The following is a 111,607-nucleotide window of genomic DNA, read 5'->3' on the forward strand; positions in this document are numbered from 1 at the left end:
CGGCACCACGCCGAAGAACGGACGAGCCGCCGAACCAGGCTTGAGGCCATGAGCGCCCGGCAATGGGCTCATCAGGGTTGCACCGGTTTCGGTCTGCCACCAGGTGTCGACGATCGGGCAGCGGGACTGGCCGACATTCTTGTAGTACCAATCCCACGCTTCCGGGTTGATCGGCTCACCGACCGAACCCAACAGACGCAGGCTGCTGCCATCGGCGCCTTCAACAGCGGCAGTGCCCGAGGCCATCATCGCGCGGATTGCGGTCGGCGCGGTGTAGAGGATGTTGACCTTGTGCTTGTCGACGATCTTCGCCACCCGGGTGATGTCCGGGTAGTTCGGCACGCCTTCGAACAGCAGTGTGGTCGCGCCGTTGGCCAGTGGGCCATAGACGATGTAGGTGTGGCCGGTGATCCAGCCGACGTCGGCGGTGCACCAGTAGATCTCGCCCGGGCGGTAGTCAAACACGCGCTCGTGGGTCATGGCCGCATAGAGCAAGTAACCGCCGGTGGTGTGCTGCACGCCCTTCGGCTTGCCCGTCGAGCCGGAGGTATAAAGGATGAACAGCGCTTCTTCGGCGCCCATCTCTTTCGGCGCGCAAACACTGCCCGCCACTTTCATCAGGTCTTCGTACCAGATGTCGCGATGCTGGTTCCACTTGATGTCGCCACCGGTGCGCTTGCACACGATGACCTTCTGGATGCTGCTGGTTTCCGGGTTAGTCAGCGCGTCGTCGACGTTGGTCTTGAGCGGGATTTTCTTGCCGGCACGAATACCTTCGTCAGCGGTGATCACCACTTTGGAACGGCAGTCGATGATGCGACCGGCCAGGGCTTCCGGCGAGAAACCGCCGAACACTACCGAGTGAATCGCGCCGATCCGGGTGCAAGCCAACATGGCGACCACGGCTTCAGGGATCATCGGCATATAGATAGTCACCACGTCGCCGCGATGCACATCCTGACCGCGCAGGGCGTTGGCAAACTTGCAGACTTCTTCATGCAGCTCGCGGTAGGTGATGTTGCGGCTCTCGGCCGGGTCATCCCCTTCCCAGATAATCGCGATTTGATCACCGCGCTCAGCCAGATGACGGTCGAGGCAGTTGTAGGAAACGTTCAGCGTGCCGTCAGCGAACCATTTGATATCGACATGGTGATCGTCGAAGGAGGTCTGCTTCACCGTGGTGAAAGGCTTGATCCAGTCGAGGCGCTTGGCTTGTTCGCGCCAGAAGCCGTCCGGGTTGACGACCGACTGCTGGTACATGGCCTTATAGGTGGCCTCGTCAGTCAGCGTATTGGCTGCTACCTCGGGACGAACGGGATACAGAGAAGCCGCACTCATCTTTCTTACCTCGGTGGAATAGTTGTTTTTGTATGACCCTGTTGTAGCCGGGCCGGGCCTATAGAACCATTCGACGATGGTAGTAACAAGCCCCTACAAAATGCTGTGAATATCCCGTTAAACCGCTCGAAGCCCCATACCCCGTGGCTCGCCGCCCCCGTAGGAGCTGGCGAAGCCTGCGATCTTTTGATCTTTTCAAGGATTGTTACCAAATCCGCGAAAGGTGTTTATCAAAACCATGGGTATATGAATGAAACCCCCACGCCTAAAATCCACCTCGCCAACAAGGCAACCCTGATTAACCAAGTTGCAGCCCCCACGAAGGCAGTTAATCAAAAACCAAGTACTGAAGTTCCACACGCAATCCCAAAAAGATTGCGTGACCCCTCTCGACTTTAGAAAGGTAAATTTGAAATGAAAGCTTTATTAGTTCTGGCCCTCAGCAGCCTATGCGCAACCGCCATGGCAGACGAGGTCCCGACTGATGTTGCACAGCAAAAACCGGTGATAGTTGAGGAATACACTTACTCCACCCACTTGGACATCGCCAACATCGTGTCCATGAGCGAAGTCCCGAACGTGTGCGAAGTGGTTCCGATGAAAATGGAATACGACGACTCTAAAGGTCAACGCCACATCCTGCGTTATAGCGTCATGGGTAACGGCTGCTCTAACGGCTGATCTCCCGCACTCCCCCCTTAACGGTTCGACCCATCCGCCCGCTGTTTAAGGCAGATGAAGCGCCGAACCGTATACATCGATAAATACGATTATTTAGTGCGGTTATTTGCGCTTTTTAATCAAAATAGCTGGCGTAGTATGAATTCCACACCCAAGGCACAAAACGCCAACAAACCTGGAGCCACCACCATGAAAACCAAACTGATCCTCGCCCTGACCCTCTCCGTACTGGCCGGTAGCGCTTTCGCTGCTGATGGTTTTGACCGCACTGGCTCCGCCGTCGCCGCTGACGGTTACGATCGCACCGGTTCTGCCACTGTTGCTGCTGATGGCTACGACCGCACTGGTTCCGCTGTCGCTGCTGATGGCTACGACCGCACTGGTTCCGCCACTGTCGCTGAAGACGGCTACGACAAAACTGGTTCGGCCACCTTCGCTGCCGATGGTTTTGAACGCACCAACTCGGCGACTTTCAGCTGACATTTGGCTGATTCGTCACAGCCCGACTTCAGTCGGGATTAGTTGTGTCTGGAGCCATCGAAAAGCGCCTCAAAACACAACATGTAGTGAAAAACCTGATTTTTGGCTGTTTTTTGAGCAAAAAAAACCGCAAGCCAAAATTTATGAAAAAAAATCTGCACCCGCGATATCCAGCCAAAGCCCTGTAAACCCTCACTCCGACCGAAAAACCTCCCCTCGTCGACCGTTCTCAGCGCCACTTCGTCGCACCACAGGCCAGTTTTTTTCCCTATAATGCCGGCTTAAACGGGCCTGCAATATTCCCTTACAGGGATAAACAGTCAGTCCGAAGCCCAAGCAGAAGCTGTTCACGTTTCTGCGCACATCGGCTGCTTCGGATCCTCCGTACAAAATTCTGTTTGATGCCTGCGTATAGCTGCTGCAAAAAACGATTCCTTTAGATCCAACGCGGCCAGTACGACCGTGTGACAAACCATCACATGGGCAATCTGGCCCTCACGCAGGAGACGACACGTCATGCTGAGCTGGGACGAATTCGACAAAGAAGACACGGGCGAAGTGGCAGTAAAAGGCGCAAACGCCGGCCACGCGACTGAAGCCAACATGGACCGCCTCGACACCGCTGGCGGTGTTGCCGCCCAAGAAGCGCGTGCCGTGACCGCGTCCGACTCCGCCGCCATCGCCCGTGCCAAGGCTGCCCTGGACAACCTCGACGTTGCTGAAGGCCTGGCCGAACTCGAAGGCGCCTCCGCCCGTGTTGCCGTCGACGAAAAGCGCATGATCAACTGCCGCGCCGATCTCAACCAACTCGTACCTTTCAAGTACGACTGGGCCTGGCAGAAGTATCTGGACGGTTGCGCAAACCACTGGATGCCGCAAGAAGTCAACATGACCGCCGACATCGCCCTCTGGAAAGACCCGGAAGGCCTGACCGACGACGAACGCCGCATCGTCATGCGCAACCTCGGCTTCTTCTCCACCGCCGACTCCCTGGTTGCCAACAACCTCGTCCTGGCCGTGTACCGCCTGATCACCAACCCGGAATGCCGCCAGTACATCCTGCGCCAGGCTTTCGAAGAAGCGATCCACACCCACGCCTACCAGTACTGCATCGAATCGCTGGCCATGGATGAAGGCGAGATCTTCAACATGTACCACGAGATCCCATCGGTCGCGAAAAAAGCCACCTGGGGCCTCAAATACACCCGCTCGATCTCCGATCCGAAGTTCGAAACCGGCACCGTCGAAACCGACAAAGAACTGCTGCGCAACCTGATCGCCTACTACTGCGTCCTGGAAGGCATCTTCTTCTACTGCGGCTTCACCCAAATCCTCTCCATGGGCCGCCGCAACAAAATGACCGGCGTCGCCGAGCAGTTCCAATACATCCTGCGCGACGAATCCATGCACCTGAACTTCGGCATCGATGTGATCAACCAGATCAAAATCGAAAACCCGCACTTGTGGGATGCTGAGATGAAGGAAGAGGCCTCGCAGATGATCTTGCAAGGCACTCAGCTTGAGATCGAATACGCTCGCGACACCATGCCTCGTGGGGTGTTGGGGATGAATGCGGCGATGATGGAGGACTACCTGAAGTTCATCGCTAACCGTCGCTTGTCGCAGATTGGTTTGAAGGAAGAGTATCCAGGGACTACGAATCCGTTCCCTTGGATGAGCGAGATTATGGACTTGAAGAAAGAGAAGAATTTCTTTGAGACTCGCGTGATCGAGTACCAAACCGGTGGTGCGCTTAGCTGGGATTAACTCCTTAGGCTAATCGAAAACCTGAAAGCCCCGATCTAATCGGGGCTTTTTATTGCCTAGAAGAACCATTTTTTGTCCCTACATCACTTCGCTAAAACTCCTACAACAGTTCCAGCCCTTTCCCGATTGATGCCAAGCCAATGCACCTCTAAACTCAACCCAGGTGCCTAAGAAACGCCCAACGTAGAAGCTGACTTACTTACACAGACCCACGCGTTGTCTCAGAGACAAATGCGCGACTTTGTGTGAATGAGTTTGCTGTTGGGATTTCTTACGTCCTCTACGTCGGGTTTTGGCTCTGTCCAATTTCATTCGTAGAGGTAATGGATATGCCCACTCAAAAACCACTCCGCTCTCCCGCATTTTCGGAGATCGGTCATGCTTGATCCGTTTATCCCCACAGTCTTCATCCGCCAAAACCTTAATCTTCACGCACTCCTCCTAGAAAATCAGCCATGGTTCTGTGCCCGCGATCTCGGTCGTTTAATGGGATTCCATCTGAATGATCGTGTCGTCAGCAAACTGGACGAGGATCAGCGGCACACATTGCTTATCGACTACCACGGCCAACCGGAGAAGCGGTTGATGCTCAGTGAGTCAGGTGTGTATGCGTTGCTGGTCTATCACTACGTGCCCGGGAATCGGTTATTGCGTGAATGGCTGACGCATCAAGTGGTGCCAGCCTTGCGTGATGCGGGGCAGTCGAAGAACTCTGATCGACCAATGCTGAGTTTGTTGGATTGGCCGGAGATGTCGTTGAGTCTGTTGCATTGGCAGGATGAAGGTTGGATTCGACTGCGGGACATGCCTTATCTGTTGCTCAATCGCACGCGGCGGCGGGTGCCGGTGGTTAAGCCTTGGTGGCGGAGGGTCGTGGAGGCTTTTCAGTCTTCGAAGCAATCTGTGGGTTAGTGCGGTGGCGTCTTTGTAGGACCGATTGAGCGAAGCGTCGGTCTTTTCTGTAGGAATTTTCGTAGACAGTCGTAATGGCCACTCAGTATCGTCCGAGGGTTTTCAACCCTCGGCGATTGTATGGATACGGAAAAGAAGCAATCTAGATGGACTGACGAAGAGCTAGCAGCTTCTGTCGAGACCTATCTAAAAATTCTCGCGCTCGAAGAGGCCGGTCAGGTCGTCGACAAACCGTTCGAACAGCGAATGCTGCAAGAAGGGGCATTAATCAATCGCAGCACCAAAGCCGTAGATTTCCGCTTACAGAACCTTTCGTTCCTGTTTGTAGAGCTCGGTCTCAAGCCTAATAGTTACCCGTTAATGGCAAATATCGGGTCGGGTGTTGCTGCGCGTGTCGAAATAATCCTCGCCTCAAAAGGCGTGATCGACCTTGATGACTATTTGCCAACTGCGGACGAAGAGACGCTAAACCGTCGTACTGAAAAGCTTCGAGGAAAAAAACTCTTAGGCGTGCCAGAAGGTATAGAGAAGCCAAAAAAGGTAACCATCACGACTACCTCGTACGCTCGCTCTCCTCGGATCAAAGCCTGGGTTTTGGATAATGCAAACGGGATCTGCGAAGGTTGCGATCAGCCAGGCCCGTTCGAGCAAGCTGATGGCACGCGCTTTCTTGAGGTTCACCATGTAAAGCATTTAGCTAACCGCGGATCAGATCGTCGGAGTAACGCAGTCGCGCTTTGTCCTAACTGTCATAAGCGCTGTCACCATGCCAACGACAAAGACGAATTCACCGAGTCGCTTTATCTCAAAATAGAACGGTTGAAGCGTGAGAAATTGGGCTGAACAACATATCTGATGCACCGCGCTAGCCGGGTTTGGGGCTGCTGCGCAGCCCAGCGGGAGCAAGCTCCCTCGCCACAGTGAGTTGCGTTGCTGCCGAGTCGGCGCGGGGTAGATTGATCGCGTTGATGCGGGGATTCGCGAGCAGGCTCGCTCCCACAGGTTTGGTGGGTTGCCGTGGGTTTTGCGCTGTTTTGAAAACAGTCAGTGCAACCCGCCGCGCCTCCCGCTATTAATACCCTCCCCCACTCAAGGACCCGAGCCCACCATGAAATTCGACCTCGCCTACTGCCTCAGCCTCGACGATAAGCTGTCGATTTATGACGTGCGGGATTTGAATTTTGACGAGACGATGGAGTTCGATTCCGCCAAGGAACACTTCCAATGTCCCAATGACGCCTGCAGAACGGCCTTCGATGGGTTGAATGTATTGACGACGTTCAACGCCAAGAATGTGAATTACGTGCGCACCCCGCACTTCAAGAACACGCCCAGCACGCGGCATGTGGCGGATTGTCCTTATGTCAGTCTGAAGACGTCGGCGTCGGGGCTTGAGGCGGACGGTGCGGAAACGGATGACGGTCGCGAGGAGCATTTCCCGTCGGAGTTGTTACTGACTCGGCGTGAGTATGTGCGTAAGCCGTCGAGCCCGGCGGTGGCGGCGGATGTGGTGCGGGACGACCCGAAGCCAACCACTGCGGCTAGCAACACAGAACACCCGAGCCGTGAATCGGCACCGGACAAGACCAGTGTCTTCGCCCATCCGGTGGAGTGTTTTGTGTCGAACTTCGAGGACAAGGAGTTGCTCAAGCGCATGCCGCTGAAGATTGGCGAGCACACGGCGCCTTATGGGTCGTTCTTCAAGAAGATTGAATATCTACAGGACAACAAGGGGCTGATTTACTGGGGCAAGATCAAGGAGATCAAGGATTACACCCAGAGCTTTCGTATCGATTTCGAACAGAAGGTGTGGTTCAAGCAAGCGGACGAGGCGAAGAAGAAGCCGTACTCGGTGAATGTTTACTTGAGCAAGAAGCTGATCGACAACTACCGCAAGCGCAAGGCGTTTCTGGAAGAGATTAAGCACGCTATCGAGAGCGGGAAAGAGTTGTTTTGTTTCTTCTATGGCGTGACGCCGGAGTTGAAGCAGGTGCCAAGCAAGAAAAACCCCGAGCAAACGTTCGGGGTGTTCAGCGCGAATATCGAGAATCTGGATCACTTTATTGTTCGGGAAGCGCCGGGGCTGGAGTAGCGATTAACCCTTGGGCAGTTCCAGTTTGACCGAGCCAGGGTGCTGTTTGACCTGCGAGTAAGGCAGCACCGGCCACTCCGGGCCATCGCAGTTTCTTTGGGCGCGTACGAAGTATGGCCCCAGGTACAAGCCCTTCGCGGTGAAGTGCCAGTTGGAGTAACCCCAGACGCTTTCGTCGGTGTAGTCGCATTGGTCGTCATCGCCTTCGGCCGGTTTTTTCATTTCATCCGGGTACAGCGTGCTGAACTGTTCAATCAACCAAGGCACCAGGACGGCACGTTGCTCGCTGGCTTGTGCGTGGCTGATGGTTGCCGTCGAAGGTTTATCCGCCTCGCCAATCCATAGTACGTCGGTCAGCGCCAAGACTTGACCGGTGTGAACGTCGAGGTTGAGCGGTGAGTCGCCAAAGTCCGGATGAGCGCCACCGCAATCGTAGCCGATGGAAATGTCCAGGCTGACCACATCAGGCGACAAGAACGTAGGGGCAGCGCCTTGTTCGAACTCGGCATTCTCCCCGCCTCGCAACTGGCAGCCGTAATAGTCGATGGCTTCGCTCCAGAGTCGCCCCAGAAGTTGTTGGTTGACGCGATCCAGATCGGCTTTGGCGTAGCCGGATTCGACGCTGAACAGCGACACTTTGGACTCGGGCTCGCTCCACCATTGCAGGCCGTAGCCCATGAACGTTTCTTTCTTGCCAGGCTTGAGCTTCAACCCTTGCAGGCGCAGATACTCGTAGGGATCACTTTTCGGTAGCGCGGCGATGAAGGGCAAGGCGTCCGCCGCCGGGGCTGGGAGTTTGGCCTCGGTCAACTGCACCGGAAGGGTTTTGCCCTTGGGGCTTTTCCATTCGCCCTGCCAGCCATTGGCGGTTTGTTTCAGCTTCAGGGTTGGCAGGGGTTTGTCCTCGCCGTAGCGATTGTTGCCCTCGTTGAGCGTGAGGGTCTTGTCCTGCAGCGTCCCGCTCAGCTCCAAATCCCGATGGAATTTTTCGTAGAAGTAGCGGCCGGATACTTCGCTCGCGTCGCGGGTGTTCAGTTCCACGACAATCGGCATCTTGCCCAGGGTGCCGGTGAACACCTGCCCGCCGAATTCGGCATGGGCGGTTGAGACCAGCGTAAGAAACAAAGTGGCGCAAGGTACGAGACGCAACAGACCTTTAAACATCAAATCTTCCTTGGATAAGCAAACGGGAGTTGGCGGTGGGCAACGTTAAGGCAGTTGCAGCGCTAAACCGCCAGGGTGTTGTTTGATCAGGCTGTAGGGCAGGATGCTCCACTCCACGTTGCGGCACATGGCCTGGTTGTGAGCAAAGACCGGCAGCAACTTGATGCCTTTATCGGTGAAGTACCAGGCAGGGGAAACCCAGGACTGCTCTTCGCCATAGACGCAATCATCGTTACGATCAGTCGTGAGGGTAACTTCCTCGGGATAGAGCGTACGCAGTTGCTCCACCAGCCACGGTGCCAACGCTTTGGGCTCGCCCTTCCCGACCGACAGCACATCTTCCAGGATCAGGGTTTTGCCTGTTCTGGTATCGAGATTGAACGGCATGTCGGTCTCATCCGAATAATTGCCGCCGCAGTTGGCTTCGGCAGTGATGTTCACGCTGAGCACTGAAGGTGACATCCACAACGGGGTGGCCGCTTGGCTGTAATTGGTCATGCCGTATTCGGTGAGGCATTCATGAAAGTTGACGACTTGCTGCCACAAACGCCCCATCAACTGTTGATTGATGCGCCCGCGTTCTTCGGCGGTATAACCCGACACCACTTCAAACAGCGACATTTTGGATTGCGGTTCGCTCCACCATTGCAGTGTGTAGCCCATGAACGTTTCGGTCTTGCCTGGTTTGAGTTGCATGCCTAACAGGCGCAGGAAGTCGTAAGGCGCTGTGTCATGGAGCGTGGCGAGGTAGGGCAAAGTATCAGTCGGGATAGGCGAGAGTCTGGCTTGTTCCAACGCTATCTTCAGGACTTTTCCTTTTGGGCTGGTCCACTCCCCGGACCAGCCGTGGGGTGTGGGCCGCAGATGGATACTCGCAAGCGCTGTACCGTGATTTGTGAGGTCGAGGCTCTCTTGGAGGTTCAGTTCAGTACCGTCCTTGGCGCCGCTAAGCAGCAAGTCTTTACGGTACTTTTGATAAAAGTAGCGGCCACTCACCTCATTGGGGTCGTCGGTGTTCAGCTCCAACACAATGGGCGAAGAGCCTAGCGTTCCGCTGTAAATCTGCTTGCCCACCTCTGCCCGCGCCGCAGTAGAAATTACCAGGCAGGCCAGCATGACAACGCCAGTCAAACGACTCAATCCTTTGAACATCAGCTAATCCTTGGGTAAATGATCGCATACCGTCTTAAGGCAATTGCAGCGCTACGCCGCCGGGGTGTTGTTTGACGAGGTTGTAAGGCAGAACGCTCCAGTCAATGTCTCGGCACACAGCCGCCGCGTGAACAAAAGCGGGCTCCAACTTGAGACCTTTTTCGGTGAAGTACCAGAGTGGGGAACTCCAAAGGTTATCGTCGTTGTAGACGCAATCGTTCTCCTCCACTTCAGGCTTTGCCGTCATTTCGTTGGGGTTGAGTTTGAGTAATTGCGCCACCAGCCACGGCGCCAGCTCTTTAGTACGGTATTCATAATGAGCATGGGATGCTGGGGATGAGTAATCGAAGCCCTCTTCGAAATGCACTGGTTTGCCCTGCCCCACCCACAGCACATCATCAAGCGTCAGGGCATTGCCGGTCTTGGTATCGAAATTGAGCGATTCGTTGTCCTGGTTCGGATGAAGACCACCGCAATAGAAGTCGGTGAAGGTAAAGACGCTCATCACCGAAGGCGACATCCATACGGGATGACTTATTTGAAAATAGGAACCCGGCGCACCATCGACAGTGCACCCGAAAGTATCCCCGACGCCCTGCCACAAACGCGCCATTAATCGCTGATTGATGCGTTGAAGCACTTCAGCGGGATAACCCGAAACAACTTCGAACAGTTGCACTTCTGATTGCGGCTCGCTCCACCATTGCAGCGTGTAGCCCATGAAGTTTTCGGTTTGGCCTTGTTTGAGTTTCATGCCTAGCAAGCGCAGATATTCGTAAGGCCACTTGTCATGAAGTTGGACGAGATAGGGCAAGGTATCGGCGGCCACTGGCGCAAGTTTGGCTTGCTGCAACTCCATCTTGAGCACTTTGCCCTTGGCACTGGTCCACTCGCCAGACCAGCCATCCGGCGTGGGTTTCAGGCGCATGGTCGGGTGAGGCTGACTCTCACCCCCCTCCTCCAGCACAAGTATTTCCCCTTCTTTTGTAAAGCTGAGAACCAAGTCCTTACGGTACTTTTGATAGAAGTAACGACCGTCGCCAGAGTCGGGATTCACTTCCAGCACAATCGGCATTTTGCCCAAGGTTCCGGTATAAACCTGAGTGCCGCTTTCAGCCCACAGCGAAGGAGAAAGCATTGAACACGCCAGCGCGACAACGCCAGTCAAACGACACAATCCGTTGAACATCAAATCATCCTTGGCTAAACGAGTGGCTGCTCGCAGGTAATAGCCGCGGATTATGGCGAGGTTAGCGGGGGGAATCGAGCGTCATTGCGTGCTTTAACTCAGCATCATGCTGAGCATCACCAACACCAGCAAACCGATATAAACCCGCGCATGAATACGATCCGGTATCCGCCCGATCCACGGCGTCGCCAACCGAATCCCTATGAGCGATCCGGCCGTCAGTAGAATGAATGCCAACACATCCACATACCCGACAAACCATGGCCCCAGATCAAACTCGGTGAACCCGGCCATCGCCATGTAAGTCAGCGTTCCGGCCACGGCTACGGGCAAACTCAACGGATTGGCCATCGACGTGGCTTGCGACATGCTCAGGCCGCAGCGCCTTAGCAGCGGTACGGTCATGACACTGCCGCCCACGCCTAGAAACGTAGCGATAGCGCCGATTCCTACACCAGACACTTCCGCCTTCTCCAATCGCCGTGGGATTTGGCCGTCGGACTGCGTAAGAAAACCGCGTCTGAACAAGCAGTCCAGAATCGTGATGCCCAAGTAGACGATAAACGCATACCGAATCACCTCACCTTTGGCCCACGTCGCGGCTAAGGCGCCGATGATCGCGCCCACGCCAATGAACCCACCCAACGGCCACAAGTAATGGCGAATGAGCTGACCGGCGCGGTGAGTTTTTCGGGTAGCGAGCAGCGCGTTGACGATCATCACGCAGGTCGAAGTTGCCACGGCAATGTGCATCGCCGATTGGCCGACGGGGTCGTCAGCGCCATGACTGGCCAGGAGCATCCGATACAGCAACGGCACCACGACGAAGCCGCCGCCGAAACCGAACAGCACAGCGGTGACGCCGGTCATGCAGCCGAAGAGTGTCAGTAAGAGATAGAACATTGCGCATCGTCCGTTGGTGGAGAGTTGTCGACGATAGGGCGATGCGGCTTGGCCTGCTTCAGCAAGTCAGCCAATAATGTTCGCGTTTACGCCAACCGCTGGATACCGCTCGATGCGCAATGTTTCGATTAATCAGTTGGACGATACGCCACGCTCGGTGGTGGCGATCGGTACGGATTATTCCTACGGTCACGTGTTGCCCCGTCATACGCATCGGCGGTCACAACTCCTGTATGGCGCCACGGGGGTGATGCAAGTCAGCACCCACGACGGCAACTGGGTGGTGCCGCCGCAACGGGCAGTGTGGATTCCGGCAGGGGTGGCCCATGAAGTGCTGATGCTCGGGGTGAGTACGCGGAGTTTGTACATCGAACCGGCGGCGGTGGATCTGGGAAGTCGTTGCCAGGTGATCAGTGTGTCGCCGTTGATGCGCCATCTATTGATGGAGGCGGTGGAGGCCCCGCTGGCGTACGACGAGACCGGGCGTGATGGGGCGCTGATCGACTTGCTGCTGTATGAGCTGGCCCGCAGTGCTCATCTACCGTTGCACATTCCATTACCGGTCGAAGGACGATTGCTCGGGTTATGTCAGACGTTTCTCCAGCAGCCCGACATCCATCAAGCGCCACAGCTATGGGCCGATCAGTTGCACATCAGCCTGCGCACCTTTAATCGTCTGTTCCGCCAGCAGACCGGCCTGAGTTTCAGCCAATGGCGGCAACAAGCCTGCGTGGTGCTGGCCCTGGCGCGGCTTGCGGCGGGGACGCCGGTGACGCGGATTGCCGTGGATTTCGGCTACGACAGCCCGGCGGCATTTTCGACGATGTTTCGTCGGGTGCTGGGGCATGCACCGTCCGTCTGGATGGATACGGCGAAATAGCAAAAATCAAAAAATGCATTTGATCCGGGATCAAAACAACTGTACAAAAACACAGTACATTTTGAATTAGCACTCTCGAGCCCGGAGAACACCATGGCCTCTCTTGCGATGAAAATCACCCTGGAACGTATCGCCCTTTTCCAATTCACCCCGGCCCACAGCGCCCAGGCCCGAGCGATGCTGGGTTGGAGCGTGGAAGAACTGTCTCGGGAATCCGGGGTTAGCGTGGACGCCATCGAGCGTTTCGAGGCCGAGCACGATGTGCTGGATGCCACGCGGCTGGCATTGGCGTATCGGTTTGAATCGGAGGGCCTGGTGTTCTTCCCTGGTTTTGCGCCGGGCAGAGGGATGAATGTGAAAGGATCGACGCCGAACCCGGTGGCGAGGACGGATTATGCGATGGTTGAGTGAGGAGCCGACGGATGAGTGAAATCGATAGAGGCAACAGCAGCGCCCATGAAGCATTCGGTTATCCCGATGCTGGCAACATGCGCGCCAAAGCTGAATACGTCATGAAGGTAGGCATGTTTCTCCAAACCGGTCATCTGAGTCAGATTGAGGCGGCGCAAAAGCTCGGGCTCTCTGCGGAGGAACTGAGTCAAGTGCTCGGTGGACAATCTCGCGATTTGACCGTGGCAAGAATCTCGGAATACCTGAATCAGCCAAAGGATCAACGCAGTTAGTCTCAGTGGTGAAACCAGGGCCGCTTTCATGGCAAGCGGCCCGGCGTCACGCTATCAAACGCCCTACGCCGTCACCTGATCCCCAACGCGTTCCACCCCCAGCCACCACGCACTCCCGCGTTGCGGATACATCACGTTGAACGCCTCACCCATCTGCGGCGTACTGATCGACACATTCCGCTCCCAGGCCAAGGCCAGGATGCGGTCGAAGGGTTCGTACCAGGCGTGCATGGACAGGTCGAAAGTACCGTTGTGAATCGGCAGCAGCCAGCGCCCTTTGAGGTCGATGTGCGCTTGCAGGGTTTGTTCGGGTTGCATGTGAACGTGCGGCCATTCGACGTTGTAGGCACCGGTTTCCATCAGGGTCAGGTCGAAGGGGCCGTACTGTTCGCCGATACGTTTGAAGCCGTCGAAGTAACCGGTGTCACCGCTGAAGAAAATTCGTGTGTTGCCTTCGATCATCACCCACGAAGCCCACAGCGTGCTGTTGCCATCAAACAGGCCGCGACCGGAAAAGTGCTGCGATGGTGTGGCGATAAATTGAATGCCATCGACTTCTGTACCCTGCCACCAATCCAGTTGGCGGACTTTGCTGGCGTCGATTCCCCACTTGATCAAGGTGTCGCCCACGCCCAGCGGTGTGAGGAAGTACTTGGCCTTGTCTGCCAGTTTCAGCACAGCCTGATAATCCAAGTGGTCATAGTGATCGTGGGACAGGATCACCGCTTCAATCGGCGGCAGTTCTTCCAGGCTGATCGGCGGCTGGTGGAAACGCTTGGGGCCGGCCCATTGCACGGGTGAGGCGCGCTCGGCGAAGACCGGGTCGGTGATCCAGAATTTGTCCCGCAGTTTGAGCAGTACCGTGGAGTGGCCGAGGCGGTAGACGCTGTGGTTGGGTGCGGCAATCAACGCAGCTTGGGTCAGGGTCTGTACCGGGATGGCTGCACTCGGGCGTGTGGTGCGAGGTTTATGGAAGACCATGTTCCACATGATGCGCAGCATTTTGCGAAACCCTTCGCGCTGGACCGGCTGGTGGTTTCGGAAATGCCCTTCAACCTGACGGGATGCCTCAGGCTGGGTGGCGTTATCCATTGGGGAAGTCGTAATGGCCATGACTGAATGACTCCTGAAAAACCGCGCTATTCGCAGTTCTTCGCGGTGGGACGATAAATGGCCAAGGCACGCACGCATCAGCCGTAGATTCTATTTTTCGCTGTACAGGATTAACAAAACATTACACTGCACAGTGTAGTTTCTAGGTTGCATCAAACCCGATCACAAGTAAACTGCCGAGTGTAACTCTCCACTTTTTCCTGCCGAAGCGTACTTATGACAGCTCCACAGCGCCTCACCGACCGAAAACGCGAAGCCATCATCCAGGCAGCGATTACCGAATTCCGTGCCAACGGTTTTGAAATCACCAGCATGGACAAGATCGCCGCCACCGCCGACGTGTCGAAGCGCACGGTGTACAACCACTTTTCGAGCAAGGAAGAGCTGTTCGCCGAAATCCTCAATCAATTATGGGCCCGGGTAACGGAAGAACAGGAAACGGCCTACCGCCCGGACCTGCCCCTGCGCGATCAACTGCGTCAGATCCTGTTGGCGAAAGTGCAGATGATGGGTGACAACAACTTTCTCGACCTGGCGCGGGTGGCGATTGCCGCCACCATTCATTCCCCCGAACGCGCGCAGAACATGATCACCCGCATGGGTGAACGCGAAGAAGGCCTGACCCTGTGGATTCGCGCCGCCCAGGCCGATGGCCGGCTGAAACCGGTCGCCCCGGAATTTGCCGCGCAGCAGGTTCAGGGGCTGCTTAAATCCTTCGCGTTCTGGCCGCAAATCTCCATGGGCCAAACCGGTTTATCGCCGGAAGTACAAAGCACCGTCGTCGAGTCGGCGATGGATATGTTTTTGGCCTGCTATCAGCTCTAGATCAAGTTTCTGCCGCGCCTGCGCCTTCGTTAAATGGCTCCCAAGGACACTGATTATTCCCGCTGGAATAAATGACAATGTCCGTCGCTTTACCGATGAACGGTAGCTCTGAATAAAACACCGAAATGTGTTTCAGAATGAAACGGGCGCAGGGAATTATGGAAATCCAACGCGGCAAGGGCCTTTCATTTGCCAGACGCATTTACATGCCCAGAACCGTAGGCCTGGGCATTGGCTGTATCTGTGTGACCGCCGCGCTGTATCCGTTGAACATGCCGAGTTGGGTCTGGGTCTTGATGCTGCTCAATGGCTTCGTATGGCCCCATTTCGCCTATCAGGTGGCCTCCCGGTCGCCGTTTCCCTATCCGGCCGAACGTCGCAACATCATCGGCGATTCGTTGTGTGGGGGGTTCTGGGCCGCCGCTGCTCAATTCAACCCGATAGTGACCGTCACTATTCTTTCAATGATGACGATGAACAATGTCGCGGCGGGCGGCCCGAGATTATTCCTCCAGGGTGCCCTGGCCCAAATAGTCGGCGTGCTGATTGCCTGGCTACTGTTCGGCGCAGCATTTACCCCGAGAGCCACGCCGATTCAGGTGTGGGCCTGCATACCTTCGCTGACCATTTACCCGTTGGCGGTGGGGATGGTGTGTTATCGACTGGCGTTCAAGCTCGCCGAACACAAACGCACCCTGAGCGCCTTGAGCCGCACCGACAGTTTGACCGGCCTGCTCAATCACGGCGCCTGGAAGGACCTGCTGCACATCAAGTTCCAGCAGTGCCGGCAGAATCAGGTGGAGTCGGTGATTGCACTGATCGACATCGATCACTTCAAGGCGATCAACGATACTTACGGGCATATCGTCGGCGATACGGTGCTGCGTCAATTGAGCGTTGAGCTCAGGCGCAACCTGCGTGAAAACGATCTGGCCGGGCGTTATGGTGGCGACGAGTTTTGCGTGATCCTGCCCGGCAGGTCGTTGCATCAAGCCCTGGAAATCATGGAACGCTTGCGTGAGGTGCTCAATGACTATCACCACCCGCAAGTGCCCGCACTGCGAATCAAGCTAAGCATTGGCCTGGCCGCCTACCAAACGCCGTTCACCGACGCGATTGCCTGGCTCAATGACGCAGACAAAGCCCTCTACACCGCAAAAAACACCGGTCGCAACAAGATCAGTGTTGCATCGAACCCTTCAGCCGGTGGCTCAGCAACGCGCATCTCAGCTTGAAAACTTGTACAAACGGTCAGAAATCCACCTTCTTGTACAAGTTTATGAAGTTTTATATAAGTAGCGCTCTGTCAGCCAGGGACCGCTGACATTGAGCAGACAACGCCGAAGACAGCCTTGGTCTTCGGCCTGCAGGCGCAGGAATAGGGACGACTCCTTGGTGTTCCCCACTTCTTGAGCGCTGCCGCCATGCTATTCAATCGCCACAAATCCACCCTCGATGCACTCCAACACACTGTCGCCAATCAAACCGGTCTTCTGGACGCGATCGATCGCTCCATGGCAGTGATCGAGTTCGATCTGGACGGCGTCGTGCTGCGCGCCAACGACAATTTCCTCAAGACCATGGGTTATGAGCGTGATCAAGTGCTCGGCAAGCCCCATCGCCAATTCTGCACGCCGGAATTTGCCCGCAGCAGCCTATACACGCAATTGTGGTCGCGCCTGAAAAACGGTCAGTTCGAGTCGGGTACTTTCGAGCGGGTCAACAGCCAGGGGCAGCCGATCTGGCTGGAGGCCAGTTACAACCCGATCAAGGATGCCTCGGGTCGCGTGGTGAAAGTGGTGAAGTACGCCATGGACGTGACGGCCAAGGTGCAACACGAAAGTGAATCCGACGCCAAATTGCAGGCCATCGACCGCGCCATGGCAGTGATCGAGTTCAACCTGGATGGCAGCATCATCACCGCCAATCAGAACTTTCTGAATCGCATGGGTTACAGCCTGGCTGAGCTCAAAGGCAAACATCATCGAATCTTCTGCAGCCCGGAACTGGTCAACAGCGGCGCGTATCAGGACTTCTGGCGCCGGCTCAATCAGGGCGAGTTGTTCCATGGCCAATTCGAACGCGTCGACAAGCGCGGGCAAACGGTCTGGCTGGAAGCCAACTACAACCCGGTGTACGACGCCGGTGGTCGCTTGTGCAAAGTGGTGAAGTTCGCCTCGGACGTGACCGCCCGGGTCGAGCAACATGCCCAGGATGCCCGCAGCGCCACCGAGGCTTATCACATTTCGGTGGAGACTCGAAAAGTCGCGGAGCAAGGCACGCAGGTGATCCAGCAGGCGGCCAGTGAGATGCGCGAAATCGCCGCCAACATCGAAGAGTCCTCGACCTTGATCGCCCAGCTCGGCGAGCGCTCCGAGCAAATCACCGCCATCGTCAATACAATCCGCGCGATTGCCGATCAGACCAATCTGTTGGCGCTCAACGCCGCTATCGAAGCGGCCCGGGCCGGTGAACAAGGGCGCGGGTTTGCGGTGGTGGCCGATGAGGTTCGGCAACTCGCGGCGCGCACCAGCGGCTCCACGGCGGAGATTTCGAGCATGATCGGGTTGATCCAGAGTGAAACCCGGCAAGCCATCAAGAGCATGGGCGGTACCCGGGATCGGGCGGCTGAAGGGGTTGAGTTGGCCAATCAGGCGGGCACCGTGATTTTGCAGATTAGGGATGGGGCGAGCAATGCGGTGCAGGCGGTGAGCATGTTTGCTAACGAGCGGGTGCCGGGCTGAGGTTGAGAGGTGGGATGGTTTTCTTTATTTGGCAGATAGACCGTGTCGCCGCCATCGCGAGCAAGCTCGCTCCCACAAGGGATCTTCTGCGTACACAAATTTTGTGAATACCAGTGATCCCCTGTGGGAGCGAGCTTGCTCGCGAAGACGGACTGTCATTCAACATCGATTCAGCTAACGAACACCCGCGCAGGACTATAGTGACCCCTAGCCCCAGAACATAGTCCCGAATCCTCGCCGAGCGCACCATGAATTCAGCCAAGTCCAATACCAAACCCGCCGCCGCCCCTGTCGATCACCTGCGCTTCCATCGCCCGCATGCTCACCTCGCACCGACCTTCGGCAATGACAAGTTCGCCCTGCGCGCCGAGGCGTTTGCGCGGTTCTTCGGCACGCCGACGTTTCTCGGGGCACAAACCCTGATCGTGGTGCTGTGGGTCTGCCTTAACCTGTTCGGTGTGGCGCATTTCGACCTTTATCCGTTCATCCTGCTCAACCTGGCGTTCAGCCTGCAATCGGCCTACGCCGCGCCGTTGATCCTGCTGGCCCAGACCCGTCAGGCCGCGCGGGACAAAGCCCAATCCGACGCCGATGCGCAACACCGCGAAGCCCTGGCCGTGGCCAACTCCGAACGCCAGGCCCAGGCCGCGCAGAATTCGGCGCAGTTGATGGAACTGCTGGAGCAGAACACCCGCCTCACTGAAATGACCAAGTCCCTGACCGAGCGCATCGAAAACCTGACCTCGGAAATGCATCAGCATTTTGTCCACAAGGACGAACCGAACCGCTGATCAGCGAATGATCACCTTGTCCTCAGGAACCTGGAGCAGTGAGACAGCACGCTGCTGCCAGCGCTTTTTATAGCTGTTGGTCCATGTCTCATGGCTGCCATCCAGCACGATCTGGATGACGCCGGTACGGCAAATCGTAAACACCCGTTGAACCCCTACCGCCCGGCCCCCGTCCTCGATGATGGTTTGGGCCAGTTGAGCCTGCATGTCGCTGCCCAGAAAGTGCCCGCCACAGGTGAAAGGCTGGGACATGACCGGCCCCGCCGCCCCGACAACACATAAAGCCGCCAGCCATTTAGCTGTTTTTTTCATCTTTACCCTCCTTGGATTGACGATGAGTCGAATGATTTCGCGTCAACACTAGAGAGCAACACGCGCCTTAACAATCAGAAAAGTCGACAGCTGCTGTAGGCGAAATTCGCCTCAGTTCGACAGTTTTTTCCAGGAAGCGTGAAAACAACCCGGAATCGTCGCCGATAAAAAATTCATCCTGGGTGCGTAAACGCCCATTTATAGTGGTGCCAGGAATCAACACCACCAAGGACACTCATGAACACCACCCTGCACATCGCCCTGATCGGTGATTACGACCCACAGGTCACCGCCCATCAAGCCATCCCCATTGCCCTCGGCATGGCCGCCGAGCACTCGGGCCTGGATGTGCAATACCAATGGCTGGCCACTGACCAGATCAACACCGATACCCCGTTCAACACCTTCGATGGATTCTGGTGCGTACCCGCCAGCCCCTACCGCAACACCGATGGCGCATTACGCGCGATCCGCTTTGCCCGCGAGCAACAGCGACCGTTCCTCGGCACCTGCGGCGGTTTTCAACATGCGGTGCTGGAATATGCCCGCAACGTTCTGGGCTGGGCAGATGCCGAACATGGCGAGACATCCCCCGATGCCGAACGGGCATTGCTTACGCCGCTGACGTGCTCGCTGGTGGAAGCCGTCGACAGCATTCATCTGGTTGAAGGCTCGTTGATCGCCAAGGCGTATGAAACGTCCGAAATTCATGAAGGCTATCGCTGCCGCTACGGCGTGAATCCTGAATTCGAACAGGCGCTGCTGAACCAGCAACTCACAGCCGTCGGTCACGATTCGAATGGGGATTTGCGCGCAGTGGAACTCAAAGGTCATCCGTTCTTCGTCGCCACCCTGTTCCAACCGGAACGCACCGCGCTCAAGGGCACGTTGCCGCCGTTGGTTCGTGCATTGATCGAAGCCTGCACGAGGTCAAAATCATGATGGCCAACACTCCGTCACCTCACTACTACGCAGTGATCTTCACCTCCCTGCGCACCGACGGTGATCAGGGTTACGCCGAGGCGGCCGGGCGCATGGTGGAACTGGCGCGCGAGCAACCGGGTTTTCTCGGTGTAGAGTCCGCTCGGGGCGAGGATGGGTTGGGGATTACGGTGTCGTATTGGGTCAGTGAAGCGGCGATTCTGGCGTGGAAGCATCATCCTGAGCACAGTGAAATTCGCGAGCGTGGACGGGCGACGTGGTATGCGCAGTGCCATACGCGGGTATGCCGGGTTGAGCGGGCTTATGAGTTCAAGCGGTAGATGATGAGGTGCTTTTGAGGCCACTTTCGCGAGCAAGCCCGCTCCCACATGGGGATTTGCTTGCGCCGCGGATCCAGTGTGGGAGCGAGCTTGCTCGCGAAGAGGCCAAACCAGTCAACACAAAAACTCAGCCCTGAACCAAACTCCGAACCGCCGAAATTTCCGGCACGTCCCGCCGACTCATATACACCCGCAACGGCTCGGTCACATTGATCCGGTCATCAATATTCTGATCCAGCAACAACTGAATCAACTCACGCTTTAGCGTCATCGCCTGATCAGGCCCCGACGCCCAGACGAACTCGCTGGTGGGAATGATGCCGTCATCGGCCACGTCCATGCCGAACGAATCTTCGCTGAAACGCACGATGTATTGGCCGGTCTTGCGATTAAGGCCAACGAAACCCTTGAGCTGGTCGGCAGCCTGGCAGATAAGCTGGGAAGTGATGCGCATGATAAACCTCACAAAAGGTCGAAAAGGGACCGGTGATCGATGGTTTACACGCAAGGTTACGAACGGGTTTCCCTCTGCCGGGGAAACTGCCGGAGCCAAGAGTACTGCAAAGAACCGCACAAAAGCGCTGAAAAAAATCGCTTTAAACACGTTTATGTCGGTCTTGCGATAGCGCTCGCGGCGCTCAGTTGTTAAAAGGTACGTCTTTGAAAACCTCTGCGAAAGGACCTCGACCATGCCTGTTACCTTCACCAAAAGCGCCCTGCTGCTGAGCCTGCTGCTCGGCCTCGGCCAGGCACAGGCCGCCAGCCAGCCCAGCCCCACTGCGCTGGCGACCACGCTAGGCATCCCGCACCCGGCCGTGATTGCCCACCGTGGCGCATCCTTCGATGCCCCGGAATCCACCGCCGCGTCCTACAAACTGGCCCGTGACCTGGGCGCCGATTACCTGGAAATGGACTTGCAGCGCAGCAAGGACGGCGTGCTGTTCGCCCTACACGACAACAACTTGCAGCGCACCACCGATGTCGCCACCAAGTTCCCTGAGCGCAAGGATGCCCCGGCCAACCAGTTCACGATTGGCGAGCTCAAAACCCTCGATGCCGGCAGCTGGTTCAACGCCGCTTACCCGGATCGCGCGCGTCCGTCCTACGCTGGCTTGAAGATTCTGACCCTCGACGAAATCATCGACATCGCCGAGAGCAATCCGCTGCACAAGCCTGGCCTGTACATCGAAACCAAAGAGCCGAAGCAATTCCCCGGCATCGAACACGACCTCAAGGAGAAACTCCAGGATCGCGGCTGGCTGAGCCCGGCCGGTTCGAAACTGGCGAAGAGCGAACTGGCGGTCGGCCAGGGCAAAGGCAAAGTCGTGCTGCAAACCTTCGAGAAGAGCAGCCTCGAACTGCTGCAAAAAGAAATGCCGAAAGTGCCGAAAATCCTGTTGCTGTGGGTTGGTGAAGGCAGCATCGAGCCGAAATCCAAAGTGACCTTCGCTGAATCCGGCGACAAGGACAAAGCCACTTACTACGCCAAGCAAGAGCCGAAAGACAAAGCCGAATTCCAGCAATGGGTCGAGTACGCCAAGTCCCAAGGCGCGATCGGCACCGGTCCTTCGGCGGCGCTGACCAAGGGTGGCGATCAGAGCTACTCGGACCTGGTCAAGCCATGGATGAACCAGTTCACCCACGATCAAGGCATGCTGGTGCACGTCTACACCATCGATGATGCGGTGGATTACCAGAAAGTGATGGACGCCGGTGTCGATGGCATCTTCACCAACCGCGCCAGCGAACTGCTGAAGTTCTACAAACGCCCGGCGGCTGGCACCGTTGCGCAATTGCTGCAGAACAACGGCTACTGAGTGACGCCAAACACCGATTGGACGGGCCGCCTGTGGCTAGGGCGTGATTATGGCCTGATCCATGGTGAGCTGGGGCGCACAGCGCCCCATGCTCATTACGCTCACCAGTTGATTCTTGCCCCCGATGGGCCGGTCACCGTCAACCTCGACGGCGTCAATCAAACAGCCCATCGCCTGTTTATCCCCTCTCACATTCGCCACAGCATTATCGAAGCGCCAGATGCGGTGTTCACGGTCTATGCCGAGCCGTTGACCTTCGACGGTCAGGCGTTGCGCAGTGCCGTGTACGACGCCGATCTGTCGCTGGAACAACTCGACCACGCCATGCGCGATTGCCCGCGGAGAACCCTGGACGATGCGCGAATCGAGCGTGCCTTATCGGCCCTCGACAGCTTGCTGACGAGCAAAGTCCCGGCCAGCGCGTTGGCCGCTGAGGCGCATGTATCGTTGAGTCAATTGCAACGGCTGTTCGCCCGCCAACTCGGCCTGCCAGTGCGCCGGCTGGTGTTGTGGCGGCGACTGCGGTTGGCGATGGTGCTGATTCTGGCCGGCGGCAGCATTACCGAAGCGGCGCACGAGGCCGGGTTTGCCGATTCGGCGCACTTCTCCCGCAGCCTGAAAAAACTCTTTGGCGTAACGGCGCGCCAGGCTTTGCAACACATCGACTTGCGGCTGCTGGATTGACTCAGCGCCGCAGCGGCTCAGGCACCGTGGGTTCTTTGCTCAACGCCACGGACGCGAACGGGTCGAGCAATTGCGCGATGTAATCCTGAGGAAAATCCGGCCGACTGCCAATGCCCAAATCGCCCTGACGAATGTCGTAGTCCCGCGTGTAAAAACCGGTCCCCAGCAGCCAGTCCCACAGAGTGAAGAACAAGCCGAAATTCACATCGCCGGCCCGGCCATATTTCATGTGATGAAAACGGTGCACCGGTGCCCAGGCGAACACCCGGCGCAAGGGTCCGAGTCGCATATCGACGTTGGAATGTTGCAGCAACAACTGGATGGCGATGGCGAACGCCAACAGTGCCGCCACGTCCAGCGGAATCCCCAACAGCAGCAAAGGCAACAGCCCCGCCGAGGCTTCCAGCAATTGATGCAATGGGTGTTTCATCAAACCGTTGAAGCCGTACAGGCGTTGAACGCTGTGATGCACCGCATGCAAACGCCACAACCAACCTACGCGATGGCTGGCGTAATGCATCAGGCTGATGCCGGCATCGGCGATAAAAATCGCCAACGCCAGTTGCAGCCATAGCGGCCAGCCACCGGGCCATACACCGTCAAATGACAGCAGCGCCACCAGGGCCGGCAACGCCAGCAGGCCCAAGGCATTCAAGGCCTCGTTGACCCCAGCGTGAATGACGTCCCGGGCGCGATCGCCGACCGAACGATTCCAGCAAACTTCATAGGGCAATGCCCACTCGGCCAGGAACGACACGGCAAGGGCGGCGAGAAACACCGGCACCAGCCATTCGACCGATAGCCCGGCCACGCCCACCAGCCAAAGACCTGTGCCGATGAACCCGGCCCAAAAAACCGGCGCATACAGTGCTGCAACGATTCGCTTCATCACCACCTCCATTGATCGAGGTCGCAGCATGAAAGGTTGCCGGGTGTTGGAATTGAACAAACGACGCAATTGCTGCCCTGGGCGGTTTTTAAGGGTGAATTAAGTTGCGCTGGTTAACCTGAGCCCACTTAAACAGTTCACCCAAGGAAAGAAGCTTATGAAAACCCTGACAGCCCTGTTCACCGCCGCTGCCCTGACCCTCTCTGCTGGCATGGCCCAGGCCGATATCCGCGTTGATCAGATCCCTGAGCTGGTCAAAAGCGGCAAGATCAAGCCTTTGGAAGAAATGAACCAGGCGGCGCTGAAACTGCATCCGGGTGCGACCATCACCGACACCGATCTGGACAACCACTTCAACGGCTACGAATACGAAGTCGAATTGCGCACCGCTCAAGGCGTTGAATGGGACGTGGACTTCGATGCTGCCACCGGTAAAGTCCTGAGCAACAAACAAGACACCTAATCACCGCCATCCCCTGTAGGAGCGAAGCTTGCTCGCGAAAGCGGAGTGTCAGTCACATCAATATTGGCTGCTCTGCCGTCTTCGCGAGCAAGCATCGCTCCTACAGGTTTGATACATGATCACCGCAATCCCTGTGGGAGCGGGCTTGCTCGCGAAGGCGGAGTGTCAGTCACATCAATATTGACTGCTCTGCCGTCTTCGCGAGCAAGCATCGCTCCTACAGGTTTGATACATGATCACCGCATTCCCTGTGGGAGCGGGCTTGCTCGCGAAGGCGGTGTGTCAGTCACATCAATATTGAGCCACAACAGCATCGCTCCTACAGGTTTGATACATGATCACCGCAATCCCCGTGGGAGCGGGCTTGCTCGCGAAAGCGGAGTGTCAGTCACATCAATATTGACTGCTCTGCCGTCTTCGCGAGCAAGCATCGCTCCTACAGGTTTGATACATGATCACCGCAATCCCTGTGGGAGCGGGCTTGCTCGCGAAAGCGGAGTGTCAGTCACATCAATATTGACTGCTCTGCCGTCTTCGCGAGCAAGCATCGTTCCTACAGGTTTGAAACATAATCACCGCAATCCCTGTGGGAGCGGGCTTGCTCGCGAAAGCGGAGTGTCAGTCACATCAATATTGGCTGCTCTGCCGTCTTCGCGAGCAAGCATCGCTCCTACAGGTTTTGCGATGAGTTCAAAGAACGCACGATCTTCGGGTCGTGCGTTTTTTTATGTCCTCAGTCCATCACGCCGTCGTACTGACCATCGACCCGGACGTGCTGCCGCCTTCATCCTGCAACGCCTGCAACAACGCAGCGGTTGCCGTTTGCAACGAACCCGATGTGGCTGAAATCTGCGACTGCGCCGCCGCTACATCGGCGGCTTTGGCATCAGCGCTTTCCTGCTTGGCCTGAGCCGCTTGCAGTTGCTGCTGTTGTTCCTGCAATTGCTTTTGCAGCTCGGCGATTTGCTTGCGCAGTTCTTTCACCGTATCGGATTCAGTGCTGCTGCTCGAACTGCTGCCGCCGCCAGCGGGCGCAGCACCGCCAGCAGATGCCTTGGTGGCATCGCTTGCGTCTGTGGTGCTTGCAGTTGCGGAGGTGGTGTCTTCTGTAGTGTTGTCGCTGATCGAGGTTTTGCTCGTCGGCGTCGAGAGGGTCTGATTGATTGAAACGGAGGTGATGCTGACCATGGGATTTCTCCTATTAGGGTTAGGTTAAATCCATCATCGACATCCCTTGGCCGCACTTGAGATCGACTGTGTACCGGCTCGGTAAGCGAGCCGGTACAAAGCCGTTTTCCATTAAGCGCTGAGGCGCGCCGTCACTTCATTCAACTGCCCCGACAAGCCGTGCAGGTTGTGGCTGGCCGCTTCCGTGCGCTGCACGTTGTCCAGGTTGGTGCTGGCAATCGTGGTGATCTCGGTGAGGTTGCGCGAGATGTCTTCGGCTACCGAGGTCTGCTCTTCGGCGGCGGTGGCAATCTGGCGGTTCATGTCACGGATGGCTTCCACGGCATGGGTGATGCGCTCCAGCATCGCGCCGGCTTCGGTCACTTGCGCGACACTTTCTTCGCTGCGCGACTGGCCGCTTTCAATCGCCTGAGCCGCGTCCACCGCACCGGTTTGCACGGTCTGGATGATCTGGTTGATCTCGATGATCGATGCCGCTGTGCGCTGGGCCAGGCTGCGTACTTCGTCGGCCACGACCGCGAATCCGCGACCAGCTTCACCGGCACGGGCCGCTTCGATTGCCGCGTTGAGTGCCAGCAAATTGGTCTGCTCGGCGATGCCGCGAATCACTTCCAGCACCTTGCCGATGCGGCCGCTGTCGGTTTCCAGACGGCGGATGACGGAGGCGGTGTTGGCGATTTCGCCGCGCATCTGGGTGATAGTGTGAATAGTGCCCTGCATGACTTTTTCGCCTTGCTGGGCAGACTGGTCGGCATCATCGGCGGCGCGTGCTGCGTCGGCCGCGTGACGCGCCACTTCCTGGGCGGTGGCAGACATTTCGTTCATGGCCGTGGCCACCTGATCGGTACGGTTGAACTGCTCGTTGGTGCCGCTGGCCATGAGGCCGGCGATGGCGTTCAACTCGCCGCTGGCGCTGTCCAGGTCCTTGGCGCTGCGCTGCAAGCGGTTGAAGGTCTCGGCGAGGAAATCGCGCAAGGTGTTAGCGGCCATCGCCAGTTTGCCCAACTCGTCTTGACGGGTGCTGGCGACGCGTTCGGCAAATTTGCCCTGGCTCAGTTGCGCCACGTAGTCGATCAGTTTGCGAATCGGGTCAACCAGGTTGCGGTTGATCAACCACAGGCTCAACAGGCCGATCAACAGACCGGAAGCGAGCATCACGATGATCCCCAGCATCACGGTGCGCTCGGCCCCGGCGCTGATCAGCGCCGATTGCTCGGTGCCTTGCTTGCGCAGTTCGCCGACCAGTTCGCTCATCTGATCACTGGTGGCGCGGTCCACGCCTTTGACGGCGGTGTCGCCGGCGGCTGGGTCGGCACCGGCGGCTACGTAGGCATCACGCCCCTTCTGGTAAGCGCTACCCAATTGACGGTGTTCGTCACGCAGGCGTTCGATGCGGGTCTTGAGTTGGCCATCCAGGCCTTTCTGCCCGGCCAGTTCGCCGAGGATGCCTTGCACGTCGCGCTGACGGTCTTCGAATTGCTTCCAGTATTTGTCCAGGTCTGCTGGCTGTTTGCCGCGCAGCAACACGTTTTTCCATTCCTGAACCTGCACCTTGAATTGCAGGTTGGCTTCATCGATCAACTGCGAAGTGTGCAGCGGGCCGTCGATCAGGTTGGCGTAACTTTGGACGCCGCTGGACAGGAAGTGAAAGCAGGCCAAAGCGATCAGCAACATCGCCAACAGGCTACCGCCGAGCAACGCGAGGATTTGGGCTCTCAGGGATTTTTGCAGCATCGGATGATACTCATGACAGGAATGAGGCACGCCTGATTGGGCGTGAAAGACGTCCAAACTTCCCTGTCTGCGGTCCCGGTTCGTGGCCCGGGCCGCGCAACCTAACACCTGCGTCATCGGCGTGCCAGAGCGGTTCTTTAATCATTCCCGACCATCGGTAACGCACACGTTTGCGCCGCCACGCAACTGTCACAAAACCGTCAAGACTCCTTGCGATGATGCCCGGTAGCAATCGCCGTAGCTGCCGTAGCAGCTGTCGAGCAGCGCGAGGCGGCGTTCGGCGGCGAAGCCGTCGCAAAATCGGTCAACGCGGTGTTTCAGGTAAACCGCGTGCTCAAATCTGACGACGGCTTCGCCGCCGAACGCAGCCTCGCTCCGCTCGACAGCTGCTACAGGCGCTACAGCCGGACGTACCTCCCAGCGAGACCTCATGAACCACAGCATCGATCATGCCCACCGCGACACTGACTTGTTCGGCCTGCTTTACGGCTTCCGTTTTCGTCCCGGTGAGCGTGGTCGGGAGATCGATTCGGCCGAGGCGCTGCGCTGCTTGCAGCAGTCTGAAGAGAGCGATGAATTCCTCTGGTTGCACCTGAACCTGGCCCACGCCGCGTGCGAGCGCTGGATGAAAAGCCATCTGGAATTGCCCGAGGAGTTTTTCGAAGCACTGCACGAAGGTTCGCGCTCGACCCGTATCGAGCACGTCGATTCGGCGCTGCTGGCGGTGGTCAACGATGTGGTGTTCAACCTCAGCAGCATGGTCTCGTCGGATGTCTCGACGTTGTGGGTCTGCGCCCGCAGCAAGCTGATCATCAGCGCGCGCCTGCAACCGCTGCACTCGGTGGATAAATTGCGTTCGTCGGTGAAGGCCGGCGAGTGCTTTCGTTCACCGCTGGAGTTGCTGGTGCACCTGCTGCGCGATCAGGGCGAAGTGCTGACGCAGATCGTGCGCAAGACCAGCCAGAGCGTCGATCAGATCGAAGATGAATTGCTCTCGTCGCGGCTGTCGACCAACCGCGCCGAACTGGGCGCCAATCGCCGGGTGCTGGTGCGCCTGCAACGGTTGTTGGCGCTGGAGCCGGGGTCGTTGCTGCGTCTGCTCAACCGGCCGCCCCAATGGTTGCAGAAGGAGGACGTCAAGGAACTGCGCAAGTCCACCGAGGAGTTTGCGCTGATCATCAACGACCTCACGGCCCTGGGTGAACGGATCAAGTTGTTGCAAGAAGAGATCGCCGCCAACCTCAACGAACAGAGCAACCGCACGCTGTTTACGCTGACCGTGGTGACGGTGCTGGCGCTGCCGATCAACATCATTGCCGGTTTTTTTGGCATGAACGTGGGCGGGATCCCGCTGGCTGGCGATCCGGAAGGGTTCTGGATTCTGGTGGCGTTGGTGGCAACGTTTACCGTGCTGGCCGGGCGTTGGGCGTTCCGAAAACGCCAGGATTATTAAAACGCCCCGACCCCTGTGGCGAGGGGGCTTGCCCCCGTTGGCGTGCGAAGCGCTCCCATGCATTCTTTCAGTCATACCGCGTCAGTAGGTTTTGCGACTGCTTCGCAGCCGAACGGGGGCAAGCCCCCTCGCCACAGGTCGTGCGACGCCATCATATTCGTGGTGGATTCGGATCAACGGGAGCAAAAAAACCCAAACACTGACCCACCGCAGTCTCTCTGTCATATTTTGAAACGATCATGGGCGACACTCCTTCCCTCCTCAGGATTGTCCGGCATGGCTACTCCTTCCTATACGACTGCCCAGGCGCCCGCCAGCAGCGCCAGACCGCAGCTCAATAAAAAACCCGGCCTGTTCACCCTGGTGATTTTCTTCGGGGTGTTGGCCAGCGGCTTGTTGTTCACCGCTTACAGCCTGATGCACGACATGCACGAACTCGGCACCGTGGTGACCACCTGGACGCCATTTCTGCTGCTCGGCGTGGCGCTGTTGATCGCCCTCGGTTTTGAATTCGTCAACGGCTTCCACGACACCGCCAACGCCGTGGCCACGGTGATTTACACCAACTCGCTGCCGCCGAACTTCGCGGTGGCCTGGTCCGGGTTCTTCAACTTCCTCGGCGTGTTGCTGTCCAGCGGCGCGGTGGCGTTCGGCATCATCGCGTTGCTGCCGGTGGAGCTGATTCTGCAAGTCGGCTCCTCCGCCGGTTTTGCCATGATCTTCGCCCTGTTGATCGCTGCGATCCTGTGGAACCTCGGCACCTGGTGGCTGGGCCTGCCGGCCTCGTCGTCGCACACCTTGATCGGTTCGATCATTGGCGTCGGCGTGGCCAATGCCCTGATGCACGGCCGCGATGGCACCAGCGGTGTGGATTGGGCGCAAGCAACCAAGATTGGATACGCGCTGCTGCTCTCGCCATTGGTCGGTTTTGGCTGTGCCGCGTTGCTGCTGTTGGCCTTGCGCGCGTTCGTCAAGAATCGCGCGTTGTACAAGGCACCGGAAGGCGATGCGCCACCACCGTGGTGGATTCGCGGTCTGTTGATCCTGACCTGCACCGGCGTGTCCTTCGCCCACGGTTCCAACGATGGCCAAAAAGGCATGGGCTTGATCATGTTGATCCTGGTCGGCACCCTGCCGATGGCGTATGCGCTGAACCGCACCATGCCAGCCGATCAGGCGCTGCAATTCGCCGCCGTGGCCGAAGTCACCCAGCAAGCGCTGGTAAAAGCTTCGCCGCTGCAGTCTCCGGCCGACCCGCGCCCGGTGCTGTCCGATTACGTGCGCAGCAAGGAAGCCACGCCACAACTGGTCCCTGCCCTCGCCGCCCTGACCGGTAGCATCGGTGCCCAGGTGAAGGGTTACGGTTCGCTGTCGAAAGTCCCGGCCGAGGCCGTGGGCAACGTGCGTAACGACATGTACCTGACCAGCGAAACCATTCGCCTGATGGACAAGAACAAGGTCGGCAACTTCGACGCCGACACCAGCGGCAAGCTGCAACTGTTCAAGCAGCAGATCGACAACTCAACGCGCTTCATTCCGCTGTGGGTGAAGATCGCCGTGGCCATCGCGCTGGGGCTGGGCACCATGGTCGGCTGGAAGCGCATCGTGGTGACTGTCGGTGAAAAAATCGGCAAGACCCACCTGACGTATGCCCAAGGCGCGTCGGCGGAAACCGTGGCCATGCTGACCATCGGCGCAGCCGACATGTTCGGCTTGCCGGTGTCGACCACCCACGTGTTGTCCTCAGGCGTGGCCGGGTCCATGGTCGCCAATGGCGGCGGCTTGCAGATGAAGACCATCCGTAACCTGCTGATGGCCTGGGTGCTGACCTTGCCGGCGGCGATACTGTTGTCGGGCAGTTTGTATTGGTTGTTCACCAAATTGTTCTGACCCACCCCGGACCTGTGTAGGAGCGAAGCTTGCTCGCGAAGACGGCTTAACATTCAACGCAATTGTTGACTGAATGACCGCCTTCGCGAGCAAGCTTCGCTCCTACAAGGGCCAGCATCCCGGCTCATCTCCCGAGCCGGGATTTTTTTTGTCCGGCCAACGCATTTCGTCGCCATTTCTTCCAATTTCATCTTTATTGACCTGTCAGACGATGGTTCGCACTTCAGTTTGTTAACGTGGTGCCGATTCCTTAGAGACTCGATGCATTCAGGAGTGCGAACCGTGAATCTGTACATCAATCAGCTTCAGAAAAAAGCTGACTTCAAAGAAGCCATCTACGCCGGCGACATCTTCTTGAACACTGAGCTGCGTGCCGCCAAAGAGTTGTGCGCGTTCGCCCAGGAAAGCATCACTGCCGCCTTCAACGGCGAAACCCACCACCAGGCCCTGCACACGTTGATGCCGGTGGAAGAATTCGTGGTACTGGTGACACGCCTCAAGGGCCAGTTCACCAACAGTCTGCGCGCTAAGGAATTGATCCTGGCGTTCATCGATGAAATCGGTGTCGACCCGCGCGAGTACATTTTCGACGTGCCGCGGATTCGCGTCGTGCCCAACTACGAGTACCTGCACGCGGGCGTCAGCTACGCCTACAAACCCCATCGCGATACCTGGTACGGTAGCGTCGATTGCCAGATCAACACCTGGATGCCGGTGCACACCATCAGCCCCGACCAGACCATGATGATCAACGGCGGCTACTTCGACGTGCCGGTGAAGAACACCTCCAGCGAATGGAGCCTCAACGACTGGATCAGCAATCAGCGGCACAAAGCCAAGGACAACCTCAAAGAGGAAGCCCGCGTGCACCCGGTGCCGCTAGAGGCGATCAACAGTGCTTCCGAAGTGCGCGTGGCCGGCAACACCGGTGACATGCTGATCTTCTCCGGTTCGCACCTGCACGGTACTGTGCCGAACCACACGCAACAGACCCGCTTCAGCGTGGACTTCCGCCTGATGCACCTCGACGACCTCAAGCACAAGCGCGGCGCGATCAACGTCGACAGCGCCTGCCCTGACGTCGGCGCCGGTTTCAAAGACTATTTCCACGCCCACGACTTTTCGAATTTCCAAGGAATCCAGCAATGACCAAGCGTCGCATCACGCCCGCCGAGGCCCAGTACAACGAAACCCGTGCCAACGTCCTGAAACGGGTCGATGCCGAGTATGTGGCCGACGCGCCGTTCGTCTTTGCCAACCGCATTGGCGTGACCGCTGCGCTGTCGCGCATGGAGCTGTTCAAGAAAGTCGCTGAAGTACCGGGCGCGATCATCGAGTGCGGCGTGTACAAGGGCAACTCGCTGATGCTCTACATGCACTTGTCGATGATCCTGGAACCGTACGCGATCAACCGTTCGATCATCGGCTTCGACACCTTCGAAGGCTTCCAGAGCATCGACAAGAAAGAAGACCCGGCGGACGTCAACGAAACCATGTTCTCCGACACCGACCAGTCGCTGATCCAGGACATGATCGACGCCAACGACCTGCTGCGCCCGGTCAACCGCATCCCGCGTTGCGAGCTGGTGAAAGGCGACATCGTCAAGACCGTGCCAGAGTGGGTCAAAACCCGTCCGGACCTGGTCGTGGCCATGCTGATCCTCGACACCGACCTGTACGAATCGACCAAAGTCGCCCTGGAAACCTTCCTGCCGTACATGCCAAAAGGCGCGGTTGTGGTGCTGGACGAAGTGGCTTACCGCAACTTCCCGGGCGAAACCAAAGCCCTGCGCGAAGTGCTGGACCTGAACAAAATCGAACTCAAGCGCCTGCCGTTCGATTCGTGCGTAGGCTACTTCCACGTCTGACGCACAACCCCGACCTGTAGGAGCGAGGCTTGCCCGCGAAGACGGTTTCACAGCCAACGCAACTGTTGACTGACACACCGTCTTCGCGAGCAAGCTTCGCTCCTACACCGGGTTTCGGTGTACACAAAATCTGTACCCCACAGCGGCGCCTTTGTAGGAGCGAGGCTTGCCCGCGAAGGCGGTGTGTCAGTCAATGTCGATGTCGATGTCGATGTCGATGTCGACTGATAGACCGCTTTCGCGAGCAAGCTTTGCTCCTACAGGCCTAATTCGTCAGTAGCTGCTTGAGGACGGTCAACAATTCGACCCGGCCCTTGCTCGGCTCACCTTCAAACTCGATCCAGCCTTCGTTGAAACCATCGATCATCTGCATCCGTGGCAGCGGATGGTTCATCCCCTGACTTTCGAACAGTGCCTTCCAGGTCTCACGTGGCACGACGTGCATGCGCACCGGTTTGCCCAACAGTTCGCTGAAACCGGCGCCCAGTTGCAACGGCGTGATCCGTTGCGGGCCTTCCAGTTCGACGATGCGCTGACCGCGCCAATCCTCTTGTAACAGCTGTGCGGCAACTCGACCGACATCAGCGGTGGCAATCATTGGCACCGGCTTATCCAAAGGTTGCAGGAAGCTCGGAATGACACCCGAACCGACCGCGTGCTCGACATCCCACAAGGCGTTTTCCATAAACCAGGCCGGGCGCAAAAAGGTGACTGGCAGCGCCAGCGAACCCAACGCCAGCTCCAGCATTCGCAATTGATTGAGCAAATTCGGTTGGGAGGCCTGAGCGCCAATGGTCGACAAACCTACGACTTTGCCTGGCCGCGCCGTTTCCAGCGCCGAGCGAATGTTCTCCACCACTTGCCGGGTTTCCGGGAAGCCTGGGGACGGGTCAAAATTCGACGGCATCATCACAAACACCCCGGATGTACCGGTGAATGCCTTGGCCATGGCGTCGCGATCATCGACATCGGCCACCGCCAGTTCACACCCCTGTTGCGCCCACACCGCGCCTTTATCGACGTTGCGCACCACCGCGCGAACGGTGTGCCCGGCTGCCAGCAATGTCTTGGCGACCGCGCCGCCGACTTTCCCGGTAATGCCCATGACTGCGTACATCAGCTGTTCTCCTGCTGGATGGCGACGGTTGTCGCGATGGGCAGATTATTGAGCGCAGCGCTGACATTCTCCGATAGCATGAATGTCATTGAACAAATGATCTGGAGTCACCAATGAGCTTTGATGCCAGCCTCGCCAGTGGCATGGGTGTGTTCAGCGCGGTGGTGGATGGCGGCAGTTTTGTCCGGGCCGCCGAGGTGCTGGACCTGACGCCGTCCGGGGTCAGTCGCGCCATCGCTCGACTGGAAAAACGCTTGGGCATCCGGCTGTTCGACCGCACCACCCGCACGGTGACCCTTACCGATGAAGGTCGGCGTTTCCATGGGGAAATCGCGCCGTTACTGGCCAGCCTCGAAGAAGCCGCCAACTCGGCTTCGACCAGTGCCACTCAGGTGCAAGGACGGCTGCGGGTCAACATGGACCCGTATTTTTCGCGGCTGATTCTGGGACCGAAGCTGGGGCAGTTCATGGCGCGCTATCCGCAGTTGTATCTGGAACTGCAAACCCGCGATCAGTTGGGCGACATGGTGGCGGACGGCTTCGATTTGGCGGTGCGCTTCGGCCATCCGCAGTCTTCGTCGTTGGTGGCGCGCAAGTTGTTGGAAGTGCGCGTCCTGACCCTCGCCTCGCCAGCGTATTTGAAGCGTCATGGCCGACCGTTGGCGCCGCTGGATATGGAAGATGAGCAGCATGTGTGCGTACAGTTTCGCGATCCGCAGACTGCACGGCCGTTTGGTTGGGAGTTTCATCGTCCGGGCCGCGCCGTGCTGCACGTGCAGCCGCATTGTCGGTTGCTGGTCAATGATGTCGGCACCTTGCACAGCGTGTGTGAAAGTGGCCAGGCGATTGCTCAGGTGCTGGATTTGGGGGTTGCTCCGGCGCTGGAGGAAGGAAGGCTGGTGGAGTTGTTTCCCGACTGGCCGGATGAGCGATTTCCGTTGTATGCGCTGTACCCGTCGCGGCACTTGCCGGCGGCGAAGGTTCGGGCGTTTTTGGCGTTTGTGAGTGAGTTGTGTGAGTCGCGGTAGATCAAGATCAAAAGATCGCAGCCTTCGGCAGCTCCTACATTGACCGCGTGAAAACCCGATCCTGTAGGAGCTGCCGAAGGCTGCGATCTTTTGATTTTTGCTTTTACCCTTCGCAAGAACTGCGCAAAACCAACCGCTCCCGCACCACGTCATACCCCCAGTGGTAAACATAGGTGTACGGCAGGAAGAACAGCAGCACACCGATGTCCAGCAGAAACGCTTGCCACAGGCTGATGCTCAGCCACCAGGCAATCAGCGGCACGCCCATCACGATCAAACCGCCCTCGAACAACAGCGCATGCACGACCCGGACCCAGGCGTTGCGCACAATTTCGTAGCGCTTCAGCAACCGGTCGAAAAACCCGTTGAACACCACGTTCCAACCCAGGGCCAGGGCAGCGATGGCCACGGTTGCGACGCCCATTTCCAGCATCGGTTTATCCATCACCCATGCCAGCAATGGGGTGCAGATCAATACGGCCAGCAGTTCGAAACCGATGGCCTGGAAAATACGTTCAGTAATGGATTTGTTGGCGTTCATGGCCAGACTCCCTGAGTGAGTGTGGTTGCCATGATCTGTCAGCACACCGATACTTCATAATCAATAACCATCGATCAAGGCGATAGTTCATGGCCTCTCACGAAGTGCTGCTGGCGTTTGTCCAGGCCGCGACCCAAGGTTCGTTTTCCGCGGCGGCGCGCAAACTCGGGCGCAGTCAGTCAACCATTAGCGCCGCGGTGGCGAGCCTGGAAATCGACCTCAACCTGACCCTGTTCGACCGCAGCAGCCGCAAGCCGACCCTGACCCCGGCCGGGCACGTGATGCTGCAACGGGCCGAAGACATCCTCGCCGCCACCAGTCGCCTGGAAATGACCGCCAGCCAATTGTCCCAAGGGGTCGAGGCGAAGCTGACGGTGGCGATTTCCGACACTTATCAGTCCGACCGTTTCGAAGCGGCCCTCAGTGCGTTTGAACAACGCTATCCAGACCTGGAACTTGAATGCCTGATCGCTGAATGCGATGACCTGGTGGCGCTGGTGCAACGGGGTCGAGCGAATGTCGCCTTTGCCGAAATGCAGAACAGCTATCCGCCGGACCTGGTCAGTTCGACCGTCGATGAACGCACGGAAATTGCCCTGTTCGTCTCGCAAACGCACCCGTTGGCGCTGTTGAGCGGAATCGATCAGGACATGCTGCAACAGCATCGGGAATTGCGTTTGGCGACCATCGTCAATCCGTATGAAAGCCGCGCGAAGGGCCGGGTCTGGTCGGCGCCGAGTTATTTGATGCTGCTGGAAATGGCCCAGGGCGGGTTCGGCTGGGCGCCGCTGCCGCGCTGGCTGGTGGGACGGTTTGGCGCGGGGGTGCTGGTGGAACTTGAAGTGCGCGGCTGGCCGAAACCGGTGTATGTCGATGCGCTGTGGTCGCGGCTGCATCCGCCGGGGCCGGCGGGGAGTTGGTTGTTGAGCAAGATGCTCGAATAGCGGCGCTGCCATTCGCGAGCAAGCCCGCTCCCACAGGGGTTCTCTGTTGTGCATAAATCCGCGGCACACCGCAGATCAAATGTGGGAGCGGGCTTGCTCGCGAAGAGGCCGGCAGCCCCACCACATCATTCCAGCGCCCTGAGCCGTCCCTCGATAAACCGCCGCTCCGGCTCCTGCTGCGTCAACGCCAGCGCCCGCTGATACGCCACCCTCGCCTCCTCCACCCGCCCCAACTGCCGACAAAACTGCCCTCGCGCTGAATGCGCCAGGTGGTAATCCTGCAATTCCCCCCGCGCCAAAATATCTTCCACCACCGTCAACCCCGCCAACGGCCCATCGCGCATGGCCAGCGCCACCGCGCGATTCAGTTCGATCACCGGCGAAGGCACCGCCCGCAGCAGCAAGTCATATAGGCCAACAATCTGCGGCCAATCGGTCTCCCCCGCCGTCGGCGCCTCGGCATGCACCGCCGCAATCGCCGCTTGCAGGCAGTAAGGCCCGAAGCGCCGCAGGGTCAGCGCGCGCTCCACCAGTGCGCAGCCTTCGACAATCATTGCGGCGTCCCACACCGAGCGGTCCTGTTCATCCAGCAGAATCAATTCGCCGGTTGCCGAGGTCCGGGCCGGGCGTCGGGATTCGTGCAACAGCATCAACGCCAGCAGCCCCATCACCTCAGGCTCGGGCAACAACTCCACCAATAACCGCCCGAGACGAATCGCTTCGCGGGTCAGATCTTCCCGGGTCAATTCAGCGCCGACGGACGCCGAATAACCTTCGTTGAACACCAGGTAAATCACCCGCAATACGCTGTCGAGGCGCTCGGGCAACTCGGCCAGCGACGGCACTTGGTAAGGGATTTTCGCGTCACGAATCTTCGCTTTGGCGCGCACGATGCGCTGGGCGATGGTGGCCGGCGCCGAGAGGAAGGCTCGGGCGATTTCTTCCGTGGTCAGGTCGCAGACTTCCCGCAGGGTCAGCGGCACCTGGGCGTCCGCCGCGAGGGCCGGGTGACAGCAGGTGAAGATCAAGCGCAGGCGATCGTCTTCCACGTCTTCGTCACTCCAGTCGGCCTGTTCCAGCTCTTCCAACTGAGCAACCAACAACGGCCGCGACGCCTTGAAGCGAGCGCGCCGCCGCAACACGTCAATGGCCTTGAAGCGCCCGGTGGAGACCAGCCAGGTGCGCGGATTGTCCGGCACGCCGTCGCGCTGCCAGCGCTCGACCGCAACGAAAAACGCCTCGTGCAAGGCCTCTTCGGCGAGGTCGAAATCGCCGAGCAAACGGATCAGCGTCGCGAGGATTCGCCGCGAGTCTTCGCGGTAGACCTGCTCAACCCGCGCCTTGACCGACTCGGCGGACATCAGTCCGGCATGCCTTCGGTCACCAGCGTCACCAACCGATCCAGGCTCTGCCCCCAGCCGTCATGAAACCCCATGGCCTCGTGGGCCTGGCGATCTTCTTCGCTCCAGTGCATGGCGCGGGCGGTGTAGAGGGTTTTGCCGTCCTGGTCTTCGAGCGTCACTTCGGCGCTCATGAACGGTTTGCCGGATGGAATCCAGCCAGGAATAAACGCGTCCGTAAACACCAGTCGTTCAGGCGCGACGATCTCCAGGAACACGCCCATGGTCGGGTATTCCGTGCCATCCGGCGCACGCATCAGAGTGCGAAATTGCCCGCCGACCCACAGGTCCATTTCGCACTCCGGCGTGATCATGCCGTGCGGTCCCCACCACTGGGCGAGCAAGGCTGGCTCGGTCCACGCGCGGAAGATTTTGCGCCGTGGCGCATCGATCAGGCGGCTGATGGACAACTCGAATTCGGCAGGCTGTTTTTTAAAGGGTTGCGGGCTCATGCAGATCTCCTGTTTATTTTTGAATGTTCAGGGATTCAACTGGCGAACGGGACGCACCTCGACACAGCCGACCCGGGCCGCCGGAATGTCACCGGCGACCTGGATGGCTTCGTTGAGGTCCTTGGCATCGATCAGGTAGAAGCCGGCCAACTGCTCCTTGGTTTCGGCGAACGGGCCGTCAGTGATCGACAACTTGCCGTTGCGCATCCGCACGGTGGTGGCGGTCTGCACCGACTCCAGCGCCTCGGCGGCGATCATCCGGCCGCTGCCCTGGATCGACTCGGCGTAAGCCATGCACTCGGCGTCTTCGGGGCTGTCGGGCAGTGAGTGCAACGCCTGTTCGTTGCTGTAAACCAGGCATAGGTACTTCATGAGGCTCTCCGTGATCGGCTGATCAACTATGGCTGCTGTTTGGTGCTTTGGCGGCTTTTCCGACGAATTAGCCCGTCGAATAAGCCCCGACGATCAGGGTTTCAGGTCGAACAGCGCCGCGCCGCTGGCCATGTCAAACGGTGCCGACCAGTGCTCGTGGACGATCTGCCACAGCCCCGCCTCCTGCCGATAGCACTGAGTGCCACGCATCCAGCAAGCCTGGGTTTCGCCCTTGTCGTTGGTGCCGCCGCAATGGGCCAGAAAATGGGCGAACGCGATCTCCTGCGACGGCTCGATGTCGACCTCGTGAAATTCGAAGATGTGCGGGCCAGGGCACATTTCCATGCATGCCAGCCAATGCGCGCGGTAGGCAGGCTTGCCCTTGAATTGCAGGGCCTTGACCGCATCGAAGGAGACGATGTCGTCGGCGTACAGGGCCATGACTTTTTCCACGTCTTTGGCCATGACGGCCTGGCGATAGTTTTCGATCAGGTTATGGATCTGGGTTTGCGTGTTCATGGTGGTTTCTCCATGGTTTTTGTGGTGAAGACACCTTTAGTCGTTCGGCGTAATAGCGAATCGACAACCAAAATAAAAATAATCCATGAACGCAAACTCGCTAGAATCCGAGGCTCATTTCTGTTGGAAAAAGGACACTCCAGTGACAGCCCTACTCGTGCCTTACGAAAGCCTGAACGCGCACCAGCGACAGCAGGTCGAGGCGATCGAAGTCCACAAAGAACAAATCAAATTCTCCGGCGATATCCACGGCGCGTTGCACAGCCTGCTGTCCAAACCCGGTCCCGGCGTCAAAGGTTTTGCCTTGCTGGTCGAGGAAGTTCCGGTGGCGTTCCTGCTGCTCAAGCGCCCACCGGCGTTGCCAGCCTGGGCGAATGAACACAGCGCCACGTTGCACGCCTTGCAAGTCGATCAACGCGCCCAGGGCAAAGGCTATGGCAAGGCTTGCCTGCAAGCGCTGCCCGATGCGGCACGCCAGGCGTTTCCGGAAATAAAGGGCATTGAGTTGTCGGTAGATGCCGACAATGAAGCGGCGATTGCGCTGTATGCCAGGTATGGCTTTGTCGACAGCGGCGAGGCGTACAAGGGCCGGATTGGGTATGAGCGGCGGATGGGGCTGGTTTTTTGATTTGTAGAAGACAACATTCCCTGTCTGGCCGCTAACGTTCAAGCGACGCAAATCCTGTGGGAGCGGGCTTGCTCGCGAAGGCGATTGCACATTCAACAGATTTGTTGACTGACACTCCGTCTTCGCGAGCAAGCCCGCTCCCACAAGGGTTCTGCGGTGTTTCAGGATTTACAGTTCGAGAACCATCTCATGCCAAGCCATACCGCCATGATCCGACGCCGATGGCTTGATGTAGGCGAACCCAAACCCGGCATACAGCGGGATATGCCGTTCCTTGCACATCAGATGAATGCTGGCCTTGCCCATCCCGCGCATCCGTTCAATGAACTCGCCCATCAAGCGCTTTGCCAAACCCTGCCCCTGATAATCCGGGTGCACCACCACCGACATGATCACCACATGCGGCCCGGCCGGGTCGTGGCCGATCAGTTCCTTGAACGCTTCGTCTGACATTTCCACTTCAAACGCCGCACCGGAATTGATGAAACCGGCTACAACGCCGTCGACTTCGGCCACGATGAAACCTTCGGGCCAGGTGGCGATGCGGGTGGCGATTTTTTCCCGGGTGGCGGCTTCGTCGCCTTCGTAGGCCACGGTTTCGATAGCAAAGCAGCGGTCCAGGTCGGCGGGGGTGACGTGGCGGATAACGGTGTTCATGGCAGCTCGGTTTTAGCGTTGGAGAGGTGGCAGATCATAGAGGAATAAGGTGTTCATATCGATCACCGCTGGCGCCGTAAAGCCTGCGTATAGGTGCTGTCATTGCTCGGCGAATCGGATTATTGGTGGTCCCTGTCTCTGATCATCCATAAGGGGAAACACCATGAGCAGCGTTCAGATCGGCCTTCTTATGCTGTTGGGCATCAGCGCGTTTGGCTTCATTACGTTGTCCATCGACCTGTTGCGGGCGCGACGGCTGAAGCAGGGTAAATAACCCATCGAGAGGCGGACGTGGGGTCCGCCTCTCGCGGTTTTCAATCCTTGAGTGGCAACCAGATTTCCAGCACCCCGGTATTGAGCTTCGGGTTGAAGTCCTCGCTGTAGCGTTCGAACTCCGGGGCATCTGCCGCCTGACGACCGGACTGCGGCAGCCAGGTTTTCCAGATGTACTGAAAGGTCTGGGGCAAGGTGTCCAGCGAGCCTTTGTGCTCGAACACCGCGTAATGCTGAGGCTGAACCTCGACCCAGCGGTATTTGTCCGGCAAGTCGTCAAGCTTGCTGATTTCGACGCCGGCGATGTATTCGAAGCCACCCATGCCGTCGGGATTGCAGCAGATGCCGTAGGTCACTTCGCTTTTTTGACCGGGAATTTTGCCAATCTCAGGGATGAATTTCTCCCAGAGCTCGGGGATTTTCTTGGAGGTTTCCTGGGTAAATCGCCCGCCAAGCCCGGCAATGAGCAGGAAGTGGCCGCTCTCAAAGCGTGGCTCGGCCGGTTTGACGCGTGTTTGCTCATCCATGACGCAACTCCTGGTACAAAAATGGTGGGTTCGGCTGGGAGTATAGAAGCCAAACCCGATTCGCCCAATCAGAGCCCGGGAACCTGCCCGACGGCAGCCTTGCCGATAAACTCGTTGTAACCCGATAGGATCACGTAGACCGCGAAATAGCAGAAGATCGCCGCCGATGCCATGTAGGAGTAACGCAGCAGCTTGTCACCCAGCAACTTGCCGCCGTGACTCGCCGCAAAGCACAAGGCGACGCACCACAGCACCCCGGCGCAGAGAAATCCGCCGAGAAACAACGCCGAACTGAGCGTGCCACCGCCGCCGGAACGGGCAATCAGGGTGCCGCCCACCGCGGCGAACCAGAGAATCGCGCTGGGCGAGGACATGGCGAGGAAAATGCCGCGAAAAAACTCACGCCGATGGGAGTTGTTTCCCGCCTCCGCGCCCTGGGCCAGCACCGCTTCGTGGTGGATCGCCGAGTAGATCATCTTCGCCGCGAAGTACAGCAACAATGCCGAACCGCCAATCCACAGCACCCAGCGCACGGTTTCGTATTGCAGCAAAACCGTCATCCCGGCCAGCGCCAGCACGGCGTAGATCAAGTCGCCGACGCAAGTCCCCAACCCCAGCGCAAAGCCTTGAAAATAGCCGCGTTGCATCGCCAGCGTGATCATCGCAATGTTGGCCACGCCGATATCCAGGCACAGCGAAAGGCTCAGCAAGAAGCCACTGCTAAATTCCATCAACCCGTTTCCTTCGGAAATTTTTGTTTACACAGACGCTGGACAGTTTGCCACAACAGCCCTTACATTCCGCCACAGGCCACCGCAGTGGCCAGCGTCGCTCGGACGGTTCCGGGCGCTCACGTTATCCGAGGCAACAATGGCTAACCCAGGTTCGCCGCGCCGCTTTGCGCGCATAGATCGACTCCCCCCTTATGTATTCAACATCACTGCCGAGCTGAAGATGGCCGCCCGTCGTCGTGGCGAAGACATCATCGACTTCAGCATGGGCAACCCTGATGGCCCGACCCCGCCGCACATTGTCGAAAAACTGGTGACCGTCGCCCAGCGCGAAGACACCCACGGTTATTCGACGTCCAAGGGCATCCCGCGTCTGCGCCGGGCGATTTCCAACTGGTACAAGGATCGCTACGCGGTCGATATCGACCCGGAAACCGAAGCCATTGTCACCATCGGTTCCAAGGAAGGCCTGGCGCATTTGATGCTGGCCACCCTCGACCAGGGCGACACCGTACTGGTGCCGAATCCGAGCTACCCGATTCACATCTACGGCGCGGTGATTGCCGGCGCCCAGGTGCGCTCGGTGCCGCTGATTCCGGGCGTGGATTTCTTCGCCGAACTGGAAAGCGCCATTCGCGGCTCAATCCCGAAACCGAAGATGATGATCCTCGGCTTTCCGTCGAACCCGACCGCCCAATGTGTTGAGCTGGATTTCTTCGAGCGCGTAATCGCCCTCGCCAAACAGTACGACGTTTTGGTGGTGCACGACCTGGCCTACGCCGACATCGTCTACGACGGCTGGAAAGCCCCGTCGATCATGCAAGTGCCTGGCGCCAAGGACATTGCGGTGGAGTTTTTCACCCTGTCCAAGAGCTACAACATGGCCGGCTGGCGCATCGGTTTCATGGTCGGTAACGCCGAGCTGGTCAACGCCCTCGCGCGGATCAAGAGTTATCACGACTACGGCACTTTCACGCCGTTGCAGGTCGCAGCGATTGCCGCGCTGGAAGGCGATCAGCAGTGCGTGAAAGACATTGCCGAGCAATATCGGCAGCGTCGCAACGTGCTGGTCAAAGGCCTGCATGAACTGGGCTGGATGGTCGAAAACCCGAAAGCCTCGATGTACGTCTGGGCGAAGATTCCCGAGGCGTATGCGCATCTGGGCTCGCTGGAATTCGCCAAGAAAATGCTCGCCGAAGCGAAGGTCTGCGTCTCGCCGGGCGTAGGATTCGGGGAATATGGGGATGATCATGTGCGCTTCGCGCTGATCGAAAACCAGGACCGGATTCGTCAGGCTGTGCGCGGGATTCGCGGGATGCTTCGGGCGGATGGGTTGGTCGCTAAAACCAACGCCTGACCCATAACCAATGTGGGAGCGGGCTTGCTCGCGAAGGGGACCTTACATTCAAAGTAGATGTTGAATGTAAGTCCGCTTTCGCGAGCAAGCCCGCTCCCACAATTGTTTTGCTGTGTGCTTAGACGACCAGCGACAACAGCAAGATAAAGCCCAGCGCCACCACGGACAGGATGGTTTCCATCGCGGTCCAGGTTTTGAACGTCTCGGCCACAGTCATGTTGAAGTACTGCTTCACCAGCCAGAAACCTGCGTCGTTGACGTGAGACAGCACCAGCGAACCGGCACCGGTGGCCAGCACCAGCAGCTCACGGTTCACACCCGGAATCATCCCCACCACCGGCACCACGATGCCCGCGCCCGTAATGGTCGCCACGGTTGCCGAACCCGTCGCGATACGAATCACCGCCGCCACCAGCCAGGCCAGCAGGATCGGCGAGATCTGTGCGTTCACCGCCATGTGGCCAATCACGTCACCCACACCGCTGGTCACCAGCATCTGCTTGAAGCCACCACCGGCACCGATGATCAGGATGATTGCGGCGGTCGGCGCAAGGCTCGAATCCAGCAGTTTCAGGATCTGTTTCGAACCAATGCCCTGACGATGGCCAAAGGTGTACAGCGACAGCAGCAACGCCAGCAGCAGCGCCGAGATCGGGTGACCGATCAGGTCCATCCAGCTGCGGAAGAAGTGCCCGTCCGGCAGTGCCACATCAGCAAAAGTCTTGAGCAACATCAGGAACACCGGCAGCAGCACGGTGATCAGGGTAATGGCGAAGCTTGGCAGCGTGGCGGCCTGTGGCTCGCGCGCCAGTTGATCCACCAGTTCCTGATTGGCATGACCCGGGATGTACTTGGCAATGAACGTACCGAAGATCGGACCAGCAATAATGGCGGTCGGCAGCGCTACGATCAGGCCGTACAGAATGGTTTTACCGATGTCGGCACCGAACACGCCAATGGCCAGCAGCGGGCCCGGGTGCGGTGGCACTAGGCCGTGCACCGCCGACAGACCGGCCAGCAGCGGGATACCGATCTTGATGATCGACACGCCGGTACGCCGGGCAACGATGAATACCAATGGAATCAGTAGCACGAAGCCGATTTCGAAGAACAGCGGAATGCCGACCAGGAACGCCGCGAACATCATGGCCCACTGCACGCGCTCTTTACCGAACGCGCGAATCAGGGTCTGGGCAATCTGATCTGCCCCGCCCGACTCGGCCATCATCTTGCCGAGCATGGTGCCCAGCGCGAGGATGATCCCGACAAAGCCGAGCACACCACCGAAGCCGTCCTGGAACGCTTTGAGAATGGTGCCCACCGGCATGCCGGAGGTCAGGCCGAGGAAACCGGCTGCGATGATCAGGGCAATGAACGGGTGCAGTTTGAATTTGGTGATCAGGACAATAAGCCCGATCACGGTAACCACTGCATCTAGCAGCAGGAACGACTCGTGGGACATGCCAAACATTAGGGGTGTCTCCTGATTGTTGTTGTTATTAAAGCGGGTAATTCGCAAGCCATAAGGACAGCGCTATCTCTTGGAGGAAAACTCATACCGCGAGTTTCAAACCGTGTTCAAGCCACCAGACATGCGCCTGCTTGGCCAGTTGCTCGACGCTGTGATTCGAAGCGTCGAGGGCCAGGGTCAGCGGCTCGCCAACGGGGGATTCAAGGGTGGCGAACTGACTGTCAATCAAGGTCGACGGCATGAAGTGGCCCGGGCGGTGCGATACACGCTCGGCGGCGACTTCGGGGGTCAGCTCAAGGAACACGAAGCCCAGGCCCGGCAAGGCACTGCGCAGCACTTCGCGATAACTGTGTTTGAGGGCCGAACAGGTCAACACCGGGCGCTCGCCCTTGGCGTCAACACGGCGCAATTCGTCGCACAGGCTGTCGAGCCAGCCGGCACGGTCTTCGTCGTTCAGGGGGATACCCGCGCTCATCTTTTCGATATTGGCGGCAGGGTGGAAAGTGTCGCCTTCAATGGCAGTCGCGCCGCTGAGCTGGCACAAGGCTTCGCTGACGCAAGTCTTGCCACAACCGGCAACGCCCATGATGACCAGGGCGGTGATGGGATGATTCATGAAACACCTCAGCGCGCAGACAGCGCTACCTTTGCCAGTTATGACACCAGATCAAAAGCAGAAGTTGCCGACGCCTTTTTGTCATTTTTGTGGGTTGCAGCATGTTCGTTCGCGACGCCAAAGAACGAGGATCAGGCAAACCCCGCTCACGCATTTGCAGCTGCATCGAGACAGCGCTACCTTAGTGCCTTGAATTTTGTTTGGCAAGCCGCCCCGATGACCACCCCTAAAAACGATAAAAATACACGCACCACTGGCCGCCCTACCCTGAACGAAGTTGCACGCCTGGCCGGCGTCAGTCCGATCACCGCTTCCCGGGCCTTGCGCGGGGTCAGCACCGTGGCCACCGAACTGGTGGAAAAAGTGCAGAAAGCCGCGCTTGAGCTGAATTACGTGGTCAACCCCGCCGCCCGCGCCTTGGCCTCGGCCCAGAGCCATTCGGTGGTGGTGTTGGTGCCGTCGCTGTCCAACCTGCTGTTCATCGACACCCTGGAAGCCATTCATCAAGTATTGCGGCCCAAGGGCTTTGAAGTGCTGATCGGCAACTTCCACTACTCGCGTGATGAAGAAGAAAACCTGTTGCGCAACTACATGGCTTATCAGCCGCGCGGCTTGCTGCTGACCGGGTTTGATCGCACTGAAAGTTCGCGGCGGATGATCGAGGCCAGCAACATTCCCTGCGTCTACATGATGGAGCTGGACAGCGCCGCCGGGCTGAATTGTGTCGGTTTCTCGCAACTGGCTGCGGGTGAGACGGCGGCCGAGCATTTGCTGTTTCGCGGTCGTAAACGCCTGGCTTATATCGGCGCGCAACTGGATCAACGCACGTTGTTGCGCGGCGAAGGTTTCCGCAAGGCTCTGCAAAAGGCTGGTTTGTACGACCCGGATCTGGAAGTGCTGACCCCGCGCGCATCTTCTGTCGGTTTGGGCGGCGAACTGTTCCTGCAACTGCTGGCCAGCCATCCGGATGTGGACGCGATCTTCTTCGGCAACGACGACCTGGCCCAGGGCGCACTGCTGGAAGCCATGCGCTGCGGAATCAAGATCCCCGAGCAAATTGCGGTCCTGGGCTTCAACGACCTGCCCGCCTCGGCGCACATGGTGCCGCGCCTGAGCAGCATCAGCACCCCGCGTGAGGCTATCGGCCGGCGCGCGGCGGAGCAGATGCTGACCTTGATGGCGGGTAACGCAGTGGCCAAACCGGTGCAAGACATGGGGTTTGAGTTGAAGGTGCGGGAAAGCACCTGAAGGTTGCGTCCCGCCCCTGTGGCGAGCGAGCTTGCTCGCGCTGGGCTGCGAAGCGGCCCCAAAAAACAGGGGACTGCTTCGCAGTCCGACGGGAGCAAGCTCCCTCGCCACAGGTCAGTGTTTAGTCTTGTGGGTCGACGTTATCCAGCGCTCGATTCACTGCCATTTCCGCCGACAGGATGATCTGCGCAATGCCCAGCGCTGTGTTGCGATGAGGGCTTTCCAGGAAGGTCACGAAGTCATTGATCATGACAGTGGCTGAAGCCAGGGATTCGCAGGCGTGGGCCAGCAGAGTTTCGTTGTTGATGTCCGCCGAGACGCTGAACATGGGACTGATTTTGCGTGGCGGATTGGGAGTCGGTTTGAACATGGTAATGCTCCTAGAGTCATGGAGCTGCCACGATTCGCTGCTAGGCGAAAATAAGGTGACAGCCGTGCGTGGGCTAGCAGACCAGGACTCTAGAACCCGGTAGATCCGAAGATCTTCCCACGCACAGCCGCCATAACGTGAACGGACCACGAACGGTGAACGCATGCGTCTAAAGTACCCGGGCTGCTAGACCCGATCGCTGAATTGGCAGCGACACGGGAACGATAAAGTCCGGGCACCAGACGCACAAGCCGGCGGATTCTGGCGTAGTTGTAGGCAATGGAGCAAGAAGCTGTAGCCTTTTGAAACCTGCTGAAACTGCTTTCCTACAGAGCATTCCTACACCTCAAGTCGACCGCTGTCCCTGTGGCGAGGGAGCTTGCTCCCGCTGGGCTGCGAAGCGGCCCCAAAAAAGCAGAGGACTGCTACGCAGTCCAGCGCGAGCAAGCTCGCTCGCCACAGGTTATGCGGCGGACATAAGCCTTACGAAGGCCAACGCGCCTTTCTGCAACGGCTGGCTCTTGAGCCACACCGCATGCACCGGCAGCACCAAGCCGTTTTCAATGTTCCTGAACCGCAGGCGCTTGAGCCGCCCGGCATCCAGCAACGGTTGCACCACCGACAGCGGAAAATTGCCCCAGCCCAACCCCGCCTCGACCATTTCCAGTGCGGCCGCCAGGGTGTCGGTGCGCCAATAAGACTCGCCCACCAACGGCCGGGTTTCGCTGATTGGCAAGTCGCGGCTGGCGACGATGATTTGCCGTACTTGCACCAAATCTTCCAGAAACAGATCCTGCCCCTGGAACAGCGGGTTGTCCGCCGCCAGCGTGGCGATCATCCGCTCGGTGCCGACGAACTGGAAACGCTCCAGCACGTTCATGCTCAACCCGGCGAACGCCAGGCACACGCTGACCCGACCGCTGTGGAGCATCGCCAGCACATCATCCTGAGGTGCCGTCAGTACTTCGATGTCCAACAGCGGATGACGCTCGGCAATCACCTTGATCGCGGCCATCAACCGGCGCTTGTCCATGTCCGCCACCACACCGATCGACAGCTTGCTCTCCAGCCCCAGCGACAACTCCACCGCATGCACCTGCAACTGCTTGAGTTGTTCAAAAATCAGCCGCGCGTGGGGCACCAGCGCACTGGCCATGGCGGTCGGCACCGGTTCGCGATGGCTGCGGTCGAACAGCGGATAACCGAGTTCAGCCTCCAGATTGGCAATGCTCATGCTCACCGCCGACGGTACTTTTCCCAGCGCTCTGGCCGCCGCCGAAAACGAGCCACGCTCGATCACCGCGAGAAACAATTCGATGCTGTCACTGTTGAAATTCATCCGTCGTCCTATCAATAAAACTGAAAGCTACTGACTTTTTCTGTCAGGCCTATTGAAGCTATCTTTCGTCGCCTTCGCCAGCACTGCTGGCATCTGTTGGCAAGAAAGAGGCAAAACCCATGCAAGGCGTTAAACGCAAACTGGTTTACGTATCGCTGTATGAAGTGATCGGCATGACCTTCTCGGCCCTGGGCCTGGCGCTGTTGTCCGGCACCTCACCCGGCAGCACCGGCCCGCTGGCGGTGATCATTACCACCCTCGCAGTGACCTGGAACTTCATCTACACCTCGCTGTTCGAGCGCTGGGAAAGTCGCCAGCCCTCGCGCACCCGCACGGTCAAGCGGCGCATCGCCCATGCCGTGGGTTTTCAACTAACCTTGATAGTGTTTCTCATCCCGTTGATCGCCTGGTGGATGAACATCAGCCTGGTGCAAGCGTTCTTGCTGGATCTGGCGCTGATCCTGTTCATCCCGTGCTACACCTTCGCCTTCAACTGGCTGTTTGATCGCACGTTTGGTTTGCCAGCGTCGGCCCTGCCGGATGCTGCTTCTTGATGTTAGATTCCCGAGGCGTCGATTCGCTGAAGGAGTAGCGCCATGGAACATCCACTGAAAATTCTCGGAAAGGCTTCGTCCATCAACGTCAGAAAAGTCCTATGGACCTGTGAGGAACTGGGCGTTTCCTACGAACGTGAGGACTGGGGCAGCGGTTTTGCCTCGACCCACAGCCCCGAGTTCACCCGTCTCAACCCCAACGCCCAAGTGCCGGTGATCATCGATGACGCCGGGGTGTTGTGGGAGTCCAACACCATTTGCCGTTACCTGGCCGGCAAGCATCACAACCACGAGTTGCTGCCCACTGAACCCGCCGCCCGCGCCCGGGTAGAGCAATGGATGGATTGGCAGGCCACCGAGCTTAATCGGTCGTGGAGCTACGCGTTCACCGCGCTGGTGCGTAAAGACCCCGAGTTTCAGGACCCGCATCAGATTGGTGTCGGCATAAATGACTGGAACCACAAGATGAGCATCCTTGAGCAGCAGCTCGCGGCTACCAAGGCTTATGTTGCCGGGCCACGCTTTACCCTCGCGGATATCGTTATCGGTCTGTCGGTCAATCGCTGGCTGATGACGCCGATGGAGCGGCCCGATTACCCGGCCGTCGATGAGTATTTCCAGCGGCTGGCACAGCGTCCGGGATTCCTCAAACATGGTTGCAATGGTTTGCCCTGACTCTGTGGTGAGGGAGCTTGCTCCCGCTGGCTGCGAAGCGATCCCAGAAGAATGGGACTGCTGCGCAGTCCAGCGGGAGCAAGCTCCCTCGCCACAGGTTCGGTGTCAGGCAGAGCTCATCGGCATACCCCAACACATTCCCATAAAAAGAGAGATTCATGAACGGACTCAACGTACTGCTCACCGGCGCCTGCGGCAGAATCGGCAAAACCTTTTTCGAAGCGTCGAAGGATCGTTACACCTTCGTGCTGACTGACCGCGTCGCCCCCGAACTCCCGGTCGAGGCGCCCCACCGTTTCGTACGCCTGGACATGGCCGATCCCAAGGCAATAGAAGCAGTGCTGGAAGGCATTGATGTCATCGTCCACCTCGCCGGCATTCCCCACGCCACGGCAACCTTCGACGAACTGTTGCCCAACAACATTCTGGCCACCACTTACCTGTTCGAAGCGGCGGTAGCGGCCGGTTGTAAACGGCTGGTATTCGCCAGTAGCGCGCAAACCATCGAAGGCTACCCGGTGGACCGCCAGATCACCCCGGGCATGCAGGTCATGCCGGCCAATCTGTATGGCGTCAGCAAATGTTACGGCGAGGCGTTGTGTGGGTTTTATGCCGCCAAACGCGGGCTCTCGACCATCGCCATTCGCATCGGCGCCTTCGAATTCCCGGACCGTCATGAGCTGACCAACGCCCGGGACCTGAGCGCCTGGCTCAGCCCCCGCGATGCGGTGCAATTGCTGCAGCGTTCGGTGGAAGTCGAAGGCGTGCAACACCTGATCGCCCACGGTATTTCCAATAACCGCTTCAAGCGTCTCGATCTCAGCGAAACCACGCGGGTGCTGGGTTATCTGCCGGTGGATGACGCGTTTCGCGAGTTTGATATCCCGATTGCGCCATAAACCCTTAAAACCCAAGCCGTTATTGCAATAACCCGGCGAATCTCGCCACAAAGGCGCAAAGATTCACAATCATTTATTTCCGATAGCAGGCTAAGCTTCCCGTTCAACAAGAATCGGATCAGCCCATGCCTGCTCACTTCCCCGCCGCTGCTCAATCAGACGGCATCGACCCTGTTCGTGCCGCACAGATTTCCGCTCGCATCGACCGCCTCCCCGCTGTTTCCACAATCTGGCGGCTGGTGGCGTTGCTGTCCATCGGTGGTTTTTTCGAACTCTATGACCTGTTCCAGACTGCCTACATCAGCCCCGGCTTGATTCGCGACGGCATCTTCGCCACGGGCAGTCAGGGTGTGTTCGGTTTCTCGGATCAAGCCGCGTTTGCCTCGGCAACCTTTCTTGGATTGTTCCTCGGCGCGAGTCTTCTGAGTCCACTGGCCGACCGCTTCGGCCGCCGTGCGATCTTCACCTTTGCCCTGATCTGGTACACCGTCGCGACCGTGGCCATGGGCGTTCAGAGTTCGGCGCTGGGCATTATCTGCATGCGCTTTCTGGTGGGCATCGGCCTCGGTATCGAACTGGTGACCATCGACGCCTACCTCTCGGAACTGGTGCCCAAACGCATGCGCAGTTCGGCGTTCGCCTTTGCGTTTTTCGTGCAGTTTTTGTCGGTGCCGGCGGTCGCGCTGATGTCCTGGTGGTTGGTGCCGCAGGCGCCGTTCGGAGTGTCGGGTTGGCGTTGGGTGGTGTTGGCCAGCGCGGTGTTTGCGTTGTTCATCTGGTGGCTGCGTTCGCGGCTGCCGGAGTCGCCGCGCTGGTTGGCGCAGCATGGTCGCTTCGATGAGGCCAGCAGGATTCTCGATACCATCGAAGCCCGCTGCGTGAAAGATCTGGGCAAACCGCTGGATGAGCCGGAATTGGCAGCGGTGGACATTCAGGGCTCGGGCCGCTTCGCCGATATCTGGCAACCGCCCTATCGCCGCCGCGCGTTGATGCTGATCGTGTTCCATGTGTTCCAGGCCATCGGCTTTTTCGGGTTCGGCAACTGGTTGCCGGCGCTGCTCTCCGGCCAAGGCGTGAGCGTGACCCACAGCCTGATGTACGCCTTCATCATCACCCTCGCCTACCCGCTCGGGCCGTTGCTGTTCGTGAAGTTTGCCAACCGTTTCGAGAACAAGTGGCAGATCGTCGGCTCGGCGTTGGGCGCCATGACTTTCGGCACGCTGTTCGCGCTACAGACCAGCGCTGTCGGGCTGATCGTCTGCGGGGTGATGATTACCTTCTGCAACGCCTGGCTGAGCTTCGCCTACCACTCCTACCAAAGTGAACTGTTCCCCACCAACATCCGCGCCCGGGCCGTGGGCTTCTGTTATTCGTTCAGTCGTTTGTCGACGGTGTTCAGCAGCTTGCTGATCGGGATCTTTCTCGAACACTTCGGCACACCGGGGGTGTTGGCGTTCATCGTCAGCAGCATGTTGATCGTGATGATCACCATCGGTTACTTCGGTCCGAGAACCCGCAACCTGGCGCTCGAAAACATTGCTCACCGTTGAAGCGGTTGCCGTCTGCCGCCCAGCGGCAAGATCTGACCGCCGCCGCTGCTGAGTCGCCCCGTAAACCGGGCGTTTCGGCGGCGGCACGCTAATTGCTCTTACAGACTCAACAGCAATTACCTACAGGTTTACCCATCATGTTGGTCAGTGCCCATCAAGCTTCCATCGTTCAAAAGACCCAGCGCACCGACATGGACCCGACCACGGCCGCCGCCAGTGCGCTGTACAGTGGTTTGATCCAGAACGCGCAAAACACCGTGGCGCAAATCAAGCAGGACAGCACCAATGCGCAGTCGTCCGGCCTGACGTCCGCCACCCAGCAAGTCAGCGCGGCGAGCACCATCAGCGACAACGTTGATGAAGCATTCGCGAAAACCCGCGTGGGCCTGCAAGCTTCCGTTCCGGACGACAACAAAGCCAAGTCCACCGACAGCACCGCGATGACCGACTTCAAGGACTACATGAGCAAAACGCCGGAACAGCGTTTGCGCGACAGTATTCTGAAAGAGATGGGCATTACCGAAGATCAGTTGAAAGCGATGCCGCCAGAGAAACAAGCGGCCATCGGCAAGGAAATCGCGGATCGTATGCAGGACAAGATCAAACTGGCGCAGGCTGACAAGGAAAACGGCAGTTCTGAAAAGCCTGATAGCCCTCAGGTGGTCGACAAGTTTCTGGCTTCGCTCTAAGGCCAACATACAAAACCCTGTGGGAGCGGGCTTGCTCGCGAAGGCGGCGTGTCAGACACCATTGATGTTGACTGACACGACGCCTTCGCGAGCAAGCCCGCTCCCACATTGGGTTTGTGGTGTTTCTGGGATCAGTTTAATTGCAACGTCGAGTTGAACTGGCTGATTGCATCCACCACATGCCGCGACCCTTGTTGAATCTCCAGAATCACCTCCCCCGCTTCGTTCGCCAACTCCACACCTAACCCGGTGCGGCTCAAGCTCGATTGCATGCTCGACACCGCGCTCAACGACAAATCATGGTTCTTGCGCACCACCTCGACAATCTCCAGCGTCGCCTGACTGGTACGTGCCGCGAGGCTGCGAACTTCATCGGCGACCACCGCAAACCCGCGCCCATGCTCCCCGGCCCGGGCCGCTTCGATGGCGGCGTTCAGCGCCAGCAGGTTGGTCTGATCGGCAATGCCGCGAATGGTCTGGACGATGGTGCCGATGATGTCGGACTGTTTGCTCACCGCATCGATGCTCTCGGCCGCTTCGTTGAGGTCGCGGGAAATGTCCTGGATGATCTGCACCGTTTGTTGAACCACTTGGGAGCCTTTCTGCGCACAGGCGTCGTTTTGTACCGAGGTGCTGTGGGCCGATTCCGCAGCGGTTTGCAGGGTGGTGACTTGGTGAGTGATGTCGCTGGCGAACTTGACCACTTTGTACAAGCGGCCCTTGCTGTCGAACAGCGGGTTGTAGGACGCCTCCAGAAATACCGTATGACCGTATTTGTCTTTGCGCTCGAAACGGTGCGAGTGATATTCGCCGCGATTGAGCGATGCCCAGAACGCCTTGTACTGCGGGGATTCGGCTTCGCTGCGCTGGCAGAACATACTGTGGTGCTGGCCGACGACTTCGTTGAGCGAGTAATGCATGGTTTTCAGGAAGTTTTCGTTAGCGCTAATCACGCGACCTTCAGGGGTGAATTCGATCACCGCCATGGAACGCCCGATGGCCGCGAGCATGCTTTCGTTTTCGTGTTCCTTATTGATTCGGTCAGTTATGTCCGACGCCACTTTCATCACACTTCTTACTTGGCGATCAGGCCCGAATACCGGCATGTAACTGGCTTCAAGCCAAATCTCCCGGCCGACCTTGTTCAAGCGCTGGAAGGTGCCACTGATCGGTTCGCCACGGGCCAGGTCACGCCACAACTTGGCGTATTCCTCACTGCGATAAAACGCTTCTTCACAGAATATGCGGTGATGTTTACCGTGCACTTCCTCGGCGCTGTAACCCATGGTGGCGCAGAAGTTGTCGTTGGCGTCGAGCACGATGCCTTCGGGGCTGAACTCGATCATCGCCATCGAGCGACTGATGGCCGCCAACTTGGCGTTGGCTTCGGTCAATGCGCAGTTGAATCGCTCGATCTCCAGCAGATCAGCCTTGTGATGTAGGTTAAACATGGTTCTATCACCTTCAGCGCGTTCTTTTGATTGATGAAAGTCGTCGGTCTTTCAAGATCCACCACTACGTTCCACGGAACAGGCACACGCATCCCTCCAACGGAAGGATTTGTCAGGTGATAAATGATGTTCAATCGGAGTGTCCATGCAGCAACGCTCTCATCAAGACATCCTTCTCTTGATAGCCCGGTCGGGCCAACCCTAACGTTTTGGTAAGTAACTCCATTTACGGCACGGCTCCTTGTTGTTCAGTGTTGGTGCCTTGGGTGGCGCACTCTTTGGCTTATGTCGCGGCACTCACTTTTTCAGTCATGAACCATTCATTTTTGTGACTGAAATAGTTAGTTACGGGTGAGCATAGCCAGTGAAATGTCGGACGCAATGCCATTAGTCGGCCAGTATTCAGCACAAAATCGGTTCAGCCACCCGCGTGGGTCATTGATTGCCGAGCATGGCCAGCAACGCTTTTACTGCGGGCGACGCTTCCTTATGCGCAGCAACCACCAGGGCAAATTCGCGCTCGATCCGTGGCATCAGCGGAACCACCCGCAGACCCTGGCGATTGGCCGGCAGTGTCATTTCTGGCACCACGCTCACGCCGATGTTTTCCCGCACCAGGGTGAATGCACTGCTCCACTCGCGGACCTCGGCCCGCACGTCCAGCAGTTGCAAACCGGCGTCGGCCGCCAGGCTGCGGGCATTGGTCGAACAACCGCCCGTGGCCAGCACAAAGGGTTGCGTCGCCAATTGCGCGAGGCTGATACCGTCCTCGGCAGTGCCGCGGGCCAAGGGATGGCCGCCGGGCAACACCGCCACCCAGGCATCGCGGCCCAGTCGCCCGGCATTGCGTTCGGGTGCCGGGTTCAACACCACACCAACGTCCACCAACCCGGCTGCGAGCAGGGTTTCCACTTCATCGTCGCTGACTTCCAGAGCCACCACCTGAATGCCGGGGTAGAGCCGATTGAACTGGCGTAACAGCGGCGGTAGAAATGTCGCCAGCACCATCGGAAAACTGGCCAGGCGAATGCTCCCGCGCTGGACGTTTTTGGCAGCGTCGACCGTGCTGCGGATGGTTTCCAGGGCGCCGAGCATGGTGCGGGCCTGCTCGATCACTGGCAGGCCTATTGCGGTTGGCAGGGTCTGACGGTTTTCCCGGCTGAACAGCTGAACACCCAATGTTTCTTCGATCAGTGCCAGCGCCTGGCTGGCACCGGACTGGGTCATGCCGACTCGCTCGGCAGCCCGGGTAATGTTGCCGGTATCGGCCACCGCCACCACCATTCGCCAGTGCATCAGATTCATCATGGCAGTAGCTGTCCTTATGGCACTTTTCTGAAAGATTAATTTTACGAAGACTGCCGCGCACTATGACACTGGCGCAAATCCTCAACCAGAGTCCTGCCATGAAGTTGTATTACGCCCCGCAAGCCTGCTCGATGGCGCCGCACATTGTGTTACGCGAACTGGGCCTGCCCTTCGTCCTGATTCGTGTCGATAACAGCACCAAGCAAACCGCCGCCGGTGAGGACTTCCTCGCCATCAACCCCAAGGGTTACGTCGCGGCGCTGCAACTGGACAATGGCCAAGTGCTGACCGAAGGCCCGGCGATCCTGCAATACCTGGCGGACTTGCGGCCCGAGTTGAATCTGGCACCGGCGAACGGCAGCCTCGAGCGGGTGCGGTTGCAGGAATGGCTGAACTTCGTCTCGACCGAGATTCATGGCGGGCTCGGTTGGCTGTTCAACGCGCAGTTCCCGGATGACGTTAAAACGCAGATCAAGGAGAAACTGTTCAAGCGCTTTGCGGTGTTGAGCCATACGCTGGAGCGGCAGGATTATTTGATGGCGAGCGGGTTCAGTGTGGTGGATGCGTATCTGTTTACCGTGTTGCGCTGGACGTCGGTGTTCGGGATTGATTTGAATCAGTGGCCGGCGTTGGCCGGGTTTCAGGCGCGGATTGATGCGCGGCCGGCGGTAAAGGCAGCGTTGGCGGCGGAGTTGGCGTAGGGCGGGAGACCATTCGCGAGCAAGCCCGCTCCCACAGGGGATTTTCGGTGAACACGATATGTGTGAACACCGGAAATCCAAATGTGGGAGCGGGCTTGCTCGCGAAAGCTATCTGACAAACACCGCTGAAGCATCAGGCAAACCTACAAACTCCCACTCACCTTGCTCGCCACTTCCCCCGGCACCCAGCCCTTCCACACCTGCGGCTGATCCCGCAAAAACGCTTCGGCGACCTGACGCGGTTGCTGACGTTTTTCGCTCATCTGCGCCAACGTCTGGTTCAGCAAATCAATCGGCAAATCGACCTTTTCAAAGAACGCCACCAAATCCGGGTATTGCGTCTTGAACGGTGCGGACACGCCAATCGCCAGTTTCGCCGGCATGGAACGAGTGCCCTTCGGATGCGGGTTGTTGGCATCGGCCAGGGTCTTCCAGGCTTCGGCATCGAACGCCGGCTCGTCGAGCTTCACCAGTTTGAAACGGCCCAGCAACGGTGTCGGCGACCAGTAATAGAACAGCACCGGTTTGCCACGGCGGATCGACGAGGCGACTTCGGCATCCAATGCTGCGCCCGAGCCGGTACGGAAGTTGACGTAGTCGGCGGTCAGGTCATAAGCCTTGAGTTTCTGGCTGTTGACGATCTCCGAGGTCCAACCGGTAGGGCTGTTGAGGAAACGACCGCGGCTCGGGTCTTCCGGGTCGCGGAACACGTCTTTGTAGCGGGCCAGGTCGGCCACGGACTTCAGTTCCGGGGCCAAGGGTTTGATGCCGCGTTCCGGGTCACCCTTGATCACGTATTCCGGCACCCACCAGCCTTCGGTGGCGCCTTTGACCGTGTCACCGAGGCCGAACACTTTGCCTTCGTTCGACGCCTTGACCCACGCCGGACTGCGCCCGGCCCACTCTTCGCCGATCACCTGGATATCGTTCTTGGCCAGCGCTGCTTCGAGGCTGACGGTGCTGCCCGGCAGGGTGTCGGTCGGGTAGCCGTAGCCTTTCTCGACAATCAGGCGCAGGACTTCGGTGATGAAACTGCCGCTTTCCCAGGCGATGTCGCCGAAGTGAATTGGTGCGACTTTTTCGGCGGCGGGAACCTGGGAAGCCACGAGGCTCAGGGCCAGCAGCGAACTGCCAAGCAGGGTTTTGATCGATCTCATGCGGACCTCTGGGTCAGGGGTGTTCGGTTCAATAAAGGTTCGTTGGCGCTGTGCTGGGCGCACACGGTTTGGGAACGCGTCATGTAGACGCTGACCGAACGCTGGGAAATGCCCAGTTCGGCGGCAATTTGCGGGTAGGTCAGGCCGTCAATGCGCGACAGCAGGAACGTCGCCCGGACCTTGCCCGGCAAACGGTCAAGGGTGCGATCGAGGCGATGCAGGGCCTGGGTCAGTTGCAGCAGTTCTTCGGGCGACTGCGCTTGAACGGCATCGACGTTTTGCAGCTGCTCCAGATGCTGACGCTCCAGATCGCGACGACGCCAGAGCTGGTAGATCAAGCGCTGGGCGATGGTGGTCAGCAAGGCGCGGGGCTCGCGAATCGGCGTCAGCCCTGGGGATTCCAGCAGTTGCGTGAAGGTTTCGGCGGCGATGTCTTCGACGCTGGTACTGGCGCCCAGTTGCCGGCGCAACCGGGTGCATAGCCATGAGTAATGTGCACGGAACAATCCGCCCACGTGGTTGCGATGGGAAAGGTCGGCGCCGGACATAGGGGCTCCTGGGGTTAGGGGTCGCTGAATGTCCGGTGATCCGGTGGCGCGATTCTAGCTGGGGGCCTTATTCTTTAATAATACTTAAAATGTATTTTTATATTCTATTTAGGAATTTGTAGAAGCAAGATCAAAAGATCGCAGCCTTCGGCAGCTCCTACGGGGGATTGGTGTTTGACGTGGGATTGGCGTACTCCCTGTAGGAGCTGCCGAAGGCTGCGATCTTTTGATCCTTCTTACCTAACGCAACCGCCCGTAACCCAACGACTCGGCTTCCTGCTGGTAATCGAGAACAACCTGATAGTCGCTGTCCGTCGCGGGCAACACCTCTTGCAGACCGAGGATTTCAGCCACGTCCGGCAACTCGCGCAACGTTTCGTTCATCACCCGCCGAAGCGCCTCTATCTGCTGATCGCTGGCGCTCGCGACGGTGATGTAAGGCAAGGTTGGGCTGAATGCACTTCGGGCGATTACGCGCAGACCGGCTACTTCCGCTTCGGCATGCCGCGCCAGGTAAGCGAAGGTCACGCTGTCGATGGCGGCCAGGTCGGCGAGGTCTTCGCGCAACCAGCGCAGGCTTTCGCGGTGGCCACCGCTGATGCCGACACTGGCGAAGAACTGACCGTCGCGGTGTAGCGGCGCCAATCGATGGCGCAGCAGGTTCATGCCACTGTTGGAGCCTTCGTCATTGATCACTCCGCGGCTGTTGAAAAAGGCCGGCAGCGTGCGGCGTGGATCGTCGGCGCGGCAAAGCAGCAGGCTGCAATGATTGCCACCGTTGCTGTCCGGCAATTCGTAACGCGGGCGACCAACGACCCGGACCTGACCGCGCAACAAAGTCATCAGCGGGTAGCCGCAGGTTTGGGTCAGCAGCAAGTCAGGGGACAGCCATAGGTCCGGCAGCGACAGGCCTTCGGCGCTTTGGCGCGACGTAGCCAGTCGCTCGAGCATTCGCGTCAGCCAGCGTTCGTTGGCCTGGCGAATCGGCTCGGGAGCGACGTACATCAGTAGTTCGGCGATGTGTTTTGTCATCTCGTTATTCCCATGCAACAAAGACCCCCTGTGGGAGCGGGCTTGCTCGCGAAGGCGGTGGGTCAGTTGATATTAATGGTGCCTGACACACCGCTTTCGCGAGCAAGCCCGCTCCCACAAGGGGATCACCGTCAATCAATGAAATGGATGTTGTGGGCTATCGATTGCCCTGAACCCATGCCGGCGCCACAACTCACCATAACCCTGCACCAAAAACCCACCACTGCGCGCCAGCCATTGCTCGCGACGTGCGTGATAAGCCTTGGGCAAGTCATACCAGGGAAGGCTCGGCAAGTCGTGATGCACCAGGTGCAGGTTGTTGTTCAGGAACAGCCAGCTCCACGGCCACGAAGCTTCATTGAGCACGGTGCGTTGCTCGGGTTGGGCGTTGGGGCGGTGTTCATAGTAGGAGCGAATCATCGCAATCGATAGCGCCGGCACGCTGATCAGCAGCAGGTAATGCCACACCGGCAATGCGCTGTAGCGGGCGATAAAGGTCAGCATCACCACGGTGAGCGCGCCGTGGGTCAGCCACATCAGCCAGGCCTGGCGCTCGCCCGCGCGCAGGCGTCGCAGTTCTTTACGGGCCAGGGCCTGCAAGGCGATTGGCGCACCAATCATGACGCGCCCGAGCACGGTTTTGTTCAACCGGTGCAGGGCCTGTTTGAACACGGAACTGCGCTGCCAGTGCCTGGCGGTGAGGTAACGGCTTTCCGGGTCGCGACCGGGGACGGTCAGGTCTTCGTCATGGTGATGCAGCAAATGGCTGTTGCGATAGAGGGTGTAGGGAAACCACACCGCAAACGGTGCGTAGCCGAGGAGTTTGTTCAAGGCCAGCCAGCGAGTGGGATGGCCGTGGAGCAGTTCGTGTTGTACCGACAGCCAGAGCACTACCAAAGGGATCAGTAACGCCGTGCTCCACCAAAGGCCCAAGCGATCACTGTTCAGGACGATGCTGAACCAGCCCGCGTACATACCGATCAGCAGCAACCACGTCGGCCACTCGGTGCGAGCGGTCAGGCGTTGACGCAGGGTGTCGATTTCTGCTCGATGGGCGGCGTCGAAGTAATGGGACATGGCTTTGCTCAGAACGGGACTTGTCCCTCTCTGTGCAACGACGCGGGGAAATCTTGCAGATTATTTTTTGTTTAACGATCGTTCCCACGCTCTGCGTGGGAATGCAGCCCGTGACGCTCCGCGTCACTGGACGCGGAGCGTCCCTAGAGGCATTCCCACGCAGAGCGTGGGAACGATCAACGCGGGATCAATGACCGAACACATCCACCTTTTTGGCCTTCTTGTCCGCGCGCTTTTCATCGGCGGTTTTTGCCGGTTTCTTCTTTGCCGCTTTTTTTGAATCCATGCCTTTGGCCATGATACGTACTCCACTCATACGGGATGTGAAGTCAGGTATACACCTATCGCGCCGCTCGCGTTCTTTTATAATCGCCCGCCTGACCAATCGACAGCTCAAGCCCATGCCAGACACCCAATACGCTTTGCTCGATGAGCCGTTATGGCCGTTGATGAACAAGTTTTACCGCGCTCACCAATCGCCGATGAAAGCGGTGCGCGATGCTCAACTATGGGTCGCCCGGCGCGGAGAAATTGTCGCAGCATTGTGTTTGCGACCGGTCGCTGGCGGGCATTGGTTGACGGGTTTGTTCGTGGACCCCGCGTGTCGTGAACAAGGCATCGCCGCGGCGCTGATCGCCGAAGCCGTCAAAGGCCTCGACAGCCCGGTCTGGTTGTACTGTCACCCGGATCTGCGCGGCTTTTACGAGCGTCGCGGCTTTAGCTTCGACCCGCAAATGCCCTACGCCATGGTCGAGCGCCTGAGCCGTTACGCCCGCAGCAAACCGATGATCGCCATGGGCTTAGAACCGTTGGTGAGGTCGACCAACGATAATGTGTGATCGGCCGCCAATGGCTGCGTGCTAGCCTCGGGGTCGACTTCGACTTCGCCAGGACGCTCCATGAAACCTGCCCTACTCGCCTTGACCTTCACCGCCCTGCTCGCCCCTGTTTTGGCGCTAGCCGCCGACACTCAGCCCGTCTCAGCCGCGCAATACGCCGAGGTGCTCAAAGGTACCTGGCGCGCGCCGCAGAACGTGGTGCGCGACGTCTACCGGCATCCACAACAGAGCCTGCAATTCTTCGGTTTGCGACCGAATCAGACCGTCATCGAAATCACTCCCGGCAGCGGTTGGTACAGCGAACTGCTGGCGCCGCTGCTCAAGGATCACGGCAACTACATCGCCGCCGTTCAAGCGCCGACTGCCAGTGATTACGCGCGCAAAAGCGAAGAAACCCTCAAGGCCAAATTCACCGCCACTCCGGCCCAGTACGCCAAGGCCCAGGTGGTCGAGTTCGATCCCAAGGCGCCGGTGCTGGGTAAACCCGGTTCCGCCGACACCGTGCTGACTTTCCGCAACGTGCACAACTGGGTACTGGCGGACACGGCGCCGCTGATGTTCGAGTCGTTCTTCAAGGTGCTGAAACCGGGCGGCGTGCTCGGCGTGGTGGATCACCGAGCCAAGGACGGGGCGTCGCTGGAGGACATCAAGCACAGCGGTTACCTGACTACCGCTTACGTGGTGAAACTGGCGACGGATGCGGGGTTCAAGCTTGAGGAGAAAAGCGAGATCAATGCCAATCCGAAGGACACCAAGGACTATCCCGAAGGCGTCTGGACCTTGCCGCCGGCGTTGACGTTGGGGGAGAAGGACAAGGCCAAGTATGTGGCGATTGGCGAGTCGGACCGGATGACGTTGCGGTTCGTTAAACCCGCGAAATAACAGCAAGATCAAAAGATCGCAGCCTTCGGCAGCTCCTACAGGTGTACTCAAAACCCTGTAGGAGCTGCCGAAGGCTGCGATCTTTTAGCGGGTTAATCGTCCGCAGCAGGATCAAGATCCGGGAACATCACTTCGGTAAACCCGAACTTGGTGAAGTCCGTAATGCGCGACGGGTACAACCGGCCGATCAGGTGATCGCATTCGTGCTGCACCACCCGCGCATGAAACCCCGAGGCGATACGAGTGATCGGCTGGCCTTTGGGATCAAAGCCTTCATAGCGAATGTGCTGGTAACGATCCACCGCGCCACGCAAACCCGGCACCGACAGGCAACCTTCGAAGCCTTCTTCCAGGGTCGGGCTCAATGGCGTAATCAGCGGGTTGATCAGGATGGTCTGCGGCACCGCTTCGGCGTCAGGATAACGCTCGCTGTGCTCGAAACCGAAGATCACCAGTTGCAGGTCGACACCGATCTGTGGCGCGGCCAAGCCAACGCCGCCGACACTTTCCATGGTCTGGAACATGTCGTCGATCAGTTGCCACAATTCGGGGCTGTCGAACATTTCGGCGGGCACGGGCGGCGCGATGCGCAGCAGGCGCTCATCGCCCATTTTCAGGATTTCACGGATCATGTTCAGGCTTCGTCAGTGTTCGGCTTGAGCGAGTGGTCCCGTCCCAGTCCCGATACGTGGTGTTTGGTTTCGTGGTCGTGCTCGCCGGGGACCTTTTCGCCAGGGTCCTTGCCTTCGGACGACATGTGCTCGATCACCGCATTCATCTCCGCGCCGAGCAACAGCACCGCAGCGGAAATGTAGAAGTACAGCAACAGCACGATGATCGCGCCGATACTGCCATACATGGCGTTGTAGTTGGCGAAGGTCTTGACGTAAAACGCAAAACCCAATGAGGCGATGATCCACACCACCACCGCCAACACCGAGCCTGGGGTAATGAAGCGAAACTCCTGCCGCACGTCGGGCATGACGTAATAGATCAATGCCACGGCGACCATCATCAGAATCACAATCACCGGCCAGCGCGCGATGGTCCAGACCGTGACGATGAAGTCTTCCAGACCAACCTGCGCAGCAATCCAGCCCATCACCTGCGGCCCGAGCACCATCAGCGCGGCTGCGGCCAGCAGCATGCCGGCAATGCCGATGGTGTAGAAAATCGACAGCGGAAAGCGCTTCCACACCGGGCGGCCTTCGACCACATCATAGGCGGCGTTCATCGCGCTCATCATCAGCCGCACGCCCGCAGACGCGGTGTACAGGGCGATGACGATACCGATCGAGAGCAAACCACCCTTGGATTGCTGCAACTGATCAATCACCGGGTTGACTTGTTCCAGGGCCTGGGGCGGCAACACCAGTTCCGATTGCAGGCGCAGCCAGGAGAAGAAGTCCGGCAGGTGCAGGAAACCGATCAGGGCAATCAGGAACAGAATGAAGGGGAACAGCGAGAACAGCATTTGATAGGCCAACGCCGAGGCATAGGTCGACATCTCGTCATCGATGAACTCAGTGACCGTGCGCACCATCACGCGGTGGATGGGCAGACCTTTCATGTCCGGGAAAATCATTAGCGTCTCCTTTCGCCGCAAAAGGGTTGAAGTCGTGGCGACTCAGGGGCCGTTTTCTACATCAAAGTAGCCTACTTGGCGACCTTGAAACAATTTCGTTGTTTAACCGGGGCTGCTGACACAAAAACGGCCATCCGCGGATGGCCGTTTCAGTGTGCCTGAAGGGGCGGACACGTCAGGACTTATCGACCGCTTTCTTGACCGCGTCCTTGGCTTTACCCACAGCTTGCTGGGCTTCGCCTTTCTTTTCCTGCACTTTGCCTTCTACTTGCAGTTTGGTGTTGTCAGTGGCCTTGCCGACGCCTTGCTTGACGTTGCCGACCGCTTCGTTTGCCATGCCTTTAACTTTATCGCCAGTGCTGCTCATGGTGTTTCTCCTGTGAACAATTCAAGGGTCATAGTCGTTACACAAAGATTGACCGGCAGCGTTTGCACGGAGTTTCATTTATTTTTACTGCGACATTTCATCGCCGATTAAAGGTTGGGCTTTATGTTTGGCGTCCAACCCCCGAGAATGCGCAACGTATTCAGGCCATGGCGCTGAAGATCCAATCCCGTAGGAATGTTATGAAACTCGATAAAAAGCAGGCCATTGCCCGCAGAAACCAGGAACTCGGCGGTGCTGTGCTTGGCGTCAACAACTGCCATTTCACCGAATTGAACCGCAACCGCAACATCTGGTGGTTCGACATCCCGGTGGCGCGCCTGGCCGTTGGTCAGTACGAGTGGGTTCACCTGCTGATGCACACGCCGGACACCGACGAACTGCTGCACCTGAAAGTGCCGACGGTGTTCCTGCGTGAAAAACTCGAAGGTCTGGTGGTGCGCAACGAAGGCAAGCGCAAAGCGGCCCTGAGCCTGGAACTGAGCGCCGACAAGGACTCCTACCTGCAGGACATGCGCCCGGCGGGTACCAACGTCAATTTCGCGCCGTTCCGCCTCTAAAAGCGGTACACAGAAACCTGTGGCGAGGGAGCTTGCTCCCGCTCGACTGCGAAGCAGTCGTCATCAAGTCTATTGAGATACTTCATCAGTACCGCAGTGACTGTTTTGGGGCTGCTTCGCAGCCCAGCGGGAGCAAGCTCCCTCGCCACAAAAGCAAAGCTGATATTGCTGTAAACAAAAAGCCCCGCATCTCTGCGGGGCTTTTGTGTTTCAAGCGGGGCTTACTTCTTCACGCCCAGCTTCTTCAGCTCTTCGTCACGCAGTTCGCGGCGCAGGATCTTGCCGACGTTGGTGGTCGGCAGCGCGTCGCGGAACTCCACGGAACGCGGGACCTTGTAACCGGTGACGTTGGCGCGCATGTGCTCCATCACCGTTTCCTTGGTCAGGGTCACGCCCGGTTTGGCGACGATGAAGATCTTGATCGCCTCGCCCGACTTCTCGTCCGGCACACCGATGGCCGCACATTGCAGCACGCCCGGCAGAGTCGCGAGCACGTCTTCGAGTTCGTTCGGGTACACGTTGAAACCGGAGACCAGGATCATGTCTTTCTTGCGATCGACAATGCGCATGTAGCCATCGGGCTGGATCAACGCGATGTCACCGGTCTTCAACCAGCCTTCGCTGTCGAGCATTTCGTCGGTGGCTTCCTGGCGCTGCCAGTAGCCCTTCATGACCTGCGGGCCTTTCACACACAGTTCGCCGATTTCACCCAGCGGCTGTTCAACGCCGGCATCGTCGATGACTTTGCAGCGGGTCGAGGGCACCGGAATACCAATGGTGCCAACCTGGATGTTCTGGATCGGGTTCACGGTCGCCACCGGGCTGGTTTCGGTCATGCCGTAACCTTCACAGATGGGGCAACCGGTGACCGCTTTCCAACGCTCGGCGGCGGCCAGTTGCAAGGCCATGCCACCGGACAGGGTGACTTTCAGCGCCGAAAAATCCAGCTTGCGGAAGGCTTCGTTATTGCACAGCGCCACGAACAGTGTGTTCAGGCCAACGAAACCGCTGAACTTCCACTTCGACAGTTCCTTGACCATCGCCGTCAGGTCGCGCGGGTTACTGATCAGGATGTTGTGGTTGCCGATCAGCATCATCGCCATGCAATGAAAGGTGAAGGCATAGATGTGGTACAGCGGCAGCGGAGTGATCAGGATCTCGCAACCTTCATTGAGGTTGGAGCCCATCAGCGCCTTGCACTGCAGCATGTTCGCCACCAGGTTGCGGTGGGTCAGCATCGCGCCCTTGGCCACGCCGGTGGTGCCGCCGGTGTATTGCAGCACCGCGACATCGCCGCTGTCCGGGTTGGCTTCAGCCACTGGCTGGCCATGGCCCTTGCTCAATACGTCGTTGAACTTGACGGCCTTGGGCAAGTGATACGCCGGGACCATCTTCTTCACGTACTTGATGACGCTGTTGATCAGCAGACGCTTGAGCGGCGGCAGCAGGTCGGCCACTTCGGTGACGATTACGTGCTTGACGCCGGTTTTCGGCACCACGGTCTGCGCCAGATGCGCCATGTTGGCCAGGCAGACCAGGGCTTTTGCACCGGAGTCGTTGAATTGGTGTTCCATCTCCCGCGCGGTGTACAGCGGGTTGGTATTGACCACGATCAGCCCGGCGCGGATCGCACCGAAGACGGCCACCGGGTACTGCAACACGTTAGGCAACTGCACGGCGATTCGATCACCGGGCTGCAAGTCGGTATGCTGTTGCAGGTAAGCGGCAAAGGCACCGGACAATTCGTACAGTTCACCGTAGGTGATTGTCTTGCCCAGGTTGCTGAATGCCGGTTTGTTAGCGAAGCGTTGGCAGGACTGCTTCAACACTGCCTGAATATTCGGATACTCGTCTGGATTGATGTCGGCAGCAATCCCGGCAGGGTACTTATCCTTCCAAAAGTCTTCGATCATGGAAGCCCACTCCTCAGCAACGCGAATTCATCACCGCATTTGATGCGATTATTATTGGTGTATGTTTTTTATTGGTGAGTCTGGCTTTTAGATAGGCCGAGAAGTCACAAAAGCGCGCCGAGAGTAGCAGCTTTGCCAAGGGCCGACTAGAGCCAAAAGAAGGCCCTACAGTCACTTTAATGACTCAAGAACAGCAAGCGGTCATTTTAGAGCAAAAATTCTATAGCGCTGTTAAACCCCCTGAAAACAGGGGTTCCAGAGCCCCCAGATACCAATGTGGGAGCGGGCTTGCTCGCGAAGACAGTGTGTCAGCCAAATAAAGGATGACTGACACACCGCCTTCGCGAGCAAGCCCGCTCCCACAGGGATTAATGGTTACGCGATATCGCGCAACTCGCGCCGCAGAATCTTGCCCACCGGCGTCATCGGCAACGACTCACGCAACACAATGTGTTTGGGCACTTTGTACGCGGTGAAGTTTTCCTTGCAGTAAGCCTTCAACTCTTCAAGGCTGACACCCGACTCCCGGGCGACCACAAACAGCTTCACCGCCTCTCCCGAACGTTCATCCGGCACGCCGATCACCGCGCAATTGGCGACTTTCGGATGGGCCATCACCACGTCTTCGATTTCGTTCGGGTACACGTTGAAGCCCGAAACGATGATCATGTCTTTCTTGCGATCGACGATGCGCACGAAACCGTCCGGATCGATCACAGCAATGTCACCCGACTTGAACCAGCCCTCGGCATCCAGCACTTCGGCGGTGGCCTCGGGTTTGTTCCAGTAACCCTTCATGATCTGCGGGCCCTTGATGCACAACTCGCCCCGCTCGCCCAATGGCTGCTCGACGCCTTCGTCATTGATGACCTTCAGCGTGGTGCCCGGCACCGGCAGGCCGACCGTGCCGATCCGCGATTTGTCGCCATACGGGTTGGTGCAGGCCACCGGCGAGGTTTCGGTCAGGCCGTAGCCTTCGGTGATGCGGCAACCGGTGAGCTGCTCCCAGCGTTCGGCGGTGGCCTTGACCAGCGCGGTGCCGCCGGAGTTGGTGAGCTTGAGGCTGGAAAAATCCAGGGTCTTGAAGTCCGGGTGATCCATCAGCGCGACGAACAGTGTGTTGAGCCCCAGCAGCGCCGAGAACCGCCAGTTTTTCAGCTCCTTGATAAAGCCTTTGATGTCGCGCGGATTGGTGATCAGTACGTTGTGGTTGCCGGTCACCATCATGCACATGCAGTTCGCTGTGAAGGCATAGATATGGTAGAGCGGCAGCGGCGCGATCATCACTTCCTGGCCTTCGCGCAGCAGCGGTTGACCGTCGCTGCCGAACTGGCCCAGACAGGCGCGCGCCTGCTGCATGTTTGCCACCAGGTTGCCGTGAGTGAGCATCGCGCCCTTGGCCAGGCCGGTGGTGCCGCCGGTGTATTGCAGCACCGCGATGTCGTCGAGGCCGACCTTCAGCGGCTTGATGCCCAGGCCCCGGCCCAGGCGCAGCGCGCTCTTGAAGGAGATGGCTTGGGGCAAGGCATAGTCCGGGACCATTTTCTTGACCTTGCTCACCATCGTGTTGACCAGCCAGCCCTTGGCGGCGGGCATCAGGTCGCCCATCTTGGCTTCGATCAGATACTGGATGTCGGTGTCGGCCAGCACTTCCTGAACCTTGGCCCCGAACATGTTCAGGTACACCAGCGCCCGGGCACCGGAGTCCTTGAACTGATGACGCATTTCCCGCGGCGTGTACAGCGGGTTGGTGTTGACCACGATCAGCCCGGCGCGCAATGCGCCGAACACGGCAATCGGGTAATGCAGGACGTTGGGCATCTGCACCGCGATGCGATCCCCCGGCGCGAGATCGGTGTGGGCTTGCAGGTAACCGGCGAACGCGGCGCTGTAGCGTTCCAGTTCGGCGTAGGTCAGGGTCACGCCCATGTTGCTGAAGGCCGGGCGATCCGCGAATTTCTTGCAGGAACGCTCGAACACCTCGATCACCGACTTGTAGGCCCCAAGATCGATGTCCAGGGGCACGCCGGCCGGGCGTTTGTCATTCCAGAAATCAGGTTGCATTGTTCTTGTCCTCTTTACCTGAATCACCTTGGCCGCTTTTCTGTCATTCCTGAGAAACAAAAAGCAAAAAGCGGAGCTTCACGGACACTAGCAGTTATGGCGAATCAGGCAAATACGGCCAACACCGTCATAGATCGTGTGAATCTTCCTAGGGTGGTGTGGCCTGATCAGACGGCAAGCGTGGGATGCGCTATACAATGCAACCACATCGTGCAAAGGAATCGCCATGATCCACGACACTTTCTGGCTGACCGCGAGTGATCACAGTCGTCTTTTCGTCAACCAATGGCTGCCCGCCCCGCCATTGAAAGCCGTGATCCTGCTGGCCCACGGCATGGCCGAGCACAGTGCTCGCTACGCCCGGCTGGCCGAAAAGCTCTGTGCTCAGGGCTATGGCGTGTATGCGCCCGACCTGCGTGGACATGGCAAAACTGCCGAAAACGGGACACTGGGGCATTTTGCCGATGACGATGGCTGGTGCAAGGTGGTCGGCGACCTGGCCAGCCTCAACCAGCATATCGGCCAGCAACACCCCGGCGTGCCGATCGTGCTGCTCGGGCACAGCATGGGCAGTTACATCGCCCAGGCCTATCTGCTGCACCACAGCGCCAGTCTGCACGGAGCGATTCTCAGTGGCTCGAACTTCCAACCCGTAGCGCTTTATCGCGCGGCGCGGCAAATCGCCCGGCTCGAACGGCTACGCCAGGGACCGAAGGGGCGCAGTGCGCTGATCGAGTTCCTGTCATTCGGCTCGTTCAACAAGCAATTCAAACCAGCGCGCACCCGATTCGACTGGTTGAGCCGCGATCCGGCGGAAGTCGATCTGTACGCCAACGACCCACTTTGCGGCTTTCGCTGCACCAATCAACTGTGGGTCGACTTGCTCGGCGGCTTGCAGCAAATCAGCAAAGCGTCCAATCTCGCCCAGATCGATCCGGGTCTGCCCTTGCTGGTCATCGGCGGTGAATGTGATCCGGTGAGCGAAGGCAAGCGTCTGAAAGATCTGGCCCATGCATTGCGCACGGCCGGCAGCCAGAACCTGCAATTGAATATTTACCCGCAGGCACGTCACGAACTGTTCAACGAGAGCAACCGCGATGAAGTCACCGGCGACGTACTGAACTGGATCGCCCAGGCGCTCAGCCACCGCCGCCCGGCCAGAACCGAATAGTTTTTCGAATAGCTTTTTTGTGGATTTTTTAATTCGTCACAGGAATTGAGACAGATGACCCAGGTTACCAACACCCCTTACGAAGCCCTTGAAGTCGGCCAGACCGCCAGCTACAGCAAGACCGTCGAAGAGCGCGACATTCAGCTATTCGCCGCGATGTCCGGCGACCACAACCCGGTGCACCTGGACGCTGAATTCGCTGCCAGCACCATGTTCAAGGAGCGTATCGCCCACGGTATGTTCAGCGGCGCGCTGATCAGTGCTGCCGTCGCCTGCGAGTTGCCTGGGCCGGGCACTATTTATATCGGTCAGCAAATGAGCTTCCAGAAACCGGTGAAAATCGGCGACACCCTGACCGTGCGTCTGGAAATTCTCGAGAAGCTGCCGAAGTTTCGTGTGCGCATTGCTACTCGTGTGTTCAACCAGCGTGATGAGTTGGTGGTGGATGGCGAAGCGGAGATCCTGGCGCCGCGTAAACAGCAGACCGTGACGTTGCCTGTGTTGCCGGCCATCAGCATCGGTTGATGCTCTTTCGGAGCCATTCGCGAGCAAGCCCGCTCCCACAATGGATCTGCGTGAACACTAACTCTGTGTCCGCAGACGATCTAATGTGGGAGCGGGCTTGCTCGCGAATGGCCTCACCTCGAACTTTTGCCTGGCACTGAATTCCGGGCACAAAAAAACGCCAGGCTAGCTGGCGTTTTTTATTACAGCGACGACTGCTTAAGAACGAGCACGCGCCTGGTTACGCAGGGCTTTTACCTGATCGTGGTTGCGTTGCACGCCGTGATACTGACGTTCAACCAGATCACGAATGCCCACCAGGTTGTGCTTGGTGATTTTTTCCAGCGCTTCCTTGTATGCCTTCAGCGCATGGTCTTCACCGCGTTCGGCTTCGTTCAGCACGGCTTCTTCATCTTTGCCGGTGAACATCGCTTTCACGTCAACCCAGCGACGGTGCAGATCACCGCTGACACTGGTAGAAGTTTCCGGATCGCCACCCATCGAACGCACTGCGCTCTGAAGTTCGGCAGCGGCGGTGGCGCAATCGGCAGAACGAGTGACGAACAGCGTTTTCAGTTCTGGATGCTTGATGTCTTCAGCGCAAGTCTTGAACCCTTCCTGACCGTCTTTGCTGGTTTCAATCAGGTCGTTGAGTACGGAGATGGCTTCTTTATTAATGTCGGTCATTTTCAATTCCTCGCGGGTTGATGAGATATGCAATAACTATTGCAGCCTGCATGCCAGCTTTGAATTGAGTATTTATTCCTTACTTTTCAACAAGTTAATTTTAAAGCCAATATCTATATCCGCTTTATTTGCATGATCTGTCATTTGGCCTGCATGCAGAATGCCTGTATTTTCGAGGCTGTTTGAATCAAGACGACTGAGTGATGAATCCTGAAAAGCTCGAACTGCTGATTACCCGCGAAATGCCCTTTGGCAAATACAAGGGACGCATCATCGCCGACCTCCCCGGCCAGTACCTGAACTGGTTCGCCCGGGAAGGTTTCCCCCATGGTGAACTGGGCGGTTTGCTCGCGCTGATGCAGGAAATCGACCACAACGGTTTATCGGAACTGCTCGAACCGCTGCGCGCCAAACATGGCAAGCCTGCGCCCCGCCACTGAACTGACTGAGTAGCCCATGCCCGAGAACACCCGCCGCGCCCGTGATGAAGCTTTCTGGCAGACCTTTGCCGATCGTTACGCTATCGAACCTGGCCCCATCAATCTGGAGAACGGTTACTTCGGTCGCATGTCGCGCACGGTGGTCGAGGAATATCAGCGCAATATCGAACTGATCAACCGCAGCAACTCGGTGCATGTGCGCCAGCGCTTTGAACAGATCGAAAGCCTGGATATTCGCGCGCAACTCGCCGAGATGATTGGCGTGCGCGCGCAATCCGTTGCCCTCACCCGCAACGCTTCGGACGGCCTGCAATCGCTGATCCGCAACTACAATCGCTTGCAGCCCGGCGATCAGGTATTGCTGTGCGATCTGGAGTACGACACGGTCAAGGGCGCCATGCGTTGGCTGGCTCGCCATCGCGGCGTGGAGGTGATCGAAATCGATCACCGGCACCCGGCCACTTACGACAGTTTGCTGGCCAGCTACCGTGAAGCCTTCGTGCGTTATCCGCGACTCAAGCTGATGGCCCTGACCCACGTCACCCACCGCAGTGGCCTGGTGATGCCGGTGCAGGCAATTGCCGCACTTGCCAAGGAACACGGCGTCGATGTGATCCTCGACGGCGCCCATGCCTTGGGTCAGATCGACTTTAATCTGGACGCGCTGGGCATTGCCTTTGCCGGGTACAACCTGCACAAATGGATTGGCGCACCGTTGACCCTGGGTTTCATTTATATCGCGCCGCAACGCCTGGCCGATATCGACCCGGACATGGGCGAGATGCACTTCCCGATCAACGACATTCGCTCCCGCACGCCCTACAGCACGCCGAACATTCCAGCCTTGATGACCCTGCCACTGGTGTTCGAGGAACATCAGGCCATGGGCGGTTCCGCCGCCAAGGGCGCACGGCTCAACTACCTGCGCAACCGCTGGGTCAACGCCGTGCGTGATCTACCGGGTATCGAAGTCATGACCCCGGACGATCCTCGACTGTATTGCGGCATTACCTCGATGCGCTTTAGCCGCCATGCCGATCAGCAGGTGATGGTCGAGCGGCTGCTCAACGACTACAACCTGTTTACCGTGGCCCGCAGCGGTGCAGCATTCGGGTCGTGCATTCGCATCACCCCGGGACTGACCACTACCGCCGCAGACATGGACCTGCTGGCCCAGGCGTTGACCGACGTGCGCTGAGATCAGCGCTTATACCGTGTACTTGTCGAAGTCCTCGGGCTTGATCTGGGTCGACACCGCAAAGGTGTCGATGCCGATGGTCAGGTGCCCGAAAAAGCCGTCATCCGTGGTGTCTCGACCGATGCTGTGAACTGTCAGGGTCGAGGCCTCCCCCCCCATGTTCTTGTGGTAATGGTCCTGATCGTTGGTCAACGGCGACACGGCCCGGCCCTTGTACTCCCTGGCACTCAGCACCGACCGGGAGGCAACCTCGGGGAAATACAGTTGCCCGACCCAGGCGACATGCCGCTCTTCCAGATAATTGTTGCCGTCGGTGATGCGAACCGCCACGTGGATGTGCAGCGCTCGTCCGGCATAAAACCCCGGATAGATCGTGGTAAACCGCACCGCGCCCTTGTTGTCGCTGAATTGCCCGCCACGCAGGTAAGTGTCGTCATCGGTGCGCGCAATCGCGCCAATGTCACCAGTGTCGACTTCAAGATCCGGATTGATCCGGCTCCAGCCCGAGTACGAACCCCGGGCGTTGCAATGCCAGATATCCACCAGCGCGCCGCTCACCGGCTCGCCGGTCATGGCATCGACGATCGACAGCCGCAACACCAGGGGAATGCCGTCCTGGCCTTCGCTGATGTTTCTTCGGATGAGTTTCGGGTTGCGGAAATAGGGGCCGGCGATCTGTTCCGGGGAAAGCTGGCAAACAGGTTCGCGGGGAACAACAGTGGTGTAATCCATAAGGTTCTCTCTTCCATAAGATGATTGAAGGATAGAGAGAGATGCCGGGCGGGATGCGGTAACTATGTATCGGGGAATGTTTTTGTGTGGGAGCGGGCTTGCTCGCGAAGGCGGTGTGTCAGGCAACATTGAAATCGACTGACCCGACGCTTTCGCGAGCAAGTCGAATCGTCGCACCGCCGCTCCCACAAGGGGCTTATTTCAGGCAAAAAAAAACGGTGCACCGACCAAGCGCACCGTAAAGCCGTAGAACACACAACGAAGTGTCAGGTAACAATCAGTCCAGCAGCGCCAGGGCCTCGGCGGTGCATTCCTGAATGCGGGCCCAGTCGCCGTTCTTGATCCACTCCGGATCAAGCATCCAGCTACCGCCCACGCACATCACGTTTTTCAACGCCATGTAGCTCTTGATATTGGCCGGGCTGACGCCGCCAGTCGGGCAGAATTTAACTTCGCCAAACGGGCCGCCCAACGCCTTGATGGCCGCGACGCCGCCGCTGACTTCCGCCGGGAATAGCTTGAAGCGGCGATAACCCAGACCATAGCCTTCCATGATGCCGGAGGCGTTGCTGATGCCGGGCAGCAGCGGGATCGGGCTGTCGACACTGGCTTCGAGCAGGTCACGGGTAATGCCCGGGGTGACGATGAACTGCGAACCGGCCCTTTCGGCGGCGGCGAGCATGGTGCGATCGAGCACAGTGCCGGCACCGGTCACCAGTTCCGGACGCTGCTCGCGCAGGATCTGGATGGCCTTGAGGCCGAACTGCGAACGCAGGGTCACTTCCAGGGCTGTCAGGCCACCGGCGGCCAAGGCATCGGCCAGTGGCAGGACGTCTTGTTCGCGGGCGATGGTGATCACCGGCAAAATCCGCGCCTTGGCGCAGAGGCTGTCGATCAGGGCAATTTTGTCCGCCATGGAAACGGTCGGGGATGTGTTTGTCATAGCGGCTGATCCTTGGCTCATGGGCACCAGTAAATCTCTAACGTAGGTTGCAGAAACGCGCGAATCGGCATGGCGGCGACATCGTCACCGGCCAATGCGGCACTCAAAGTGGTCAGCTTGGACTGACCGGAAATCGATAGAACGGTGTTCGTGGCCGACGCCAGCAGCGCCAGACTCATGGTCAGGCGTTGATGCGGCACGGTCGGGGCCAGCATCGGGTAGCAACGGCGGGTGCCGTCGACTTTCAAGGCTTCCGCCAGGTTCGGGCTGTTAGGGAACAGCGAAGCGGTGTGCCCGTCGTCGCCCATGCCGAGGATCAGTACGTCGATCGGCGGCAGTTCAGCCAGCAAGCGATCAGCCTGCTCGGCCGCCAACTCAAGGTTGGCGGTGGCGCTGTACAGACTCAGGAACTGAGCCTTGGCCGCCGGGCCTTGCAGCAAATAACGCTTGAGCAGGCCGGCATTGCTGTCGGCGTGTTCCACCGGCACCCAGCGCTCGTCGGCCAAGGTGATGACAACCTTGGACCAGTCCAGTTTCTGCTTGGCCAGGTTCTGGAAAAACGCCACTGGGCTACGGCCACCGGACACCACAAGCGTCGCGGTGCCGCGAGCGTCGATGGCGTCATTCAGGTGCTTGGCCACATTCAGCGCCAAGCCATCAGCCAGCAACACCGGGCTCTTGAACTCATGGGCGCTGACGCCCTGAGGCAGTTTCAAATTAGATATCGCCATACCACGACCTCCCGTCCCGCGTGATCAGTGCAATGGAGCTCATCGGTCCCCAGGACCCGGCCGCGTACGGCTTGGGCGCATCACCGGATTTTTTCCATCCGGCGATCAACTGGTCACACCACTTCCACGCGGCTTCGATTTCATCTTTACGGACAAACAGGTTCTGATTGCCGCGCATCACTTCCAGCAACAACCGCTCGTAGGCATCGGGAATCCGTGCGCTGCGATAGGTGTCGGAAAAATTCAGCTGCAACGGACCGCTACGCAGCTGCATGCCCTTGTCCAGGCCTTGTTCTTTGGTCATCACACGCAAGGAGATGCCTTCGTCCGGTTGCAGGCGGATAATCAGCTTGTTGCTGATTTGCAGGCGCTGCTCCGGGGCGAAGATGTAGTGCGACGGTTCCTTGAAGTGGATGACGATCTGCGACAGCTTCTGCGGCATGCGCTTGCCGGTGCGCAGGTAAAACGGCACGCCGGCCCAGCGCCAGTTGCGGATGTCGGCACGCAAGGCGACGAAGGTTTCGGTGTCGCTCTGGGTGTTGGAATTTGGCTCTTCCAGGTAGCCCGGCACCGGTTTGCCTTCGCTGTAGCCAGCGATGTACTGGCCGCGAACCACTTGAGTGGTCAGGCCTTCCGGGCTGATCGGCGCCAGGGCCTTGAGGACTTTGACTTTCTCGTCACGGATGCTGTCGGCGGACAAGTCGGCCGGCGGGTCCATGGCGATCAGGCAGAGCAGTTGCAGCAGGTGATTCTGGATCATGTCCCGCAGCTGACCGGCCTTGTCGAAGTAACCCCAGCGGCCTTCGATTCCGACCTTCTCGGCCACGGTGATTTCCACGTGGGAGATGTAATTCTGGTTCCACTGGGTTTCGAACAGGCTGTTGGCGAAACGCAGGGCAATCAGGTTCTGGACGGTTTCTTTGCCCAGGTAGTGGTCGATGCGATAGGTGCGGTTCTCTGGGAAGAACTGCGCCACGGCGTCGTTGACCTTACGCGAGGACTCCAGGTCGGAACCGATGGGTTTTTCCAGCACCACACGGGTGTTTTCGGTCAAACCAACCTTCGACAGATTTTCGCAGATCGCGCCGTAGACCGCGGCCGGTGTAGCGAAATAGGCAATCACACGCTGAGCGCTGCCGGCCTGTTCGGCAAGGGCGACGTAGTCTTCAGACTTGAGGAAGTCGACGTGCAGGTAGCTCAAGCGGGCGAGGAAGCGTTCGACTACAGCTTCGTCCAGCTCTTTGGCATCGACGTAGCGGCGCAGCTCCGAGGCGATGAACGCCAGGTGTTGCTGCTCGCTGCCGGGTTCACGGGCCAGCGCGATAATGCGCGTGTCCTCGTGCAACAGGCCGGCGCCGTCCAGTTGATAGAGGGCGGGAAACAGCTTGCGCAAGGCTAGGTCGCCAAGGGCGCCGAACAAGGCAAAGGTGCACGGTTCAACCGTAATCGAAGGCATGATGTTTGTTCTTTTATCAAGTTAAGCTACAAATACCTTTTTTCAAGGCATCACTCAAGGGAAAATGTAGTAATAACCACAACATTTTCGCAAAATACAGATTCCGAGTGGTGGTCGGTCGGAGCCATCAGTAGGATAGGCCACCGTTACGGGCCGCATCAAAGGCCCTTTTTGCATAGCAGACTGCTTGTTTGCGCTGCTGACTTAAGGAACATCTATGGACCGCGTGCGAAATTTACTGGAACAAATCCAGAATCGCCTTGAAGACCTGAACAAGGCCGAACGCAAAGTCGCCGAAGTGATCCTGCTCAATCCACAGCAGGCCACCCGGTTCAGCATCGCCGCCCTCGCCCAGGCCTCCAAGGTCAGCGAGCCGACGGTCAACCGTTTCTGCCGTTCATTCGGTGTCAGCGGCTACCCGGAACTCAAACTGCAACTGGCCCAGAGTTTGGCCAGTGGCGCGGCGTACGTCAGCCGAGCGGTGGAGGCCGATGACAATCCTGAAGCCTACACCCAGAAAATCTTCGGCAGTGCTATCGCATCCCTCGACAGCGCCTGCCAGGCCCTGGACCCGAACCTGATCAGTCGCGCCGTCGATCTGTTGATCCAGGCCCGGCAAATCCACTTCTTCGGACTCGGCGCTTCAGCCCCGGTGGCGCTGGATGCGCAGCACAAGTTCTTCCGCTTCAACCTGGCGGTCACCGCCCACGCCGACGTGCTGATGCAACGCATGATTGCGTCGGTGGCGCACACCGGCGAGTTGTTCGTGATCATTTCCTACACCGGCCGCACCCGCGAACTGGTGGAAGTGGCGCGCATCGCCCGGGAAAACGGCGCTTCGGTGCTCGGCCTGACGGCTGAAGGTTCGCCATTGGCCAAGGCCAGTACCTTGAGCCTGAATATTCCGTTACCGGAAGACACCGACATCTATATGCCGATGACCTCGCGGATTATTCAGCTGACGGTGCTGGACGTGTTGGCAACGGGCATGACTTTGCGCCGCGGGGTGGATTTCCAGCCGCATTTGCGCAAGATCAAAGAGAGCTTGAATGCGAGCCGGTATCCGGTGGGTGACGAGTTTAATTAACCCGAAATTTTCATTGGCTGTTCCGGCCTCTTCGCGAGCAAGCCCGCTCCCACAGTTGGAATGCATTCCCCTGTGGGAGCGGGCTTGCTCGCGAAAGCGCCGGCTGCAACACCACAGGACTTGAGCTAGACCCCAACCCGCGCCTGCAAACTCAAATGCGCCCGCTCCCCCGGCGCCAGGCTCAGGCTGTCGGTGCCGCCGCTCGCGGCTTCCACACAGACAAACTCCAACACCTCGTTCCAGCTCACCCCCAACAACGGCCGTGAACCCGGATGCCAGACCACCGTGTCGGCATCATCGCCAGTGTCGATGCACAACTCCCGCTGCCAGGCGTGGTCCTTGAGCTGCAATTCGCCGTCGTGCTGGAACACCCGCTGACAGCCGCCATCGACCCGCAGCTCGCCTTCCTGATGACACACCTGACGGCTCAACTGATCATAACCTTGCGCCCCGTCGAGCCCAGACAGCGCTATCTCGCCTACGTCGCCAATACGCCAGTAGGCATGCAACGCCTGGCTCAATTGGCACGGCAGGGTGTCTTGATGCTCGGTGCTCAGGCGCAGATCCATGCGTTCGCCCAAGTGGGCGTGAAGGTCGACGGTCCAGTCACACAGCTGAAGTTGCCAGTGCAGCTGCACGCCATCGTCGTCATGACTGCTGTCCAGCAACTTCCAGTCCAGCAGCCGTGCCCAGCCATGGGACGGCCAGGCGTTTTCGCTCGGATGACGGCCAAACCACGGCCAACACACCGGCACGCCACCACGAATCGCCCCCACGTGCGGCCACTTCGCCGCGCACCACAACCAGGGTTTCTGCCCCGTTGGCTGAAAGTGCAACAACTGCGCGCCCTGGCGACTGAACACCGCCTGACACAGCGGATGATCGATCACCAGCACGTCGCGCATCTGATAGCGCTCCCACGCAAACACCGGACGTTCGCGCAAGGATTTGAAGAAGCGTTGTAGCGGATGCTCATGCATGTGCCACGGTCCTGAAAATCATGGGTGTACTCATTACTTTGGTGCCCAGTGAACCACTGTGGCGAGGGGCTAGCCCCCGTTCGGCTGCGAAGCAGTCGTAAAACCTGCGAGTGCGGTATGACGGAAGGAATGTAGGGGAGCGCTTCGCACTCCAACGGGGGCAAGCCCCCTCGCCACAGCAAGCTCCCTCGCCACAGGTCCTTCATGGACACTACACAAAAAAAAGCGGATAGCCTTGGCCATCCGCAAATATGCGCACATAGAGAGGAGCTTATCGCAACAGCGTTAGAACACCGACTGAATTTTCAGACCGGCGACCAGAGCGTTGTCGACTTCATCAACACCGCCCGGGTGAGTGATGTATTGCAGGTTAGGACGCACGGTCAGCCAGTTGGTAACGTGGAAGCCGTAGTTGATCTCGTAGTTGTACTCGGTGCTGCGCAGTGGTGCGAACAGTGGATCTTCGTAGTCGCTGACACCGTTGGCGGCATTGACCAGTTCGGCGTTTTTCTTCACGTCGTCGTTGACATGGATACGGGCTGCACCAATACCGACGTCATCTTTTGGACGTGCATCGAACGGGCCTTTGTACACAAACATCAGCGACTGGTAGTTGTCGACGACGTTAGTGTCCTTGTCGTGGAACGTGGCGTTGGCGGCAACGTTCAGACCACGGGAAGAATCACCGTTGTGGCTGGTGAGTTGTTGTTGTGCAACAAACCAGTAACCGTGCTTGCTGTTGTGACTGCGATAGGCGTTACCGCTGGTTGCCGCATCATTGCCGTTGTCGTCTTCACGGACGTCATCAGCCTTGGCCGTGCTTTTGTAGTAACCGACACGGTATTCGCCGGGCAAGTTATTAGGGTTAGGCAGCCAGACCAACTCGACCGGTATGACGGTACCCGCCGTACCGCTGCCGCTGAGCTTGAAGCCGTTACCGTGTTCCAGTTGCGACGGGTTCTGGTTGTACGCACCGATCTGCGCGTAGAACTCAGGCGAGATGTTGTACTTGACGCGCAGCGCGGCCTGGCTGATTGGCCAGTTGTACCAGATGTTGGTCGCCCAGTTACCCACTTGGGAACCGCAGAACGCCAGGTTCTGGAATTCACATGGGAAGGTGTTGAAGTCTTCGCCTTCGCCGAAGTAACCGGCCTTGACGTCCAGTTTGCCGTCGAGGAACTGGTGCTTAACCCACAACTGGGTCAGACGGACCATGTGGCCACGGCCGTAGACTTCTTGTGAAGAACTCAACGTGCCGGCACGCGGGTCGCCAACACGGTCATTGGAGATGTTTTCACCGTTACGGTTGGTGAACTGGATCTTGGCCTGGGTGTTATCCCAGCCCCACAGCTTTTGCAGATCCAGCGCCACGCCCAGCCCGAACTGGTCGGCGTAACGTGCAGTCTTGTCGTTGTTGTAACCACCATGAAGGTTGCCGCCGACTTCGCCGACGTAGTCCATCTTGATGTCGATACCTTGCTCGATCAGCTTGGTCCGCTCGCCGCCCCAGTCACCGGTCATCCACTGGGAATCGGCGCTGAACGCGTCAGCCGCATGAACGCTACCGGCCATCATCATCACCGCAACAGCTGACAATTGGCAGATAAGCTGAGCGTTGTTCTTCTTCTTCATCCCTACATCCTCGTTTTATTGTTATTAACTGTTTTTATCTAACGCGGTTTACATCGATTGCGATGAACGACAGGCCGCTCACCGCGTATCCCCTTGTAGGAGCCAGGCTTGCCGGCGAAGGCGTTCTTGAAATCGCTTTCGCCGGCAAGCCTGGCTCCTACAGTTTTGATCTTTACCGGCCCTTGAATTGGGCGACGTTGGCGCTGTGCGCTTCAGTCTTCGGCAAACCGGCCACCCCCAGGCGCTCCCCGGTCTTGGCATCGAACAACAACACTTTCGAAGGATCGAATTGCAGGGTCAGGGTTTCGCCCACACCCGGCGCAACGTCCGGCGCCAGACGGCAGCAGACCTTGGTTTCATTCAGGTTGACGAACACCAGGGTGTCCGGACCGGTCGGCTCGGTGACCTGGACTTCGGCGCGAATGGTCGGCAAACCATTCGGCTCGCCGTTCGCCAGCACGATCTGTTCCGGACGCAGGCCGAGGATCACTTCGCGATCTTCCAGACCGGCGTCCTGCATGCCCATTGGCAATTCGCAACGAGCCTGGCCGCTGTCGAGCAGCGCCACCAGACGACCGTCCTTACGCTGTAAGCGCAGGGGGATGAAGTTCATCGGCGGCGAACCGATGAAGCTCGCCACGAACAGGTTGGCCGGGTTGTTGTAGATGTCCTTCGGCGTGCCGAACTGCTGAATGATCCCGTCCTTCATCACCGCAACCTTATCGCCCAGGGTCATCGCTTCGATCTGGTCGTGGGTCACGTAGACCGTGGTGGTTTTCAGGCGCTGGTGCATCAGTTTCATTTCGGTGCGCATCTCGACGCGCAACTTGGCGTCGAGGTTGGACAGCGGTTCGTCGAACAGGTAAATCTTCGGCCGCCGTGCCAGGGCACGGCCCATGGCCACGCGCTGTTGCTGACCGCCAGAGAGCTGGCCGGGTTTACGGTTGAGCAAGTGTTCGATCTGCAGCAGCTTGGACACCCGCGCCACTTCCGCTTCGATGTCGGCGGCGGGCATTTTGCGGATCTTCAAGCCAAAGGCGATGTTCTCGCGCACGCTCATGGTCGGGTACAGCGCGTAGGACTGGAACACCATGGCGATGTCGCGGTCTTTCGGGCTCATGCCGCTGACGTCCTGGTCATCGATCATGATCGCGCCGCCGGTGATGGTCTCAAGACCGGCGATGCAATTCATCAGGGTCGATTTACCGCAACCCGACGGGCCGACCAGGATCAGGAACTCACCGTCCTTGATCGACAGTTCGATGTTCTTCAGGGTGTCCGGCAGGCCGGGACCATAAGTCTTGTTTACATTGCGAAGTTCGAGCGTAGCCATGATTACCCCTTGACTGCGCCGGCCGTCAGCCCGCGCACGAAATACTTGCCTGCGACCACATAGACCAGCAGGGTCGGCAGCCCGGCGATCATCGCCGCCGCCATATCAACGTTGTATTCCTTGGCCCCGGTACTGGTGTTGACCAAGTTGTTCAGCGCTACCGTAATGGGTTGCGAATCACCGCTGGAGAACACCACACCGAACAGGAAGTCGTTCCAGATCTGAGTGAACTGCCAGATCAGGCAGACCATGATGATCGGGGTGGACATCGGCAGGATGATCAAGCGGAAGATGGTGAAGAAACCCGCGCCATCGAGCCGCGCCGCTTTCACCAGCGCATCGGGAACACTGACGTAGTAGTTACGGAAGAACAGCGTGGTGAACGCCAGGCCGTAGACTACGTGCACGAATACCAGGCCGGTGGTGGTGCTCGCCAGACCCATCTTGCCGAGGGTGAACGAGGCCGGCAGCAGCACGGTCTGGAACGGCAGGAAGCAACCGAACAGCAGCAAACCGAAGAACAGTTGCGACCCACGAAAGCGCCACATCGACAGCACATAGCCGTTCAGCGCACCGATGGCGGTGGAGATCAGTACCGCCGGGACGGTGATCTTGATCGAGTTCCAGAAGTACCCGTCAACCGTGCCCCAGGCCTTGACCCAGCCAATGCCGCTGACCACGGTCGGCCAGCTCAACAGGTTGCCGGAGTTGATGTCTTCCGGGGTCTTGAAGCTGGTCAACAGCATGACCACCAGCGGAATCAGGTACAGGAACACAGCGAGGATCAGCACGCCGTAGATCGCGATGCGACTCAGGCTGATGGAAGGTTTGGCAGCGAAACTAGTCATGACGCTTGGTCCTCAGCTCGGAGTACAGGTAAGGCACGATGATTGCGAGAATCGCACCGAGCATCAGAATCGCACTGGCCGAGCCCATGCCCATCTGGCCGCGACTGAAGGTGAAGGAATACATGAACATCGCAGGCAGGTCGGAGGAATAACCCGGGCCACCGGCAGTCATCGCCGCCACCAGGTCGAAACTCTTGATCGCGATGTGAGCGAGGATCATCACGGCGCTGAAGAACACCGGACGCAGGCTCGGCAACACCACTTTGAGGTAGATGCGCGGCATGCTCGCACCGTCGATCTGGGCGGCACGGATGATCGATTGATCAACGCCACGCAGGCCGGCGAGGAACATCGCCATGATAAAGCCCGAGGCTTGCCAGACGGCGGCGATCACCAGGCAGTACACCACGCGATCCGGGTCGATCAGCCAGTCCAGGCGAAAGCCTTCCCAGCCCCAGTCACGCAACAATTTGTCCAGGCCCATGCCCGGGTTGAGCAGCCATTTCCACGCGGTACCGGTAACGATCATCGAGAGCGCCATCGGGTACAGGTAAATGGTGCGAATGAAACCTTCGCGACGAATGCGCTGATCAAGAAACACCGCCAGCAGCACACCGATCACCAGGGTGATGCCGATGAACATGCCGCCGAAAACCGCCAGGTTCTTGCTCGCTACCCACCAACGGTCGTTGTCGAACAGCCGCTGATATTGCGCCAGGCCAGCCCATTTGTAGGTCGGCAGGAAGGTCGACGTGGTGAACGACAGGACGAACGTCCACAGGATATAGCCATAGAAGCCCACCAGGACGATGAACATGCTGGGCGCCAACACCAGTTTGGGGAGCCAGCGCTGCAATGCATCGAACGGCGAGGCCTTGCTGAACACAGCAACAGAACTCATGGGAAGATCCAGTACGAAGAGAAAGGATTACAAGCGCATTCCCTTGTAGGAGTGGGCTTGCTCACGAAGGCGGTGTATCAGTCGACATCAGCGTTGAATGTCAGACCGCTTTCGCGAGCAGGCTCGCTCCTACAGGGGCTGCGGCTCTAACAGTTACTTGGCTGACTTGACCGCTGCGCCAAGTTTCTTGGCGGCATCGGCAGGATCGGCTTTCGGATCGTTGATGTAGTTGGTCACGACATCAAAGAACGCACCCTGTACGGCCAGCGTGGTCGCCATGTTGTGCGCCATGCTCGGCTGCAGGCCGCCAGACTTGGCGTCTGCCAGGAAGTCCTTGGCAGCGGTCTGGGCGCAGGAGTCGAAACCGTACTTGCCCATGTCGTTCAGCATGTCGATTCGAACCGGGATCGAACCTTTGTTGATGCTGAAGACTTTCTGGAAGTTCTCACCCAAAACGACCTTGGCAATGTCCTGCTGAGCAGCAGCCGTGCCTTTGTCTTTCTGCTTGAACACCGCCAGGGAGTCGATGTTGTAGGTGAAGGCCTTGTCGGTGCCCGGGAAAGCTACGCACTCGTAGTCCTTGCCGGCGACTTTCTTGGCCGCTGTCCACTCGCTCTTGGCCCAGTCACCCATGATCTGCATGCCGGCCTTGCCATTGATGACCTTGGCCGCTTCCAGGTTCCAGTCCTGGCCTTTGCCGTCGACGTCCATGTAGGTCGCGACTTTCTTCAGCTCGGTCAGCGACTTGACCATTTCAGGACCGGTCAGTGCTGCGTTGTCCAGGTCGACCAGGGCTTTCTTGTAGCCGTCGGCGCCCATGACCGAAAGAACCACCGCTTCGAACACGGTGCTGTCCTGCCAAGGCTGGCCGCCGTGGGCGAGCGCGATGAAGCCTTTGGCTTTCAGCTTGTCGCCGGCTGCGTAGAATTCTTCGAGGGTGGTGGGGGCTTTTTCGATCCCGGCTTTCTTGAAGACTTCCGGGTTGATCCACAGCCAGTTGACGCGGTGAATGTTCACCGGCACGGCCACGTAGTCACCGTTGTACTTCACGGTATCGGAGACTTTCTTGTCGAGCAGGCTGTCCCACTTCTCGGACTTGGCGGCGTCCTTCAAGACGTCGGTGTCGAGCAGACCGGTAGACGCCCATTCCTGGATGTCCGGACCTTTGATCTGCGCGACCCCTGGCGGGTTACCGGCAACGGCGCGGCTTTTCAGTACGGTCATGGCGGTCGCACCGCCACCACCGGCCACTGCGCCGTCCTTCCAGGTGAAACCGTCTTTTTCGACTTGGGCCTTGAGCACATCAACGGCAGCTTTTTCGCCACCGGACGTCCACCAGTGAACAACTTCTACCGAACCTTTGGAATCGGCGGCAAGTGCACTGACAGGGAATGCAGAGATAGGAAGCAATGAGGCAAGAGAAATGACAGTAGCGAGGCGAGAAATCGCATTCATCTAGAATTACCTTTCTTGTTGTTATGCATGCAAGTCTGGTGCTTGCGCTGCATGGATTTTAAACAGGAGTTATCCCCTCGCAGGTAACGAAGGGACGCTTGAATGTCACCACATGGTTACACAGGAACGCTCTGGGACAACTGCCCCAAGGCAGTGGCCATACTCGGCGCCAACGGCAGACGCGGAATCAAAACCGCCTGCCAGGCGTGATACAGGTCCGGTTTGCCGCCCCAGATATCGGCACTCGGACGGTTTTGCGGGTCGAGTTCATGGTGCCAACTGCCATCGCAGCGATCGATGAAATGACTGTCACAGAATTCCCAGAACAGTCGGTACCAGGTTTCGTATTGTTCATCGCCGGTGCGTTTCAGCAGCGCGCTGGCGGCGGCGCTGGCTTCGCAATGGGTCCAGTGCAAGCGGTGGCGGACGACCGCGCGATTGTCCCAGTCGAGTGTGTAGACAATCCCTGGCAACCCGTCGACATTCCAGCCGTGACGGCAATTGTGATCGAAGAGTTTTTGCGCGTCGGTCGCCAGCCAACCCGGCGTGAGCATCCCGGCCTGCACCCGCGCCGCTTCGAGGTGCAGCAACAGCCGCGCCCATTCGAAACCGTGGCCCGGCGTGGTGCCATAGGGGCGAAAACCGTCGGCCGGGTTGTCGTGGTTGTACTCGCGCAGTGGCTGCCAGTCGCGATCGAAATGCTCGACCACCAAGTAACCGTTGGCGGCGGCGTGGCCGTGGATTACGCGCTCGACGATCCGTTGCGCGCGGACCAGCCAGCGGTTGTCGCCGGTGACATCCGCCAGCGCGAGGAAGGCTTCAGTGGCGTGCATGTTGCTGTTGGCGCCGCGATACGCCTCTTCATCGCTCCAGTCGCGGTTGAAGGATTCGCGCATGGCGCCCTCCTCCTCGCTCCAGAAATGCGTGTCGATGATCTGGATTGCATCATCGAGCAAGGCTTGGGCGCCGGGTCGTTGCGCGACCACCGCCGAACTCGCGGCCAGGGCGACGAAGGCGTGCAGGTAAGCGGCTTTGCCGGTGTTGTCGTCGCGATGATGGTCAGTGGCAAACCAGCCGCCGTGCTCGGCATCTTTAAGCGGACCGCGAAGGGCCTGAACGCCGTGATCCACCAGCTCGGCAAACCCCGGAAGGCCCTGGATATGGGCCATGGCGAAGCTGTGGGTCATGCGCGCAGTGTTCATGGTTTCGGCGTGGGCGTTGGCCGGGAGGCGGCCCTTTTCATCGAGGTTGCCGAAGCCTTCGGGAAGCTTCGAAGCTTTGGCAAACGCCAGCAGGCGCAGGCCCTCGGCGGCGAGCCATTGCTGATGGGCAGGTGCGTTCAGCCAACTGCTGAAGGCCGGTTGGAAGGTGTCCATGGGGTACCTTTTTTGTTGTTATGACTGGGGGCAGTCTAAACAACGGCCGAGGCGCGGCAGGTAACGAAGGGGGCGGGGTTTGTCACAGGGTTGTGACAAATGTGTTGGCACTTTGAAGTTGTGTTGAGTTTAAGAGTCACCCCTCACCCCAGCCCTCTCCCCAAGGGGTAGAGGGGGCCGACCGAGTTGTTCTTGGAGCTACATCGACCTGAAATACCGAGTCGAACTCAGGTTTTGAAAAATCCCCGATCGGCTCCCTTTCCCCTCTACCCTTTGGGGAGAGCGGGCCGACCGAGTTGTTCTTGGAGCTATATCGACCTGAAATACCGAGTCGAACTCAGGTTTTGAAAAATCCCCGATCGGCTCCCTCTCCCCTCTACCCTTTGGGGAGAGCGGGCCGACCGAGTTGTTCTTAGAGCTACATCGACCTGAAATACCGAGTCGAACTCAGGTTTTGAAAAATCCCCGATCGGCTCCCTTTCCCCCTCTCCCCTTTGGGGAGAGGGCTGGGGTGAGGGGTGGATCTAAAGAGCGAAACTCAATCGAGCGACCGAGGAAGCTGCAACGTCACCCGCAACCCACCCTCTCGCAAATTCTGCAGACTCACTTCACCGCCATGACTATGGGCAATGTTGCGCGCAATGCCCAACCCCAACCCATAACCCTGCTGCTGCCCGGCCAGACGGAAGTGCGGCTCGAACACTTGCTCCATCCGCTGCTCCGGCACGCCCGGCCCTTCATCGTCCACGTGCAGGATGAACGCACTCTGATCATCATCGATATGCAGATGGGCGTTCTGCCCGTACTTCAAGGCGTTGTCGATCAGGTTGCCGATGCAGCGTTTGAGCGCCAGGGGTTTGCCCGGATACGCCGCAAACGCCCGTCCCTGCTGGGTCACGCGACCATTGCCGTTGGGCGCCAGGTACGGCTCCACCAAACAATCGAGCACATGGTTGAGGTCCACCGGCTCGATGTTTTCGTGGATGTCGGTGTCTTTCACGCATTGCAGCGCGCCTTTGACCAGCAGCTCCAGTTCATCCAGATCACGGCCGAACTTGGCTTGCAGTTTTTCGTCTTCAAGCAATTCGACGCGCAGGCGCAAGCGGGTGATCGGCGTGCGCAAGTCGTGGGAGATGGCGCTGAACAACTGGCTGCGTTCGGTCAGGTAACGGCTAATGCGTTCGCGCATCGCGTTGAAGGCGCGACCCACTTCAACCACTTCGCTGCCGCCGCCCTCGGGTACTGGCTCGACTTCGGCGCCAAGGGACATGTCCCGTGCGGCCCGGGCCAGGCGTTTGAGTGGACGGCTTTGCCAGTGCACCAGCAAGCCGATGAACAACAACAAGAAACCGCTCGTGAGCACGATGAACCACACCTGCTGCGCCGGCAGCCCCTGTTCTTCAAGACTGGTGTAGGGCTCGGGCAGGAGCGAGGCGATGTACAGCCATTCCCCCGGCGCCATCTGGATTTGCGTGACCAGCACCGGCGGGTTCACCGGTTCCAGGGTCAACGCGTAATGCGCCCAGGAGCGCGGCAATTCGTCGAGTTTCAAGCCGCTGTTAAAGATCCGCAGGTCTTCGGGGCTGACGAAGGTCACCGAGATATCCGTGTCGTGGCCCAGGGACTCGCGCAGCACTTGGTCCACCGCTTTAAGCACGGCTTCTTTGCGCGGGGTGATCGGCAGCACTTCCATGCCCAAGGGTTTGTCGTTGAGGGTCACCACGAACCGGGTGCCGCCCATGCTGCGCAACTGGTCGAGCACCAGCGGCCGGAACGCCACCGGCAACGAGCGAAAATAACTGACGCTGGCGGTCATCGAATGAGCGAGGCTGCGGGCGCTGGTGACCAGGCCTTCGAGCTGGGTGGCGCGCAGTTGCGAGACCCAGATCACGCTGGATAACGCCTGGGCGAACATCACCACCAACAGCGTCAGCAACAGCATTCGCCCGAGAAGCGAACGCGGCACCGGCACCTTGGCGGCGAGCCGGCGCAACATCTCAGTGGCCATTACTGGCAACCACATTGGCGGCCAATTGATAGCCACTGCCGCGCACGGTGCGGATCAATCGAGGAGGTTTTTCGGTATCGCGCAGGCGTTGGCGCAAACGGCTGACGGCCATGTCGACGATGCGATCCAGCGGCATCAAATCGCGGCCACGGGTGGCGTTGCCGATGGTGTCGCGGTCGAGGATTTCCTGCGGGTGATCGAGGAACAGTTTCAGCAGGGCGAAGTCGGCGCCGGAGAGAATCACTTCCTCTCCATCGATGTGGAACAGCCGATGGCTGACCATGTCCAGGCGCCAGTCATCGAAGGCCAGCACTTCACTGCCGGAACGCTCCTGACCGAATTGGGCGCGGCGCAACAACGCCTTGATCCTCGCCTGCAATTCGCGAGGGCTGAAGGGTTTACCAAGGTAATCGTCGGCGCCCAGTTCCAGGCCGATGACCCGATCGGCCTCGTCGGAGCTGGCGGTGAGCATGATGATCGGCACCTGGGCCTGACGCGGGTGCTGGCGAATCCAGCGGCAAAGGCTGAAGCCGTCTTCATCCGGCAGCATTACATCAAGGATCACCAGATCGCTCGGTGCTTCGTTCATCGCCTGGCGAAAGCCTGCGCCGTCCGGCGTCGTGCGCACCTGAAAACCTGCGCGGGTCAGGTAGGTGTCCAGCAACTCGCGTATCTCTTGATCGTCATCGACCAACAAAATCGACTTGTTGACTGAGCTCACAGGGGCGGCATCCTTGTTGTTTGAATTGGGCGGATTATGCCTTAAGCACGGAATCTACAAACACCGCAGATCCATGTGGGAGCGGGCTTGCTCGCGAAGGCGGTGTATCAGTCGACATCAGTGTTGAATGTCAGTCCGCTTTCGCGAGCAAGCCCGCTCCCACAGGTTGGATTGCGTTTCAAGCCTGCTCGAGCGCCACACCTGCGCCAACCAGCCCGGAATACGGCGCCGTCACCAGCCACACAGGGATGCCTTTGAAGTAATCGCTCATGCAGCCCTTGTCGGCGAAGCACCGGGCGAAACCGCTTTCAACGAAGAAATCGGCAAACCGTGGAATCACCCCACCGACGATAAACACGCCACCACGACCACCGGTGGTCAGCACGTTATTGCCGGCCACGCGGCCGAGCCAGCAGCAGAACTGCTCCAGCACTTCCAGGGCAATCGGATCGCCCGCCAGACCGGCAGCGGTTATCGCTTCCGGGGTGTCGAGCACCGGCTCATGACCGTCTACCGCACAAATCGCCCGGTAAACCCGCGGCAAGCCGCTGCCACTCAACGCCGTTTCGGCGCTGACATGCCCGATCTCATTGAAGATGTGTTGCCACAACTGGGTTTCCCGCGGGCTGCTCAGGGGCAAATCGACGTGACCGCCCTCCCCCGGCAACGCCGCATAACGGCCCTCACCAAGATCAAGCAAAGTGCCGACACCCAAACCAGTGCCGGGACCAATCACCACCGCCGGGCGCAACGGCTCCGGCGTGCCTTCGCAGACCACCCGAAATTCGTCCGGCTGCAAACGAGTCATGCCCAGGGCCATGGCCGAGAAATCATTGACCAGCAGCAGTTGATCCACCTGCAAGGTCTGGCAGAACGCCTTGCGACTCAGGCGCCAGTGATTGTTGGTGAACTTGAATTCATCGCCGCTCACCGGCCCTGCCACCGACAGACACACCGAACCAATGTCACCCGGCTTGAACCCCAACCCGGTCAGGTAGACACCAATGGCCTCCTCCGGGCTGGTGTGTTCCGCCGTCGGCAATACCTGGATCGACTCCAGTTGCTGGTTTTTCCACAACGCGAAACGTGCGTTGGTCCCACCGATGTCACCGACCAAAGCCAGTTTCAATTAAGCGTCTCCAGGGCAGAAGTAAAGGCGCTGGCGCCCTGCTCTGCGGAGCTGAAGGCCATGCGCATGAAACCAAACAGTTCGCGCCCGCTGCCGATGTTGTTGCCCAACAAACCTTTGGCCGGGGTGCGCGCTGCAAATTCTTCGGCGTCCACCTTAAGCTCCAGGGTGCCTTTGACGCCATCGACGCGGATGATATCGCCCTCTTGCACCCGCGCAAGAGCGCCGCCGACGTAAGCTTCGGGGCTGACGTGAATCGCCGCCGGGATTTTCCCGGATGCGCCGGACATCCGCCCGTCGGTCACCAGCGCGACTTTAAAGCCGCGATCCTGCAGCACACCAAGGAACGGCGTCATCTTGTGCAGTTCCGGCATGCCGTTGGAACGCGGGCCCTGGAAGCGCATCACCGCGACAAAATCCTTCTCCAGCAAACCGGCCTTGAACGCATCGGCCAGGTCCTGCTGATCCTGGAACACCATGGCCGGTGCTTCGACGATCTGGTTTTCCAGAGCGACAGCGGAAACCTTCATGACGCCACGACCGAGGTTGCCTTCCATCACGCGCAAGCCGCCTTCTGACGAGAACGCACGCGCGACCGGACGCAGGATGGTTTCGTCGAGGCTGTCGGTCACGCCTTCGCGCCAGACCAGTTCGCCGTTATCGAGGAACGGTTCCTGGGTGTAGCGGCTCAGGCCATGGCCGAGCACGGTGTTGACGTTTTCGTGCAGCAAGCCCGCTTCCAGCAGTTCGCGGATCAGGAACGACATGCCGCCCGCCGCCTGGAAGTGGTTGATGTCGGCTTTGCCGTTCGGGTAGACGTGGCTCAGGGTCGGCACGACTTCGGAGAGGTCGGCCATGTCTTGCCAGGTCAATTGAATACCGGCAGCCATCGCGATGGCCGGCATGTGCAGGGTGTGGTTGGTCGAGCCGCCAGTCGCGTTCAGCGCCACGATGGAGTTGACCAGCGAACGCTCATCGACGATTTCACCGATCGGCATGAAGTTGCCATTTTGCTTGGTCAGACGCGTGACTTGATGCGCCGCTTCGCGGGTCAGGGCATCGCGCAACGGCGTGTTTGGGTTGACGAAAGAAGAGCCCGGCAAGTGCAGGCCCATGACTTCCATCAGCAACTGGTTGGTGTTGGCGGTGCCGTAGAAGGTGCACGTGCCAGGGCTGTGGTAGGAATTCATTTCCGATTCCAGCAGCTCCTCGCGCGAGGCTTTGCCTTCGGCGTAGCGCTGGCGCACATCGGCTTTCTGCTTGTTTGAAATGCCGGAGACCATTGGTCCGCCCGGTACAAAGATCATCGGCAGATGACCGAAACGCAGCGCGCCCATCATCAGGCCCGGCACGATTTTGTCGCAGATGCCGAGCATCAGCGCACCGTCGAACATGTTGTGGGACAGCGCCACGGCAGTGGACAACGCGATCACTTCACGGCTCGGCAGGCTCAGTTCCATGCCCGGCTCGCCCTGGGTCACGCCATCGCACATCGCCGGGGTGCCGCCAGCGAACTGGCCGACCGAGCCGATTTCGCGCAGGGCCTTTTTGATCTGTTCCGGGAAGACTTCGTACGGCTGGTGCGCCGAGAGCATGTCGTTATACGAAGAAACAATTGCGATGTTCGCGGAGTTCATCATCCGCAGACTGTTCTTGTCTTCGGTGCCGCAACCCGCCACGCCGTGGGCGAAGTTGGCGCATTGCAGCTTGCCGCGCATCGGACCGTCGCTGGCAGCGCCGCGAATCAGCGCAAGGTAAGCCTCACGAGTAGCTCGGCTACGGGCGATAAGCCGTTCGGTGACCTCAAGGACGCGGGGATGCATGTGTAGAACTCCAGGCTAACGGATGTGGCGACCTGATTGTCTATGCTGATCAAGTGCCGTTGTCGATGGGGTGACGGGCGGCTTTCTTGATCGATCGGACCAGTTGATTCAGGTCACTCGTTGTAGATTGAACAAAATATTGCCATTAAAAAGGCTTGTTTTCTATTTTTATGCGAATAATCTTGTAATTCCAACAACAAATCGACGGCGGCCCTGTTAAATGACTCTTCGAATCGCAATCAATGGTTTTGGCCGTATTGGCCGTAATGTCCTACGCGCACTGTATACCCAAGGCTACCGCCAGGATTTGCAGATCGTTGCGATCAATGACCTGGGCGACAGCTCGATCAACGCTCATCTGCTCAAGTACGACACCGTTCACGGCACATTCGACGCCGATGTCCAGCACGATAACGAAAGCCTGACCGTCAATGGTGACCGTATTTCGGTCAGCGCCATCCGCAACCCGGCCGAACTGCCGTGGGCTGCCGAGAAGATTGACGTCGTATTCGAATGCACCGGTCTGTTCACCGACCGTGCCAAAGCCGCCGCACATATTACGGCCGGCGCGCGCAAAGTGATCATCTCGGCCCCGGCCAAAGGCGCTGACGCCACCGTGGTTTATGGTGTGAACCACGACATCCTGCGCCAGTCCCACCAGATTATTTCCAATGCTTCGTGCACCACCAACTGCCTGGCCCCGGTAGCCCAGGTGCTGCACCGCGAGCTGGGGATCGAAAGCGGTCTGATGACCACGATCCACGCCTACACCAACGACCAGAACCTGACCGACGTCTACCACACCGACCCGTACCGCGCCCGTTCGGCCACCCAGAACATGATCCCGAGCAAGACTGGCGCCGCTGAAGCGGTCGGCCTGGTGCTGCCGGAACTGGCAGGCAAACTGACTGGCATGGCGGTGCGTGTACCGGTGATCAACGTGTCGCTGGTGGACCTGACCGTGCAACTCAAACGCGAAGCGTCGGCCGATGAAGTGAACGCGTTGCTGAAAGAAGCCGCCCAACACTCGAAAATCCTCGGCTACAACACCCTGCCGCTGGTCTCCAGTGACTTCAATCACAACCCGCTGTCGTCGATCTTCGACGCCAACCACACCAAGTCCAGCGGCAAGCTGCTCAAGGTCCTGGCCTGGTACGACAACGAATGGGGCTTCTCCAACCGCATGCTCGATAACTGCCTGGCGCTGTGCAACGCCGAATAAGCGACGTGATGGGTTGGCGCGAACCCGTAATGGGCCGCGACGCTCATTGCTTGTTGACGCGAACCTGTAATGGGGCACGACGCTCCATTGCCTTTTGACGCGAACCTGTAATGGGCTACGACGCTCCATTGCCTTTAGACGCGAACCTGTAGGAGCTGCCGAAGGCTGCGATCTTTTGATCTTGATCTTTCCGGGATCGCTGAAAAACAAGATCAAAAGATCGCAGCCTCCGGCAGCTCCTACGCGATATGTGCAAGCCCTCCACCGCGAGCAGTCATCGATGATCGGTATCAGCTTTACGCAAAAGACCCTGGCGGCGCGCAAGCGTATCGCCCTGGTCGCCCATGACCATTGCAAAGTGTTTTTGCTGGACTGGGCCGAGCGGCAAAAAGACAAGCTGGCGCAACATGAACTGGTCGCCACCGGCACCACGGGGTTGTTGTTGCAACAACGCCTCGACCTGCCGGTGGAAAGCATGATCAGTGGCCCACTCGGTGGCGACCAACAACTCGGCGCGCGTATCGCCGAGCAACGGGTCGACATGCTGGTGTTCTTCTGGGACCCGTTCGAACCGCAGCCCCACGACCCGGACATCAAGGCGTTGCTGCGGGTCGCGGCGGTCTGGAACATTCCGGTGGCCTGCAATGAATGCAGCGCCGATTACCTGCTCAGCAGCCCGATGATGGATCAGGCGCACGCGCACCGGATTCCTGATTACGCAACCTATCTGCTAGGTCGCGCCTAACCCTTCGCACATCAGCTTCACAAATCAGCACTTGACCACCCGGGCGGATGATAAGCATTATCATTCGCTCGAAATGGATCAGGTCCTCCCGTGAGTCAATCGCGTTTCAATCACGTCTTCATCGCCCAGCGGGTTTCGTTGCTGCGCACGTTGGAGCGGATGGTCAACAATCACAGCACCGCCGAAGACCTGCTGCAGGAAACCTACCTGCGCGTGACCCGGGCGCTCAGTGAGCGGGCCATCGATCACCTCGAACCCTTCGTGTTCCAGACCGCCCGCAACCTGGCGCTGGACCATTTGCGTGCGCGGCGAATCCAGTCGCGCACCATGCTCGATGACGTCCCGCTGGAGGTGGTCGAAAGCATCGCCGCCCCCGCCAGCAGCGCCGAGGACGCCGCCCATGCCGAACAATTGCTGGAGCGTTTGAACGTGAGCCTCAGTGAACTCAGCAGCCGTCAGCAACAGATTTTCATCCTCAGTCGCTTGCACGGTCACAGCTATCTGGAGATTTCCGAGAAACTCGGGGTGTCGTTGAGCACCGTACAAAAGGAATTGAAATTGATCATGGCGATCTGCATCGGCGTCGCGGAACGCTTGAACGGCGACTGAGTCTGCAGGTTTATTCGCTACCTGCCGTGATCGACTGCGCAGGCCGTCGGGCTTTGCTACCCTTGCCCCACTTTCAAGCTTCACTCAAAAAACAGCCGTGCACAGACACAGCCGAGGAAACACCGTGACGGACACCCACCGCTCCTCTGCGCCCTCCCCGGCGCGAGACCCCGCCAGCGCGATGGACCAGGCCCTGGACTGGCTGATCGTGCTCGGCAGTCCGAGCGAAGAACAAACCCGACAGTTTCACGACTGGCTCGCCGCCGATCCATTGCACGCCGAAGCCTTCGCCAAGGCCCAAGCGATCTGGGACGGTCCGCTGGTCACGCAATGCGCCCAAAACCTCGCCGCCCAACCGGCGAAAGTCACTGTGCTGTCGCGCCTGCGTCCGCACTGGAAACCCTTGGCCACGGCGGCGGTGTTGATCCTCGGTTTATTCAGCTTCAGTAATCTGCCGATGCGCCTGCAAGCCGATCACCTGACCGTGGTCGGTGAGCGCCAGCGCCTGCAACTGGAGGACGGCTCGAAAGTCCTGCTCAATACCAACTCGGCGTTTTCCAGCACCATTAACGACCAGCAGCGCGTGGCCCGTTTGTATCAGGGCGAAGCGTTTTTCGAGGTGCCGGCCAACCGTGGCCAACCGTTGGAAATCGACGCCGGGCCGGTCAAGGCCAGCGTGCGCGATACCGCGTTTGCCGTGCGCTACCTCGATGGCGTGGCGCAAGTTCGAGTGCAGCGCGGCGATGTGGATTTGCGTGCGACCCGTGACGATGCGCGGGTGCGGCTGACGGCCGGCGAAAGCATCCGCATCGGCCCCAACGGTTTCGACCGCCCGGCCAAACTCGATGCCGCCACCGACCTGGCGTGGGTCCAGGGCCGACTGGTATTCGAAAACTGCCCGCTGAGCCAAGTGCTGGCGGAGCTGCGTCGCTACTATCCGGGCTGGATCATCAACAACAACGAACAGTTGGCCGACGTCGCCGTCACTGGCAATTATCGCCTCGACCAGCCGCTGGACGTGGTCCGCTCCCTCGCCCACATCACCTCTGCAAGGCTTCAAGAATTCCCCGCGCTGGTGATCTTGAACTGAATGAGAATTATTTTTACTCGATAGCTGAAGCTCGTTCGTCTCGTTATAGCCAATGCAATTGATTCGCATCTAAAGATGCCAATCTGCACCTATAAAGATTCGTGCGACACGGAGCGCTATCGATGTCCTCTCGCCATACCCGCCAGTCCTCTTCACCTTCCCGCGTGTTGTCGCTGTTGACCGCCGCCATCCTGATGGCCGGTGCCGCGCCGCTGATGGCCGCCACTGCCACCGAGCAGCCAAGCCGCAACATGGGCGATTACTCGTTCGCCATCCCGCAGCAGTCGCTGGTGTCGGCGCTCAATGCCTTTACCGCCGTCACAGGTTGGCAGGTCGGTTTGCCCGCCGAACTGGCAGAAGGCGTCGCCTCGCCGGGTGTGCGCGGGTCCTTGCCACCGGAAAAAGCCCTGGATCGCCTGTTGGTGGGGACCAACCTCAGCTATCGCAAACTGGGCAATAACAACATCGTGCTGGAAAAGCGCAGCACTAGCGGCGCGCTCAACCTGCAACAAGTGACCATCAGCGCCACCCGCCAGGAACAGAGCATCGACAGCGTGCCGGCCACCGTCACCGTACAAACACGCGAAGAACTGGACCACAACAACGTCAACAACATCAAGGATCTGGTGCGCTACGAGCCGGGAGTTTCAGTAGGCGGCGCCGGCCAGCGTGCCGGGCTGACCGGCTACAACATCCGTGGCATCGACGGCGACCGCGTACTGACTCAGGTTGACGGCGTGCAAGTGCCGGACAGTTTCTTCAACGGCCCTTACGCCCAGACCAACCGCAACTACGTCGATCCGGAAATCGTCAAACGCGTTGAAATCCTCCGTGGCCCGGCTTCGGTGCTCTACGGCAGCAATGCGATCGGCGGCGCCGTCAGCTACTACACCCTCGATCCGGACGACATCATCAAGCCCGGCAAAGACGTCGGCGCGCGCCTGAAAACCGGCTATAGCTCGGCCGATGACAGCTGGCTGACTTCCGGCACTGTCGCCGGCCGCACTGGCGATTTCGACGGCTTGCTGCACCTGAGCCAACGCAATGGCCATGAAACCGAATCCTACGGCGAAACCGGTGGCACCGGCCTCAACCGCACCGAGGCCAACCCCGAAGACGTACGCACCACCAACGTGCTGGCCAAACTCGGCTGGAACTACGCCGACGACGCACGCCTGGGCCTGACCTACGAAAAATACAAAGACGACCGCGACACCAATCAATTGAGCGCGGTCGGTGGTCCGTTCAACGCCGGACGCGGTTTCGGTTTCTACAAATCCCGCACCGGCAACGACACCGTGAGCCGCGAGCGTTTTGGCCTGGAGCACAGCTTCGGTCTGGACACGGCGCTGGCCGACCACATCAAGTGGTCGCTGAACTACCAGATCGCCAAGACCGATCAAAGTACCGAAGAAATCTACGCCCCGTCCCGCACCGTACTGCGCGAACGCAACACTAACTATAAGGATCGCCAATGGGTGTTCGATGCCCAGGCTGACAAGTCCTTCACCATTGCTGACACCGATCACACCGTCACTTACGGCACCACCATCAAGCAGGATAAAGTCACCGGCCTGCGCACCGGCAGCGGCACGTGCCTGACCGTGGCCGGCGCCTGCCGGGTGATCGGTGCGCCAAGCGCCGCCGATACTCTGAAACCGGCCAGCGACTTCCCGGACCCGACTATCAACAGCTACAGCCTGTTTGCCCAGGATCAGATCAGCTGGGGCAACTGGACCTTCCTGCCCGGCGCACGCTACGACTACACCCAGCTCAAGCCGCATATCACCGACGAGTTCCTGGCCACCGCCGACCAAAGCGGCAACGGCGTGGTCAGCGACAAGACCAAGACCTGGCATCGCCTGTCGCCGAAGTTCGGCACCACTTACAGCTTCAACGATAACTACACCTGGTACGGTCAGTACGCCGAAGGCTTCCGCACACCGACCGCCAAGGCCTTGTACGGTCGCTTCGAAAACCTCGCTGGCGGTTATCAGGTCGCGCCGAATCCTGATCTGGAACCGGAAAAGAGCAAGAGCTATGAAACCGGCCTGCGTGGCCAGTTCGAGGCGGGCACCTTCGATGTGGCGGTGTTCTACAACAAATACCGCGACTTCATCGACGAGAACGCGATCACTCCCGGCTACACCGAGACCACGTTCCAGAGCAACAACATCAAGCACGCCACCATCAAGGGCGTGGAGCTGAAAGGTCGCTTGAATCTGGACACCTTCGGCGCACCGACCGGCCTCTACACCCAAGGCTCGCTGGCGTACCTGTATGGCCGTAACGATGACAGCGGCCAACCGCTGAACAGCATCAATCCGCTAACCGGCGTGTTCGGCCTCGGTTACGACCAGGACAACTACGGCGCGCTGTTGAGCTGGACCCTGGTCAAACGCAAGGACCGCGTCGACAGCACCAGCTTCAAGACCCCGGACGGCACCAGCACCCAGTTCAAGACCCCGGGTTATGGCGTGCTCGACCTGGCCGGTTTCTACAAGGTCACCGACGACGTGACCATCAACGCCGGTCTGTACAACCTGACCGACAAGAAATACTGGCAGTGGGATGACGTACGCGGTTACGACAGCGTCGGCGAAGCCTCGGTGACCCAACCGGCCAACCTCGATCGCCTGACCCAACCGGGTCGCAACTTCGCGGTCAATCTGGTCTGGGACATCTGACCCTGAACGCCTCACTGCGACACATTTGTTAATGCGTTGCCGTGAGGTTTTTTTACGCTCGGGCGTCTTCTTGTTCGTCTCGTTATCAAGCGCCTCTTTTTTCACAAGGATTTCTCATGACCTCCCAGGACACTGCTCAACGCGCCGCCCTGCGTTCGCAACGTTTGAACCAGATCACTAACGAGCCCCACACCAAGCTGGATGCGCTGGTCAAAGCCCACGCGCCGTTTGAAACCCAGGCCAACTTCGCCCGTTTCGTGGTTGCGCAGTATCTGTTCCAGTCAGAATTGGTGTCGCTGTACAACGATGCCGAGCTGACCGCCATCGTCCCGGACCTGCCGGCGCGCTGCCGTGCCGAAGCGGCCAAGGCTGATCTGGCGGATCTGGACACCGAGATTCCGGCACCGGTGGCTGGCGCCGTAAAAAATCCAACCAAAGCCGCAGCCCTGGGTTGGTTGTTCGTCTCTGAAGGCTCGAAGTTGGGTGCTGCGTTTTTGATCAAGCGCGCGGTGGGCCTGGGCTTGAGCGAAACCTTCGGTGCCCGTCACCTCGGTGAACCGGCCGGCGGTCGCGCTGAAGGCTGGAAGAGTTTCGTCAGAACCCTCGACTCGCTGGAGTTCAGCGCTGAGGAAGAAGCCGAAATCGAGCAAGCGGCGGTTGACGCGTTCAACCGCTTCACCGTGCTGCTGGAACAGGCCTACACCCCGGAACTCGCCTGACACCACAACCCCCTGTGGGAGCGAGGCTTGCCCGCGAAGAGGCCGTAACATCCAACGGCTATGTTGGCTGACACTCCGCCTTCGCGGGCAAGCCTCGCTCCTACAGGGAATGTGTACGCCCGCAAAACCCCAATCAACACTTGCCGATCGTGCGCCACACTGGTCACCATACGCCCCATGCCTCACCTCGCCTCCACCAAACTCGCCCGAATCCTCTTCGGCCTGCTGGCCTATGTCAGCCTGGGCATCGGCCTGATTGCCATCGTCGTACCGGGCCTGCCGACCACCGAGTTCATCCTCCTCGCCGCCTGGGCCGCGACCAAGAGTTCGCCGCGCCTGAGTGCCTGGCTGGAAAACCATCGGTTGTTCGGGCCGATCCTGTGCAACTGGCGCAACGGCAAAATCATCGCCCGTAGGGCCAAGGTCAGCGCCACCGTCAGCATGTTGCTGTGCGCCGGTTTGATGCTGGTGATGCTCGATCACGGCTGGCCGATTTACCTGGCGATTGCCGGCATGAGCCTGGGCAATCTGTGGATCTGGTCACGACCGGAATCGGCCCCCCAACCGTCCTGACCCACACAAATCCCCTGTGGCGAGGGAGCTTGCTCCCGCTGGCTGCGAAGCAGCCCCAACACTCTCAGGCGCACCGTAAATCTCCCGAATTCCAGCCCTTTTCAGGGGATTCTCCTGCGCAAACGTTCACCTGATACCGTTCGTCTGCTTGCCCCTCATGCGAGCCCTGCCCACGCCGATGTGCATTGAATGGCGCTGAATGGATTTGGCGAGCGGGATAACTCCCGTCTCTTGGCCAACACCTCATCCATTTGCGAGTTCGCCCTATGTTCGACTCTCTGTCCATCCGCCTGAAAATCGTCCTGTTGTCCGGTCTGTGCCTGCTCGGCGTCGTTGCCTTGATCGTCGGCATGAACATGTACCAGACCAACCAGAATGACGAACTGGTCAACGCCTCCAGCAGCAAAATGCTCACCGGCAGTGTGCAAAACCTGCTGCAAGCCAAAGCCGCCGAGCAAGCCGTGCGGGTGCAGAAGACCTTCGGTGAAAGCCTGCTGGTGGTGACGGCCCTGGCTGATCAGATCAAGGACATGCGCAACATGGCCGCCAAGCGTTCGCTTGAGGCCGGCGCCCTGCGTGAAGAGTTGAACCAGAGCCTGAAAACCGCATTCGAGCGCAACAGCAAAGTGCTGGGGATCTGGCTGGCATTCGAGCCCAATGGCCTCGATGGCAAGGACAGCGAGTTCGCCAATGATGCGGCTCGCCAGTCCAACGAATCCGGGCGCTTCGCCAGTTACTGGAGCCGCGCGGGCGGGGTCGGGCTGAACACGATCATGGTCGAAGACGACATGACCAAAACCACCCTGAGCCTCAGCGGTACGCCGTACAACAGCTGGTACACCTGCCCTCGCGACAATAAACGCACCTGCTTGCTCGACCCGTATTCCGACACTGTGGGCGGCAAGGAAATGCTGATGACCACCATTTCCGTCCCGCTGTTGGTGGATGGCAAGGCCATTGGCGTGGTCGGCGTGGACATCGCCCTCGACGCCCTTCAAGCAGCGGCTGTCGATTCCCAGCGCGATCTGTTTAACAACGCCGGGCATATGCTGATCGTCTCCGGCAGCGGAGTGCTCGCCGGTTACAGCGCCGACGCCGGCAAGGTCGGCAAAAACATCGGCGAGACCCTTGGCGCAGACGGCAAGGAAGTCCTGCAACTGCTCGGCAACGGTTCGCCGAAGATTCTCGAACAGGGCGACCTGATCCGCGCGGTGTACCCAGTCAGCCCAATCCCCGATTCCAAGGCCTGGGGCGTGGTGATCGACCTGCCGAAACAAGTGCTGCTGGCCGACTCGGTGAAGCTGCAAGCGGTGCTCGATGACGCGCAACAAAGCGGCACCATCAAGGCGTTGCTGGTGGCGATTGCGGCCGGTCTGATCGGTCTGCTGCTGATCTGGCTCACCGCTTCCGGTGTGACCCGGCCAATCAACAGTGTTGCCGAAATGCTCAAGGCGATTGCCAGCGGCGACGGCGACCTGACCCAACGCCTGAACTACAGCAAGAAAGACGAACTCGGCGAACTGGTGAGCTGGTTCAATCGCTTCCTCGACAAGCTGCAACCGACCATCGCCCAGATCAAACAAAGCATCACCGATGCCCGAGGCACCGCCGACCAGTCTTCGGAAATCGCCCGCCAGACCAGTGAAGGCATGCAGGTACAGTTCCGCGAAATCGACCAGGTCGCCACCGCGTCCAACGAAATGAGCGCCACCGCGCATGACGTGGCCAACAGCGCATCGAACGCCGCCAACGCGGCCAAGGGCGCCGATCAGTCGGCGCGCGATGGCATGCAGATCATCGAGCGCAGCACCCGGGACATCAATCTGCTGGCCGATGAAGTCAGCAAAGCGGTGACCGAAGTCGAAGCCCTGGCGGTCAACAGCGAGCAGATTGGTTCGGTGCTGGAAGTGATCCGCAGCATCGCCGAACAAACCAACCTGCTGGCGCTCAACGCGGCGATTGAAGCGGCCCGTGCCGGCGAAAGCGGTCGCGGCTTTGCGGTGGTCGCCGATGAAGTACGCAACCTGGCCAAACGCACCCAGGACTCGGTAGAAGAAATCCGCATCGTCATCGAACGCATCCAGACCGGCACTCGCGGCGTGGTCGCCACCATGCATTCGAGCCAGACCCAGGCCCACAGCAACGCCGGGCAAATCCAGCAAGCGGTTCAGGCCCTGGGCAAGATCAGCGATGCGGTAACGGTGATCAGCGACATGAACCTGCAAATCGCCAGCGCTGCCGAACAGCAAAGCGCCGTGGCCGAAGAGGTCAACCGCAACGTCTCGGCGATCCGCACCGTCACCGAAACCCTGACCGGGCAGGCGACTGAGTCGGCGCAGATCAGCAGCCAGTTGAATGCACTGGCTACGCACCAAATGAAATTGATGGATCAGTTCCGCGTTTAACGATCCACCGCAATTCCCCCTGTGGGAGCGGGCTTGCTCGCGAAGGCGTCGTGTCAGTCGATATCAATGTTGCTGACACACCGCATTCGCGAGCAAGCCCGCTCCCACAGGCGTTAATTCCCACATGGGGATTTCATCCGGCCTGTCATCTGTTTTGATCTATGATCGAACCCTCGTTCCGGAGGGCCTTCGATGACTGATTTACTCACGTCCATTCAAGCCGCACTCGGCTTGCCGCACACACCAATCCCCTTCACGTCGAGCGGCGCCCTGCCCTCGGCGTTTGCCGTCACCGACCTCGCCTGCGCGAGCATCGGCGCTGCCGGCCAGGCTGTCAGCGAATTGCTGCACCGGCAAACCGGTCGCTTGCCCAGCCTTGAAGTCGACCGCCGCCTCGCTTCGTTCTGGTTCGCCACCTCGCTCCGCCCTGTGGGTTGGAGCGTGCCGCCACTGTGGGACCCGGTCGCCGGTGACTACCCGACCAAGGATGGCTGGATTCGCCTGCACACCAACGCCCCGCATCACCGCGCGGCAGCCGAAAGTGTTCTCGGTGCCTGCGCCGACCGCGCCGCCATGGCCAGTCAGGTGGCGAAATGGGCCAAATCCGATCTGGAATTCGCCGTGGTCGAGGCCGGTGGCTGCGCCGCCGAAATGCGTACCTGGGCGCAATGGCAGGCTCATCCTCAAGGCATCGCGGTGAACGCTGAGCCGTTGATTCAATTCGCCCCCCATGCCAGCCAAAACACCAAACCATGGCATGGCTCAGTGGCGCGACCGCTGGCCGGGATCAAGGTGCTGGACTTGACTCGCGTACTCGCGGGCCCCACCGCTAGCCGTTTTCTCGCCGGGCTCGGCGCCGATGTCTTGCGCATCGACCCACCGACCTGGAACGAGCCCGGCGTCGTGCCGGAAGTCACCCTCGGCAAACGTTGCGCACGTCTGGATTTGCATGACAAGGCTGATCGCGCAGTGTTCGAAAGCCTGCTCAAGGACGCCGACATTCTGCTTCACGGCTACCGCGCCGATGCGCTGGAACGCCTGGGTTACGGCGTGAATGAGCGCCAGGCATTGGCACCCGGTCTGATCGATGTCTGCCTCAATGCTTACGGCTGGAGCGGCCCGTGGCAGAACCGCCGGGGTTTCGACAGCCTGGTGCAGATGAGCAGCGGGATTGCCGAGGCCGGGCAACAGTGGAAGAAAACTGACAAGCCGACGCCATTGCCCGTGCAGGCGCTGGATCACGCGACCGGGTATTTGATGGCGGCAGCGGCGATCATGTTGTTGGGCAGTGGAGGATCAGCACGGTTGTCGTTGGCGCGGACGGCGAAATTGTTGATCGAGCATGGCGCCGGGACGGATGAGGCGTTGCGGGCGGAAGATGAGAGCGATCAAGGGTTGTTGGTTGAGCAAACGCCTTGGGGACCGGCGCATCGGTTGCATGTTCCGCTGAAGATCACCGGGACGCCGTTGCAATGGACACTGCCGGCGTCTGAATTGGGTGCCCATCGCGCGCAGTGGTGGTGATTTTCAGATAGCTTTCGCGAGCAAGCCCGCTCCCACAGTGGATCGCATTCCTCCAGGAAAACCCGGTCCACTGTGGGAGCGGGCTTGCTCGCGAAGGGGCCATAACAGCCACCCATCCTTCCGGATCCACTCAATCAGCCCGACTCAACGATGTCCACAAAAGCTGCGCCGCATAACCCCGAAACGGCCGCCACGCCTCAGCCCGCTGCAACAAATCCCGCGCCGTCACCGACTCACCCTCCAGCGCCGCCAACGCATTGATCAACCCCACATCCCCCGACGGAAACGCATCCATTTCCCGCAACTGCCGCAACGCAATGTACTGCGCCGTCCAGTCGCCAATCCCGTGCAACGCCAACGACCGCGCCACGCCGCCCTCGCGACCCGGTTCAAACAACAACGGATCATCGAGCAACGCCTGCGCTACTCCCGATAGCGTCCGCCCACGGCTTTTCGGCATGCCCAATGTCGCCAGATCCGCCGCCGCCAACACCGCTGCTTCAGGAAACACATGGGTCAATCCCGGCAGCGGTGAACCCAACGGATCGCCATACTGCGCGATTAATTTGCCCGCCAGTTTGATCGCCGCGCTCACGGTGATCTGCTGCCCCAACACCGCGCGAATCGCCAGTTCCAGTCCGTCCCACGTCCCCGGCACGCGCAATCCCGGACGCCGGGCAATCAGGCGCGCCATCAATGGATCAGTCGCCAATTGTCGATGGATCACAGGCAAGTCAGCATCCAGATCAAACATCCGCCGCAACCGCGTCACGATCTCGGGCACGGCGCTCGGGTCCGGAAAATCCAGCGTCACCTCCAGCGCATTAACGCCGCCCGGCTTGATCGAAAACATGCCGTGAGCACCGTGCAAGCCGATGCTGCGTGAATAGACGCCATCGACCACCGTCTCCATCCCGGCAATCGCCCGCGCCGACAAGAAACCCAACATGGCGACCCAGTCGTAAGGTGGTCGATACGCCAGCAGCAACCTCATAGCGACAGCCCCCCAATGGATTAATTTATCTAAATAGATAACGCGCAATAACGTTCAATAACTAACAACCTATTACGTCTTTTATTTATAACCGATCACTCTATGCGAATCGGCATATAGCAGTTTTGTGTGTCAATCGAGATAAATCAATTCTGTACTGAAAACAGACGCCAAAAAGTTGCGAATTCGCCAAAACGAACTAGCTTCAAAAACTCAATGCAATATGCGTTATTCCCGCCTGATCTGCTGGAGGCGTCTGCACCGGGCTTTTCCAGCAATACAGTTATGCCCGCGAAAAGTTCATAAGTCTTTCATTAACAATGGAATGTGCCCATGCACTGATCTATGTCAGCTGATTGAACAGTTAACAGATTTAATCTGTTGCCTCTCTTCTCCTGCATTGGAGTCATGCAATGTCTGAATCTCCCGGAAAACTAAGACTAGGCGCACTCGTCGCGCTGGTTGTCGGCTCAATGATTGGTGGCGGGATCTTTTCCTTGCCGCAGAACATGGCCGCCAGTGCAGACGTCGGCGCGGTGTTGATTGGTTGGGCTATTACGGCGGTCGGCATGCTGACCCTCGCCTTCGTATTTCAAACCCTGGCCAACCGCAAACCTGACCTGGACGGCGGTGTCTACGCCTACGCCAAGGCCGGTTTCGGCGACTACATGGGCTTCTCGTCTGCGTGGGGTTACTGGATCAGCGCCTGGCTGGGCAACGTCGGTTACTTCGTGTTGCTGTTCAGTACCCTCGGCTACTTTTTTCCGATCTTCGGCGAAGGCAACACTGTCGCGGCGGTGATTGGCGCGTCAGTGCTGCTCTGGGCGGTGCACTTCCTGGTACTGCGCGGGATCAAGGAAGCGGCGTTCATCAACTTGGTGACCACCGTCGCCAAGGTCGTGCCGCTGCTGCTGTTTGTGTTGATCGCGGTGTTCGCGTTCAAACTGGACATCTTCACCGCCGACATCTGGGGCGCCAAAAACACCAGCCTGGGCAGTGTGATGAACCAGGTGCGCAACATGATGCTGGTCACCGTCTGGGTGTTTATCGGCATCGAAGGCGCGAGCATCTTCTCGGCCCGGGCGGAAAAACGTAGCGACGTCGGTAAAGCGACCGTGATCGGTTTCATCACCGTGCTGTTGTTCCTCGTGCTGGTGAACGTGTTGTCCCTCGGGATCATGACCCAACCGGAACTGGCCAAGTTGCAGAACCCGTCGATGGCGGCGGTGCTGGAACACGTGGTCGGTCATTGGGGCGCGGTGCTGATCAGCGTCGGTCTGATCATTTCGCTGCTCGGCGCATTACTGTCGTGGGTGCTGCTGTGTGCGGAGATCATGTTTGCCGCCGCCAAGGACCACACCATGCCGGCGTTCCTGCGCAAGGAAAACGCCAATCACGTGCCGGTCAATGCGCTGTGGCTGACCAACGCGATGGTGCAGGTGTTCCTGATCATTACCCTGTTCTCGGCCAGCACTTACCTGTCGCTGATCTACCTCGCCACCTCGATGATTCTGGTGCCGTACCTGTGGTCGGCAGCCTATGCCCTGCTGCTGGCGGTACGCGGAGAAACCTATGAAAACGCCCTGGCCGAGCGCAAGAAAGACCTGATCATCGGTGGCATCGCGGTGATCTACGCGGTCTGGCTGCTGTATGCCGGCGGCATCAAATACCTGCTGCTGTCCGCCTTGCTCTACGCCCCCGGCGCGATCCTGTTCGCCAAGGCCAAGATGGAAGTCGGCAAACCGGTTTTCACCACTGTCGAGAAACTGATTTTCGCCGCCGTCGTCGTCGGCGCCTTGGTCGCGGCTTACGGGCTGTATGCCGGTTTCCTGACTCTGTAATAGCTGATTGTTTACCTCTGGAGGATCACTGTAATGACCACGGAAAAAGTGAAGTACGGCGTACATTCCGAAGCCGGCAAACTGCGCAAAGTGATGGTTTGCTCCCCAGGCCTGGCCCACCAGCGGCTGACCCCGAATAACTGCGACGAACTGCTGTTCGACGATGTGCTGTGGGTCGCCCAAGCCAAGCGTGACCATTTCGATTTCGTCACCAAGATGCGCGAGCGCAACGTCGACGTGCTGGAAATGCACAACCTGCTGACCGACATCGTCGCTATCCCAGAAGCGCTGGACTGGATTCTGGACCGCAAGATCACCGCCAACACCGTGGGCCTGGGTCTGGTCAACGAAGTCGGTTCATGGCTGCGCAGCCTGGAGCCGCGCAAAATCGCCGAGTACCTGATTGGCGGTGTATCGGCCGATGACCTGCCGACCAGTTTCGGCGGCAGGACCATCGAGATGTTCCGCGACTTCCTCGGCCACTCCAGCTTCATTCTGCCGCCACTGCCCAACACCCAGTTCACCCGTGACACCACTTGCTGGATCTACGGTGGCGTGACGCTGAACCCGATGCATTGGCCAGCACGTCGTCAGGAAACCCTGCTGGCCAGCGCCATCTACAAATTCCATCCGGAGTTTACCAACGCTGACTTTCAGGTCTGGTACGGCGACCCGGATCAGGAACACGGTAACTCGACGCTCGAAGGTGGCGACGTGATGCCGATTGGCAACGGCGTGGTATTGATCGGCATGGGCGAACGCTCATCCCGTCAGGCCATCGGCCAACTGGCGCTGAACCTGTTCAAGCACAACGCCGTGGAACGGGTGATCGTTGCCGGTCTGCCGAAATCCCGCGCAGCGATGCACCTGGACACGGTGTTCAGCTTCTGCGACCGCGATCTGGTAACGATTTTCCCGGAAGTGGTGAGCCAGATCGTTGCCTTCACCCTGCGTCCTGACGACAGCAAACCGGGTGGCATCGACATCCGCCGCGAAGAAACCAATTTCCTCGACACCGTGGCCGCCGCCCTCAATCTCAAAGCATTGCGCGTGGTGGAAACCGGCGGCAACAGCTTCGCCGCCGAGCGCGAGCAGTGGGACGACGGCAACAACGTGGTGGCCCTGGAACCGGGCGTGGTGATTGGCTACGACCGCAACACCTACACCAATACCCTGCTGCGCAAGGCTGGCGTGGAAGTCATCACCATCAGTGCCGGCGAACTCGGTCGCGGTCGCGGCGGCGGCCACTGCATGACCTGCCCGATCATTCGCGACCCTATCGACTATTAATTTTTTGCGCCCGGCCTCGCCCTTATAAAGCGTGAGGCCGGGGGATAACCGAAACCCAAGGAGATCCAACATGGCTTTTAATATGCGCAACCGCAGCCTGCTGAGCTTGATGCACCACACCACTCGCGAGCTCAACTACCTGATCGACCTGTCCCGTGATCTCAAGCGTGCCAAGTACACCGGCACCGAGCGTGCGCACCTGCAAGGCAAAAATATCGCGCTGATTTTCGAAAAAACCTCGACCCGCACCCGCTGCGCCTTCGAAGTCGCGGCCCACGACCAGGGTGCCCACGTCACCTACATCGACCCGGTGTCGTCGCAGATCGGCCACAAAGAAAGCATGAAAGACACCGCCCGCGTACTGGGCCGGATGTTCGACGCCATCGAGTACCGTGGCTTCGAACAGGAAATCGTCGAAGAGCTGGCCAAGTTCGCTGGCGTGCCAGTGTTCAACGGTTTGACTGCTGAATTCCACCCAACCCAAATGATCGCCGACGTGTTGACCATGCGTGAGCACAGCGACAAGCCGATGCATGAAATCAGTTACGCCTACCTCGGCGATGCCCGCTACAACATGGGTAACTCGCTGCTGATGATCGGCGCAAAACTGGGTATGGACGTGCGCATCGCCGCGCCGAAAGCCCTGTGGCCACACGCTGACTTCATTGCCCAATGCAAAGCCTTCGCCGAAGAAAGCGGCGCACGCATCACCATCACCGAAGACCCGAAAGAAGCGGTCAAGGGCGTGGACTTCATCCACACCGATATCTGGGTGTCGATGGGTGAGCCGGTGGAAGCATGGGACGAACGCATCGAGCAATTGCTGCCGTACCAGGTCAACACCGCGATGATGAAAGCCTCGGGCAACCCGCGCGTGAAATTCATGCACTGCCTGCCGGCGTTCCATAACAGCGAAACCAAGGTCGGCAAAGACATCGCCGCGCGTTATCCGCACCTGGCCAATGGCGTCGAAGTGACCGAAGAAGTTTTCGAATCCCCGGCCAACATCGCCTTCGAGCAAGCGGAAAACCGCATGCACACCATCAAGGCAATTCTGGTGTCGGCGTTGGCGGATATCTAAAAGCCTCCCACTGACGAAACACGGTCAATGTGGGAGCGGGCTTGCTCGCGAATGCGGTGTGTCAGGCAACATTGATGGCGACTGATACACCGCTTTCGCGAGCAAGCCCGCTCCCACAGTAGACCGAGTCGTTAGCCCGCTCTCTGTAGAAGGACTGCATTATGCGTATCGTCGTCGCCCTGGGCGGTAACGCCCTGCTCCGCCGTGGTGAACCCATGACCGCGGACAATCAACGCGCCAACATCCGCGTCGCCACCGAACAGATCGCCAGGATCTACCCCGGCAACCAACTGGTCATCGCCCACGGCAATGGCCCGCAAGTCGGCCTGCTGTCGCTGCAAGCGGCGGCCTACACCTCGGTGTCGCCCTACCCGCTGGACGTGCTCGGCGCCGAAACCGAAGGCATGATCGGCTACATCATCGAACAGGAACTGGGCAACCTGCTGGACTTCGAAGTGCCGTTCGCCACGCTGCTGACGCAAGTCGAAGTCGATGCGAATGACCCGGCGTTCCAGAACCCGAGCAAACCCATCGGCCCGGTGTACACAAAAGCTGAAGCAGAAAAACTCGCCGCCGAAAAAGGCTGGGCGATTGCCCCGGATGGCGACAAATATCGCCGCGTAGTCGCCAGCCCACGGCCCAAACGCATCTTCGAAATCCGCCCGATCAAGTGGCTGCTGGACAAGGGCAGCATCGTGATCTGCGCTGGTGGTGGCGGCATTCCAACGATGTACGGCGCCAGCGGTAAACTCGAAGGCGTGGAAGCGGTGATCGACAAAGACCTGTGCTCGGCGCTGCTGGCCGAACAACTGGAAAGCGATCTGCTGGTGATCGCCACCGACGTCAGCGCCGCGTTCATCGATTTCGGCAAACCGACCCAGAAAGCCATCGCCCAGGCCCACCCTGACGCCATGGAAAAACTCGGCTTCGCCGCCGGTTCCATGGGCCCGAAGGTCCAGGCTGCGTGCGAGTTCGCCCGCAATACTGGCAAAGTCGCGGTCATCGGTTCACTCTCGGACATCGAAGCCATCGTCCAGGGCAAGGCCGGCACGCGCATCAGCACGGCGACACCTGGCATTACTTATTTATAAGGAGAGACGCCTATGGCCACGTTTGAACCGGGTCACTTGCACTTCGAGCGCCACGCGCTGAACGACGACGATGTCAGCTACAACCTGTGCCTTGACTATGAAGTCACCCAGGACCCCGAAGGAGGCAAAGGCATGCAGTTCACGTTGCATGGCAGCATCCAGGGTAAGGACATGAACGAGTCATTCTTTCTGCCCAAGGACCAGGCCTACAACTTCGCCAGCAACGTGACGCACATTGCCGAGAAATACGGGGTGCCCAAGACCCATAGCAGCATTGGCTCGGTGCACAAGCACTACGATGCGATGTTTGAAGATGTGCGAGTGCAGCTGGACATGAAATCGGGTGATCCGGTGAAACCTGAACATTTGGAGTGAATCCTGAGGCCACCCCTCACCCTAACCCTCTCCCCAGAGGGGAGAAGGAACTGACCGAGTTGCATGTTCGAGCTACATCGACCTGAAATATCAAGTCGAACTCAGGACTTGAAAGCAACAGAGATCGGCCCCCTTTCCCCCTCTCCCCTTTGGGGAGAGGGGTGGCTTTCAACCCCAACCTGAATCTCAAGATTTCACCCCAGCCCTCCACCAAGGCATACTTGCCACCCTCCGCACTCCAGAACCAAAAACCGTCCCATGCGTATCCACGTCAGCTTCATCGACCGCGTCGGCATTACCCAGGAAGTCCTGGCCTTGCTCGGTGGGCGCAATCTCAATCTGGATGCGGTGGAAATGGTGCCGCCGAACGTCTACATCGACGCCCCGACCTTGAGTCCGGAAGTGCTCGAAGAACTGCGCGACGCCTTGCTCAGCGTGCGTGGCGTGCAGGCGATGACGGTGGTCGACATCCTGCCCGGCCAGCGCCGGCACTTGCAGCTCGACGCGTTGCTTGCAGCCATGACCGACCCGGTCCTGGCGTTGGACAGCGCCGGCAAAGTGCTGCTGGCCAACCCGGCGCTGATTGCCCTGTACGGCCGTGAACCCGCCGGGGAAAGCATCGCCGAACTGTTTGCCGACCCAGCACTGCTCGATGCCTTGCTGGAAAACGGTTTTCGCCTGCCGCTGCGCGAAATCACCGTCGACGGCCAGACCCTGTTGCTGGACGCCACGCCGATCACCGACGCCGGCGCCCTGCTGACGCTGTATCAGCCGAACCGCATTGGCGAACGCCTCTCGGCCCTGCACCACGACCACGCTGAAGGTTTCGATGCGCTGCTCGGTGAATCCCCGGCGATCCGCACGCTCAAGGCTCGTGCCCAACGGGTCGCCGCCCTTGATGCGCCGCTGCTGATCCAGGGCGAAACTGGCACTGGTAAAGAACTGGTGGCCCGGGCCTGTCACGCCATCAGTGCGCGGCACAGTGCACCGTTCCTGGCGTTGAACTGCGCAGCATTGCCAGAGAACCTCGCCGAAAGCGAACTGTTCGGGTATGCACCCGGCGCCTTCACCGGCGCGCAACGGGGCGGTAAACCGGGACTGATGGAACTGGCCAACCAGGGCACGGTGTTTCTCGATGAGATCGGTGAGATGTCACCGTACTTGCAGGCGAAATTACTGCGCTTTTTGAACGACGGCAGCTTCCGTCGCGTGGGCGGTGATCGAGAGGTCAAGGTCAACGTGCGCATCCTTAGCGCGACCCACCGCGACCTGGAAAAAATGGTCAGCGAAGGCACCTTCCGCGAAGACCTGTTCTATCGCCTCAACGTGCTCAACGTCGAAGTCCCGCCGCTGCGTGAACGCGGCCAGGACATTTTGCTGCTGGCCCGTTATTTCATGCAGCAGGCCTGCGCGCAGATCCAGCGCCCGGTCTGTCGCCTGGCGCCAGGCACCTACCCGGCACTGCTGGGCAACCGCTGGCCGGGCAATGTGCGGCAACTGCAAAACGTGATCTTCCGCGCCGCTGCGATTTGCGAAAGCAGCCTGGTGGACATCGGCGACCTCGACATCGCCGGCACCTCGGTGGCGCGGCAAAGTGACAGCGAAGTGGATAGCCTCGAACAGGCCATGGAGGAGTTCGAGAAAACCCTGCTGGAAAAACTCTACGTCAGCTATCCCTCGACCCGGCAACTGGCCAGTCGGTTGCAGACTTCCCACACGGCGATTGCCCATCGGTTGCGTAAGTACGGCATCCCAAACAAGCCGTAGAAATGTGGGAGCGGGCTTGCTCGCGAATGCGGTAGGTCAGTTGGTATTGATTTGACTGACCCACCGCATTCGCGAGCAAGCCCGCTCCCACAGGTTTTGTGCCCGGCCTGAAAACCTGTTTAAAAGCGACCTTCATCTGTACTGAAAGCGCTACAGCGGAATGATATCGCTACACCCTCTTATGATCACCGCTGTGCAAGGCTTTGATCCCATTACGCTTTTTTCTTTGCTCCGCGCTGTAGCGATTTCGCTACAGCCATTCAATTCGCTTGCGCCTCGCAACCCCCTAATCTATTGATTTATAACGAATTAATAAGATTGGCCGCAATCTTGCTTAGTAACCACCTATAAAGAAGGGCTTTAGCCCAAGCATTCAATCGCGTCCACCAGACGAGTCTGGCCCCCTTAGGAGTTTCCATGAGCGAGTTGCGTTTTACTGAAGATCACGAATGGCTGCGCACCGAAGCTGACGGCAGCGTCACAGTCGGCATCACCGCTTTCGCGCAGAACGCCTTGGGCGACGTGGTTTTCGTACAACTGCCTGAGCTGCAGTCCTACGACAAAGGCGCTGAAGCCGCCACCGTGGAATCGGTAAAAGCCGCCAGCGGTGTGTACATGCCGCTCGACGGTGAAGTGCTGGAAGTGAACCCGGCACTCGACAGCAGCCCTGAGCTGGTTAACGAAGATCCGCTGGGCGAAGGCTGGT

The 111,607-nt window shown here is 58.9% G+C and carries 107 protein-coding genes and 5 pseudogenes (2 of these 112 only partly in view); 59 read left to right on the forward strand and 53 right to left on the reverse strand.

Translation table 11 applies throughout. The features are described 5' to 3' along the window. On the reverse strand, positions 1-1,338 hold the 5' portion of the coding sequence (gene acs, locus ACWIKB_RS13665; RefSeq protein ID WP_403023920.1) for an acetate--CoA ligase. Its footprint begins 618 nt before the window's first position; only the first 1,338 of its 1,956 coding nucleotides appear in the window; it begins with the start codon at positions 1,336-1,338; the stop codon falls past the left edge of the window. A 414-nt stretch (positions 1,339-1,752) separates the two neighbouring features. On the opposite strand from acs, the gene ACWIKB_RS13670 reads away from it, so the two are divergent. From ACWIKB_RS13670 to ACWIKB_RS13695, 6 genes are all read left to right on the forward strand, one after another. Next, on the forward strand, positions 1,753-2,019 hold the full coding sequence (locus ACWIKB_RS13670) for a DUF2790 domain-containing protein (protein ID WP_475267430.1): 267 nt from the start codon (positions 1,753-1,755) through the stop codon (positions 2,017-2,019). Between the two features lie 189 nt (positions 2,020-2,208). Continuing rightward, entirely contained in the window at positions 2,209-2,499 is a 291-nt protein-coding gene (locus ACWIKB_RS13675; RefSeq protein WP_475267431.1) for a hypothetical protein, read from the forward strand. A 516-nt stretch (positions 2,500-3,015) separates the two neighbouring features. Next, entirely contained in the window at positions 3,016-4,266 is a 1,251-nt protein-coding gene (locus ACWIKB_RS13680) for a ribonucleotide-diphosphate reductase subunit beta (protein WP_092279009.1), read from the forward strand. A 378-nt stretch (positions 4,267-4,644) separates the two neighbouring features. Then, the gene (locus tag ACWIKB_RS13685; protein ID WP_475267432.1) at positions 4,645-5,178 is read left to right on the forward strand and encodes a BRO-N domain-containing protein; all 534 of its coding nucleotides are present in this window, start codon (positions 4,645-4,647) and stop codon (positions 5,176-5,178) included. Positions 5,179-5,298: 120 nt separating this feature from the next. After that, on the forward strand, positions 5,299-6,021 hold the full coding sequence (locus ACWIKB_RS13690) for an HNH endonuclease (RefSeq protein ID WP_475267433.1): 723 nt from the start codon (positions 5,299-5,301) through the stop codon (positions 6,019-6,021). Positions 6,022-6,286: 265 nt separating this feature from the next. Then, positions 6,287-7,270, forward strand: coding sequence for a hypothetical protein (locus tag ACWIKB_RS13695; protein ID WP_475267434.1), 984 nt, complete (start codon positions 6,287-6,289; stop codon positions 7,268-7,270). Positions 7,271-7,273: 3 nt separating this feature from the next. Here ACWIKB_RS13695 and ACWIKB_RS13700 read toward each other — a convergent pair whose 3' ends face one another. The 4 genes from ACWIKB_RS13700 to ACWIKB_RS13715 all read right to left on the reverse strand — a co-directional run bounded on the left by ACWIKB_RS13700 (position 7,274) and on the right by ACWIKB_RS13715 (position 11,678). After that, the gene (locus ACWIKB_RS13700; RefSeq protein ID WP_475267435.1) at positions 7,274-8,434 is read right to left on the reverse strand and encodes a hypothetical protein; all 1,161 of its coding nucleotides are present in this window, start codon (positions 8,432-8,434) and stop codon (positions 7,274-7,276) included. A 45-nt stretch (positions 8,435-8,479) separates the two neighbouring features. Further along, the gene (locus ACWIKB_RS13705; protein WP_475267436.1) at positions 8,480-9,586 is read right to left on the reverse strand and encodes a hypothetical protein; all 1,107 of its coding nucleotides are present in this window, start codon (positions 9,584-9,586) and stop codon (positions 8,480-8,482) included. A gap of 34 nt (positions 9,587-9,620) precedes the next feature. Further along, positions 9,621-10,775 carry a hypothetical protein gene (locus ACWIKB_RS13710; protein ID WP_475267437.1) on the reverse strand — a complete coding sequence of 385 codons (1,155 nt, stop codon included), beginning with the start codon at positions 10,773-10,775 and terminating at the stop codon, positions 9,621-9,623. Positions 10,776-10,868: 93 nt separating this feature from the next. After that, positions 10,869-11,678 carry a sulfite exporter TauE/SafE family protein gene (locus ACWIKB_RS13715; RefSeq protein WP_475267439.1) on the reverse strand — a complete coding sequence of 270 codons (810 nt, stop codon included), beginning with the start codon at positions 11,676-11,678 and terminating at the stop codon, positions 10,869-10,871. 112 nt (positions 11,679-11,790) lie between these two features. Between ACWIKB_RS13715 and ACWIKB_RS13720 the strand changes: the two genes are divergently transcribed. The 3 genes from ACWIKB_RS13720 (at position 11,791) to ACWIKB_RS13730 (ending at position 13,241) form a co-directional block, all read left to right on the forward strand. Then, positions 11,791-12,558 (forward strand): AraC family transcriptional regulator, encoded by a 768-nt coding sequence (locus ACWIKB_RS13720; RefSeq protein ID WP_475267440.1) that lies wholly within the window; start codon positions 11,791-11,793, stop codon positions 12,556-12,558. 93 nt (positions 12,559-12,651) lie between these two features. Next, complete coding sequence (locus tag ACWIKB_RS13725) at positions 12,652-12,969, forward strand: helix-turn-helix domain-containing protein (protein ID WP_475267441.1); 318 nt, start codon at positions 12,652-12,654, stop codon at positions 12,967-12,969. Positions 12,970-12,980: 11 nt separating this feature from the next. Then, entirely contained in the window at positions 12,981-13,241 is a 261-nt protein-coding gene (locus ACWIKB_RS13730; RefSeq protein ID WP_475267442.1) for an XRE family transcriptional regulator, read from the forward strand. A 63-nt stretch (positions 13,242-13,304) separates the two neighbouring features. Here ACWIKB_RS13730 and ACWIKB_RS13735 read toward each other — a convergent pair whose 3' ends face one another. Further along, positions 13,305-14,354 carry an MBL fold metallo-hydrolase gene (locus ACWIKB_RS13735; RefSeq protein ID WP_475267443.1) on the reverse strand — a complete coding sequence of 350 codons (1,050 nt, stop codon included), beginning with the start codon at positions 14,352-14,354 and terminating at the stop codon, positions 13,305-13,307. A gap of 216 nt (positions 14,355-14,570) precedes the next feature. On the opposite strand from ACWIKB_RS13735, the gene ACWIKB_RS13740 reads away from it, so the two are divergent. The 5 genes and pseudogenes from ACWIKB_RS13740 to ACWIKB_RS13760 all read left to right on the forward strand — a co-directional run bounded on the left by ACWIKB_RS13740 (position 14,571) and on the right by ACWIKB_RS13760 (position 18,714). After that, on the forward strand, positions 14,571-15,179 hold the full coding sequence (locus tag ACWIKB_RS13740) for a TetR/AcrR family transcriptional regulator (RefSeq protein WP_475267444.1): 609 nt from the start codon (positions 14,571-14,573) through the stop codon (positions 15,177-15,179). 158 nt (positions 15,180-15,337) lie between these two features. Beyond that, on the forward strand, positions 15,338-16,414 hold the full coding sequence (locus tag ACWIKB_RS13745; protein ID WP_475267446.1) for a diguanylate cyclase: 1,077 nt from the start codon (positions 15,338-15,340) through the stop codon (positions 16,412-16,414). Positions 16,415-16,693: 279 nt separating this feature from the next. Next, positions 16,694-17,371 (forward strand): annotated as a pseudogene (locus ACWIKB_RS13750) (PAS domain-containing protein); the annotation flags it as partial. 114 nt (positions 17,372-17,485) lie between these two features. Continuing rightward, positions 17,486-17,923 (forward strand): annotated as a pseudogene (locus ACWIKB_RS13755) (methyl-accepting chemotaxis protein); the annotation flags it as partial. Positions 17,924-18,171: 248 nt separating this feature from the next. Further along, positions 18,172-18,714 (forward strand): DUF1003 domain-containing protein, encoded by a 543-nt coding sequence (locus tag ACWIKB_RS13760; protein ID WP_475267447.1) that lies wholly within the window; start codon positions 18,172-18,174, stop codon positions 18,712-18,714. Here ACWIKB_RS13760 and ACWIKB_RS13765 read toward each other — a convergent pair whose 3' ends face one another. Then, entirely contained in the window at positions 18,715-19,026 is a 312-nt protein-coding gene (locus ACWIKB_RS13765; RefSeq protein WP_475267449.1) for a hypothetical protein, read from the reverse strand. It lies immediately after the preceding gene. A 237-nt stretch (positions 19,027-19,263) separates the two neighbouring features. Here ACWIKB_RS13765 and ACWIKB_RS13770 point away from each other — a divergent pair, with 237 nt between their 5' ends. Both ACWIKB_RS13770 and ACWIKB_RS13775 read left to right on the forward strand, forming a co-directional pair. Then, positions 19,264-19,968: a CTP synthase C-terminal region-related (seleno)protein gene (locus ACWIKB_RS13770; protein WP_475267451.1), complete on the forward strand. Its 705-nt coding sequence runs from the start codon at positions 19,264-19,266 to the stop codon at positions 19,966-19,968. Then, positions 19,965-20,288, forward strand: coding sequence for an antibiotic biosynthesis monooxygenase family protein (locus ACWIKB_RS13775; RefSeq protein WP_401326890.1), 324 nt, complete (start codon positions 19,965-19,967; stop codon positions 20,286-20,288). The genes ACWIKB_RS13770 and ACWIKB_RS13775 overlap by 4 nt, the downstream gene beginning before the upstream one ends. 127 nt (positions 20,289-20,415) lie before the next feature. Here ACWIKB_RS13775 and ACWIKB_RS13780 read toward each other — a convergent pair whose 3' ends face one another. Then, on the reverse strand, positions 20,416-20,742 hold the full coding sequence (locus ACWIKB_RS13780; RefSeq protein ID WP_475267452.1) for a DUF2025 family protein: 327 nt from the start codon (positions 20,740-20,742) through the stop codon (positions 20,416-20,418). Positions 20,743-20,977: 235 nt separating this feature from the next. Here ACWIKB_RS13780 and ACWIKB_RS13785 point away from each other — a divergent pair, with 235 nt between their 5' ends. Both ACWIKB_RS13785 and ACWIKB_RS13790 read left to right on the forward strand, forming a co-directional pair. After that, positions 20,978-22,105, forward strand: coding sequence for a glycerophosphodiester phosphodiesterase (locus tag ACWIKB_RS13785; RefSeq protein WP_475267453.1), 1,128 nt, complete (start codon positions 20,978-20,980; stop codon positions 22,103-22,105). Continuing rightward, positions 22,106-22,789, forward strand: a complete 684-nt coding sequence (locus ACWIKB_RS13790; RefSeq protein WP_475267454.1) for a helix-turn-helix transcriptional regulator — start codon at positions 22,106-22,108, stop codon at positions 22,787-22,789. Between the two features lies 1 nt (position 22,790). Here ACWIKB_RS13790 and ACWIKB_RS13795 read toward each other — a convergent pair whose 3' ends face one another. Next, positions 22,791-23,678 carry a sterol desaturase family protein gene (locus ACWIKB_RS13795; RefSeq protein ID WP_475267456.1) on the reverse strand — a complete coding sequence of 296 codons (888 nt, stop codon included), beginning with the start codon at positions 23,676-23,678 and terminating at the stop codon, positions 22,791-22,793. 157 nt (positions 23,679-23,835) lie between these two features. Between ACWIKB_RS13795 and ACWIKB_RS13800 the strand changes: the two genes are divergently transcribed. Beyond that, on the forward strand, positions 23,836-24,141 hold the full coding sequence (locus ACWIKB_RS13800) for a PepSY domain-containing protein (protein ID WP_475267458.1): 306 nt from the start codon (positions 23,836-23,838) through the stop codon (positions 24,139-24,141). Positions 24,142-24,882: 741 nt separating this feature from the next. On the opposite strand, the gene ACWIKB_RS13805 is transcribed toward ACWIKB_RS13800, so the two are convergent. Beyond that, entirely contained in the window at positions 24,883-25,329 is a 447-nt protein-coding gene (locus ACWIKB_RS13805; protein WP_475267460.1) for a hypothetical protein, read from the reverse strand. 111 nt (positions 25,330-25,440) lie between these two features. Further along, on the reverse strand, positions 25,441-27,063 hold the full coding sequence (locus ACWIKB_RS13810; protein WP_475267462.1) for a methyl-accepting chemotaxis protein: 1,623 nt from the start codon (positions 27,061-27,063) through the stop codon (positions 25,441-25,443). Positions 27,064-27,493: 430 nt separating this feature from the next. Here ACWIKB_RS13810 and ACWIKB_RS13815 point away from each other — a divergent pair, with 430 nt between their 5' ends. From ACWIKB_RS13815 to ACWIKB_RS13830, 4 genes are all read left to right on the forward strand, one after another. Further along, a complete protein-coding gene (locus tag ACWIKB_RS13815; RefSeq protein ID WP_475267463.1) occupies positions 27,494-28,516 on the forward strand; it encodes a transporter in 1,023 nt (340 codons plus the stop codon). A gap of 276 nt (positions 28,517-28,792) precedes the next feature. Further along, a complete protein-coding gene (locus ACWIKB_RS13820; protein ID WP_475267465.1) occupies positions 28,793-30,406 on the forward strand; it encodes an inorganic phosphate transporter in 1,614 nt (537 codons plus the stop codon). Between the two features lie 282 nt (positions 30,407-30,688). Beyond that, entirely contained in the window at positions 30,689-31,555 is an 867-nt protein-coding gene (locus ACWIKB_RS13825; protein ID WP_475267466.1) for a phytanoyl-CoA dioxygenase family protein, read from the forward strand. Then, positions 31,552-32,274 carry a TylF/MycF/NovP-related O-methyltransferase gene (locus ACWIKB_RS13830; RefSeq protein ID WP_123514271.1) on the forward strand — a complete coding sequence of 241 codons (723 nt, stop codon included), beginning with the start codon at positions 31,552-31,554 and terminating at the stop codon, positions 32,272-32,274. The genes ACWIKB_RS13825 and ACWIKB_RS13830 overlap by 4 nt, the downstream gene beginning before the upstream one ends. A 265-nt stretch (positions 32,275-32,539) precedes the next feature. Here ACWIKB_RS13830 and ACWIKB_RS13835 read toward each other — a convergent pair whose 3' ends face one another. Beyond that, positions 32,540-33,391 (reverse strand): NmrA family NAD(P)-binding protein, encoded by an 852-nt coding sequence (locus ACWIKB_RS13835; RefSeq protein WP_475267468.1) that lies wholly within the window; start codon positions 33,389-33,391, stop codon positions 32,540-32,542. Positions 33,392-33,504: 113 nt separating this feature from the next. Here ACWIKB_RS13835 and ACWIKB_RS13840 point away from each other — a divergent pair, with 113 nt between their 5' ends. Beyond that, on the forward strand, positions 33,505-34,419 hold the full coding sequence (locus ACWIKB_RS13840) for a LysR substrate-binding domain-containing protein (RefSeq protein WP_475267470.1): 915 nt from the start codon (positions 33,505-33,507) through the stop codon (positions 34,417-34,419). A gap of 103 nt (positions 34,420-34,522) precedes the next feature. On the opposite strand, the gene ACWIKB_RS13845 is transcribed toward ACWIKB_RS13840, so the two are convergent. Continuing rightward, positions 34,523-34,960 carry a multidrug/biocide efflux PACE transporter gene (locus ACWIKB_RS13845; protein ID WP_475267472.1) on the reverse strand — a complete coding sequence of 146 codons (438 nt, stop codon included), beginning with the start codon at positions 34,958-34,960 and terminating at the stop codon, positions 34,523-34,525. A gap of 89 nt (positions 34,961-35,049) precedes the next feature. Between ACWIKB_RS13845 and ACWIKB_RS13850 the strand changes: the two genes are divergently transcribed. Further along, entirely contained in the window at positions 35,050-35,904 is an 855-nt protein-coding gene (locus tag ACWIKB_RS13850) for a LysR family transcriptional regulator (protein ID WP_475267474.1), read from the forward strand. Positions 35,905-36,029: 125 nt separating this feature from the next. Here ACWIKB_RS13850 and ACWIKB_RS13855 read toward each other — a convergent pair whose 3' ends face one another. From ACWIKB_RS13855 to ACWIKB_RS13870, 4 genes are all read right to left on the reverse strand, one after another. Then, the gene (locus tag ACWIKB_RS13855) at positions 36,030-37,265 is read right to left on the reverse strand and encodes an RNA polymerase sigma factor (protein WP_475267476.1); all 1,236 of its coding nucleotides are present in this window, start codon (positions 37,263-37,265) and stop codon (positions 36,030-36,032) included. Next, the gene (locus ACWIKB_RS13860) at positions 37,265-37,756 is read right to left on the reverse strand and encodes an SRPBCC family protein (RefSeq protein WP_475267478.1); all 492 of its coding nucleotides are present in this window, start codon (positions 37,754-37,756) and stop codon (positions 37,265-37,267) included. The genes ACWIKB_RS13855 and ACWIKB_RS13860 overlap by 1 nt, the downstream gene beginning before the upstream one ends. A 27-nt stretch (positions 37,757-37,783) precedes the next feature. Further along, entirely contained in the window at positions 37,784-38,128 is a 345-nt protein-coding gene (locus ACWIKB_RS13865) for a YciI family protein (protein ID WP_054044847.1), read from the reverse strand. 93 nt (positions 38,129-38,221) lie between these two features. Next, a complete protein-coding gene (locus ACWIKB_RS13870; protein ID WP_475267480.1) occupies positions 38,222-38,647 on the reverse strand; it encodes a YybH family protein in 426 nt (141 codons plus the stop codon). Between the two features lie 142 nt (positions 38,648-38,789). Between ACWIKB_RS13870 and ACWIKB_RS13875 the strand changes: the two genes are divergently transcribed. Continuing rightward, positions 38,790-39,275: a GNAT family N-acetyltransferase gene (locus tag ACWIKB_RS13875; RefSeq protein WP_475267482.1), complete on the forward strand. Its 486-nt coding sequence runs from the start codon at positions 38,790-38,792 to the stop codon at positions 39,273-39,275. Positions 39,276-39,443: 168 nt separating this feature from the next. On the opposite strand, the gene ACWIKB_RS13880 is transcribed toward ACWIKB_RS13875, so the two are convergent. The 3 genes from ACWIKB_RS13880 to ACWIKB_RS13890 form a co-directional block, all read right to left on the reverse strand. Beyond that, complete coding sequence (locus ACWIKB_RS13880; RefSeq protein ID WP_475267484.1) at positions 39,444-39,932, reverse strand: GNAT family N-acetyltransferase; 489 nt, start codon at positions 39,930-39,932, stop codon at positions 39,444-39,446. A gap of 314 nt (positions 39,933-40,246) precedes the next feature. Beyond that, positions 40,247-40,732: a GyrI-like domain-containing protein gene (locus tag ACWIKB_RS13885; RefSeq protein ID WP_475267486.1), complete on the reverse strand. Its 486-nt coding sequence runs from the start codon at positions 40,730-40,732 to the stop codon at positions 40,247-40,249. Positions 40,733-40,800: 68 nt separating this feature from the next. Next, positions 40,801-41,463: a LysE family translocator gene (locus ACWIKB_RS13890; protein WP_475267488.1), complete on the reverse strand. Its 663-nt coding sequence runs from the start codon at positions 41,461-41,463 to the stop codon at positions 40,801-40,803. A gap of 139 nt (positions 41,464-41,602) precedes the next feature. Between ACWIKB_RS13890 and alaC the strand changes: the two genes are divergently transcribed. Then, complete coding sequence (alaC, locus tag ACWIKB_RS13895) at positions 41,603-42,820, forward strand: alanine transaminase (RefSeq protein WP_475267490.1); 1,218 nt, start codon at positions 41,603-41,605, stop codon at positions 42,818-42,820. Positions 42,821-42,938: 118 nt separating this feature from the next. On the opposite strand, the gene ACWIKB_RS13900 is transcribed toward alaC, so the two are convergent. Then, entirely contained in the window at positions 42,939-44,291 is a 1,353-nt protein-coding gene (locus tag ACWIKB_RS13900; RefSeq protein WP_475267492.1) for a GntP family permease, read from the reverse strand. A gap of 82 nt (positions 44,292-44,373) precedes the next feature. Next, positions 44,374-44,907, reverse strand: a complete 534-nt coding sequence (locus ACWIKB_RS13905) for a gluconokinase (protein ID WP_149657824.1) — start codon at positions 44,905-44,907, stop codon at positions 44,374-44,376. Between the two features lie 216 nt (positions 44,908-45,123). Here ACWIKB_RS13905 and gntR point away from each other — a divergent pair, with 216 nt between their 5' ends. Next, positions 45,124-46,155 carry an HTH-type transcriptional regulator GntR gene (gene gntR, locus ACWIKB_RS13910; RefSeq protein ID WP_475267494.1) on the forward strand — a complete coding sequence of 344 codons (1,032 nt, stop codon included), beginning with the start codon at positions 45,124-45,126 and terminating at the stop codon, positions 46,153-46,155. A 121-nt stretch (positions 46,156-46,276) separates the two neighbouring features. On the opposite strand, the gene ACWIKB_RS13915 is transcribed toward gntR, so the two are convergent. Both ACWIKB_RS13915 and ACWIKB_RS13920 read right to left on the reverse strand, forming a co-directional pair. Continuing rightward, positions 46,277-46,525 (reverse strand): DUF6124 family protein, encoded by a 249-nt coding sequence (locus ACWIKB_RS13915; RefSeq protein WP_475267496.1) that lies wholly within the window; start codon positions 46,523-46,525, stop codon positions 46,277-46,279. Positions 46,526-46,988: 463 nt separating this feature from the next. Next, positions 46,989-47,864: a LysR family transcriptional regulator gene (locus ACWIKB_RS13920; protein WP_475267498.1), complete on the reverse strand. Its 876-nt coding sequence runs from the start codon at positions 47,862-47,864 to the stop codon at positions 46,989-46,991. A gap of 119 nt (positions 47,865-47,983) precedes the next feature. Here ACWIKB_RS13920 and ACWIKB_RS13925 point away from each other — a divergent pair, with 119 nt between their 5' ends. The 5 genes from ACWIKB_RS13925 to ACWIKB_RS13945 all read left to right on the forward strand — a co-directional run bounded on the left by ACWIKB_RS13925 (position 47,984) and on the right by ACWIKB_RS13945 (position 52,231). Then, positions 47,984-48,418 carry a PACE efflux transporter gene (locus ACWIKB_RS13925; protein ID WP_475267500.1) on the forward strand — a complete coding sequence of 145 codons (435 nt, stop codon included), beginning with the start codon at positions 47,984-47,986 and terminating at the stop codon, positions 48,416-48,418. A gap of 42 nt (positions 48,419-48,460) precedes the next feature. Beyond that, positions 48,461-49,093, forward strand: coding sequence for a glutathione S-transferase family protein (locus ACWIKB_RS13930; RefSeq protein WP_475267502.1), 633 nt, complete (start codon positions 48,461-48,463; stop codon positions 49,091-49,093). 158 nt (positions 49,094-49,251) lie between these two features. Then, the gene (locus ACWIKB_RS13935; RefSeq protein WP_475267504.1) at positions 49,252-49,992 is read left to right on the forward strand and encodes an NAD-dependent epimerase/dehydratase family protein; all 741 of its coding nucleotides are present in this window, start codon (positions 49,252-49,254) and stop codon (positions 49,990-49,992) included. A 125-nt stretch (positions 49,993-50,117) separates the two neighbouring features. After that, positions 50,118-51,542, forward strand: a complete 1,425-nt coding sequence (locus ACWIKB_RS13940; protein ID WP_475267506.1) for an MFS transporter — start codon at positions 50,118-50,120, stop codon at positions 51,540-51,542. Between the two features lie 137 nt (positions 51,543-51,679). After that, positions 51,680-52,231 carry a hypothetical protein gene (locus ACWIKB_RS13945; RefSeq protein WP_475267508.1) on the forward strand — a complete coding sequence of 184 codons (552 nt, stop codon included), beginning with the start codon at positions 51,680-51,682 and terminating at the stop codon, positions 52,229-52,231. A gap of 131 nt (positions 52,232-52,362) precedes the next feature. Here the strand turns inward: ACWIKB_RS13945 and ACWIKB_RS13950 are convergent, their stop codons facing one another. The 3 genes and pseudogenes from ACWIKB_RS13950 to ACWIKB_RS13960 all read right to left on the reverse strand — a co-directional run bounded on the left by ACWIKB_RS13950 (position 52,363) and on the right by ACWIKB_RS13960 (position 54,990). Then, positions 52,363-52,821: a methyl-accepting chemotaxis protein gene (locus ACWIKB_RS13950; RefSeq protein WP_401327027.1), complete on the reverse strand. Its 459-nt coding sequence runs from the start codon at positions 52,819-52,821 to the stop codon at positions 52,363-52,365. A gap of 84 nt (positions 52,822-52,905) precedes the next feature. After that, positions 52,906-53,682: pseudogene (locus ACWIKB_RS13955) on the reverse strand (PAS domain-containing protein); the annotation flags it as partial. 435 nt (positions 53,683-54,117) lie between these two features. Then, complete coding sequence (locus tag ACWIKB_RS13960) at positions 54,118-54,990, reverse strand: LysR family transcriptional regulator (RefSeq protein WP_475267510.1); 873 nt, start codon at positions 54,988-54,990, stop codon at positions 54,118-54,120. Positions 54,991-55,088: 98 nt separating this feature from the next. On the opposite strand from ACWIKB_RS13960, the gene gstA reads away from it, so the two are divergent. Next, on the forward strand, positions 55,089-55,691 hold the full coding sequence (gstA, locus tag ACWIKB_RS13965; protein WP_475267860.1) for a glutathione transferase GstA: 603 nt from the start codon (positions 55,089-55,091) through the stop codon (positions 55,689-55,691). Positions 55,692-55,834: 143 nt separating this feature from the next. Here gstA and ACWIKB_RS13970 read toward each other — a convergent pair whose 3' ends face one another. From ACWIKB_RS13970 to ACWIKB_RS13985, 4 genes are all read right to left on the reverse strand, one after another. Beyond that, entirely contained in the window at positions 55,835-56,848 is a 1,014-nt protein-coding gene (locus ACWIKB_RS13970; protein WP_475267512.1) for an ABC transporter substrate-binding protein, read from the reverse strand. Continuing rightward, positions 56,845-57,396, reverse strand: coding sequence for a sigma-70 family RNA polymerase sigma factor (locus tag ACWIKB_RS13975; RefSeq protein WP_475267514.1), 552 nt, complete (start codon positions 57,394-57,396; stop codon positions 56,845-56,847). The genes ACWIKB_RS13970 and ACWIKB_RS13975 overlap by 4 nt, the downstream gene beginning before the upstream one ends. Before the next feature lie 240 nt (positions 57,397-57,636). Continuing rightward, positions 57,637-58,428, reverse strand: a complete 792-nt coding sequence (locus ACWIKB_RS13980) for a phosphate/phosphite/phosphonate ABC transporter substrate-binding protein (protein WP_475267516.1) — start codon at positions 58,426-58,428, stop codon at positions 57,637-57,639. A gap of 135 nt (positions 58,429-58,563) precedes the next feature. Continuing rightward, positions 58,564-59,505: a fatty acid desaturase gene (locus tag ACWIKB_RS13985; protein ID WP_475267518.1), complete on the reverse strand. Its 942-nt coding sequence runs from the start codon at positions 59,503-59,505 to the stop codon at positions 58,564-58,566. A 401-nt stretch (positions 59,506-59,906) separates the two neighbouring features. On the opposite strand from ACWIKB_RS13985, the gene ACWIKB_RS13990 reads away from it, so the two are divergent. After that, the gene (locus ACWIKB_RS13990; RefSeq protein ID WP_475267520.1) at positions 59,907-60,344 is read left to right on the forward strand and encodes a GNAT family N-acetyltransferase; all 438 of its coding nucleotides are present in this window, start codon (positions 59,907-59,909) and stop codon (positions 60,342-60,344) included. A 60-nt stretch (positions 60,345-60,404) separates the two neighbouring features. Beyond that, positions 60,405-61,226 (forward strand): class I SAM-dependent methyltransferase, encoded by an 822-nt coding sequence (locus ACWIKB_RS13995; protein WP_475267522.1) that lies wholly within the window; start codon positions 60,405-60,407, stop codon positions 61,224-61,226. Positions 61,227-61,318: 92 nt separating this feature from the next. Here ACWIKB_RS13995 and def read toward each other — a convergent pair whose 3' ends face one another. The 3 genes from def to ACWIKB_RS14010 all read right to left on the reverse strand — a co-directional run bounded on the left by def (position 61,319) and on the right by ACWIKB_RS14010 (position 63,178). Further along, positions 61,319-61,858 carry a peptide deformylase gene (def, locus tag ACWIKB_RS14000; protein WP_265040492.1) on the reverse strand — a complete coding sequence of 180 codons (540 nt, stop codon included), beginning with the start codon at positions 61,856-61,858 and terminating at the stop codon, positions 61,319-61,321. A gap of 2 nt (positions 61,859-61,860) precedes the next feature. Continuing rightward, positions 61,861-62,811, reverse strand: a complete 951-nt coding sequence (locus ACWIKB_RS14005) for a YihY/virulence factor BrkB family protein (RefSeq protein ID WP_475267525.1) — start codon at positions 62,809-62,811, stop codon at positions 61,861-61,863. Between the two features lie 175 nt (positions 62,812-62,986). Beyond that, positions 62,987-63,178, reverse strand: coding sequence for a CsbD family protein (locus ACWIKB_RS14010; RefSeq protein WP_123514193.1), 192 nt, complete (start codon positions 63,176-63,178; stop codon positions 62,987-62,989). A gap of 200 nt (positions 63,179-63,378) precedes the next feature. Here ACWIKB_RS14010 and ACWIKB_RS14015 point away from each other — a divergent pair, with 200 nt between their 5' ends. Further along, positions 63,379-63,756 carry a hypothetical protein gene (locus tag ACWIKB_RS14015; RefSeq protein WP_046032015.1) on the forward strand — a complete coding sequence of 126 codons (378 nt, stop codon included), beginning with the start codon at positions 63,379-63,381 and terminating at the stop codon, positions 63,754-63,756. A gap of 221 nt (positions 63,757-63,977) precedes the next feature. Here ACWIKB_RS14015 and fadD1 read toward each other — a convergent pair whose 3' ends face one another. Both fadD1 and fadD2 read right to left on the reverse strand, forming a co-directional pair. Beyond that, positions 63,978-65,669 carry a long-chain-fatty-acid--CoA ligase FadD1 gene (gene fadD1, locus ACWIKB_RS14020; protein ID WP_475267528.1) on the reverse strand — a complete coding sequence of 564 codons (1,692 nt, stop codon included), beginning with the start codon at positions 65,667-65,669 and terminating at the stop codon, positions 63,978-63,980. Between the two features lie 375 nt (positions 65,670-66,044). Then, positions 66,045-67,733 carry a long-chain-fatty-acid--CoA ligase FadD2 gene (gene fadD2 / locus ACWIKB_RS14025; RefSeq protein WP_475267530.1) on the reverse strand — a complete coding sequence of 563 codons (1,689 nt, stop codon included), beginning with the start codon at positions 67,731-67,733 and terminating at the stop codon, positions 66,045-66,047. Between the two features lie 226 nt (positions 67,734-67,959). Between fadD2 and ACWIKB_RS14030 the strand changes: the two genes are divergently transcribed. Both ACWIKB_RS14030 and ACWIKB_RS14035 read left to right on the forward strand, forming a co-directional pair. Then, positions 67,960-68,904, forward strand: coding sequence for a lysophospholipase (locus tag ACWIKB_RS14030; protein WP_475267532.1), 945 nt, complete (start codon positions 67,960-67,962; stop codon positions 68,902-68,904). Positions 68,905-68,958: 54 nt separating this feature from the next. Next, positions 68,959-69,429 (forward strand): MaoC family dehydratase, encoded by a 471-nt coding sequence (locus ACWIKB_RS14035; RefSeq protein WP_475267534.1) that lies wholly within the window; start codon positions 68,959-68,961, stop codon positions 69,427-69,429. A gap of 198 nt (positions 69,430-69,627) precedes the next feature. Here ACWIKB_RS14035 and ACWIKB_RS14040 read toward each other — a convergent pair whose 3' ends face one another. Further along, the gene (locus ACWIKB_RS14040) at positions 69,628-70,095 is read right to left on the reverse strand and encodes a ferritin-like domain-containing protein (RefSeq protein ID WP_475267536.1); all 468 of its coding nucleotides are present in this window, start codon (positions 70,093-70,095) and stop codon (positions 69,628-69,630) included. A 203-nt stretch (positions 70,096-70,298) separates the two neighbouring features. Between ACWIKB_RS14040 and ACWIKB_RS14045 the strand changes: the two genes are divergently transcribed. Beyond that, a complete protein-coding gene (locus tag ACWIKB_RS14045; protein ID WP_007949456.1) occupies positions 70,299-70,535 on the forward strand; it encodes a DUF3820 family protein in 237 nt (78 codons plus the stop codon). Positions 70,536-70,551: 16 nt separating this feature from the next. Beyond that, positions 70,552-71,733: an aminotransferase class V-fold PLP-dependent enzyme gene (locus ACWIKB_RS14050; RefSeq protein ID WP_475267538.1), complete on the forward strand. Its 1,182-nt coding sequence runs from the start codon at positions 70,552-70,554 to the stop codon at positions 71,731-71,733. Between the two features lie 9 nt (positions 71,734-71,742). On the opposite strand, the gene ACWIKB_RS14055 is transcribed toward ACWIKB_RS14050, so the two are convergent. From ACWIKB_RS14055 to zwf, 4 genes are all read right to left on the reverse strand, one after another. After that, on the reverse strand, positions 71,743-72,465 hold the full coding sequence (locus ACWIKB_RS14055; RefSeq protein ID WP_475267540.1) for an intradiol ring-cleavage dioxygenase: 723 nt from the start codon (positions 72,463-72,465) through the stop codon (positions 71,743-71,745). 277 nt (positions 72,466-72,742) lie between these two features. Next, positions 72,743-73,408: a bifunctional 4-hydroxy-2-oxoglutarate aldolase/2-dehydro-3-deoxy-phosphogluconate aldolase gene (locus tag ACWIKB_RS14060; protein ID WP_475267542.1), complete on the reverse strand. Its 666-nt coding sequence runs from the start codon at positions 73,406-73,408 to the stop codon at positions 72,743-72,745. A gap of 17 nt (positions 73,409-73,425) precedes the next feature. Further along, positions 73,426-74,139 (reverse strand): 6-phosphogluconolactonase, encoded by a 714-nt coding sequence (gene pgl / locus ACWIKB_RS14065; protein ID WP_475267544.1) that lies wholly within the window; start codon positions 74,137-74,139, stop codon positions 73,426-73,428. After that, positions 74,126-75,595 carry a glucose-6-phosphate dehydrogenase gene (zwf, locus tag ACWIKB_RS14070; RefSeq protein WP_475267546.1) on the reverse strand — a complete coding sequence of 490 codons (1,470 nt, stop codon included), beginning with the start codon at positions 75,593-75,595 and terminating at the stop codon, positions 74,126-74,128. The genes pgl and zwf overlap by 14 nt, the downstream gene beginning before the upstream one ends. A 226-nt stretch (positions 75,596-75,821) precedes the next feature. On the opposite strand from zwf, the gene ACWIKB_RS14075 reads away from it, so the two are divergent. Then, complete coding sequence (locus tag ACWIKB_RS14075) at positions 75,822-76,682, forward strand: MurR/RpiR family transcriptional regulator (protein WP_177331417.1); 861 nt, start codon at positions 75,822-75,824, stop codon at positions 76,680-76,682. 125 nt (positions 76,683-76,807) lie between these two features. Here ACWIKB_RS14075 and ACWIKB_RS14080 read toward each other — a convergent pair whose 3' ends face one another. The 11 genes from ACWIKB_RS14080 to edd form a co-directional block, all read right to left on the reverse strand. Further along, entirely contained in the window at positions 76,808-77,662 is an 855-nt protein-coding gene (locus tag ACWIKB_RS14080) for a D-hexose-6-phosphate mutarotase (RefSeq protein ID WP_475267548.1), read from the reverse strand. Between the two features lie 285 nt (positions 77,663-77,947). Beyond that, a complete protein-coding gene (locus ACWIKB_RS14085; RefSeq protein ID WP_475267550.1) occupies positions 77,948-79,294 on the reverse strand; it encodes a carbohydrate porin in 1,347 nt (448 codons plus the stop codon). A gap of 172 nt (positions 79,295-79,466) precedes the next feature. Further along, positions 79,467-80,627 carry an ABC transporter ATP-binding protein gene (locus ACWIKB_RS14090; RefSeq protein WP_475267552.1) on the reverse strand — a complete coding sequence of 387 codons (1,161 nt, stop codon included), beginning with the start codon at positions 80,625-80,627 and terminating at the stop codon, positions 79,467-79,469. 2 nt (positions 80,628-80,629) lie between these two features. Beyond that, positions 80,630-81,475 (reverse strand): carbohydrate ABC transporter permease, encoded by an 846-nt coding sequence (locus tag ACWIKB_RS14095; RefSeq protein WP_090187346.1) that lies wholly within the window; start codon positions 81,473-81,475, stop codon positions 80,630-80,632. Further along, positions 81,468-82,376, reverse strand: a complete 909-nt coding sequence (locus ACWIKB_RS14100; protein ID WP_054044927.1) for a carbohydrate ABC transporter permease — start codon at positions 82,374-82,376, stop codon at positions 81,468-81,470. Before ACWIKB_RS14100 ends, ACWIKB_RS14095 begins: the two co-directional genes overlap by 8 nt. A 153-nt stretch (positions 82,377-82,529) precedes the next feature. Further along, complete coding sequence (locus ACWIKB_RS14105; protein ID WP_475267555.1) at positions 82,530-83,831, reverse strand: ABC transporter substrate-binding protein; 1,302 nt, start codon at positions 83,829-83,831, stop codon at positions 82,530-82,532. A 116-nt stretch (positions 83,832-83,947) separates the two neighbouring features. Beyond that, positions 83,948-85,207, reverse strand: coding sequence for a D-mannose isomerase (locus tag ACWIKB_RS14110; protein ID WP_475267557.1), 1,260 nt, complete (start codon positions 85,205-85,207; stop codon positions 83,948-83,950). A gap of 538 nt (positions 85,208-85,745) precedes the next feature. After that, positions 85,746-87,215 (reverse strand): ATP-binding protein, encoded by a 1,470-nt coding sequence (locus ACWIKB_RS14115; RefSeq protein WP_475267559.1) that lies wholly within the window; start codon positions 87,213-87,215, stop codon positions 85,746-85,748. Then, complete coding sequence (locus ACWIKB_RS14120) at positions 87,205-87,936, reverse strand: response regulator (protein WP_008155851.1); 732 nt, start codon at positions 87,934-87,936, stop codon at positions 87,205-87,207. The genes ACWIKB_RS14115 and ACWIKB_RS14120 overlap by 11 nt, the downstream gene beginning before the upstream one ends. A 178-nt stretch (positions 87,937-88,114) precedes the next feature. After that, entirely contained in the window at positions 88,115-89,065 is a 951-nt protein-coding gene (locus ACWIKB_RS14125) for a glucokinase (protein ID WP_475267561.1), read from the reverse strand. Further along, positions 89,062-90,888 (reverse strand): phosphogluconate dehydratase, encoded by a 1,827-nt coding sequence (edd, locus tag ACWIKB_RS14130; RefSeq protein WP_163912592.1) that lies wholly within the window; start codon positions 90,886-90,888, stop codon positions 89,062-89,064. Before edd ends, ACWIKB_RS14125 begins: the two co-directional genes overlap by 4 nt. A gap of 220 nt (positions 90,889-91,108) precedes the next feature. Here edd and gap point away from each other — a divergent pair, with 220 nt between their 5' ends. The 10 genes and pseudogenes from gap (at position 91,109) to ACWIKB_RS14180 (ending at position 102,462) form a co-directional block, all read left to right on the forward strand. Beyond that, a complete protein-coding gene (gene gap, locus ACWIKB_RS14135) occupies positions 91,109-92,110 on the forward strand; it encodes a type I glyceraldehyde-3-phosphate dehydrogenase (RefSeq protein ID WP_054044940.1) in 1,002 nt (333 codons plus the stop codon). Positions 92,111-92,390: 280 nt separating this feature from the next. Next, positions 92,391-92,855: a methylglyoxal synthase gene (locus tag ACWIKB_RS14140; RefSeq protein WP_475267563.1), complete on the forward strand. Its 465-nt coding sequence runs from the start codon at positions 92,391-92,393 to the stop codon at positions 92,853-92,855. A gap of 90 nt (positions 92,856-92,945) precedes the next feature. Continuing rightward, positions 92,946-93,464 carry an RNA polymerase sigma factor gene (locus ACWIKB_RS14145; RefSeq protein ID WP_475267565.1) on the forward strand — a complete coding sequence of 173 codons (519 nt, stop codon included), beginning with the start codon at positions 92,946-92,948 and terminating at the stop codon, positions 93,462-93,464. 124 nt (positions 93,465-93,588) lie between these two features. Then, positions 93,589-94,554 carry a FecR family protein gene (locus ACWIKB_RS14150; RefSeq protein WP_475267567.1) on the forward strand — a complete coding sequence of 322 codons (966 nt, stop codon included), beginning with the start codon at positions 93,589-93,591 and terminating at the stop codon, positions 94,552-94,554. A 122-nt stretch (positions 94,555-94,676) separates the two neighbouring features. Then, a complete protein-coding gene (locus tag ACWIKB_RS14155) occupies positions 94,677-97,241 on the forward strand; it encodes a TonB-dependent receptor (protein WP_475267568.1) in 2,565 nt (854 codons plus the stop codon). A gap of 116 nt (positions 97,242-97,357) precedes the next feature. Then, positions 97,358-97,960 carry a biliverdin-producing heme oxygenase gene (locus tag ACWIKB_RS14160; protein WP_475267569.1) on the forward strand — a complete coding sequence of 201 codons (603 nt, stop codon included), beginning with the start codon at positions 97,358-97,360 and terminating at the stop codon, positions 97,958-97,960. Positions 97,961-98,137: 177 nt separating this feature from the next. Continuing rightward, entirely contained in the window at positions 98,138-98,533 is a 396-nt protein-coding gene (locus tag ACWIKB_RS14165) for a YbaN family protein (RefSeq protein ID WP_475267570.1), read from the forward strand. A 539-nt stretch (positions 98,534-99,072) separates the two neighbouring features. Further along, positions 99,073-100,080: pseudogene (locus ACWIKB_RS14170) on the forward strand (methyl-accepting chemotaxis protein); the annotation flags it as partial. Between the two features lie 333 nt (positions 100,081-100,413). Continuing rightward, positions 100,414-100,938, forward strand: a pseudogene (locus tag ACWIKB_RS14175) (methyl-accepting chemotaxis protein); the annotation flags it as partial. Between the two features lie 192 nt (positions 100,939-101,130). Further along, a complete protein-coding gene (locus ACWIKB_RS14180; RefSeq protein WP_475267571.1) occupies positions 101,131-102,462 on the forward strand; it encodes a CoA transferase in 1,332 nt (443 codons plus the stop codon). 130 nt (positions 102,463-102,592) lie between these two features. On the opposite strand, the gene ACWIKB_RS14185 is transcribed toward ACWIKB_RS14180, so the two are convergent. Further along, entirely contained in the window at positions 102,593-103,456 is an 864-nt protein-coding gene (locus tag ACWIKB_RS14185) for a DNA-3-methyladenine glycosylase family protein (RefSeq protein WP_475267573.1), read from the reverse strand. A 413-nt stretch (positions 103,457-103,869) separates the two neighbouring features. On the opposite strand from ACWIKB_RS14185, the gene arcD reads away from it, so the two are divergent. The 7 genes from arcD to gcvH form a co-directional block, all read left to right on the forward strand. Then, positions 103,870-105,297 carry an arginine-ornithine antiporter gene (gene arcD, locus ACWIKB_RS14190; RefSeq protein ID WP_475267575.1) on the forward strand — a complete coding sequence of 476 codons (1,428 nt, stop codon included), beginning with the start codon at positions 103,870-103,872 and terminating at the stop codon, positions 105,295-105,297. A 33-nt stretch (positions 105,298-105,330) separates the two neighbouring features. Then, the gene (arcA, locus tag ACWIKB_RS14195) at positions 105,331-106,587 is read left to right on the forward strand and encodes an arginine deiminase (protein WP_475267577.1); all 1,257 of its coding nucleotides are present in this window, start codon (positions 105,331-105,333) and stop codon (positions 106,585-106,587) included. A 70-nt stretch (positions 106,588-106,657) separates the two neighbouring features. Further along, positions 106,658-107,668: an ornithine carbamoyltransferase gene (locus ACWIKB_RS14200; RefSeq protein ID WP_475267578.1), complete on the forward strand. Its 1,011-nt coding sequence runs from the start codon at positions 106,658-106,660 to the stop codon at positions 107,666-107,668. A 161-nt stretch (positions 107,669-107,829) separates the two neighbouring features. Further along, complete coding sequence (gene arcC / locus ACWIKB_RS14205; protein ID WP_475267579.1) at positions 107,830-108,759, forward strand: carbamate kinase; 930 nt, start codon at positions 107,830-107,832, stop codon at positions 108,757-108,759. 12 nt (positions 108,760-108,771) lie between these two features. Further along, positions 108,772-109,134, forward strand: a complete 363-nt coding sequence (locus ACWIKB_RS14210; RefSeq protein WP_475267581.1) for a DUF5064 family protein — start codon at positions 108,772-108,774, stop codon at positions 109,132-109,134. A 258-nt stretch (positions 109,135-109,392) separates the two neighbouring features. After that, the gene (locus ACWIKB_RS14215; RefSeq protein WP_475267582.1) at positions 109,393-110,901 is read left to right on the forward strand and encodes a sigma-54-dependent transcriptional regulator; all 1,509 of its coding nucleotides are present in this window, start codon (positions 109,393-109,395) and stop codon (positions 110,899-110,901) included. Positions 110,902-111,318: 417 nt separating this feature from the next. Then, positions 111,319-111,607, forward strand: the 5' portion of a protein-coding gene (gene gcvH / locus ACWIKB_RS14220; RefSeq protein ID WP_008027813.1) for a glycine cleavage system protein GcvH. The gene runs 95 nt beyond the window's last position; the window shows 289 of its 384 coding nt (coding positions 1-289); its start codon is at positions 111,319-111,321; its stop codon lies off the right edge, out of view.

The organism is Pseudomonas sp. 5Vm1k (assembly GCF_056161485.1).

What these genes read in the sequence shown, in the direction of transcription:
- ACWIKB_RS13670 (WP_475267430.1), top strand. Translation starts at nt 1,753, where the DNA reads ATGAAAGCTTTATTAGTTCTGGCCCTCAGCAGCCTATGCGCAACCGCC.
- ACWIKB_RS13675 (WP_475267431.1), top strand. Translation starts at nt 2,209, where the DNA reads ATGAAAACCAAACTGATCCTCGCCCTGACCCTCTCCGTACTGGCCGGT.
- ACWIKB_RS13680 (WP_092279009.1), top strand. Translation starts at nt 3,016, where the DNA reads ATGCTGAGCTGGGACGAATTCGACAAAGAAGACACGGGCGAAGTGGCA.
- ACWIKB_RS13685 (WP_475267432.1), top strand. Translation starts at nt 4,645, where the DNA reads ATGCTTGATCCGTTTATCCCCACAGTCTTCATCCGCCAAAACCTTAAT.
- ACWIKB_RS13690 (WP_475267433.1), top strand. Translation starts at nt 5,299, where the DNA reads ATGGATACGGAAAAGAAGCAATCTAGATGGACTGACGAAGAGCTAGCA.
- ACWIKB_RS13695 (WP_475267434.1), top strand. Translation starts at nt 6,287, where the DNA reads ATGAAATTCGACCTCGCCTACTGCCTCAGCCTCGACGATAAGCTGTCG.
- ACWIKB_RS13700 (WP_475267435.1), bottom strand. Translation starts at nt 8,434, where the DNA reads ATGTTTAAAGGTCTGTTGCGTCTCGTACCTTGCGCCACTTTGTTTCTT.
- ACWIKB_RS13705 (WP_475267436.1), bottom strand. Translation starts at nt 9,586, where the DNA reads ATGTTCAAAGGATTGAGTCGTTTGACTGGCGTTGTCATGCTGGCCTGC.
- ACWIKB_RS13710 (WP_475267437.1), bottom strand. Translation starts at nt 10,775, where the DNA reads ATGTTCAACGGATTGTGTCGTTTGACTGGCGTTGTCGCGCTGGCGTGT.
- ACWIKB_RS13715 (WP_475267439.1), bottom strand. Translation starts at nt 11,678, where the DNA reads ATGTTCTATCTCTTACTGACACTCTTCGGCTGCATGACCGGCGTCACC.
- ACWIKB_RS13720 (WP_475267440.1), top strand. Translation starts at nt 11,791, where the DNA reads ATGCGCAATGTTTCGATTAATCAGTTGGACGATACGCCACGCTCGGTG.
- ACWIKB_RS13725 (WP_475267441.1), top strand. Translation starts at nt 12,652, where the DNA reads ATGGCCTCTCTTGCGATGAAAATCACCCTGGAACGTATCGCCCTTTTC.
- ACWIKB_RS13730 (WP_475267442.1), top strand. Translation starts at nt 12,981, where the DNA reads ATGAGTGAAATCGATAGAGGCAACAGCAGCGCCCATGAAGCATTCGGT.
- ACWIKB_RS13735 (WP_475267443.1), bottom strand. Translation starts at nt 14,354, where the DNA reads ATGGCCATTACGACTTCCCCAATGGATAACGCCACCCAGCCTGAGGCA.
- ACWIKB_RS13740 (WP_475267444.1), top strand. Translation starts at nt 14,571, where the DNA reads ATGACAGCTCCACAGCGCCTCACCGACCGAAAACGCGAAGCCATCATC.
- ACWIKB_RS13745 (WP_475267446.1), top strand. Translation starts at nt 15,338, where the DNA reads ATGGAAATCCAACGCGGCAAGGGCCTTTCATTTGCCAGACGCATTTAC.
- ACWIKB_RS13760 (WP_475267447.1), top strand. Translation starts at nt 18,172, where the DNA reads ATGAATTCAGCCAAGTCCAATACCAAACCCGCCGCCGCCCCTGTCGAT.
- ACWIKB_RS13765 (WP_475267449.1), bottom strand. Translation starts at nt 19,026, where the DNA reads ATGAAAAAAACAGCTAAATGGCTGGCGGCTTTATGTGTTGTCGGGGCG.
- ACWIKB_RS13770 (WP_475267451.1), top strand. Translation starts at nt 19,264, where the DNA reads ATGAACACCACCCTGCACATCGCCCTGATCGGTGATTACGACCCACAG.
- ACWIKB_RS13775 (WP_401326890.1), top strand. Translation starts at nt 19,965, where the DNA reads ATGATGGCCAACACTCCGTCACCTCACTACTACGCAGTGATCTTCACC.
- ACWIKB_RS13780 (WP_475267452.1), bottom strand. Translation starts at nt 20,742, where the DNA reads ATGCGCATCACTTCCCAGCTTATCTGCCAGGCTGCCGACCAGCTCAAG.
- ACWIKB_RS13785 (WP_475267453.1), top strand. Translation starts at nt 20,978, where the DNA reads ATGCCTGTTACCTTCACCAAAAGCGCCCTGCTGCTGAGCCTGCTGCTC.
- ACWIKB_RS13795 (WP_475267456.1), bottom strand. Translation starts at nt 23,678, where the DNA reads ATGAAGCGAATCGTTGCAGCACTGTATGCGCCGGTTTTTTGGGCCGGG.
- ACWIKB_RS13800 (WP_475267458.1), top strand. Translation starts at nt 23,836, where the DNA reads ATGAAAACCCTGACAGCCCTGTTCACCGCCGCTGCCCTGACCCTCTCT.
- ACWIKB_RS13805 (WP_475267460.1), bottom strand. Translation starts at nt 25,329, where the DNA reads ATGGTCAGCATCACCTCCGTTTCAATCAATCAGACCCTCTCGACGCCG.
- ACWIKB_RS13810 (WP_475267462.1), bottom strand. Translation starts at nt 27,063, where the DNA reads ATGCTGCAAAAATCCCTGAGAGCCCAAATCCTCGCGTTGCTCGGCGGT.
- ACWIKB_RS13815 (WP_475267463.1), top strand. Translation starts at nt 27,494, where the DNA reads ATGAACCACAGCATCGATCATGCCCACCGCGACACTGACTTGTTCGGC.
- ACWIKB_RS13820 (WP_475267465.1), top strand. Translation starts at nt 28,793, where the DNA reads ATGGCTACTCCTTCCTATACGACTGCCCAGGCGCCCGCCAGCAGCGCC.
- ACWIKB_RS13830 (WP_123514271.1), top strand. Translation starts at nt 31,552, where the DNA reads ATGACCAAGCGTCGCATCACGCCCGCCGAGGCCCAGTACAACGAAACC.
- ACWIKB_RS13835 (WP_475267468.1), bottom strand. Translation starts at nt 33,391, where the DNA reads ATGTACGCAGTCATGGGCATTACCGGGAAAGTCGGCGGCGCGGTCGCC.
- ACWIKB_RS13840 (WP_475267470.1), top strand. Translation starts at nt 33,505, where the DNA reads ATGAGCTTTGATGCCAGCCTCGCCAGTGGCATGGGTGTGTTCAGCGCG.
- ACWIKB_RS13845 (WP_475267472.1), bottom strand. Translation starts at nt 34,960, where the DNA reads ATGAACGCCAACAAATCCATTACTGAACGTATTTTCCAGGCCATCGGT.
- ACWIKB_RS13850 (WP_475267474.1), top strand. Translation starts at nt 35,050, where the DNA reads ATGGCCTCTCACGAAGTGCTGCTGGCGTTTGTCCAGGCCGCGACCCAA.
- ACWIKB_RS13855 (WP_475267476.1), bottom strand. Translation starts at nt 37,265, where the DNA reads ATGTCCGCCGAGTCGGTCAAGGCGCGGGTTGAGCAGGTCTACCGCGAA.
- ACWIKB_RS13860 (WP_475267478.1), bottom strand. Translation starts at nt 37,756, where the DNA reads ATGAGCCCGCAACCCTTTAAAAAACAGCCTGCCGAATTCGAGTTGTCC.
- ACWIKB_RS13865 (WP_054044847.1), bottom strand. Translation starts at nt 38,128, where the DNA reads ATGAAGTACCTATGCCTGGTTTACAGCAACGAACAGGCGTTGCACTCA.
- ACWIKB_RS13870 (WP_475267480.1), bottom strand. Translation starts at nt 38,647, where the DNA reads ATGAACACGCAAACCCAGATCCATAACCTGATCGAAAACTATCGCCAG.
- ACWIKB_RS13880 (WP_475267484.1), bottom strand. Translation starts at nt 39,932, where the DNA reads ATGAACACCGTTATCCGCCACGTCACCCCCGCCGACCTGGACCGCTGC.
- ACWIKB_RS13885 (WP_475267486.1), bottom strand. Translation starts at nt 40,732, where the DNA reads ATGGATGAGCAAACACGCGTCAAACCGGCCGAGCCACGCTTTGAGAGC.
- ACWIKB_RS13890 (WP_475267488.1), bottom strand. Translation starts at nt 41,463, where the DNA reads ATGGAATTTAGCAGTGGCTTCTTGCTGAGCCTTTCGCTGTGCCTGGAT.
- alaC (WP_475267490.1), top strand. Translation starts at nt 41,603, where the DNA reads ATGGCTAACCCAGGTTCGCCGCGCCGCTTTGCGCGCATAGATCGACTC.
- ACWIKB_RS13900 (WP_475267492.1), bottom strand. Translation starts at nt 44,291, where the DNA reads ATGTTTGGCATGTCCCACGAGTCGTTCCTGCTGCTAGATGCAGTGGTT.
- ACWIKB_RS13905 (WP_149657824.1), bottom strand. Translation starts at nt 44,907, where the DNA reads ATGAATCATCCCATCACCGCCCTGGTCATCATGGGCGTTGCCGGTTGT.
- gntR (WP_475267494.1), top strand. Translation starts at nt 45,124, where the DNA reads ATGACCACCCCTAAAAACGATAAAAATACACGCACCACTGGCCGCCCT.
- ACWIKB_RS13915 (WP_475267496.1), bottom strand. Translation starts at nt 46,525, where the DNA reads ATGTTCAAACCGACTCCCAATCCGCCACGCAAAATCAGTCCCATGTTC.
- ACWIKB_RS13920 (WP_475267498.1), bottom strand. Translation starts at nt 47,864, where the DNA reads ATGAATTTCAACAGTGACAGCATCGAATTGTTTCTCGCGGTGATCGAG.
- ACWIKB_RS13925 (WP_475267500.1), top strand. Translation starts at nt 47,984, where the DNA reads ATGCAAGGCGTTAAACGCAAACTGGTTTACGTATCGCTGTATGAAGTG.
- ACWIKB_RS13930 (WP_475267502.1), top strand. Translation starts at nt 48,461, where the DNA reads ATGGAACATCCACTGAAAATTCTCGGAAAGGCTTCGTCCATCAACGTC.
- ACWIKB_RS13935 (WP_475267504.1), top strand. Translation starts at nt 49,252, where the DNA reads ATGAACGGACTCAACGTACTGCTCACCGGCGCCTGCGGCAGAATCGGC.
- ACWIKB_RS13940 (WP_475267506.1), top strand. Translation starts at nt 50,118, where the DNA reads ATGCCTGCTCACTTCCCCGCCGCTGCTCAATCAGACGGCATCGACCCT.
- ACWIKB_RS13945 (WP_475267508.1), top strand. Translation starts at nt 51,680, where the DNA reads ATGTTGGTCAGTGCCCATCAAGCTTCCATCGTTCAAAAGACCCAGCGC.
- ACWIKB_RS13960 (WP_475267510.1), bottom strand. Translation starts at nt 54,990, where the DNA reads ATGATGAATCTGATGCACTGGCGAATGGTGGTGGCGGTGGCCGATACC.
- gstA (WP_475267860.1), top strand. Translation starts at nt 55,089, where the DNA reads ATGAAGTTGTATTACGCCCCGCAAGCCTGCTCGATGGCGCCGCACATT.
- ACWIKB_RS13970 (WP_475267512.1), bottom strand. Translation starts at nt 56,848, where the DNA reads ATGAGATCGATCAAAACCCTGCTTGGCAGTTCGCTGCTGGCCCTGAGC.
- ACWIKB_RS13975 (WP_475267514.1), bottom strand. Translation starts at nt 57,396, where the DNA reads ATGTCCGGCGCCGACCTTTCCCATCGCAACCACGTGGGCGGATTGTTC.
- ACWIKB_RS13980 (WP_475267516.1), bottom strand. Translation starts at nt 58,428, where the DNA reads ATGACAAAACACATCGCCGAACTACTGATGTACGTCGCTCCCGAGCCG.
- ACWIKB_RS13985 (WP_475267518.1), bottom strand. Translation starts at nt 59,505, where the DNA reads ATGTCCCATTACTTCGACGCCGCCCATCGAGCAGAAATCGACACCCTG.
- ACWIKB_RS13990 (WP_475267520.1), top strand. Translation starts at nt 59,907, where the DNA reads ATGCCAGACACCCAATACGCTTTGCTCGATGAGCCGTTATGGCCGTTG.
- ACWIKB_RS13995 (WP_475267522.1), top strand. Translation starts at nt 60,405, where the DNA reads ATGAAACCTGCCCTACTCGCCTTGACCTTCACCGCCCTGCTCGCCCCT.
- def (WP_265040492.1), bottom strand. Translation starts at nt 61,858, where the DNA reads ATGATCCGTGAAATCCTGAAAATGGGCGATGAGCGCCTGCTGCGCATC.
- ACWIKB_RS14005 (WP_475267525.1), bottom strand. Translation starts at nt 62,811, where the DNA reads ATGATTTTCCCGGACATGAAAGGTCTGCCCATCCACCGCGTGATGGTG.
- ACWIKB_RS14010 (WP_123514193.1), bottom strand. Translation starts at nt 63,178, where the DNA reads ATGAGCAGCACTGGCGATAAAGTTAAAGGCATGGCAAACGAAGCGGTC.
- ACWIKB_RS14015 (WP_046032015.1), top strand. Translation starts at nt 63,379, where the DNA reads ATGAAACTCGATAAAAAGCAGGCCATTGCCCGCAGAAACCAGGAACTC.
- fadD1 (WP_475267528.1), bottom strand. Translation starts at nt 65,669, where the DNA reads ATGATCGAAGACTTTTGGAAGGATAAGTACCCTGCCGGGATTGCTGCC.
- fadD2 (WP_475267530.1), bottom strand. Translation starts at nt 67,733, where the DNA reads ATGCAACCTGATTTCTGGAATGACAAACGCCCGGCCGGCGTGCCCCTG.
- ACWIKB_RS14030 (WP_475267532.1), top strand. Translation starts at nt 67,960, where the DNA reads ATGATCCACGACACTTTCTGGCTGACCGCGAGTGATCACAGTCGTCTT.
- ACWIKB_RS14035 (WP_475267534.1), top strand. Translation starts at nt 68,959, where the DNA reads ATGACCCAGGTTACCAACACCCCTTACGAAGCCCTTGAAGTCGGCCAG.
- ACWIKB_RS14040 (WP_475267536.1), bottom strand. Translation starts at nt 70,095, where the DNA reads ATGACCGACATTAATAAAGAAGCCATCTCCGTACTCAACGACCTGATT.
- ACWIKB_RS14045 (WP_007949456.1), top strand. Translation starts at nt 70,299, where the DNA reads ATGAATCCTGAAAAGCTCGAACTGCTGATTACCCGCGAAATGCCCTTT.
- ACWIKB_RS14050 (WP_475267538.1), top strand. Translation starts at nt 70,552, where the DNA reads ATGCCCGAGAACACCCGCCGCGCCCGTGATGAAGCTTTCTGGCAGACC.
- ACWIKB_RS14055 (WP_475267540.1), bottom strand. Translation starts at nt 72,465, where the DNA reads ATGGATTACACCACTGTTGTTCCCCGCGAACCTGTTTGCCAGCTTTCC.
- ACWIKB_RS14060 (WP_475267542.1), bottom strand. Translation starts at nt 73,408, where the DNA reads ATGACAAACACATCCCCGACCGTTTCCATGGCGGACAAAATTGCCCTG.
- pgl (WP_475267544.1), bottom strand. Translation starts at nt 74,139, where the DNA reads ATGGCGATATCTAATTTGAAACTGCCTCAGGGCGTCAGCGCCCATGAG.
- zwf (WP_475267546.1), bottom strand. Translation starts at nt 75,595, where the DNA reads ATGCCTTCGATTACGGTTGAACCGTGCACCTTTGCCTTGTTCGGCGCC.
- ACWIKB_RS14080 (WP_475267548.1), bottom strand. Translation starts at nt 77,662, where the DNA reads ATGCATGAGCATCCGCTACAACGCTTCTTCAAATCCTTGCGCGAACGT.
- ACWIKB_RS14085 (WP_475267550.1), bottom strand. Translation starts at nt 79,294, where the DNA reads ATGAAGAAGAAGAACAACGCTCAGCTTATCTGCCAATTGTCAGCTGTT.
- ACWIKB_RS14090 (WP_475267552.1), bottom strand. Translation starts at nt 80,627, where the DNA reads ATGGCTACGCTCGAACTTCGCAATGTAAACAAGACTTATGGTCCCGGC.
- ACWIKB_RS14095 (WP_090187346.1), bottom strand. Translation starts at nt 81,475, where the DNA reads ATGACTAGTTTCGCTGCCAAACCTTCCATCAGCCTGAGTCGCATCGCG.
- ACWIKB_RS14100 (WP_054044927.1), bottom strand. Translation starts at nt 82,376, where the DNA reads ATGAGTTCTGTTGCTGTGTTCAGCAAGGCCTCGCCGTTCGATGCATTG.
- ACWIKB_RS14105 (WP_475267555.1), bottom strand. Translation starts at nt 83,831, where the DNA reads ATGAATGCGATTTCTCGCCTCGCTACTGTCATTTCTCTTGCCTCATTG.
- ACWIKB_RS14110 (WP_475267557.1), bottom strand. Translation starts at nt 85,207, where the DNA reads ATGGACACCTTCCAACCGGCCTTCAGCAGTTGGCTGAACGCACCTGCC.
- ACWIKB_RS14115 (WP_475267559.1), bottom strand. Translation starts at nt 87,215, where the DNA reads ATGGCCACTGAGATGTTGCGCCGGCTCGCCGCCAAGGTGCCGGTGCCG.
- edd (WP_163912592.1), bottom strand. Translation starts at nt 90,888, where the DNA reads ATGCATCCCCGCGTCCTTGAGGTCACCGAACGGCTTATCGCCCGTAGC.
- gap (WP_054044940.1), top strand. Translation starts at nt 91,109, where the DNA reads ATGACTCTTCGAATCGCAATCAATGGTTTTGGCCGTATTGGCCGTAAT.
- ACWIKB_RS14140 (WP_475267563.1), top strand. Translation starts at nt 92,391, where the DNA reads ATGATCGGTATCAGCTTTACGCAAAAGACCCTGGCGGCGCGCAAGCGT.
- ACWIKB_RS14155 (WP_475267568.1), top strand. Translation starts at nt 94,677, where the DNA reads ATGTCCTCTCGCCATACCCGCCAGTCCTCTTCACCTTCCCGCGTGTTG.
- ACWIKB_RS14160 (WP_475267569.1), top strand. Translation starts at nt 97,358, where the DNA reads ATGACCTCCCAGGACACTGCTCAACGCGCCGCCCTGCGTTCGCAACGT.
- ACWIKB_RS14165 (WP_475267570.1), top strand. Translation starts at nt 98,138, where the DNA reads ATGCCTCACCTCGCCTCCACCAAACTCGCCCGAATCCTCTTCGGCCTG.
- ACWIKB_RS14180 (WP_475267571.1), top strand. Translation starts at nt 101,131, where the DNA reads ATGACTGATTTACTCACGTCCATTCAAGCCGCACTCGGCTTGCCGCAC.
- ACWIKB_RS14185 (WP_475267573.1), bottom strand. Translation starts at nt 103,456, where the DNA reads ATGAGGTTGCTGCTGGCGTATCGACCACCTTACGACTGGGTCGCCATG.
- arcD (WP_475267575.1), top strand. Translation starts at nt 103,870, where the DNA reads ATGTCTGAATCTCCCGGAAAACTAAGACTAGGCGCACTCGTCGCGCTG.
- arcA (WP_475267577.1), top strand. Translation starts at nt 105,331, where the DNA reads ATGACCACGGAAAAAGTGAAGTACGGCGTACATTCCGAAGCCGGCAAA.
- ACWIKB_RS14200 (WP_475267578.1), top strand. Translation starts at nt 106,658, where the DNA reads ATGGCTTTTAATATGCGCAACCGCAGCCTGCTGAGCTTGATGCACCAC.
- arcC (WP_475267579.1), top strand. Translation starts at nt 107,830, where the DNA reads ATGCGTATCGTCGTCGCCCTGGGCGGTAACGCCCTGCTCCGCCGTGGT.
- ACWIKB_RS14210 (WP_475267581.1), top strand. Translation starts at nt 108,772, where the DNA reads ATGGCCACGTTTGAACCGGGTCACTTGCACTTCGAGCGCCACGCGCTG.
- ACWIKB_RS14215 (WP_475267582.1), top strand. Translation starts at nt 109,393, where the DNA reads ATGCGTATCCACGTCAGCTTCATCGACCGCGTCGGCATTACCCAGGAA.